The organism is Maribacter sp. PR66 (assembly GCF_028464205.1).
Taxonomy (GTDB): Bacteria; Bacteroidota; Bacteroidia; order Flavobacteriales; family Flavobacteriaceae; genus Maribacter; species Maribacter flavus.
Map to the genome: position 1 here is coordinate 1 of NZ_JAQPCH010000003.1, position 115,343 is coordinate 115,343.

Genomic DNA, 115,343 nt, shown 5'->3' on the forward strand with positions numbered 1-115,343 from the left:
AAAGTGCCGGTCGCCCGACCCATTCATCGCCCAGTGCCTCACTAAGCGGGTGCAAATATACGCACCGTTTTCGTTTCTGCAATAGCTAAAGCAAAAAAAAGTGAAAAATTTTTATTTTATTTTTTAAGTATCTATTATTCAATCATTTAAATTGGAAATAATTTTCAAAACGATGGCCAAAAACAGTAAGGCACTGTATATCAAATAGCTATTGAAAAGGCCTCAAAACTGAAAAAAAGTCAAGTACCTATCTAAGAGCTACTTAAAATTGTCGTTTTTTATGAAAAGAAGTTCCAAACGAGGCCAAATCGGATCACAAAATCGCGATAGGGATAATTTGGTGCCGCGTAAAAATTGTATCCACTAAAGGATGAATTGAAATGTTCGGCCTTTAAAAATATCCTGGTCTGCTGGATCCGGGCATTTATAAAGAAATCCAATAACGGAAAACCACCGAGCTCCTCGGTATCCTGAACAAAAAATTCGCCTAGAACAGGGTTATAACCGTTCATGGTATATTTTGAAAAATACTTCAAGGTGATGCCGGTTTGCAAATACATGGCCTTCTTGAAAACATCTGAGGAAAAATAGAGACTGTTCCTGGTAACCAATTGGGGAAGGTTGAGGACGTTGGATTCCTGGGATACCGTTTGATACATGACCGTATTGTTCAATGCAAACTTGCCAAGCCTAAATTCCTTGGTATACTTTAGCTTTATATAGGAAATGCCCGTGTCTTCCTGAAAGGGCCTGATGGTAGCTTGCTCCGCTCCTTCCGTCACTTCTAATAGGGGGTCTGCTGCGAAATATGCGTAATTGTCCAAGTTTGTGTATTTGGCCGATAAACTTCCTATCAATTCCGAATCAAAGCTTGCTTCCAAACTATTGACCCTTTCCTTTTTAAAACTGGCCGTATTCTGCCAGTTATAATTAAGGTATTCGCTTTGATACAAAAGAAAATTAAAATCGGGCATCCTAGAAGATGAATGCAAATGAACTTTGAACCGATTCCTATCGTTGAATCTGTAGCCCGCCGAAGCATCCAGAATATTACCCGATAATTCACCAGATAGATTGTATCTGAATGCACCTTCGAGTTCAAAACCACCGATTGTCTTTTCATAATCGGCACCCAAGGCCAATTCCGTTCCATTAAGTCGACTGCCGATTTCCTGTCCGCCTTCGGTAAAAAAAACACTGTTAAAAAAATAGTTGTAATGGAAAATGTTCACATTGCCCTGTAACCTGCCCAACGTCCTATTATAAAATTCAAGGCTCAACTGGTTGTAAGCTGTCTTTAAATTGGCCTTGTCATTTACCGGTGTCAGGATAAGATCTCCAAAATAGGCATCCCCAGAGGTTTGCAAAAACTGGTAGTATTTGGTCTCATATCCAAAAGTGTGGCCCAAGGACAAGGAAGTCTTTTCCACATAGCTGGAATCCCTGTTCCTTCGGATCAATTTATAGGCGTGTTCCAAATAATAGCGTTTACCGAGTACTACGTTATCGGCATCATCAAACCGAACGTCAACTTTTGGCCTATCACGAAATTCTGGATCACCGGCCTCAAACTGGAGCTCCTTTTCCAAAAGCCCACCGTTTTCTTGGGATTTGATATCCTGTGCGGCAATATGCGCCCTCAAAGTATACCTTCCGTTCCTAGATTGGTAATTTGTTGTGGTGGTAAAATTACCGGAACGAATCTGATTGGAGTTGTATTTGCCCAAGGAGCGATGTCCTTTGTATCCAATGGAGAAATTCAGTCTTCTAGAGGTATTGAAGGTAAGCATGGCATCCAATAACTGCCCCTGTTCCAAGGTTGTCTTAAACAGGATATCGGTCATGGGAGTGGCTACATTATAATAAGGTATATCCTCCACCTCCCAATAGTTAAAATGTTTTGCCTTGGCGCCTAGGTTTGGATACATAGTGGCCCTGTCAAAATCCATTCCGAGGCTATTGTATGTTTGCCCAATATTCGAAAACGGCATCAACTCAAAATCATCCCTTCTTAAATAGTTGTATTTGTACTCCTTTTGAATTGTCAGGGTGGTATCCAAAAAGGTCGTGTCCCTTGCAAAAGATATGATTTTATAGTTCTTTATGGTAATTTCATTGATGCTATCCCTTTTGGGTTTTTCCTTCGGCAGGGGCTTTTCCTTTTTTTTTTTCGAAAGGGAATCGGTTTGGGAAATGGAATCCTTGACTTTTACGGTGCTATCCTCTTGTTGGGCACGTAGGGAAAAGGTAAGACAGCCAAAGAATACTATGAGGAAATACTTCATGCGTACTTATATCAGGCACAAAGTTAATTTTTTTGTTCCTAACTAAATGTGAAAGTTTTGGGCAATAAAAAAGCCCCATTTCATGGGGCTTTTCCAAAAAGTTATTTTCCTTTATTCAAAAGGAACTACCTGATCGGAACTTTTGTTTGCTATTAAAACTTCATTTAAATCAATGACAGTTGTTGCAACACTCGAGCCAGGCTCATAATTAATGGCATCCAAATCACTAACTACAGCCGCTATAAAAGAAGGAATTACAGCAACCGTTCCAGGATCACCTTCATTGATGTTTTCGTTAAGCAAAATTTCATTTTCATCAATGACTAATTTTACTCCCATATCTACTAATCTGATTCCTTCTGCGATAAAGACCTCCTGACGTGTCCTATAAAGAAGTTCTAATCCTGCATCATCATCTTGCATAGCCGCAATGTCATCTGCCGTTAAAGAGGTTCCGGATACGGATGGAATATCAACATTGCCATCCTGACGGCTTAACACCAGTCCAGACCTACCATTAACAACGATTGAGGAATCATCGGGCCTAGATCCTTCATCCACCTGACTTCTCTGCTCAATTGAGTCATCAATACTACGTACCTCTCTTGTTGCAATCAAATCCAACAATGAAGTTAAATTAGTTCTTGCAGATGCGATATCATTATCCGCTAAAGCCGCTTCAGCCAGAATAAGATATGCCTCTTCCGCTTTCATATAATGTACGGGTGCATCTTCATTTGGACTCAAAAAAGAATATTTCGGATCTAAAAAATCCAAAGTTGGAAGCGGTTGTAAATCATCAAAAGTTGCCCTTTCATACAATGCATCTTCAAATGTATTACTCGGTCCATTAGATTCATCGAACCTTACAGTTCTATCAAAGGAATTATCCAAGGCCAGCGCCGCCGTGGCAGCAGTAACAGCACCCGATTGATTTCCTAAATAGTAATTTGCCCGTGCTTTTGCTAAATGATATTCCGGCTTAGCATTAATAGCAATGGCGGTATCAAAAGCGGATATTGCATTTAAATAATGCTGCTCAGACGTGACGGGTACACCTACAGGTTCAGCTGGAAGAGCGGAAAAATACATTCCAGAAAACAAATAGGCCAGACCCTCAAAGTAATTGAATTCTGCCTCAGTCTCCGCATCATAATTTGGATCACCAGGACCAACCTCATTGATACCAAAAATAGCTAATTCTCTTAATCTTTGAATATCACGTTGAGTATCCCTCATATCTGGATCGGTAATTTGAATTGCCAATCCATCCATAAATTGGTTGAAGAATGTTTGTGTATTCACATAATTATCAGAACCTAATTCAGCTAAAATCAACGTTTCCTGAAAAACTAGAGCCAATTGCCTTTCAAGACCAGAAAGCCATATTGTGGCCGAGTTTGGTTGTCCCACAACCGAAGCTTCAGAAAGATTGGGGTTTTCCACTTCCTTGAAGTCAACAACGTCCCCAAAATCACCAGTACAGCCAAATATTAAGGCAGCCGTAAAAAATATTATAAGTTTTTTCATCTTTCTCATCTATTTTTAAAATTCAAACCTCATGGAGGCAATATATGTTCTTGGAGCCGATTCAGTACCATAGGCGAAGCCACCACTTGCAAAACCATTCTGAGCTGTAATACCAGACCCTGTAGTTTCTGGATCGAAAGAACCAGCAGTCCAGTTGAATGGATTTGTAACGTTAATACCCAAACGTATATTACTGAATAAAGGCTTGGCAATGTCTCCCAAATTATAGGATGCCCCAATGTTTCTAACCTTCAAGAAATCATTGTCAAATACAAAGAAGTTTACGTAATTAAATGGAGAAGTAGTTCCAATTAATTCCTCGGGAATTCCAGTATTATCCGTGCCTCTCAAGTGTCTTAACAAGAAAGACAAATCTGTAATTTGTCCACCAAACTGATAATCAGCAGTAGCAAAAAGGTTAAAGTCTCCCCATGTGTAATTTATGCCCATTGAACCAAAATTTGGGGCAAAAGTATCCCCCAAGGCCGTGTTGGGCTCAAAAGCATAGGTGCCATCATCCTGCAATACAGCTGCGGTACCTCTTAAATAACCCAGACTTTGACCTTCTTCAACAACAGAACCTAAAACTGTAAATCCACCAACTACAAATGCAGGTGCACCACCAGAATCCGTAACTAAGTTTTCATTTGTATTATACGATAAGTTAATACTTAAGTTATGTTTTTCAGTTTGAATAGGGGTAGCTGTTAAAGCAAACTCATAACCTTTGTTCTCAACCTCACCAATATTTTGAATTTGATTGGCTTGACCTGAAGATGGTGGATCCTGTGGGGTAAACAAGGCATCTTCGGTAATTCCTATATATCTTGTACCGCTTAAGAACAATCGATTACTAAAAAAACCAAGTTCCACTCCAAATTCCGTGGTCTTAACACGTTCTGAAACCAATTCATCATTTCCTTGGTTATCAAACGTAAATGAAGGACCACCTAAAAAAGGATTTTGGGCAAACGTTCTATCCTGAGAGAAAGGTTGTGCAAAATTAGTAGCTTCACCGTAATTTGCCCTCAACTTAATAGTAGAAAGAATATCCTTAAAGCCAGAATTTATATAGAAATCATGGTCACTAAAGTTATAAGTTAAACCAATTTTAGGCAGCAATAAGGGATCGGTATTGGCTCCTGAAGCGGTATTTTGGTCCAATCGACCACCAAACTCTAAAAAGGCAACATCATAAATACCAATGTTCTCTAAAAAGTAAAGACCGTAATTGGCATTTTCCAAAACAAAATCAGAAAATGTTTGCTCTGAGAAATTATTCAAAGAACGTGTTCCATCAACACCTCCTGAACCATTCAACCTATTTTGTCTATCTGAAGTCCTAAAAAATTGACCTCCCAAAATAGAAACGAATGAAAAATTCTCCGTATTCGCTCTATGGGTAATATTTACATCAGTTGTTAAAGTAAAGGCAGACCTTAATACCCGTGTCAAAGCTCCTTGGTCCGTTGTACCCTCTGCAATAGACCCCAGTGCCACTTGTAACTCATTACTCAATAACTCTTCCTGTACGGTATTTCTATTGTCAATACCAATAGTAGCATTTACTTGAAGTGCATCATCAATATCATAGATGAATTTGTTGGAAGCAGTTATACGGTTTGTTGTATTAGTGATATCCACTAATCGACCAATATTTCTGACTCTGGCCAATTCGCCTTGCCATTCCTCATCCGTAAATTCGTCTGTGGCTCCACGTGCCGAGCCCTCTAAGTTGGAAAATCTCGAGAAACTCGTATTTGCATTATAATCAAGGTTTGATTCAAAATTCACGAAAGAAAAAGAACCTTGATATTTCAATTTATCGGTAACCTTGGCTGTAAGACCAAAAGTAAAAGTTCTTCTGATTTGTTCATTAATATCGTTAAAACTATCGTCTTTATAAAGACTACCTCCAAAGTTATAGGAAAACTTTTCCGAACCTCCATTTAAGCCCACACGATACTCTTGTGACCAACCTGGTTCAAAAATCGCCTCTGCAGTCCTATCGTAACGGAGAAAATCTGTAGTAGCTTTAATTACACCTACGTTACTTTCAAAATATGCTGAACTTTTTCCGTCTTTACCTTTTTTCGTAATAATTTGAATAATTCCATTTGCAGCATCCGCTCCATATAAAGTTGTAGCAGCACCTCCCTTTATATACTCAATTCTTTCAATTGACTCTACTGGAATATCAGCCAAAGCAGAAACGTTTGCCCCACCAGTAGCAATACCCAATTGAGGATTAGAGTTTAGATTATCAACACGTACACCATCGACAATAATTACAGGTGTCGCAGATGTAGCAGCTGAAATTGGCCCCCTAGTCCTAATAATTGCCGATGTTCCTGGCTGTCCGGAACTCAAACGAACTTGAGCACTAGGTGTAGTAGACTGAAGAATTTGGTCAATTTGATTTGCCGGTAATTTGTCAATATCCTCTGAATCCAAAGCATCTACCGTAGTAGATAGTTTTCTTCGAGCAATACCAGAACCTTGACCTGTTACAACAACCTCTTCCAACGCCTGGGCATCCTCTTGCATTTTTACATCAATGGTATTTCCTGCACCAACAACCCTTGTTACTGTTTTTTGACCGATATAGGAAAATCTAAGCTCATTACCTTCTTCGATAGTAATGGAATAGTTTCCATCAAAATCTGTTTGGGTACCATTGGTCGTTCCCACTTCAACTACGGATACCCCCGGCAAGGGTAGCCCTGTTTGATCGGTCACGGTTCCCGTGATATTTTTTTCCTGTGCATAGGAAAATGTTATGCTTAAAACCAGTAATGGCAAAAGCATCCATTTAAACTTCTGTTTCATAGATTTAGTTTTTGAATTAGCAGACGCCAAAACTCTTTAAAAAAAGGAACTATTCCAAAGTGATTCTTAACTCAAAAACTAAAACTGTTAAAATTGATAGGCAAAATTGTCATATTTTTATAACTTTTGCACTTTTTAACAATGAAATACCAAATATTTAACCTTTAAATTATTCTAATAAAACAACTAGTTTTGTTAATGAAATATTAATTATTGGAAAATTTTTATCTTTTTTTTAACGAATGTGGAGCTGATGAGGCGGGACGGGGTTGTTTGGCCGGACCAGTAACGGCGGCATCGGTGATTTTGCCTGAGGTTTTTGTCAATACATTATTGAACGACTCCAAGCTTTTATCCGGTAAAAATAGGGAACTTTTAAGGCCTATCATTGAAGCACAAAGCCTGGCCTACGGTGTTGCCCATATCCACCCCAAAAAAATAGATGAAATCAATATTCTAAACGCCTCCATCTTAGCCATGCACAAAGCCATCGGCCAACTAAGAGTGATACCACCGCATATAATTGTAGACGGTAATAGGTTCAAACCTTATGAAAATATCCCACATACCTGTATCATAAAAGGGGACTCTAAGTATATGAACATCGCCGCAGCATCGATTTTGGCAAAGACCTACAGGGACGACTATATGGATAAAATACACCAGGAATTCCCAATGTATAACTGGAAACAGAACAAAGGGTATCCAACAAAAGAGCATAGGGCTGCCATTAGGGAATTTGGAGTGACCAAATACCATAGAAAAAGTTTTAGACTGTTACCGGAACAACTTACGCTTGATCTTTAAAAATCCTAAATTTGCCAAAAGGCATTTCATGAAGGTAAGGCTACTGCTTGCAATTCTATGTTCCATCTTATTGATCAATTGTGCTACAGAAAAAGATAACAACGCCACCTCTTTGGCACTTATCCCGGAGAATGTCCCCATTATCCTAAAGATCAATGATTTGGATGTCTTCCTATCTGAAGTAAAAGGAAACGAAATACTTAAGCGTATTCAAGCTACCCAAAAAATTGGTTTGTTGGCAGACCGATTCAAACCATTAAAATTTGTCAAGTCCCCAATGGGAGGGTATCTAGGCCTTATGGAAGCCCAGGGCGAACCTTTGGATTTTGTCTACATCCCATTTGATAGCGTTCCACAAATTTCTTTGGATAGCACCTTGAACAAAAGTGTGGAAATTATAGCAAAAGGGGACTTTAACTACAAGAAATACGAATTGGATGGATCTATTTTCTATGCATCCGTTCTTCAAAAAAAGGAAGTTGTGGCATCTTCCCAAGCCGCCTTGGAAGCAGTTTGGAAGCAAATGGAAAATCAGAAACCCGTAAAACATCAATTCCTTAATTTCGATGCAATTTCGAATCCTACAAAATCGGCACAAATATGGTTCGACCTAAAAAACGCCCGAAATCTTTTCAATCAGATCTTGGGAAGCAAAAATGATACTCCGGAAAGTAAGTATTCCGATTGGCTTTCCTTGGATATATCCCTAAACAACGATGCCCTTTTACTTAATGGTATCGCCGTTGTGAACGACTCCCTAAAAAATTACCTTGGGCTCTTCACCCGGACCAGCCCGATATCCAATAAAACGAAGCTATTGGCTCCAGGCGGGACGGACTCCTATATTTCATATACGTTTACGGATTACAAAAATTTCAGCAAGAACCAAAAACGTTTTTTTGATGATATAGGAGAAAGGGATTCCATCTTTTCTGCTGTCGAGGAAATAGGAATCAGTCAAATGGGCGATGAAAAAGTTATCCTTTTGAATACGTATGGTACCGCCAATATTTTGGATTATATAAATCGGTTACAAACGAACTCCTTGGAATATCAGGGCAGTGAGATCAAGGAGTTAAAAAAAGATAGCCTTCTACTGCAAAGTTTCCATCCGTTGGTACAAGGTTTTGACCCCATTTTTGCCAATGTTCTAGAAAATACATTTGTTTTTTCCGCGTCCCAGGAAACCTTGGAAAGGTTTATAAACGCTAATAAATCTGGACAGACCCTTGACAAATCCTTATTGTTCCAAAATATCCAAGACCATATTACGGATGAATCTACCCTTTTATCGGTGGCGAGCGGTAAAGGTCTCGAGAACAATCTAGGGCAAACAGGGCTAGGTAGCCTAGCCTTCCTCTTTAATAACATCGATTGGGACGATTATTTATATGGCTCCCAAGTGGTCGCCGATGCCGGTTTTCTTCACACAAATTATTTTATAAAGAAAATAAATGCTTCCGGGAATACATCGGGCGCCATGGAAATGTTCAAGACACAACTGGACTCCGATATATTTCTAAATCCCCAGTTTTTCACGAACCATAGAACCAATAGAAAGGATATCGTGGTGCAGGACCAGGACAACGTACTGTATTTAATCAATAATAAAGGGACGATTATTTGGAGAAAAGAACTGGAAAGTGCGATCCAGGGAAAAATCCACGAAGTGGACATTTATAGGAACGGCAAATACCAATTGGCCTTTACGACCAATAATCGGTTTTACATCATTGATAGGAACGGAAAGGAAGTGGCGCCTTTCACCTTTAAATATGATGGCGGCAACCTAAACCCGTTGGCGGTTTTTGATTACGCCAATAATAAAAACTATCGCTTTGTGGTCACACAAGGTAGCAAGGTTTTTATGTACAATAACGAAGGGAAAATCGTCAACGGATTTAAATATACCAAAGCGGAAAACGACATACTTGGGGCACCTCAACACTTTGTAATAGGAACAAAGGATTATTTGGTGTTCAAGTTGGCCAATGGTAATTTAAAAATATTGGACAGAGTTGGACGGGAGCGGGTAAAAGTATCGGAGAAAATAAACTTTTCTGACAACGACGTAAAAGTTCATCAGAACAAATTTGTTGTGACCTCCACCGAAGGACTTATCTACGAAATCGATGCTCAGGGAAGAGTACAGAAGTCGGACTTACAACTAAATACAGACCATGGTATGGACGCGACTTCCAGGACCTTGGTCCTCATGAACGATAATTTACTGTCCATAAGGGGAAAAGAAGTGACGTTGGACCTGGGGGTCTACACCAAACCAACTATTTTCTATTTGAACGATAAGATTTATGTTTCGGTTACGGACATCCAAAATTTAAGGACTTATTTGTTCGATAGTCAGGCCGAAGCCATAGCCGGATTTCCTGTATACGGAGCCTCCTCTATTGATATGGCAGATATGGACAGCGACAACAAGCCAGAATTGGTACTTAAGGACCAAGACAACTCCTTAGTCGTTTACAAGATTCAGTGATACATTTACCTAAGTTGTCCGTACTTACTAAGCAACCAGTCATACATTTACAGTTGCTATTTACACCATTTTCCCATAATTTTAAATGAATCTCTCTAAGGGAGAATTCACTGTATAAGAAATTAATTAACACTATTATGAAAATCATGAATTTGTCCCAAAAGCTGGTTTTGGTGACGGGCATTTTATTTTTATGTACCGTTTCCTCCAACGCACAATTCCTTAAGAAGTTAGGAAAAACGGCAGAGCGGGCAGCAGAGAGGGCCGTTGAAAGAAGGGTCGACAGGGAGGCCACGGAAAAAACGGACCAGGCACTGGATAGCATCTTGGAACCGGGTTCCAAGAAAGGAGGAAATACCCCTGTTCCTAATGGCAGGAAACCCGAAGAAAGTACTTCTGAAAATGGGGATAGTTCAGAAAACGCCCCAATGGCTAGCTCGGAAGGGCCAAAGAGTCTGGAGGTATATAGTAAGTTCGATTATGTTCCCGGCGACGAACAATTGTTCTTTGATGACTTTGCCAATGACTTTGTGGGCGACTTTCCATCAAAGTGGAATACCAATGCGGGCGGTGAGGTGGTAACCTTGGGTGGCGACTCCCAAAAATGGTTCAAATTAAAGGCAGGATACCAAATATATTTTATTCCCAATGCTCCAAAAATCCCTAATGATTTTACCATTGAGTTCGACATAATTGGAATTGGAGTGGAAGGAGTTTCCTCCACGGCACATCTTCGTGTTGATTTAAGTGACAACGAAAAATTTGCTGAAGGTTCCAATTTCGTTCAAGCACACATTCCGTTTTGCCAATACACACCAGTGGGTATCACCTTTGAGAACAGAAAAAATGATAAAAGGGAAATATATAGTACCGTAAAGGCCGATATACGAAATGCCATCATCAATGGAGCACATATTTCCATTGCTGTTAACGATGAACGTTTTCGTCTATGGGTGGACGAAACAAAATATGTGGATGTTCCAAAAGCAGTACCATTAGGAAAATTGACCACTTTAAAATTTCATGCCAATAACTTCAAGGACAATACGGAACAAGTGTTTATAACCAATTTAAAAGTTGCCAAAGGGGGTGAGGACTTAAGGAGAAAGCTTTTGTCCGAAGGAAAAATATCCACCAACGCCATACTTTTCAATTCTGGTTCTGATCAGTTAAAGCCGGAATCCATGGGCGTCATTCGGCAAATATTCCAGGTATTGGAACAAGACTCCAGCATCAATCTTAAAATAGTGGGGCACACGGACAGCGATGGCGCCGAAGATACGAACATGAAACTTTCAAAAAACCGTGCCGAGGCCGTAAAAAGTGCCCTTGTTTCCGTATACGGTGTGGATGCCGGTAGGCTATCCACAGATGGCAAGGGAGAATCCGAACCCGTAGGAGACAATAGCACCAGTGATGGAAAATCACAGAACAGAAGAGTAGAATTTATTAAACTTTAAACACTAAAATAAAATGAAAATCAAGTTTCTTTTTTGCCTTACCTTCCTTTATGGCACTTCACTGACATTGGGCCAAAATGCCTGTAGTAAATACTATCCCATGGAAGAGGGCAGTACCTTTCAATACACCATGTACGACAAAAAGGATAAGGTAGAAGGTGTCACGGACTATGTTGTTTCCAACGTAGAAAATGATGGCGGAAATACCACGGCGACCATGAAACTTACTTATACTGATGACAAAGGAAAAAATGTCCTGGAATCTGATTATAATATCACCTGTACCGGTAACGGTGTCAAAATAGATTATGAAAGTCTATTCCCCTCCGAAATGAAAAAACAATACGAGGATATGGGTATGGACATGGAGATTACGGGTACGGATATTGAAATACCCAATGATCTTTCCGCTGGGCAAACGCTTGATGATGCAAACCTAAGCGTTACCATGGATATGGGTGCCATGAAGATGAAAATCAACGTGGATACCTTTGACCGAAAAGTGGAGAAAATGGAATCCGTTACCACGCCCGCAGGTACCTTTGATTGCTATTTGATTACCGAAAAAAGTAAATCCAAAGTAATGATGGCCAATGTGGAAATGAGCAATAAGGTTTGGATTTCAGAAGGTGTGGGCATGATAAAACAGGAATCCTACGGTAAAAACGGCAAGCTTATGAGCCGTATGGAGCTGACCAAGTACAGTAAATAGATTGGGCGTATAGCATTAATAAGAGGCTGTCTAAAAAGTAAATTCTGCTGTCAATTCGAGCGGAGTCGAGAATTATAGCTTATGGGTTTTAAATGCATCTCGACTGCGCTCGATGTGACTTATGAAGGGATTTGTGACTTTTTAGACAGCCTCTTTTTTCATTATCTGCGCCTCAAAAAGCTCTGCAAAGTGTATTAACAGCTTTTCCTTTACCTCATCCATATCCACAGTTGCTTTTCCCAATTCAACGTTCAAAGAGGTAACTGCCTTGTCCTTTATCCCACAGGGAATCATCAAATCAAAATAGCCTAGGTCCGCATTCACATTTAGAGCAAACCCATGCATGGTCACCCACCTACTGGCACGAACGCCCATGGCACAAATTTTTCGGGCGAAGGGCGTTCCAACATCCAACCATACCCCTGTTTCACCTTTGGAACGTTCGGCCTTCAAACCATACTCCGCCAAAGTGAGAATGACCATCTCCTCAAGAAGTCTTAGGTATTTGTGAATATCGGTAAAGAAATTATCCAAATCAAGAATGGGGTAACCTACGATCTGGCCAGGCCCGTGGTAAGTGATATCCCCGCCCCTATTGATTTTATAAAATTTGGCACCTTTTGCACTAAGCTCATCCTCGTTTACCAACAGGTTTTGGATATCCCCACTTTTGCCTAGGGTATAAACATGTGGATGCTCCACAAAAATAAGATGGTTGGGGGTTTCCAAAGCAGTCTCCTCCCTCCTGTTTCTGATTTTCAAATCCAATATTTGCTGAAACAAAAGTTCCTGATAGTCCCAGGTCTCCTTATAATCCTTGACGCCCAAGTCCTCCAAAAAAACGGTTTTGTTCATGGTGCAAAGATACGAATAGGAAAAGGTTCCTGCCTACTTTTCCAGTTCCACTTCAATATTGATAGACTCCGGATCCTTGAGCATGTCCAAAAAGTTCACCTCATAGATTAGGGTTTTCCCATCCATGGAAAAAGTGGCATCCTCCACATTGGTAGATTTCACTCTTTTAGGAAAGTGATATTTGAACGTGTAGGTGGAACCGCTCAAAAACATTTCAGTGCCTTGTAGGCTATCCAGGCTCTTTTGGAACAAATCCTGGTCCTTGATTTTAGCTTCTCGAACAAAACGGTCCCCGGTAAAGGAGTAGGAAACCTGGGTGGGATCTTCGGCAGAATTTTGGGGAATGGGCTGTTCCGCAGAGGAAGGACCAATTTTACTTGCCATCTGAAAGGCGTTGAATGCATTGTTGACATCGGATATATTCTTAAAATCCGAAAACATCTCAAAATTCATAGTACCATTAGGCCCGTCCACGAGCATGTGTATGCTAAAAGGTTCCAATTTTTTCAATTTTTCCTGTTCTTCTAAGGGCAATTGGGCAATACTATCACGTTTTTCACGCAAAAGGTCCTTGAAAACGATCGTGGAGTCCATAACCTCCTCCATTTTTAGGCTATCGTTATCGGGTAACATGGACATCATTTCGCTTCCATCAAAACCGATACTCATTTTCCCGGAGCCGTCCGCATTGAAATAAATTTCTTCGGTAAAATTACAGGCAACGAACAGGACCATTATCATAACTGACCACAATACCCTTCTTGCTCCCATATAAAGAAAGTTTTAGTTTGGATTGTTTAAGATAACCAATGCAGCGATAACCCCTGGTACCCAGCCACAAAAAGTTAATAACAGCACTATTAAAAAGGATCCGCAACCCTTTCCCAGAACGGCCAAGGGCGGAAAAAGAATGGCCAAAAAAACCCTAATTAAACTCATTTTACTTTTTGATTTTTGATTGATGTACCTATTAGTTGCTAAATTATCAGAATTGTTACGATCGCGTACCCATCCTTTGGTATCAAAAAGGATGAAACCTATGAAATTTAAATATTTGATTCCGATTTAAGTGAAACCATAACCCAAATATTTCGTAACTAGTATATTAAAAATACAAATTAGCAAAATGAATACTTTCAAGATTATAGCGCTCATTCTATTATTTTTCAATTGCACATCGAGCGAGAATGAATTTCTTACGCGCTCCGAAGAAATGCGTTCAGAGTATCAAAAAGAATTCAAATATTTGGCTTTGGGCGATAGTTATACGGTTGGAGAAAGTGTTGCGTCAAATCAAAGCTTTCCTATGCAACTATCAGAAAGGATTGAAAGTGAATTAAATACGAGTGTCGAAACAAAGATAATTGCGAGAACCGGTTGGAGAACAGATGACCTTCAAAACGGTATTTCGAATACAAGAATAGACAAACCTCAAGATCTGGTCACCCTCTTGATTGGCGTCAACAATCAATACCAAGGCAAACCTTTTGAACAATATAAAAAGGAACTTCCAGAACTTTTAATCAATGCCCTTGACTTTGTGGAAGGTGATGCCGAAAAGGTGTTGGTCATCTCCATCCCGGATTATGCGTTTACCCCATTTGGCCAATCTAGGGATGTGGACAAAATATCAAGGGAAATTGATATGTATAACGAGTTTGCCAGGTCCATTGCAGTTGAAAATAAGGTTCGCTTTATTGAAATTACGGATATTACCAGAATGGGCTTGGAGCAGCCCCAACTTGTGGCAAGTGACGGTCTTCATCCCTCCGGGGAGGCATATAGTAAATTTGTAGATCGCATCCTGCCTTTGGTGGAGGAACGTTTTAAAGATTAGCGCATTCTTACCTATATTTGCGCCTTTAAATAAATCGAAATGCAATTATCCGAACAAGAGGTCATTCGAAGAGAGAAATTGGGGAAATTAAGGGAATTGGGCATCAATCCATATCCCGCCGAGTTATATCCTGTTGACACCACATCCAAGGAAATCAAAAATGATTATGAGGAAGGCAAAAAGGTGACCATTGCGGGTAGATTGATGTCGCGACGGATACAGGGAAAAGCTTCCTTTGCCGAAATTCAGGACAGTGAAGGTCGCATACAGGTCTACTTCAACAGGGATGAAATTTGTACCGGGGAGGACAAGACCCTATACAACGAGGTTTACAAGAAACTGTTGGACATAGGTGATATCATTGGTATAGAAGGGGAACTGTTTACCACCCAAGTGGGCGAGAAAACAGTCATGGTCAAGAACTTTAAAATGTTAAGCAAGGCCCTGAGACCCCTTCCCCTTCCAAAACAGGATTCCGAAGGAAAGGTGTTCGACGAATTCAATGACCCCGAATTGCGCTACCGCCAGCGCTATGTGGATTTGGTCGTAAATCCCAAAGTGAAGGAAACCTTCATTAAACGGACAAAGATTACCAACAGCATTCGGGAGTTTTATAACAATCGAGGGTATTTGGAGGTGGAAACGCCCATTTTACAACCTATCCCGGGCGGTGCGGCCGCAAGGCCATTTTTGACCCACCACAATGCGCTGAACATACCGTTATATTTACGTATTGCCAACGAATTGTATTTAAAGCGATTGATCGTTGGTGGCTTTGATGGAGTGTACGAGTTTTCCAAGGATTTTAGGAACGAGGGTATGGACCGTACGCACAATCCGGAATTTACCGTGATGGAATTGTATGTGGCCTACAAGGATTACAATTGGATGATGGATACCACGGAGCAATTGCTGGAAAAAGTAGCCATGGATGCCAATGGGTCCACAAAAGTTACAGTGGGTAATCACGAAATCGAATTTAAGGCGCCGTATCCCAGAGTGCCTATTTTGGAAGCGATAAAAATCCATACAGGAGTCGATGTTTCCCAAATGGAGGAGAACGAATTGAGGGAAACTGCCAAAAAATTGGGCATTGAAGTGGATGACACCATGGGTGTTGGTAAATTGATCGATGAGATTTTTGGGGAAAAATGTGAGCACCACTATATACAGCCCACTTTTATTACGGATTATCCCAAGGAAATGAGCCCGTTGACCAAGGAGCATAGAACAAATCCAAGACTTACCGAGCGCTTTGAGCTAATGGTAAACGGTAAGGAATTGGCCAATGCCTATTCTGAGCTGAACGATCCAATCGATCAGCGCGAACGCTTTGAAGATCAATTGCGACTCTCAGAAAAAGGGGACGATGAGGCGATGTTCATTGACCAGGATTTTCTAAGGGCCTTGGAGTACGGAATGCCACCGACTTCGGGTATTGGAATTGGTATTGACCGTTTGGTGATGTTGATGACCAACAATTCCTCCATACAAGAAGTACTTTTCTTTCCGCAGATGCGGCCGGAGAAAAAGGCCGTTCAACTTTCCGATAATGAGAAGGCCATTTACGATATCCTTAAAAAGAAAAAAAGCATGTCCTTGGATAGCCTAAAGACCCAATCCGGGTTAAGCAACAAGGCATGGGACAAGGGAATCAAGGGTTTGACAAGTCAAAATTTGGCGAAGGTCCAAAAGGAAAACGACGCGCTATTGGTGTCCTTAACGGAATAAGAGTTTTTATTTTATAATGTAAATTCTTCGGAACAATTATTCTTAAAAATTCACATAAAAAATCATAGTTTAGACCCAACTTGAGAAAACCCATGGGACTAAGCAAAAAATGGGGGCTTTTTCTAGGCCCCCTACTTTTTCTACTTCTGATCAACCTTCCCGTTATTTTGATTTCAGAACGGGCAGATGCCGTCATAGCAGTCGCTCTTTGGATGATCGTGTGGTGGATTACGGAAGCGGTTTCCATATCCGTCACGGCACTACTCCCATTGTTATTGTTCCCTATCCTTAAAATCATTCCCATGGAGGATGTTGGCGCCAATTACGGGAGTCCGATCGTATTCCTATTTTTTGGGGGATTCGTCATGGCCCTGGCCTTGGAAAAAGTGAACCTTCATAAACGCATTGCTCTTTCCATCATCCGTATCACGGGCACCACACCCAACAAAGTCATTTTAGGTTTTATGATCGCCACGGCCACCTTGAGCATGTGGATCAGCAATACGGCCACTACCGTGGTCATGTTGCCCATTGCCATGTCCGTCATACAATTATTGATAGATGATGCCGACGGATTTACAAAAAGTGACCGCAATTTTGCCCTAAGCGTGATGTTGGGTATTGCATTCTCCGCAAATGCGGGCGGCATTGCCACTGTCATTGGAACTCCACCCAATTCGGTACTCATCGGGTTGTTGGAAAATGAATACGATATTGAAATATCCTTTTTGAAATGGATGGTCATAGGGCTACCCTTTTCGTTGATTATGATAGCCCTTTGCTATTTGGTTTTGGTAAAATTCATGTTCCCCAATGGGGCCCTGAAATTCAATGCCTCCAAAAGCATTATTGATCAGGAACTGAAAAAACTGGGGCCAACATCGGCAAAGGAAAAAATGGTATTGGTGATTTTTGGGATTACGGTTTTCCTTTGGGTTTTTAGGACCGTCATCAATTCCATTTTTCCATTTTTAGGCCTGTCCGATGCCATGATCAGTATGTTCGCCGCTATTTCACTTTTTGCGATCCCCTTCAATGTGAGAAAAGGCGATTTCATTTTGGAATGGAAGGATACCCAGAAACTGGCTTGGGGCATACTCATACTATTTGGTGGGGGATTGGCCCTGGCGGAGGCCATGTCCGTTACGGGGATTGTGGACCTTGTAGCGGGAACCATCGCCGAAAGTGAGATCAGTGCACTCTTTACTGCCGCCCTATTGATTTTTTTGATGTTGTTCATGACGGAACTGATGAGCAACGTAGCCCTTGTTGCCGTCTTGGCACCTGTGGTTGCGGGCATTGCCCTTGGCTTGGGAATACCTATCGTACATTTATTGATACCCATTACCATAGCGAGCAGCTGCGCTTTCATGCTCCCCATGGCCACGCCTCCCAATGCCATTGTTTTTGCCAGTGGCTATATTAAAGTGCATGAAATGGCAAAGGCAGGCGTGATGCTAAATCTGCTTGCTGTGGTACTTTTAATAGGAATGTTCCAATTTATCCTCCCTTTACTTTTCTGATTTGCATCATAAAGTGGTGCATAGACCTGTAGAACACCACAAAAAGATAAAGCCTCTGCTGGCGCAGAGGCTTTATACCTAACTAATTCAGTCCCGATTGCTATTCGGGTAAAAATGATATTCCTACATAACAGACGCTGAAAAAACCAGAATGTTACAATTTATACCAATTCAATTTTCAAAACCATCTAAAGAAAATGAATTGTTTTCTTGGATTACGAAAAAGAAAAAGGTTGCGCAGCCGTAATTGCGGAACTTTATTATTTTGAAGTAAGGCGAGAAAAGAAACTTTTTATCTGATGGGATTGAATGTTGAATTGGTATTCGGCTTATGATTTCGTTAACAAGTCGTTAAAATAATTTTTCGGTTCTTTGAAAAATTGACCAAATTCAAAAAAAAATAGATGCATAAAAAGTTACGCTTCCCGCTACTAGCGATAGCATGTTTATTAAGTTACCAAAATACCGAAGCCCAAATTTTCAAAAAGAAAAAAAAGAAAACCGAAACCGCTGCGGAAAAACCCAATAAGGACAAAATCCAACCGTATGACAAAGTCATCACCAAGGAGGCGAAAACCGATGCAGGGCTCTTCGATGTCCATATAGTTGACGACAAGCATTACTATGAAATCCCGGATTCACTCTTCAATAGGGAAATGTTGATGGTGAGCCGCATTTCAAAAACAGCTTCGGAAATAGGTTTTGGTGGCGGAAAGATAAATACCCAAGTACTTAGATGGGAAAAAAAGGACAAGAAAGTACTGCTCCGCGTAGTTTCCCACGATGTAGTTGCGGCCGATTCCCTTCCGGTACATGAAGCCGTCGTAAATTCAAATTTTGAGCCGGTACTTTACGCATTTGACATCAAGGCCTTTAAAAAGGATTCGCTGAGTCCGGCTACGGTCATAGAAGTGGATGATATATTCACTAAGGACACCAAGGCCTTTGGAATGCCGGAAACCTACCGAAAACGATACAAGGTTTCACGTTTGGATGATGGCCGGAGCTTTATTGAAAGCATAAAAAGTTATCCCTTGAACGTAGAGGCCAGGCATGTAAAGACCTATTTGGCCGGGGAACCGCCCAGTAATGGTAGCCTGGGATCCATATCGATAGAAATCAACAATTCCATGGTACTCTTACCAAAGGAACCAATGAAAAGACGCTATTTTGACCGAAGGGTGGGATGGTTCGCCAGGGGCCAGGTGGATTATGGCCTGGATGCCCAAGAAAGCAAAACGATTACCTTTTTGGACCGATGGAGACTGGAAGTGAAAGATGAGGATTTGGAAAAGTTCAAAAACGGGGAACTGGTAGAACCTAAAAAGCAGATTGTCTATTATGTGGATAGGGCAACGCCAAAACAATGGGTGCCGTACATAAAGCAAGGTATCGAAGATTGGCAAGTGGCCTTTGAAGAAGCAGGATTTAAAAATGCCATCATTGCCAAGGACCCTCCAACTCCGGAAGAGGATCCGGAATGGTCCCCAGAGGATGTTCGGTATTCCGTGGTTCGGTATTTGGCATCTCCCATACCAAATGCCAATGGCCCGCACGTGAGCGATCCGCGCAGCGGAGAAATATTGGAATCGGACATCAACTGGTACCACAACGTTATGAGCCTTTTACGCAATTGGTTCTTTGTACAGACAGCGGCAATAAATCCGTCCGCACAAGGAGTGCAGTTTGATGAGGAAGTGATGGGTAGGTTGATCCGTTTTGTCTCTTCGCATGAAGTGGGTCATACATTAGGTTTGCCCCATAATATGGGTAGTAGTGTTGCCTATCCGGTGGATTCATTACGCTCGGCAAGTTTCACTAAAAAATTTGGTACGGCCCCTTCTATTATGGACTATGCCCGTTTTAATTATATCGCCCAACCCGGTGATGAGGGCGTTGCTTTGATGCCGGACATCGGTGTATATGACAAATATGCCATTAAATGGGGATACAGGCCCATTTTGGATAAATCAGCAACAGAAGAAAAACCCATCTTGGACCAATGGATTTTAGAGCGTGCGGGAGACCCACTGTACCGATTTGGGCATCAACAGGTGGGCGACATCGTAGACCCAAGCTCCCAAACGGAAGATTTGGGCGATAATGCCATAAAGGCAAGCGAATATGGCATTGCCAATTTGCAAAGAATCGTTCCCAAATTGATCGAATGGACCCAGGAAGACGGTAAAAACTACGATGACCTTGAAACCCTCTACGGACAGGTCGTTGCCCAGTACAACCGCTATATGGGCCATGTCTCGAACAATATAGGAGGGGTCTATGAATACCATAAAACCTATGATCAGGAAGGTGCCGTGTACACGCATGTAGATGCCGAACATCAGGAAAATTGTATGGAGTTTCTCCAGGAACAACTGTTCCAAACCCCGGAATGGTTATTGGATCAGGATATTTTTGGGAGAATCCAATATTCCGGTTTTGTGGAGCGTATCCGTTCCATTCAGGAGCGTACCTTGAACAATATCATGAGTCTTGGTAAAATGGCGCGTTTGGTCGAAAACGAGGTGGCCAACGGTACCGAGGCCTATACTTTGGTGGAAATGATGGACGATTTAAGGAAGGGAATTTGGTCCGAATTGTCCTCCGGAAGAAAAATCGATACGTACCGAAGAAACCTTCAAAAAGCCTATGTGGATCGTTTGGCCTATTTGATGACCGCGGAAGACCAGAAAAAACTACCGGACTTTGGCGGCTATAGAAAATCGACCGCCGTGAATACGAGTCAGTCCGACATTCGTTCCGTGGCCAGGGCAGAATTGAATCAATTAAAAAGGGATGTAAGAAATGCCATTGGCAGGACTTCCGATAGAATGAGCAGGTATCATCTACAGGATGTGGAAGAGCGAATTGACCACATTTTGGACCCTAAATAAAACATTGGGTTTTCGCCTTCATCGACGAAATACCAAAAAATCCGACGAAATTATTCGTTTTACAACATTTAGACATAATTTGACATCAAAAAAAGCCCGTTTCACAACAATGGGCTTTTTCGTACGTTACTATTTTATAGTTTAGATCAAAATTATTAAAACCCCCAAATCATGAATAATAAAATCAAAAGCCTAATCTACCTAAGTTGTTTTATCATTGCAGCCGTATTCTATCATTTTCAGATCAACGGGGAATCCAGTCAATTGCTCCCAAAAAATGCAGAAATGGCCAAAGCGGATATCGTTGTAGAACCGTTTACCGAAAATATGGCAACGGAAGCCGTACAATAAGAACACCTCAAAATACTATAAAAGCGCGACTTTTCCGGTCGCGCTTTTTTTATGCCCGATCTGGACCCATGTAGTTAAATTCCTCTTAAATGCCTCCTCCCGTTTAAACCTTTGCCACTCCCTTAGGTCTTAATACTAAAACCCATAAAATTTACGTGATGAGAAAATTAGTATTGGTAGCCCTTTTATTGATGGGCATTACCGCAATGGCACAAGAGAAAAATAGAAAAGAAGGCAGGAGACAGATGGGCGATTTCACTCCTGAGCAAATGGCAACCTTGCAGACCAAAAGAATGACCTTGGCCTTGGACCTTACAGCAGATCAACAATCCAAGCTACAGGAAATGTTCACAAAAAATGCAGCGGAGAGAAAGGCCAAGATGGAAGCCCACAAAGCCCGAAGGGAAAGCTGGGAATCTTTATCAGACGATGAAAAGTTCGCCCTACAAAACGAACGTCTGGATAACCAGATTGCCCATAAGAAGGAAATGAAAGCGATCCTTGATGACACACAATATGCCAAATGGGAAAAAATGCGTGCGAAAAGGGGAAAAAATGCAAAAGGAAAAGAACGTCAGCATAGAGCGCAAAAGAAATAGGTTGTTTAGTTAGTTGATTGTTAGGAAAAGACCTTGTTTTTACAGCAGGGTCTTTTTTTATGTGGATATTGAAAATCTATGGTTTGCGATAGTTCGAGACGGATTTAAAATCACTTTTAAAAAGAACTAGGTTTCTTATGGAAGCTAAAACTATGTCATAGGTTTTTAAAAAATGTAACAAAAGGGTTTAGTGTGCGTCCAATCATCAATTACATTCATCAATCAACCAATCGAACAATCATGATATTCACAAGAAAAAACAAGTCCAAGATAATTCTTGGAGCACTGATTTTTACTTCTTTATGTTTGCTATGGGAACACTTGAATGGTGGTGTGATCACGCACCATCTACTTGCACGGCAAGATATGCCGGGAATTTCCAATTGGTGGGGATTATTGACCCTTCCCACATTAACATGGATTTCCTTCTCCCTAATCCATAAACGACAGCGACAAAATCCAGAACTCGAAAAAACCATTATTAGGAGGTTTATTGCCGCATTCGTTTATGGGCTTATAGCATCCATATTATGGGAATTGAATTTAGATGAAATTCTCCCATTTTACATCCTTTTGCCTCTGCCCATTGCATTCTTCATACCACTTCATCGACCGGAATATCTACTGGGTTTTGTTCTTGGCATGCTTTTCACTTTTGGTGGTATACTTCCTATTTTGGTAGGCTTGGTCTTAACATTCCTGTGTTTTTTCCTTTTTACACTTGTGCGGATTTTAAAATCATTAATTTGAAATGAGGAAAGCCCAAAAATACGTGTATAAACAAAAAAGACAGAATGATGAAAGCAATAATCTGCCCTAAATATGGCCCACCGGAGGTTCTGAAAATCTCGACCCTTGCCAAGCCGATCCCAAAGAAAAACGAAGTATTGGTCAAAATAATGGCAACTACCGTTAATTCCGCCGATGTAAGGATACGGGGTCTTAAAGTTGATGGTCTTATGAAGTTGGTCATGCGTCTGGTCCTTGGTTTCAACAAACCCAGAAAACCGATTCTGGGGACGGTTTTTTCAGGAATCATAGAACATATTGGCACAAACGTCAGTGATTTCAAGGTAGGCGATAACGTCTTTGGAATGACTGGATTAATGTTTGGAACCAATGCCGAGTATATCGCCATCAGTGAAAAAGACAATATAACCTTGGCCCCGATGAATGCGACGCATGAAGAGTCCGCTGCCATTGTTTTTGGCGGGCAATCTGCCATTTATTTTTTGGAGAAAGGGGGCATCGCGAAGAAACCGAATGTAAAAGTACTAATATATGGAGCCACGGGTTCCGTAGGTGCAGCGGCCGTTCAAATCGCAAAATCACATAATGCCCACATTACGGCGGTGTGTAGCACCAGAGGTTCCAAACTTATGGAAAGACTCGGTATTACCAATGTTCTTTTTTATGATCAAGGGCAATTCGAAGAACATCGATCCAAGTACGATATCGTCTTGGATGCCGTGGGCAAGGCTTCGAAAAAACAATGCAAATCCCTACTCAAAGAAGATGGGGTGTTCAAGACCGTTGAAGGTTTGGAAGTGGCATCAGAATCAAAAAGGCAACTGGAAATACTTAGGGAACTATTTGAAAACGGCTGCTATGATGCAACGATAGACAAGGTGTTTCCCATGGACCAAGTGGTGGCAGCCCACCACTATGTAGACCAGGGCGGCAAAAAGGGCAATGTGGTGTTGACCATTGGTACGAACGATACTAATCCTTAAATCACAAAATGGAGTATTCACTATTCGGAAAGAATCATTAAATTGAAAGGGATAACAGTTTTACCAAACACCTCCTAAATTACCCGATTTGCTTTCTCACAAAACCAAACGAAAATTTAGCAAAATTCTATCATTTGGTATCATTTGGACCCTTTTGGGGTTGCTCTTCATGTTCATTGAACAAACTGCGGTTCTTGGAGCAGGTATCACTCAAAAAGAAGCCATTAGTTTAAATTTTCAAGTTTTCCTATTTGCGACCGTAGCGGTTTTCTTGGTCGGTTGTTTTGTTGGATATCTGGAACTGACCTTCTTGAACAAGTTATTTATCAAAAAAACCTTTTACAAAAAGGTCTTGTTCAAACTTGTCTTTTATCTGGTGCTTTTTTCCGCAATAATGATGGTTCTGTATCCTATTGCCTCCAGTATCGAATTACGGATTCCACTATTTTCAGGTGAAATTTGGCAACGTTATTTGGATTTTTTGGTCAGCACAGTACATATGAGTACCATGGTCCAACTATCGGCCTCTTTATTTTTTTCCTTAATTTATACCGAAATAAGTGATAATTTGGGGCATAGTGTCCTACGAAACTTCATCATAGGCAAATATCATCGACCCAAGGAAGAGCATCGTATTTTCCTATTTACCGATATGAAAGACTCCACCGCCATAGCGGAACAGTTGGGGACCAAAATGTACTTTTTATTTTTAAGGGATTACTACAAATCCCTTGAAGATGCCATTATACAATTTGGTGGGGACGTTTATCAGTACATTGGCGACGAAATCGTCATCACTTGGGAATTCAATGTCGGCTTACAGAACAACAACTGTCTGCATACTTTTTTCGAAATGAAAAATGCCTTGCGACATAAGTCCGATTTTTTCCTGAAAACCTACGGATTTGCACCCAAATTTAAGGGAGGAATGCATTTTGGGGAGGTCACGACCGGGGAAATTGGGGCGTTAAAAAAGGAAATTGTCTTCTCTGGGGATGTTTTGAACACTACGGCCAGAATACAATCCGCCTGCAACACCTTTAAAACCGATTTCCTTGTTTCCGATAGTCTGATCAAAAAACTGAATATTGACGAAAATTTTGTTATAACGGAAATTGGGGAGGTTACCTTACGGGGAAAGGATGCGTCCTTGTCCTTGGTGAAAGTGGAACAGGTTAAGCAGGAATTTTTATTATGAACAAACTTTTATTTGTTTCCTTTAAAACTACTTTAAAAACCTCACCTCCCAAGAGGGAAAAAATAGGAGTATATGATAAAATTCTTTAGAAGAACAAGACAAAAACTATTGGCGGAAAAAAAAGTGGGTCGGTATTTAGCATATGCCTTGGGGGAGATCGTTCTGGTGGTCATTGGAATCCTGATTGCCCTTGCTATAAACAACCGAAATCAGCGGAACATTGACGCCAAAAATGAGCAAACCTATCTCTTGGGACTACAGGAAGAATTCAATATTAGTAAGAACAAATTGACTGAACTCATAGCCGTGAACAGGGCGAATATAGAAAGTGCCGAAAAAATAATAGGGCTGATGAACCAAAAGGACTCCCTACCCCTAGAAGAGGATTTATCCCAATTGCTATTAAATACGTTCATTTCGGATGTTGCCTTTAACCCGAACAATTCCTTGTTATTGGAAATTATCAACTCCGGAAACCTAAAGAATATTTCCAATCCGGATTTAAGAATCATGCTCACAAACTGGATCGCCACCATGGAGGATATTTCCAGACAGGAAGAGGATTTGCGCCATGAACGCGAAAACCTCCTCGATATTTTTAGAACGGACCAGTATAGCATCAAGACCGTACTGCAACAAACAGGCGTCTTAACAAGCCTTAAGACACCTCCAGACGGTGAGAGGGTCAGTAATTTAGGGGTGCTGTCCTCACAGGAGTTCGAGAATAAGCTGCTTCTATTTATTGTGACCTGTCATGCTACGGAAGACAACCATTATTCGCCACTGATGGGGTATATAGACGACATCTTAGAATCCATATCGTCCGAAATTCAGGAGAAATGACCAATTAATCCAATTGTAATTTTTCCACCGCCTCAATGGTTTCGTCCAAATCTTCATAAGACAAGGCATCGTTCAGAAAATAACTTTCAAAAGCGGACGGTGGCAGATAGATTCCCTGGTCCAACATTCCATGGAAATATTTTTTAAATGTCTCGTTGTTTCCGGTGGCCGAAGATGCAAAATCCATCACCGGGCGGTCCGTAAAATGTACCGAAATCATGCTGCCAAAACGATTGATCTGATAGGGAATTCCTTTTTTATCCAGCGCTTTGGAAAGGCCGATGTGCAAATGGGCCGTTTTTTCCTGAAGGCTGGTAAATATCGCTGGATTGTTATTGAGTTCAGTCAACATGGCCAAGCCGGCACTCATGGCCAACGGGTTTCCACTTAAGGTACCGGCTTGATACACCGGTCCTTCGGGGGCCAAATACCCCATAATTTCCTTGCTGGCAGCAAAAGCACCAACGGGAAGTCCGCCACCAATTACCTTTCCAAAACACAAAATATCCGCCTTGATTCCCAAGGCTTCCTGGGCTCCTCCCCTTCCAAGCCTAAAACCGGTCATGACCTCATCAAAGATCAAAAGGATATCATTTTGGGTACAGAGTTCCCGCAATCCATGGATAAAACCATCGGTAGGGATGATGCAGCCCATATTTCCGGCCACGGGCTCAATAATGACCGCCGCTATTTCTCCTTTATTGGCGCTTATCAAATTGGAAACACTTTCCAAGTCATTATATCTGGCCAATAGGGTATCCTTGGCCGTACCTTGGGTAACACCCGGACTATTGGGGCTTCCAAAAGTAACCGCACCGCTCCCTGCCTGAATCAAAAAGGAATCGGAATGGCCATGGTAGCATCCGGCGAATTTGATGATCTTGTCCTTGCCCGTATAACCCCTTGCCAAACGAACGGCGCTCATACAGGCCTCCGTTCCACTATTTACAAATCGGATTTTATCGATATTGGGAACCATGGAAACGGCCAACTTTGCCAGTTCGGTCTCAATTTCGGTAGGCATACCAAAGGAAGTCCCTTTTTTTGTCTTCTCAATAATGGCATTTAAAACAGGCTCATGCGCATGTCCCAAAATCAAGGGACCCCAAGATGCTATGTAATCTATGAGTCGGTTTCCATCTACATCGTATAAATAGGCACCTTTGGCCTCCTTCACAAAAATTGGGTCGCCGCCTACGGCCTTAAAAGCCCTTACCGGTGAATTTACACCACCAGGTATGAATTGTTTGGCCTCTGCAAAAAGGGCACTACTTCTTTTGTAAATCATATTCTATCTATTTACGGAGGTGGACTTGACCAAGAGCTTTTGGCCAATGGACAGGCCGGAGTCCCTTAAATTGTTCATACGCATCAACTCGTCCACGGAAACATAGTATCTTTTTGAAAGGGAATACAGGGTGTCCCCTTTTTTCACAATATGAACGGCTTCACTTTCGGTAAGGACAACACGATCTTCTTCCTGGCCCGTATCCAAAACACCCCCGTCATATTTATAAAGCTGATGTTTTTCTATCAAATAAATCAGTTTCTGAGGATAACGCTTATCCGTTGCATAGCCCGCCTTTCTAAGACCGTGGGCCCACTTGCGATAGTCCGTTACCTTATAATCAAAAAGAAACGCGTACCGACTCCGAGTGGTCAAAAAAATACTATGGTCCCTGAAGGAATACATGGGATGATTGTATTTTCTAAAACATTCGCCCTTGGCATCGTCATCGTGGAAATCATAGTCTCCCTGCCATCCGGTATGACATTTTATACCAAAATGATTGTTGGTCTTCATGGCCAAATCCCCTTTACCATAGCCACTTTCCAAGAGCCCTTGGGCCAAGGTGATGCTGGCGGGAATTCCATAGGCCTTCATTTCAAATTGGGCGATTTCTGAAAAAGTAGCGATATATTCATCAATAGTTTCAATCCGAAACTTTACGAACTCACCCGAATCCTCAGGCATGCTGGGGTCCCTATCTGTAGCCGCGTTTGAAGGTTTCCCATGACTTCTCCTACTTTCGGCTTGCACCTGTTGGGTACGGTTTTTATCGGATAAAGATTTCTTGGATTTACACCCAACAACCCCAACGAGCAACAAAAAGAATATTATTATTTTCCTTCTCAAAATAAAATTAAGTTAAATTTTATAAGGTTTAAACATAGTTTTTCATAGAAGTAGTAAGCTTGCCATACAAAACCCCCAAGGAGGGTCATATATCCAACAAAGGTAAATTTTTCTTACGCAACACAAGGTTCATTCCGAAAATGCCCTGCAAGCCTCCGGTATGTATGGCCAAGATTCGCGTTCCCGGTGCAAAATTATCATTCCTTACCATATCCAACAACCCGTACATCATTTTTCCCGTATACACGGGGTCAAGAGGGATGCCCGTTTGTTGTTTAAACCGATTAATAAAATGTACCAATTCTTCATTTATCTTGGCATATCCGCCAAAGTGATATTTTTGGTTCAAGCTCCAATTCTCCTTTCCAGAAAGCTTTTTTATTTCGGCCGATAGAAAATCGCCCTTTAAAACAGGGAACCCCAAAACTTGCTGATTATTGCCCGACGCATTGATCAACCCCGCCATAGTACCACCTGTACCCACGCAAACAGAGATAAAATCGAATACCGTATCCAATGGATGGAGGATTTCCTCACACCCCTTTATGGCCAAGTCGTTGGTTCCCCCTTCGGGTATTAGGTAGAAATCCCCAAATTCATTTCGCAAGGAAATTAAAAACTCCGGGTCGTTTCGCTGTCTATAAATTTCCCTGGAAACGAATTTGAAACGCATCCCATTTTCATGGGCCCGCTTTAGAGTAGGGTTTTCAAGCCACGTATGCAGAAGTTCCTCACCTCGAATGATTCCAATGGCTTCCAAATTGGCGATTTTGGCTGCTGCCGAAGTAGCAGCGATGTGATTGGAAAAAGCCCCGCCGAAGGTCACAATCTTTGTGTGTCCAGATTCTTGGGCCTTTAATATATTGTATTTGAGCTTTCTAAATTTATTTCCTGAAATGAACGAATGTATCAAATCCTCACGCTTTATGGCAAGAACAACCTGCTTTTCCCTTAGAATTGGGAGTTCTACGTATTGATTTTCAACCTGCAAATTGATGTATTACTTATAAAAAAAGTATTTCATAAAAGTATAGGGCCTTCTATTCTCCAAATAATCCGGTTTATGCTCGTTCCTATATGCTTCACGTTCAAAACTTAGATTTTGGTAGGCCTTGTAGGTATCCAAATAGTACAGTGATCGAATTGCCCATTCAAATACATATAGCACATAAAACGGAATTATCAAAAGTTCCCGTTGTTGTCTTAAGTGAATTTTTTCATGATTGATCAAGTCCTTGTCGTTCTTGAGTGTATCATGTTTTAAAATAATGAATGGCCAAAGGGAGAGCCCCACATAGTTTTTATAAAAGAAGTGTTTAAAAACCAATATCATAGACCTAATTGTTCTATTCCAATCAAAGATACTTGTAAAAAATAAGGATTAAAAGGATGTCCTTTGATGTTGCCAACAATTGTACCGTTTTCCCAACCTATGCTAAATCTCCGTTAAACAAGGACATTTAAACCGTAAAGGTCACAGGTTATCAACAGAATTATTTTAATTTTATTCTAGATTGGACAACAAATTTGGGAGTTTTGAGGGTTGCATTTTAACGCATTTGATGAAAAAAATTATTCCGATAGAAGATGGCGATTTTTATTGGTCGGACGAAGGTTATAGGGTTTTTACACGACAGTATCACCTAAAGCGGGGCTACTGCTGCGAGAGTGGTTGCAGACACTGTCCGTATGGATACGACCCCAAAACGAACCGACAATAATCGGTTCTTCGGCATGATTTTTGAAGCTATTTTACAAAGAAATAATTCCATAAACAGATAAATCGATTGCTATGAAAAACTTAAAATTTCTATCGCTGATACTATTGGGATTGGTGTTCTTGAGCTCCTGTTCTTCGGTTCGGGTACTTTCGGACTACAACCAAGAAGCCAATTTTAACGAATATAAATCCTATGCCTTTTATAAAACAGGAATCGATAAGGCCCAAATATCCGATTTGGACAAAAAGAGAATCCTGTATGCCATTGAGGACGAAATGGCCTCAAGGGGTTTCGTAAAATCTGAAAATCCTGATTTATTGATCAGCATTTTTACAAAGGAAGAGGAACGCGTTGATGTCTACAACAACAACTTTGGTTGGGGTTGGGGCGGCGCCTGGGGCTGGGGACCTGCTTGGGCCTGGGGTCCAGGTTGGGGCTGGGGCTGGGGAGGCTGGGGCCCGAATGTTAGCACCCGAACCCAAGGTTCCCTCTACATAGACCTTATAGACACTAAAAACAGGGAACTGGTATGGCAAGGAAAAGGCGAAGGCACACTGGCCAATACGAAGAACATTGAAAAGAAAGAACAGCGCATCAAGGAGTTTGTTTCACAGATTTTGGAACAATATCCGCCCAACTCCGTGGCCGTTCGATAGGAATTATTTCTTTGGAAAATCCATGCCCTTTCCTGTAAGTGAAAGGGCTTTTTTTACGAAGTGATTTAAAATTTTTGGATTGAAGCGAAAATTGAAAAAGCTTAAACCACTTCTATAATAAAGGAAAGTGCTGACTATTCTTCGCCTCGTTCAACACAAAGGCACTTTTTACAGCCCCGATATTCGGTAAGGTAGCAATCCTCGTTTTTGCAAAATCATAGTATGCATCCAAGCTTCTTACGGTTATCTTCAGCAAAAAATCAAATTCTCCACCCACCACATAACATTCCGTTACTTCATTAAAGAGTGAAACGTTTTCCAAAAAATCGTCCATAAGACTTCCTTTTTGGGCATCCAAGGAAACAAAACTGAAAACCGTAATGCTAGGTTCAATTTTAGAGGTATCCAACACGGCCTTGTAATTCTTTATAAAACCCTCGGATTCGAGCCTTTTTATACGCTCGTATACAGGAGTTTTTGTCATTCCCAATTGGTCGGCAATCGTTTTGGCCACGGTTTTGGCATCCTTTTCCAAGATTTTTAAAATCTGTCTGTCAATGGTATCCAGTTTTTCCATGATAATTTTTCCTTTTATTGATAGTTCTCCATGCATCAAAAACCAACATTTTCCTATAATAATAACAAATAAAGGGAATATTCACGTAGATAATAAATTTTAACAGCTACTTAAACCTATATATACTAATTTTATTAGTACCCGGTATAAGAACTCGTTAAGATAGAATACCATGAACTACGAAAGCAATCCCATACTGGACAAACTGCCCAAACATTTAAAGCAGTACATAAAACCACAACATTATGAGCACTACACGGCCATCAATCAGGCGGTTTGGCGGTACGTAATGCGAAAGAATGTGGATTATCTCAGTACCGTTGCCCATGAATCCTACACGCAAGGTTTAAAGAGGACTGGGATTTCCATAGAAAGTATTCCCAATATGTACGGCATGAACCGCATTTTAAAAGACTTGGGCTGGGCAGCGGTCGCCGTGGATGGTTTTATTCCTCCGGCAGCCTTTATGGAATTTCAGGCATATAATGTTTTGGTCATTGCTTCGGACATCCGGCAACTGGAAAACATTGAATACACCCCCGCGCCGGACATAATCCACGAAGGAGCGGGACATGCACCCATAATTGCCAATCCAGAATATGCCGCTTACCTAAGAAGATTTGGGGAAATTGGTAGCAAGGCCATCTCGAACGCCAAGGATTTTGAGCTTTATGAAGCCGTTAGACATCTGTCCATCATCAAGGAAGCCAAAGGAACGACAAAGGAAGAAATAGTGAAAGCTGAAAAACGCGTGGACGAACTCCAACAAAATATGGGTGAACCCAGTGAAATGGCACTGATACGGAACCTGCATTGGTGGACCGTTGAATATGGCCTAATAGGTACTCTAGAAAATCCGAAAATCTATGGGGCCGGGCTTTTGTCCAGCATTGGGGAAAGTGCCTGGTGTATGACGGATAAGGTCAAGAAAGTGCCCTATTCCCTGGAGGCGGCCCATACCTCATTTGATATCACAAAACCCCAACCCCAACTTTACGTAACCCCAGATTTCGCCTTTTTAAGTCAAGTTCTGGAGGATTTTGCCAACACGATGGCACTTAGGACCGGAGGCCTGAGCGGAATTCAAAAGTTAATCGATTCCAAGGATTTGGGAACCATAGAGCTTAGTACGGGACTACAGGTATCCGGTAATTTTGAAAGTGTCATTTCACACAATGGCGAGCCTATTTATTTTCAGACCAAAGGAAAATCGGCCTTAGCATACAGGGAAAAGGAGTTGGTGGGTCAGGATACCATGCAGCATGAATCAGGGTTTGGATCTCCTGTTGGCAGGTTAAAAGGCATCAATATTGCCATTGAGGATATGAGCCCACGGGATTTAAAGGCCTACGCTATATATGAAGGAAATACGGTTACATTAGATTTTGAAGGCGGCATTAGTGTACATGGAAAAATCGTAACCGGCACCCGAAATCTGAAAGGACAAATTATCCTGATTACCTTTGAAAATTGTCAAGTCACGTATAACGGAAAGGTGTTGTTCGAGTCCAATGATTCTCTTTACAATATGGCCATTGGGGAAAGAATCGTTTCCGCTTTTCATGGCCCTGCGGATGTGAAGAGTTTCAACTTACTGGACCATCAATTGAGCAGTTCCATCTCCGAGACCGATAACAGCAAAGCTGATGAATTGGAAAGTCTATACCAGCAAATACGCGATTTTAGAAACGGAAAGAACACCACAATCTCCAGAAATAAGGTATTCCAGCAATTAAAGGAAAAATATCCTACTGACTGGTTGCTCTCCGTAGAACTCTATGAATTGGCGATGGGTAACCATGACCAGGGTTTTGCAAAGGAGATCAAGCAGTATTTGGAATCCATAAAAATGGAAAATCCCAAGCTGGGACATCTGATCGATGACGGCATTGCGCTGACAGACGCCCAATTCATTGAAAAATAAACTACCTCAGAACAAATTTACGAGACATTCGTAAGAAACGAACTTTTTGTTTCGAAGTAAGCTTCGGATTAATAAACCTGTTGGCGGGGCCAATAAAAAAAACCCTTGACCAAAGGTCAAGGGCCTTTAAGGAAAACACCAAACTAATTATAACAAGAATCTCATAAAGACCTCATGTGTTCCCTGCTCAAGACCATCGATAGGTCGCTGCCAGGCGTTCTCATAGGCATAGCCCAATTGGAATCCGTTGGAAACCTTAAAGAGAAAAAGTCCGCTTATGCTTTCATTATACCGATATCCGGCACCAAGGGTAAATCTCTCTGCTAGGTCCAAAAGACCTGTAAGTTCATAGGAAAGCGGAGATGCATCTACATATCTAATCATACCCAAGGCCTGCAATTTGGTACTTCCACCCAAAAGGAAATCGTAACCACCTCCAAGATAAGCGTGCATCCTGTCGGCGCCAAGAAATGCATTTCCATTGGCTTCCTGAAGCCTATCAGGTGTCAAAATCTTTGGCGCGGAGAGAGATATAAAATACTTTTCATTTTTTAGATAGATACCAGCACCTACGTTCGGTGTAAAACGGCTTTCAAAGTTCATCAACGATCCGTCCTGACCAACGCCGTAGGTCAAAAGTCCTTGTGTATTGGCATCGTAGGAGTTAGCGCTCGCCTTTAGTCCAAAATACAACTGGTTATCTTCATCAAGGTCGATGTGGTAGGAAAAGTCCACCGCCATCCAAGTTTGGGTCTCTATGAACGTTTTGTCGTTGAGGATACTCACGCCCAATCCTACCTTATTTCCTACCGGCATACCAAAAATGGCACTCTGGCTTTCAGGGGCCCCTTCTATACCCGCCCATTGGCTCCGGAGCCCGAGGACAAACTCCACCCCTTCGGAACTTCCGGCAAAAGCAGGGTTGTAAATGTTCATGTTATATCTGTAGAAGGTATAATTGGGATCCTGTTGACTCCAAGCCCTAACTGAAGAAAGCAGCACGAACAGGACAATAATTGAATTTATAATTCGTATCATTTTTACTTTTTTAATTTGTTAATAATTGATGAACAACCATCCTTGGATGGGTTTTGAACCATCGCCCAGGTCTATGACATACATGTAGGACCCTGAAGGGAGTTTCTCACGGTTGTCCTTGTAAAAACCCTCCCAGTTATTTTTATAGGAGTGTATGGCGAATACTTCGTGTCCCCATCTGTTGAAGACTTTCACCACGTTGTTGGGGTAGTTGTCGATTCCTGGTATGATCCAAGCATCGTTGTTACCGTCGCCGTTGGGCGTAAAAGCCTGGGCAGGTACCAATAATGGTTCTTCGTCCGTTGGGAATGCGTCATCGAAATCGGAAACGTCGTCGTTCTTTTCATCTTGGTCCATGGTATCGGGAATACCATCACCATCGGTATCCAAGGGGTTACTTGACGCATCTGTTGGATCTGTTCCTTCAATAAGTTCTACCTCATCAGAATATCCATCGTCGTCATCATCTGTATCCGCATTGTCGCCAATACCGTCTCCATCGGTATCGGTATCCTCGGATGCATCTTTTGGGAAGTCATCCTCTGAATCTAGAGTACCATCATTGTCGTCATCAGGATCGTTGGTATCACCAATACCATCGTTATCGGTATCCAAATCATAAAAAGTACCGTTCACAAACCCTAGGGGCAAGGAAAGGTTTCCAGCAGCGTCACGGGCAATACCATAATTCTCGTTAAAGAATACCAATTCTCCCGGAATCAATGGGGTAACTTGGATATTGTAGACCAAGCCCTGGCTTACTTCCTCAAGGGCTCCAATATCGGCCATGGGCTGTCCATTTCCGTTTGGAGCTATTATGACTGGATTTGGTGCCAGGTCGTAAACTGGTTCCGAAAACTGGAGCTGCATGGTAAACGGACCAAAGTATAGGTTTTCCGCGATGGCCAAACTTGGTTCTGGCGCAGTAGTATCAATGGTAACAGTGCTCCCGTCCGTGGTTGTCGTTGAAACAATTCGTTCCCTATTTGGATTTAGCGTAACGCTCAGGGTCACGGCTCCCTCATCATCATTTCCGTCCACTGTTACCCATGCTCGATAGGTGTTGATATCCACCGCTGTTGCGGCGGTTACCATTATCGTACTACCCATAAACTGGATGGCAGCTTCTTCTATTTCGCGATTGGTGACCAGTTCCACATATACCTTGTCCCCCACTTTGGCCAAATGGTCACGTGGATTGTCCGAATATAGGGTCAAGGACTCTATTTCAATTGCTTCGAGTTCATGGTTGGTGTTGACCACTTGTGCTTCCGGGTTGCCCAAATTATCTTGATAAACCAAGGTAACATTATAGGCAACACCGTTGACAAGTTCGTTATGACTTGATGATACCACTTCTGCGACCGCTGCCAAATCCTGTACATCCAGGATAAAATTGTTCTGTTGTCCAGCAATCGGATCGGCCAATTGTAGGGTAATGGGCGTGTTCGGATCTTCCAAAGCATCAAAAATCAAACGGACGCTGTTGGCCAGTGGGGCCTCGGGAAGCGTATAGCTGAGCATCAGTCGGTCATAACTACTTCCATTATCCGCAGGAGAAGGCATTATGGGAGGCTCCGTCTTGGTATCCTTCTGTTTGGTATCCGTGGAAGCACTCCCCTGGTTTCCTGCAACATCGATCAACATAACCGATAAGGTTATGGTTCCGTCACCCAAACCGCTAAGATCAATACCAGTAACCTGTTCGGTGGCAGTAGCTATGATACCGGAACCTGTAATTGTTTCCCCACCCCCATCACTACTTATCGTATAATTGTAGCTAGCACCTACCTCTGCCATGGCAAAGGTAAATGATATAGCATCGTCATTATCTGAAATAATGGGGTCTTGATCTATGGAGACGGTATAGCCTTCGGGGGCCGTATCGTCAACATCCGTTACCGTAATGGCAATGGCAAGATGTGTCAGGTTATCGCTCATACCACCATCATCCGCAGTTACCGTAAGTTCATAGACATTATCCGAATTATCATCCATCGGGTTCTCAAAATCGGCCGCTACGTTAAAGTGCAACACCCCGGTATTGGCATCAATGGTAAAGAGTGCGGCATCAATTCCGCCAATACTATATGTGACATTGGTATCGGCTGTACCTCCATCTCCATCCGTAGCATCAAAGTCGGCAACGAGAGTGGTATTCTCAACCGTGCTATAGGCCGTCGGGGTACCGATACGGTAAGCATGTATCATATCGTTTTGGTTGCCTACGATGTATAGTGCGGTCCCGTTTGTGTTAAATGCCAGACCCGTGGACCCAGTGTCCTGTGAGCCGATATGCAACGTGCTGCCCGAGGCGGAAGCCGTTGAAAGGTCATAGGGAGTCCCTAGGTTATATTCGTGCACCGCACTACTTCCGTAACCGACCACAAATAACTTGCTGCCGTCTTCGTTGAATACAACTCCACCAGGATTGGTTTCCTCTGCCGATACATTGAGCGAGGTGGTATAACTTGCTGTTGAAACATCAAAATTGGTGGCCAAAGCATATTCGTGGACCGAATCACTGACTTCACCAACCACGTAAAGCTTACTTCCTGTGGCATTGAAGGTAAGTCCACTAGGGGAAGTTTCTTGCCCGTTGACACTCAATCTTTCACCAAATCCTTGGTCCACGGCCGTACTCAGGTCGAATGCCGTGCTTAGATGGTATTCATGAACCGCATCTATACTTGAACCAGTGACAAATAAACGGGTGCCGTCAGAGCTAAAGGCGAAACCTGTTCCATTGCCTGCAACTGTCAAGCTTTGTACCACACTGGCCGTAGCTACATCATAAGGTATTGTTAAATCATATTCAAATAACTGGTCGCTGCCCGCATTGGTCATCACAAATAACTTTGTGCCAGTGGCATTAAAGGTCATATCCATCGGGGATGACATCTCGTTACTTACATCAAAGGTGGCAGTAACATCCAGATATTGCGCTATGGAAATATCATAGGCATCACCAAAACTAGGAGGATTATTCTCATAGATATCCGTCACTTGTAACCGTAACGGATGATTTGTGCTTCCATCCGAATCGGTGGCTATTACAGTCAGTTCGTACATATTATCGGCATTGGTGTCCAAAGGGTTCTCAAAATCAGGTGCGCTTTGAAACCGTAAAACCCCTGTAGCCGCATCGATACTGAATAGATCGTTATCCCCGCCACTAGCAAGGGCATAGGTAATCCCAATATCGGCAGCACCCCCGTCGCCATCATTGGCATCTGCATCAACAACTGGAGTTGTTGCATTTTCCTCAAAGGTGAGCGGGGCCACTCCCAAATCGAATTCAAATACTTGGGACTGCCCATAATTCAATACAAATAATTTATCCCTATCCGTACTGAAAAAGATATCTGTCGGCCTATTGGGCTGAGCCAGCACCAGACCGTTATTAGATTGTAATGTTGCCGTAGTGATATCATAAGGAACACCAAGATCGTAGCCTATGATATAATTGGCATCATTATACCCTCCTATATACATTTGGGTACCATTGGAATTGAAGGAAATACCATAAATACTCTGACTGAACCTAGCTGACAAATCGATGCTACCTAAGCTGGAAGCACTTGAAACGAGAAAGGGCGTGCTCAACTCAAACTGTAAAAGGGTTTCATCATGATTGACTATGTACAATCTGGTACCGTTGGGATTAAAGTCCAATCCATATACGTATACATTTCCAAAAGCGGTAACATCGAGACTATCCATACCGATGGTCGCTGTGGATAGATCAAAAGCCTCCGCTAGATCATAGGCGTAAATTGTCCTAGTGGCGCCGCTGTAGACATATAATTTAGATCCATTATCATTAAATGCCAATCCCATGGGATATAGACCATTGCCCGAAACATCCAATTCAAAATGAAAGGATGCCGTGGTAATATCAAATGGGGTGGAGAGCACATATTCGGTAATTAGATTATCATCGAACCCCAATGAAAACATTCGTGTACCGTCCGTGGAAAATTCAAGACCTAATTTTCTAAAGGTGCTTGTATTGGCATTTAAGTTAAAACTCGCGGAACTGGTGGCCCCCGCTACATCTTCCAGGGGCTGGGGAGCAGTGAAGATAGGGGGATTGGGCGGCGCAGCAACCGTCAATTGGTATTCGGCCCCATAGCTTGTCCCTACACCATTGGTGGCAAAAGTCCGCACGTAATAGGTACCGGGCTCCAAGGCAGGTGTATCTACTGAAAACGTACCAGCTCCACTGCCTTGGCTTACTTTGTTTTGGGCAAGGGTAGGCTCCGTAGCCGTTCCATATACCAAGCCCCTGTCAGTTACCGTACTGCCATTTTCATCGGTAACCTCACCTGCAACCGTAATCACACTTCCATTTAGCGAGGCATTCGTTGTGACCACAACAGGGTTGCCTTCAGTCACAACGGTTCCCCCTCCCTCCAGTTGAATGGAATAATTATCAAAATGTGATACGCGTTGCCCGGAAAAGCTGAAGTAACTATAGATAGCCGAAGCCGACGTAATACTGGCATTGGCCATTCCATTCAATTCAAAAATAGCATCCGCTTCCGCAGGTCGGATAAGGCTGCCATCTTGATTGGCCGGCCATATCTCAACCCTAAGGTCGTACGCAGTAATGGATGACCTTTCGATAGTAAAGACAACCCTATACCAGTCATCAGGTGAACCGTTGTTCAATAGGTCATTTATGCCGCTCGACTTCACAGCGGTTATGGAACCAGAGCTTCCGCTTCCCCAGCTTCCGCTGTAATCTGTGGTACCATTATGAAATACAAAACCACCGCCATGAACGGAAATTCCAAGGGCATCATTTGGTCTGTATGGATGGGCACTACCGGGTGCCGGGGAGGCTGGCGCAAAGCCCAATCCACTGTAACCGCTATTGTAGACACTTTTCACAAAACTCTCAAAAGTATATCGGCTGCCGACCGGTCCAAGACTATAGCCATCCTTTGTAGTAAAAATCGCGTTGGTTGAAACACTCCCCACGGTTATCGAGCCAGAGTTCCCTATCCCTCCCGAAGTGGATTCGGATACGTTGGCGACATCTGGTCCAGATTCATTAAAAACTGTGTTTAGTTGACCAGCGGTATTAAAGTTATAGGTTACAGTGGTCTGTGCATTTAATGCACACGGAATCAATAAAATATAAAGTGCACTAACAGAAAAAATTATTTTTCTTCTAATTTCCAAGTTTTGTAAATCCAAAAACAATGATTCTAATACGAATGGAAATTTTTTAGATTTGGTTGTTTTTTTCATGATTTTTTAAGATTTCTTTAAGTCAATTTTACTCCTCGATAAATAGGCCAATTAGAATGACCCAAAAACGGCTCAGGCTTCTATTCTTTTAGGGGTAACATTTAGTATTGAGAAGGGTTTATTGATAATAGTTCTTGTAAGAAAAACCTTTTGGTTGTTTTTAGTATTATCTTATCTAATGTAATCTTGGCCATTGTTAAATATTCCCCTCCAGTAATCCCCTAATGGGAGTAGAGCTACAAATCCAGACAATTTTCTCCTTTCAAGTGCATATTGATTAGATTCTAGATTTTGATTGTAGTGCTGTACTGTAAGCTATAATTGAATATTTTCACCAAATAAAATAAGGTATTAAGGTTTTGGTTCATAAAATTGCAGTGGGCACTTATGAGCGTTCAAATAGCACAAAAAAAGCATTGCAAATAGAGATTGTCTTGAATGGAATAATTTGGTCATACATAATTATTTTTTTAAGAATTTTCTTACTTCAAAGAGAAAGTTTCTTGATTATTCAGAAAAAATAATGTTGTATAAACGCATTTAACTATTGCAAATACTAAATATTTGTAGGTTTTTTCTTATTTATAAAAATGGTTTATCATAAATTATGAATTGTCAGTCTCCTTTTCAGGTGAAGAAAAAAACCTGAACTACTGGAACGAGCAAAGTTGCCCATGAAGCAACCTATACTCATGGTTAGACCTATACCGAAAATTTAGGGCAATATTGAGAAGTCACTGGGAGAATCAATGTTCCTATCTCCATAAACCAAATTCCAACCCAAACTATTGGTAAGTACATACATTTTTTGAAGCTCGCTCAACAATCTGTTTTGGGCATTGGTCTTCAAAGTAGAAGCCTCCACTTTCTTTAAAAGGGAATTACGCACATTGCGTTTAATGGTGTTATAGTCTCCTCCGTCAAAGGGATTCAGATAATCGGCAGTGACATCGTAATATTCAAAATCTGGGTTCAGCTTGATTTCGGGTTCCGGGATACCGGTTATTTTGAGGGTTTTATTGGGTTCGTCCAGCTCAAAGGTAACCTTGCTGAGGTCATAGGAGATGCTAACATCGGCATTTACAACCACCAATGCTTTCTTATCAGCTGTAAACAAAGGGCCAAACAGCTCTTTTGAATCCTTATAGTTATACACTTCCGCAAAGTGGCCTTCGGTTACTATTAGCTTGGAAACATTTTCAATTTGGGTTTGTATGAGCATGGAATTCTCTTCCAAAATAGCTTTGGAGGTCTTTTCGTCCTTGCAGGACCTGATGATGAAAACTACCGCCAAAGTTATCAGCACGCCGGCTAAAAAACGTTTCATGAAGAAGAATTTTCAAAATTCATAAAGGGATATCTCTGTTTAATATACGCAATTTTTTGGTCGAGCGCTTTTAGGAATTTCTGATGCTCCTCCGATTTTTTATCGAAGGGTCTGTGTGCCAAGCCTTTTTGGATTTCTGCTACCTTAGCCATCGCCTCACCTACTTCCTCCGAAATCCAAACGCTTCTAAACTTATCCCAGATATAGTCGATGGCCAACACATTGGGGTGTAGCATATCCTCTTTATAAAAACGATAGTCCCTAAGTTCATCCATCATGATTTCGTAGCTGGGGAAATACCCCCCCTAGCCCCCAAAGGGGGAACTCCAACCGTTGCGTGTATGGCTGATATGAGTACCGATTTACTTCGTTGGTTTTCAATAAAACCATCCTTTAAATGGCGTACGGGGGAGATGGTAAAGATAATCTGTGCTTCTGGGTTTACGGCTTTGATACTGTTAACTGTAGCGGTTATGGAAGTAACTATCTCATTTTCTTTCAGCAGTGTTTTTTGAAATTCGCGTTGGGGCACTTTATGGCAGTTGGCCACTAGAATATCTTTTTCTAAATGCCGATAGACCCAAGCGGTGCCCAAGGTAATCACAATGTGTGATGCTTCACTTACGTATTTGTTGGTCTCCAATACCGCAGAATTCAAACGCTCCAAAAGTACCTCCTTGTTACTTGAACTCAGTTCCGAATGTGCCTCAAAACATTGCCAACGTCCCTGGAACTGAAAAATATCCCTTTCCGTGTATTCATATTTGTCGACCGCTTTTTTGACAAGATTTTCAATGGCCACGGGGTGAAAAAGAATCCCAAAGGGATTTTGCAAAACCCGAAATTTGAAATATGCCAATTTATCCCCCATATTTTGGGAAAAGCAGGAACCCAACATCAAAATCTTGCAGGAATAATCAATAGGATTATTTGCTTTTGATAAAGGTATTTGGGTCTGGAGTTTCATTTTTTATAGTTTGATTTCCAATAGTTTGAACAGTAATGGAAATCCCAAAGGTCCTAAAAACCTTTGGGGTCTTTTTACTACTTATTGTTACCGGCCAAAGGACTCAGTTTATGAAAGACCTGATAGGGATATATTACGTAATACACTTGATCCTCGTTTATGGTATTTTCCCTGTTTTCCTTTGCCATTCTTAAAAAAAGTTCCGCCTCGTCTTTATTTCCCAATTTATAGTGAGAAATTCCTTTATAGTAAAGTGCATCGGCAAAATTTGTATATACTTTCAAACTCGTTTCGAAATATTCAATTGCCGATTCATACTCCTTTAACTCATAAGCAGCTACCCCTAAATAAAACCAATCCAGATAATGGCATGCCTCTTCGGGAGGTTCGTTCAGAAAATCTTTAAACTGCTGGTCCCTACTTTTAATTAGAAACTCTTTTGCTTTTATAAATTGGTTCAATTGTAGGTAGCTAATCCCAATATAGAAATTGTATGTGTGGTCCATTACATAGCGGTCACCAAACTTATTCTTAGCCTCCAAAAACTCTTGAATCGATTCCTCATACTCCTTTGAGAACAAACATTTCAAGAATGCGCTGTATTCCAAATACTTGACAGAATCATATAGAACGGCCTTCGCTAAGAAAGGTTTGCCCAATGAATACTTTCTTTCCTTATATAGTGGCATTGCCTTTTGCTGCCAGATGTAGGCAGTATCTGGCTTAATCAGCAAAATGGAATCAAGATATTTTTGTCTTTCTTGGGAATATACCGCTGATTGATTCGCTTTTGACCAATAGTCCTGCATTCTTAGTGAATCTTCATTGGAAATAGGTGGTGATTTCTCTAAAACAGATTTTTCTTTGCTTTTGGAAATAGGATCTGAACAAGATGAAAGCAGCAGAAGGAAAACAATCAGAATCTCATATTTCATTTATTCATTTTTTATAGGAAGATTATACTGAGCATTCTATTATTATTTTCCAATCTTTTCCATGCCCCCAAAGGTTTTAAAAACCTTTGGGGTCTGACTATTTGGGCTTGCGACTTATAAAAAATATTCCACAGCCTTCTCCAAAGCGTCGGGAATTCCTGCCGGATTTTTCCCTCCCGCCGTGGCAAAGAAGGGCTGGCCGCCGCCACCGCCTTGAATGTATTTGCCCAATTCACGAACAATGGTACCTGCATTCAGATTTTTGCTTGCAACCAATTCTTTGGAAATATAACAGGAAAGTAAGGCCTTTCCATCCTGCTCCGTGGCAAAAAGCAAAAATAGGTCGGATTGGTTTTGTCCCATTTCAAAACTGAGGTCCTTGATGCCCGCGGCATCCAGATCAAGCTTCTTGATTAGATATCGCACCCCGTTTTTCTCCTGTAGTTCACTCTGCAAATCGCCTTTAAGGTTTTTTGCCTTGTCCTTTAAAAGCGCCGCGATCTGCTTCCTTAAATCGGAATTCTCGTCCTGCAGACTTTTTACTGCTTTCACGGGGTCCTGCGGATTTCCTATTGCTTCGATTATTTCGGTCAATGATTTATTGCTTTCGGCATAGAAATCCTTTACGGCGTCACTGGTAATCGCTTCTATTCTGCGTATTCCTGCGGCCACCGCTCCTTCCGACTTAATTTTAAAATGCCAGATATCAGAGGTGTTCTTCACATGGGTCCCCCCGCACAATTCAATGGATTTCCCAAAACGGATGGTACGTACAGCATCGCCATATTTTTCCCCGAACAGGGCCATCGCCCCATTTTCCAAGGCTTCCTTTATAGGTACGTTCCGCTGTTCCTCCAGCGGCAACTGGCCCGTTATCCTCGCATTGACAAAGGATTCCACAGCCTCCAATTCCTCCTTGGTCATTTTGGAAAAATGGGAGAAATCAAATCGCAGGTATTTGGAATGCACCGCAGACCCTTTTTGTTCCACATGGGTTCCCAAGATTTCGCGCAAGGCCTGATGCAGCAAATGGGTGGCCGTATGGTTGGCTTCGGTACGTTGACGTTGTTTGCTGTCCACGACCGCTTTAAAAGTACCTTCCAATTTTTTGGGAAGGTTTTTGGCAAAATGTACGATTTCGTTGTTTTCCCTTTTGGTGTCAACGATATACACTACATCGCCATCGGGGGATTCCAAATAGCCCTTGTCCCCTACTTGACCGCCACCCTCAGCGTAAAAGGGTGTCAGATTAAAGACCAGTTGATACTGCAACCCTTGTTTTTTGGACTCGACCTTTCTATGCTTTACAATTTTTACATCGGCCTCCAACCTATCGTACCCCACAAACTCCTGCTCCACATCAGACTGTAAAATCTCCCAATCGCCCTTAGAAGTTTCCGAAGCCGTTTTGGAACGGGTTTTCTGCTCCTGCATGGCAACACTAAAACCATCCTCGTCCAAGGAAAGTCCTTTCTCACTTAATATCAAGGCCGTAAGGTCTATTGGAAATCCGTAGGTATCGTAAAGTTCAAAAGCTTTTCTACCGTCTACCGTTTTACCCTTGGTTTTTTCAATGATGGTATCCAACAGCACCAATCCCTGATCCAAGGTTTTTAAAAAACTATGTTCCTCTTCCTTGATAACATTTTCAATGAGCTGCTTTTGTTCTGACAGTTCTGGAAATGCCTCGCCCATACTTTGGGTAAGTACGTTTACTAAGCGGTACATAAAAGGTTCCTTGGTCCCTAAAAAGGTAAAACCGTACCGTACTGCACGGCGTAAAATACGTCTAATGACATAGCCTGCACCTGTATTGCTGGGCAATTGCCCATCTGCAATGGAAAAGGAAACCGCCCGTATATGGTCTGCAATTACTCGAATGGCAATATCCGTAGGTTCGTCCTTTCCATATTTGGCATCGGTGATAATCTCTATTTCCCGTATCAGAGGTGTAAAAACATCCGTATCGTAGTTGGATTTTTTGCCTTGCAAGGCCATACAGAGTCGCTCGAAACCCATGCCCGTATCCACATGTTTGGCCGGTAACGGTTCCAGGGATCCATCGGCCTTACGGTTATACTGCATGAAAACCAGGTTCCAGATTTCCACGACCAAAGGGTGGTCCTTGTTCACCAAACTTGCTCCGGATACTTTCTTTTTTTCTTCATCGGAACGCAGGTCGACATGAATTTCGGAACATGGGCCACACGGACCTTGGTCGCCCATTTCCCAAAAGTTGTCCTTTTTATTGCCCATGATGATCCTATTGGCAGGAACGATCTTGTTCCAAATGGCATAGGCCTCGGCGTCCTTTTCCAGTGTATCGGCATCCTGGCTTCCCTCAAAAACGGAAACATACAGACTGTCCTTGTCCATTTTGAAGACTTCGGTCAACAATTCCCAGGCCCAGGTAATGGCCTCCTCCTTAAAGTAATCCCCAAAACTCCAATTGCCCAACATTTCGAACATGGTATGGTGGTAGGTATCCTTGCCCACCTCTTCCAGGTCGTTGTGTTTTCCACTCACGCGAAGGCACTTTTGCGTATCCACCACCCGGGTGTTTTTGGGTTCGTTGATTCCCAAGAAAAACTCCTTGAACTGGTTCATTCCCGCATTGGTAAAAAGGAGGGTTGGATCATCCTTTATGACCATGGGCGCAGAGGGTACAATTTTGTGTTTTTTACCTTCAAAAAATGTTAGGAACTGGGTTCGTATATCCTTGGAATTCATCTAAAATGCTAAGCTTTTACAAATTTTAACTGTTTGTAGAAAACAATTTTTATATTTGTTTGTTATGTTAAAATAAACCACAAAAATAGGATAAAATAGCTTCATGTCTAAAGTAAAGTACTATTACGATCCGGATACGCTTTCCTACAGAAAGATCGAGCCTGAAAAATCGAAGCGATACAGAAATATCGCGTTTTTCTTTTTAGGTTCCTTCCTTTTTGGAATGCTCGGGTTGATTTTACTCTTGAACACGAATGTTATAAATACCCCTCGCGAACTTTCCCTGCAACGGGAGGTTAAGAACTACGAACTTCAATTTGAGCTCCTGAACAAAAAAATGGAACAGATTGAAGATGTTCTGGCCAATATTGAGGATAGGGACAATAACATATACCGATTGTATTTTGAAGCGAATCCGATTCCAGAGGAGCAACGACGAGCGGGCTTTGGAGGTGTAAACCGATACAAATCCTTGGAGGGATTCAACAACTCCGAAATGGTCATTGCCACCACACAGCGATTGGACATCATTAAAAAGCAGATGGCCATCCAGTCCAAATCTTTGGACGAGATTACCAAACTAGCCGAAGAAAAGGAGAAACTATTAATGTCCATACCCGCCATACAGCCTATAAACAATGAGGACCTTACACGTATGGCCTCTGGTTTTGGATGGCGCTCAGACCCTTTTACGAAGGCACGAAAAATGCATTATGGAATGGACTTTACCGCTCCAAAGGGAACACCCATCTATGCGTCGGGCAATGGTGAAGTGACTCGGGCAGACAACAATTCGTCCGGGTACGGAAAGCATATCCGTATTGACCATGGTTATGGATACCTAAGTCTTTATGGGCACTTGAGCCAGTATAACGTAAAAGTTGGACAAAAGGTAAAAAGAGGGGACCTCATTGGTTTCGTTGGTAGCACCGGTCGTTCAGAAGCCCCACATCTGCATTACGAGGTTTGGAAGGACGGCGACCGTATCAACCCAATTAATTTCTACTACGGAAGCTTGTCTCCGGAGGAATTTGAAAACATGTTGAAATACGCCAACCAAGAAAACCAATCCCTGGATTAATGCAAGTAGAACTTCCTGAAAAAAGATATTACGGGATTGGCGAAGTGGCCAGGGCATTTGGTGTAAACACTTCTTTGATTCGGTTTTGGGAGAAGGAGTTTGACGTGCTACAGCCCAAAAAAAATGCCAAGGGAAACAGGAAATTCACCCCCCAGGACATTAAGAACCTGCAATTGATCTACCACTTGGTAAAGGAACGGGGCTTCACTTTGGACGGTGCCAAAATACACCTAAAGGAAGAAAAACAAAAGACCCTGTCCAATTTTGAAATCATTCAAAAACTGGAGCGCGTAAAGGCGGAGCTAATCAAAATAAAGGAACAGCTCTAAAAGCTGTAACAAAAGCTTTCTTTGGCATACTAACTGGATAACCATTATAAACACTAATACTATTGACAATGAAAAAAGGATTAATTGCCCTAATTGTGCTTGCCGTACTTGCCTTTGGAATCTACCAATGGGCGGTTGGTTTTAACAACACGGCCATTGCACTCAAAGAAACCTCCACCAAAACGTGGGCGAACGTGGAGAGCGCCTATCAACGAAGAAACGACCTTATTGGAAATTTGGTAAAGACCGTACAGGGAGCTGCAGACTTTGAACGCGGTACCTTGACGGATGTAATCGAAGCACGTGCAAAAGCAACCTCCGTGAACATTGACCCTACCAATATTACCCCGGAACAATTGGCGAATTTCAATGAGGCACAAAGTGGACTTAGCGGAGCCTTAAGTAGATTATTGGTCACCGTGGAACGATACCCAGACCTTAAGGCCAATCAAAATTTTCTGGAGCTTCAGTCCCAATTGGAAGGAACGGAAAATAGGATCAACGTGGCCAGGGACCGTTTTAACGCCACGGTTGAACCCTACAATTTGCACATCAAGAAATTTCCAAATTCGATTTTGGCAGGAATTTTCAATTTTGATGAATTGGCTTATTTCAAGGCCGAAGCAGGATCGGAACAAGCACCCGATGTGAATTTTGAATTTGAATAAAAGCCGATGTCCAAAGTAGAGGATTTTTTGACCCAGGGCGAAGAACAGGAAATTGTAGCGGCCATCTTGGAAGCGGAAAAAGAAACTTCTGGAGAAATTAGGGTGCACATAGAGGCGCACACAAGGGAAAACCATTTCGAACGTGCAAAGGAAATTTTCCACCTATTGAAGATGGACAATACCAAGGAAGGCAACGGTGTGTTGATTTATGTTGCCGTACACGACAAAAAATTTGTCATCTGCGGGGACAAGGGCATTAACGATGTTGTTCCCAAAGGCTTCTGGGACTCTACCAAGGACATCATTGAAACACACTTTAAAAAAGGGCAATTTAAACAAGGGTTGGTTGCAGGAATTTTGGAGGCAGGAAAGGAGCTAAAGGTACATTTTCCTTGGCATGCCAATGACACAAACGAACTGAGCAATGAGATATCTAAAGGCTAGCCTTAGATTTTTACTTCTATTTAGCTTTCTTCACTCGTGGAGTCAGTTTGAAATTCCACCAAAACCTTCATTGCAAACCAGTGTTTACGATTATGTGAACCTGTTGCCCGAAGGGCAGAAAAAGGCACTGGAACAGAAACTGATTCGCTATTCCGACAGTACGTCCACCCAAATCGTCATAACCATCATTGCTAGCACCGAAGGTGAGAACATCAACTATTTGGGTGCCCAATGGGGACAGCAATGGGGTATCGGGCAAAGTGGTAAGGATAATGGAATATTGGTCATTCTGGCGAGGGACGATCGTAAAATTGCCATAAATACGGGATATGGGGTAGAAGGCTCCCTGACGGATGCCATGTCGCGCCGCATAATTCAGAATATCATTATCCCTGAATTCAAGAAAGGAGACTATTATCAAGGCCTGAATTTAGGTGCAGATGCCATTTTTCAAGTCCTCAATGGCGAGTTCAAGGAGGACAGAACCTTTGACGAAACGAAGGGACCGCCGCTTTCTTCATTTTTACCCTTTTTAATTTTTCTAATCATTCTTTTCATTCTATGGAGCCGTAAAGGAGGAAACAATGGTCGCGGAGGTAGACGCCGAGGATTAAGCCCATGGGATGTCATTATCCTTAGCAATATGGGACGAAGCGGCTCTTCCGGGGGTGGTTTTGGTGGTGGAAGTTTTGGAGGTGGAGGCTTTAGCGGTGGATTCGGAGGCGGCGGATTCGGAGGCGGAGGTGCTTCGGGAGGTTGGTGATGTTGATTATCCCATCGGACATAATACAACTTTCACATATGAGCTAATGGCAATCAAGAATACATTAATTGTTTCCAAGTGTTATTCTTTTTTTAAAAGAAACCAACGAGCCATCAGAACTCATTCCTTCTACATATATCATTATTTTTTTTTGATTTTTAATTGGAACGGTAATGGTCGTTGGACCACTGGAATCAATTGATACGTTGGCCCTCCAATCGATGGCACCGTAGCTTTTATATATCGAGCTGGTATAATCGGGGTAATCTGGAGCAAAATATTCTTCTGGTTGAGCATATCCATTTTCAATCGCGAATTTGACAAATTTGTTCCTATTCTCCGGATCTACATAGTTTTTGTTCATTGAGATGGAGATAAAAGGTGGAGTCATTCTGGATTTACTGAAAGTTACAAATTGAACACTGGATAGTGGCAAGCCGATAACCTCGCCCGGTAATGTTCCCATTCCATCAATTATTATCGGAACTTTGATAAGCCCACCCAATCTATCTGGAAGATATACTCCTAATTTACCATTATTACCCCCAATGATAAAACCAAGCCTCGTCAAATAGGTACTTAGGGAAGGTGAACGCTTAATATCCAAATCTCCTATTACTCGACCTTCAACTTCTGCAGAAATTTGAAATTTATTATTTCGCTTCAAATTATCAGTGACAGTTACCTCGTCTAAAGAAATAGTCCGTTCCTCAATACTTAAGGGTTTATTTGTTATCGATTTTCCGCTATCGTCTTTGTTTCTTTTTACAGTTTCATGATTTAACCATTCATTTGTATTGGTTAACTTCTCAAAGGTATTTGTTAATCTAATTTCGGCCTTTGGTTTTCTAAGCTTTCCTCTTTTACCAATGAGACTGACTTGCAAAGAGTCGCCCTCAAAAAGCACCATATTTCCTTTAAAGGTTTTATCTTTCTGTAATTCATTAAATTCCATAACCGCAGATAATTTGGCAACTAGATACACCTGATTCTCTTCATTTAGATCCGCATCGATGATTTTTCCCTGAAAAGGGATGCGATTTTCCCTGTTAAAAGCAATTTTTGTATCTGTCAATTTTCTGGAATCCCAATTGTATTTTCCCCAACCTTCAATCAGTAGTCGAGTATCCAGTTCAAAACGCTTTTTTCTGTCCTGTTCTTCAAAAAAGTAATAGTCTTCAAAATGAAGGTTTGAATATGGTCGTACCAAAAATGAGGTAATGATGGAATTATTTGGATTATAGGCGGAACTCTCTTCAGGAATTGTAGAAATACTCACGTTGATTTCATTGTAAATATGCTCTGGCAATAATAAATTCAACTGTATCGAATCATTTAAAATCTTTGCACCATGTTCAATTTCCAACTCAACTATCCTTTTTTCACTACTACTGTGATTAAAAAACATTCTGCGGGCTATAGGTTTCAGGTCTTCATCAAAAAGCACGGCAGTTAGAACCCCAAACGGCAGGTGCTCGCGATTAAATGAAATTACAGGTTCATCTCGGCTGATTGCCAGGTCTTCCAAATGAAGAAATTCATCCTTATAAATCGCCATAGTATAATTCTCTCTGTATTTATCTTCAAATGTATCTTTAGAGCCAACCAACTTAATGAGCACCTCATCCTTGCCATTATTATCGATACTTATACTGATTTGATTTTGTAGGCCTCTGGAAGCGATTTGGAAATCGTAGGGAAGTCCGCTTTATCAAATTGCAAAGAATAGCTTTTGCCAGCTTCAACCATAAATCCGGCTTTGCCCATTCCCAATTCGTTTGTGGTAATGTTATTTCGGATTACCTTACCCGAATCATCAATCAATGTCAAATCATTGACCGCCAAACCTTTACTCAATCCATTATTGACCAATATGCCAATATTGTTATACGCCCCTTCAATCAATTGCCCTCCTTCTGGATATACCGAAATTTGAATTGTGGGCTCAGAACTTATTTTACTAACAGTATCATAGTTTACTAATTTAATTTTCTGGCTAAAAGGTGTCAACTTTTTAAAGTTAAGCATGTAGTTAGTCCATGCCAGAAGGGTAAACTCAGTATCGGTCATGGTGGAGTCAATGGCAAAGCTTCCTTGACCTAAACCATTTTGAATGTAAATTAATTTCCGCTTGACCTCTTCGCCTTCCTTATTGAATAATGCCACGTGTAAATTGCTTGTCAGCAATGAAGGTAGTCCTGTTTTCTGCTCCCTTACATAAGCTTTAAACCAGAGTCTTTCACCTTGTAAGAATGTGGTTTTGTTGATATGTAGATGGATGTTTTCAAATTGCTCAGATATATTATCTCCAACTTGAGAAATAATCATATTAAAGAAAAACAGAAAGTAAAACAATGAAAAGCACTTGTGCATGGTCTAATTTCATTGGAACTATAACAACAAAAAACGTGCCTGTCTCATATCATTTCTTCCGCATAAAAACGGTTATTGGAACACCCGTAAAATCAAATTCTTCACGAATCTTATTTTCCAAGTACCTTTTATAGGGGTCCTTCACATACTGTGGTAGATTACAAAAAAAGGCAAATTGCGGATAAGGCGTAGGTAGCTGGGTACAGAACTTGATCTTAACATACTTGCCTTTATGGGCAGGTGGTGGATAATTCTCGATCAAGGGAAGCATGACATCATTAAATTCCCGCGTCTTGATCTTTTTGCTTCGATTCTGATATACCTCGACGGCTGTTTCGATGGCCTTAAAAATACGTTGTTTGGTCAATACGGAAATGAACAAAATTGGGACATCCGTAAAAGGCTCAATAGCCTTTTTGATAGCTTTTGTGTATTCCTTTATCGAATTGGTTTCCTTATCGGCCACCAAGTCCCATTTATTGACCAGAATCACAATTCCCTTATTGTTCCTGGCGGCCAACCAAAATATATTTTCAACTTGACCGTCAAATCCACGCGTGGCATCCAATAGTAACAAACAAACATCGCAATGTTCAATGGCTCTTACGGAGCGCATCACGGAATAAAATTCCAGATCTTCCTTAACCTTCGATTTCTTTCGAATACCGGCCGTATCTACCAAATTGAATTCAAACCCAAAACGGTTATACTTTGTATCAATGCTGTCCCGGGTAGTTCCGGCAATATCGGTAACGATGTATCGTTCTTCACCAATTAGGGCATTGATAAATGAAGATTTTCCTGCATTGGGCCTTCCAACAACTGCAAATCTTGGAAGTTCACTTTCTTCCTTTACGGATTCAGGCAGTTTTTCTACCAAGGCATCCAGCAATTCTCCTGTGCCGCTTCCATTTATACTGGATAATGTATAGAAGTTGCCAAGCCCCAAAGAATAAAACTCGACGGCATCCTCTTCGCGCATGGCATTGTCCACTTTATTGACGGCCAAGAAAACAGGCTTGTTTACGCGTCTCAATAATTTTGCTACATCCTCGTCCATTCCGGTCACACCAGTTTCCACATCGACCATAAAAATGATGGCATCCGCTTCTTGTATGGCCAATTCTACCTGCTTATCGATTTCCTGCTCGAAAACATCATCGCTTCCCAGCACGTAACCCCCTGTATCAATAACAGAAAATTCCTTTCCGTTCCAGTCGCTTTTCCCGTAATGACGATCTCGGGTCACCCCGCTTACGGCATCCACGATAGCCTCCCTGCGCTGAATTAATCGATTAAAAAAAGTCGACTTACCCACATTAGGCCTTCCTACAATAGCGACTATAGCACCCATAACTTTTATTTGGGGGCAAAGGTAGTAATTAAAGTACTGAGAAAATTATAAGAAATTATTCCTCCCACTTGTAAAGAGGGATGACGTCCAATCTGCTTTTTCTGCCGGACATGTAAGGTTCGCCTATGCCCCTTACCCTTATTTTCTTTGCCGGGGAACCAAATGCCAGAATGTTACTTTCCAAATTTCCCACCACCAAAGAGCCCGCACCAACTACGGTATGATGTCCAATAGAAATAGAATCAATAACATTGGCTCCCAGACAAATGGCGGAATACTTACCCAAAATGAGATTTCCTCCCGTACACGTTTTTGGGGCCAAACTGGAAAAATCCTGCATGAAACCATCATGTCCTAAAGAACTATTGGTATTTAAAAGACAAAAATTACCTATGATGGCATTTGCATTTACAATGACTCCGGGCATTATTACGGTTCCTACTCCAATCTGTACTTCCTTACCCACCTCAGCACTAGGGTGAATAACTGTGACGTATGAAAAATTGGGTGAAATTTTATTGATTCGTTCTACCATGGAATTACGAATCCAATTGTCTCCAATTGCCACGATACCTCCACGGATCGTATACTTATCGATTAGAAATGGTAAATCAAATTCGGTTCCTAGAATCGGATATCCGTTCACCATGGCCCCTTTTTTCTTGAAGGAATCGATGAAACCAACCACCTTGTACTTACCTTCCTTTTCAATGCAATCCAAGACAACACTACCATGGCCAGAAGCACCAAATATGACTATATTTTGCATTTTATCGGTTTTTTTTGCATTTCATCGATATCAAAGATATGTAAAGATCTACACGATCTGCCAAAAAAAACAATTTTTTCGATAAGAGTTTTAATGCAGAAAGGAAGTATTATTGCTTCAATTAGAGTATGGAAGATGTAAAGAACTCCAGTATAGTGGGTTAGGAAAAATAAACTTTTTGTGTCAACAAATTAATTATTATAGCCAAATCGCTTTAGCTGCCTACTATCATTTCGCCAGTTTTTGTTCACTTTCACAAAAAGTTCAATATGGACCTGTTTATCAAAGAATTTTTCTAAATCCTTACGGGCCTCCATGCCTACCTTCTTTAAGGCACTTCCTTTATGGCCTATGATGATACCTTTCTGCGAGTCACGCTCTACCATAATCACCGATCGAATCCTAATGATTTCCTCGTCCTCCAGAAATTCTTCGGTTTCTACCTCTACCGCATAGGGGATTTCCTTTTTGTAGTTCATAAGAATTTTTTCACGAATGGTCTCGTTCACAAAAAAACGCTCCGGCTTATCGGTCAACTGGTCTTTTGGATAGTAAGGGGGCGAAGCTGGCAATAATTCCAAAATCCGTTCGAATACACCTTGAACATTAAAGTTTTGAAGCGCGGAAATAGGATGGATCTCAACTGACGGAAGTTCTTGCTGCCAATATTGTACCTGCTCCTCCAATAGTTCCTGGCTCGCTTTATCGACCTTGTTCAATAGCAGTAAAACCGGTATTTTAGAATTTTTAATCTTGTTGAAAAATTGCTCGTCCTTCAGTGCTTTTTCACCAATTTCTACCATGTACAAAAGTAAATCGGCATCCTCAAAGGCCGATTTCACAAAATCCATCATAGAAGTCTGAAGGTCATATGCAGGTTTTATGATTCCCGGTGTATCGGAAAGAATTACCTGAAAATCGTCCCCATTAACAATACCTAAAATCCTGTGTCTGGTGGTCTGTGCCTTCGATGTAATTATCGAAAGTTTTTCCCCAACGAAAGCATTCATTAGGGTCGACTTGCCCACATTTGGATTACCGATAATATTTACAAAACCTGCCTTATGTTCGTTCATTCTTTAATTTTTCAAAATAAATCCTAGAAGCTGCATTTACCTTGGGTGCCAACAAAAGTACCGCTATCATATTGGGAATCACCATAAGGGCGTATGATAAATCAATAAGATTTTTCACCAGTTCCAAAGAGGCCACGGCCGCAAAAACGATCATGACCACAAAATAGACATTGTACAAACGGCCGATTTTGGCATTGGTCAAATAGGAAAGACATTTTACCCCATAATAAGAATATGTAAAAAGGGTGGAAAGTGCAAACGCAGAAACTATGACCATTAAAAGTTCATCCCCAAAACCGAAAAGGGTCTTTTGGAAGGCGTTCAGGGTCATTACGATACCGCTGCCTTCCTCCAAGTAAGCACCGCTAAGAATAATGACGACCGCGGTAAAGGTGCATACAAGAATGGTATCTATAAACGGACCCAACATGGCCACCAAACCTTCCCTAATGGGCTCATCGTTTTTGGATTGCCCATGGTACATGGGAGCACTACCCAAGCCTGCTTCATTAGAAAACATGGCCCTTCGGACCCCTATAATTACAAGTCCCCAAAAACCTCCTGTAAAAACCGATTTAAAATTCCAAGCCTCTGATAGTATCATTTTTAGTGAGGGCAACACCTGTGAGGCATTCATAACCATAACAATGATTACCGCCACCAAATACACCATGACCATTAAAGGAACTATAGCGGTCGCTACTTTCGCAATCTTTTCCAACCCTCCAAAAATGACAAAGGAACTTACAATGGCAAGTACAAAACCAATAGTCAACTTCCAGTTGAATTCACTCATTTGGGCTATGGTATCCGAAGGATTCACCACGCTCATAAAAGTTTCCGTAAACTGGTTGGCCGTAAAAACACCTAAAAATCCAAAAAGACCGGCAAGTGCAAAAAATACGGCCAGCGGCTTATATTTCTTTCCAAGACCTTTTATAATGTAAAACATGGGACCTCCCTGTAATTTACCTTCGGAATCCTCCCCCCTGAACATGATGGATAAACTACAGGAATAGAATTTGATACACATACCAATTAGAGCGGTCATCCATATCCAAAACACAACGCCAGGACCCCCATCGTGAATGGCTATGGCAACCCCAGAAATATTTCCAAGACCTACAGTGGCCGCCACAGCAGCAGACAGGGCTTGAAGGGAACTTACATCCCCCTTTGCATTGACATCGTCATACTTGCCCCTGGTTATGGCCAAAGCATGCCCAAAATAACGATAGGGCATCAGTTTGGAATAGAGCATTAAAAACAATCCACCTCCAATCAATAAAACAAACATGGGCCATTCTGTTCCAGAAATTGCCTTGACCAAAAACTCGTTTAATTGCTCCATAGTTTCGAATGTAGCTATTTATGACGAAAATATCATTTTGAAATCTAAAAACGGTGTAACCACTGCCAATTAAAACTTTCTTTTTGATATTCTTCAAATCTAATTGGTTCTTATTTGGAATTTACCTGAAAACAATTGTATCTTTGTCGTCCACATCGCGGGATAGAGCAGTAGGTAGCTCGTCGGGCTCATAACCCGAAGGTCACTGGTTCGAGTCCAGTTCCCGCTACTAGCAAACAAAGGGCTTTCAAAAGATTGAAAGCCCTTTTTGATTTTCCACCTAAAACATACCTAAAACAATTCTGCTAAATTTCCCTTATGAAATCTACACTGGAAAATGTCAAATCATCAAGCAATTATGAAGTATTTGGCTTTTATCTATTTTCTCCCCTATCCACAAAAGGATTTTATTCTTAAGAAAGAATCTTAAAATACATTTTTTGAAATTAGTTTTAATATTTCACCCGCCACGGGTCAAAACATTTACCCTTGGAAAGTTCGTTTCCGATTTTTTGGACTCTCTGAATTTGTAGAATCCCGAATATTTTTAAGGATCAGTCACTTTTCACTTCGAAGAAGTAGATAGTTTTGCGACCCGCAAAACATAACCTGCTATCCGTTTCACGGATGCATTTTTTATTCAAAAATTCACCTTTCAATATTCCAATTGTAAAAATTGAATTTATCAGACAAATGAGATAAGATATTGAACCTATTTAAAGTTTTAGTTGATACTGTGGTTTAGAAGGGAAAAAGTAAACCTTGAGATTGAATATTTGTGGGAAGGGGAAGGAAAGTACTAAACAGCCTTGAATCTATTTGGTTATAAGTAATTAAGGTAAACGGCAGTACCACTAAACGACAATAAGCATTTACGTGTTCAATATCTGTTAATTCCTATATTTTAAATGACCCAAATAAATAAAAGCGTGGACATACCACGCCTTTATCTAAAAAAACTAACTCAACTAAACAACAATATTTCTAATATGAACTCTTCTGCCAAGGAACTTCTCCCCCTTTCTGAATGTGTTTCATTAAAAGAAAATTTAGTTCTTGATATTTTTCAATATCACTATCTATTCGGTTCATTTGTTCAAGAGGGTCTTCCTTTAAATTGTACAACTCATATCCTTGATTAGGAGAATTCTGTAATAACTTCCAATCACCCTTACGAAGAGCATAAATCGCTTGACCGCCATATTTTGTACCACCTTCCCTTCTTGTAAAGTAAAATGATCGGTCGGGTTCGAGTGAAGGTTCTGATTTTACCAACTGGGAATAAAAACTTTGACCCTCTATTTTATTTTTGGGTTTTACGCCTGCAATTTCAAGTAGTGTTGGATACAGGTCCATTGAAATTTGCACTTCTTCGGAAACGCTCCCTTGTCTTATTTTCCCAGGCCAGCTAATTGCCGTTGGGACTTTTAAACCACCTTCATACATACTTTGTTTACCATCTCGAAGCGGGCCATTATTTGCCTTACTCGGTAAATGTCCTCCATTGTCACTTGAAAAAACAATCAAGGTATTATCATATTGACCACTTTCTTTCAATGCTTGAATAACCTTACCAATACCATTATCCATATGTTCTATAAAAGCGACCAAATTAGCTCGAGTTTCCTCAATTCCTTTTTCCCTTTTCTTTACTTTTTCAAGCCAATCCTCTGGAGGTTGTACCGGAAAATGTGGCGCATTGTAGGCTAAATACAAAAAAAATGGACGATTATCGTCTGCTTGACTTTTGATATAATCTACGGACCAATCTGTAAAAAGATCGGTAGCATGACCTTTTGGGTCAATGACCATCGCATTCAAACGCATATAATTGATATCATGTCTACGATGATCCCAATAATCATCCATCATATCCCCTAGCCATCCATGGAAGAAATCAAATCCTCGTTCTATTGGTGTATTGGGGGAATCTAGACCAAGATGCCACTTGCCAATCAAGGCTGTAGAATATCCCACCATTTTAAGCTCTTCTGGCAACAGTGTTGCTTTTGGATCCAAATATCCCCAATTATTATCGGGATTAGTTCGAATTACACCGGGAACACCAACATAGTCTTGATAGCGACCCGTAAGCAATGCAGCTCGTGTTGGTGAACACACAGGAGCGTTTGCATAAAAATTGTCAAAACGCATACCTGACGCAGTAATTTGGTCGATGTTGGGGGTGCGGATATCTTTGGTGCCATAATATGATACATCATGATACCCTTGGTCGTCAGTTAAAATCAATAAAATATTAGGTTTCTCAACAATACCCAAAGAGTCCTGACCCGAAATATTACAACCAAACACCGAAGCAATTAATATGCAGAGGTATTTAAAATAGACCCTATTAAACATAGTGATATCTTGGATTTAAATTAATCACCTCTTTCTGCAAGTTGATCCTTCCCTTTTACCATTTTGTCATTATGGTCTTTTACTACTCGATTAATATTGGCAATTACATCCGGATTTTCCTTTGAAATATCATACTTTTCCGAAGGATCAATACTTAAATTGTACAATAATGGAGGATCATGTTCTGTTATTTCAGTACCATAAGCATCTTGAGTTATGAAATGAGCTTTAAAATCACCAACACGTACGGCATATAATTTATCGCCTCTATAATAGAACATATCCTTTCTCGCGCTACTCTCCTTATTAAAAAGCACGGGGGCAAGGTCCACACCATCAACAATCCTGTCCCGTGGTATATCAACGCCCGCTATTTTGCTAAACGTAGTAAACAAATCCATGGTACTGCCCAAATCGGTAACAATACCAGGAGCTATTCTACCGGGAGCCCAAAAAATACAAGGCTCTCGCATTCCACCTTCCCAGGTAGAACCCTTTCCATTTCGTAATAATCCGGCGCTACCACCTTCTTCGTTCATTATCAGCCAAGGACCATTATCTGACGTGAAAACTACAATCGTGTTTTTATCTAGTCCTGTCTTTTTTAATTCATCCAGGATTTGGCCAACACTATGGTCAATTTCCTCTACCACATCTCCATAAATTCCCCTTGGACTTGTTCCTTGAAAATCCTTAGAAGCGAACAAAGGGACATGAGGAAGGTTATGGGCCAGATATAAGAAGAAGGGTTCATCCTTTTTATCATTTATGAACTTTATGGCCTCCTCGGTGTATCGCTTTGTGATGGTATGTTGATCTGCTGGACGCTCGATAATTTCCGTATCCCTCATCAAAGGAACATTGAATGTATTGATGTCCTTTCTTTTCTCGGATTTCCAAAATTCAAAGTAACCTCCAGCTGACCTGAACGGCACTATATTGTCCATATCATTGCTATAGGGTATTCCGTAATAGGAATCGAAACCGTGGTTTGTGGGCAAATATTCTTCCTTGTGTCCCAAATGCCATTTTCCTATAGCTGCCGTAGCATAACCGCCTTTTTTCATCTGTGCTGCCAGAGTTACTTCAGACTGAGGCAGTCCATTATGGGAATCAGGAAAAAGTACACGATTTACGGAACTTGCCATTCCGCTTCTAACCGGAAGCCTTCCAGTTAACAATGCAGCCCTACTGGGAGTACATACACTAGCACCCACATAAAAATTGGTCCATTTTTGACCTTCATATGCCATTTGGTCAAGATTGGTTGTTCGAATGGTGGGGTGTCCATAGGAACTCAAATCCCCATAACCCAAATCATCTGCAAAAATGATGATTACATTGGGTTTTTCCTTCTTGGAGTTATTGCCCTGGGCTATAGCGATAGTATTGAAAATCAATATGATTCCCAAAACAAGATAATACCTTCCAGAGGATGCAAGAACTAAATTTAACAGCCCACCTAGTTTTAAACTATTCATAATATTCAAATTAAAAATTTATTAATAACCTGGATTTTGTTCTAGTACAGGATTTGCATCCAAATTCGTTTGTGGAATAGGGAACAGTATATGAAAGTCTTGCGCGTTCTTGCCTCTTGCCTGAGCCCTTGAAATCATAACGCCATGGCGAATCTGATCCTCTCTAGAATTTCCTTCAAAATAAAACTCCCATTCCCGCTCATTCAAAATGGCATCACGTAAGGAATCTTTTGTGAAACCTGATAATGTCAAGAGAGATGCCTCGGCACGATCACGCACTTCATTTATCAAATCAATAACCTCTTGGGAAGGTCCTGAAATTTCATTAAGGGCTTCCGCTCTTGTCAATAGGATATCCGAGTAACGAATTACCGGTATGTCATTACCTGCGTTCGCACCTACTGCATTTGGATCCCAAGGCAGTTTAAATGGATGTGTTTGGTCATTTCCAAGACCTTGAACGACCGTACCGTCTGCTAAGGTGTATTCCCTGATCATTTGAGATACCCTAGTGTCGGACGCCTCAAATGAATTTACAAAATCGTCAAAAAGATACGTTCTTGCGGCAAAAACGGCATTATTAGAAAATGGTCTGGGGAAAGCTGGTGGAAAAATCAAGGCATTGAGTAAATTACTTGCAGTACCTGATGTAGCCAATTTAGGGAGTGTCCAAATTAGTTCTGCATTACCCTCATTTTCTATGGCAAAGACATCACTGTAATTTGGTAAAAGAGCGTATTGACCCAAATCTATTACCTGCTCAGCAGTATCCGCGGCTTTTTGCCATTGCTTTGTGTTCAGATAATATTTCGAAAGTACAGCTAGTGCAATTCCTTTAGATGCTTTACCAAAGGCTTCCGGTTCCAATGGCAATGTTTCTATGGCAGCGATTAGTTCTTGTTCAATAAAATTTCTAACATCTTCTTCACTAGCCCTTGGCTGTAAAGGGTCATCCGTAGGAGTTTTGTACAATGGCACCCTACCGAATAGTTTGTATAATTCAGAATAACACCAACCTCGTAAAAAATGGACCTCCGCTTCCGTTGTTTGAATAAAGGCATTGGAAAATGCCTCATTTTCCAGATTGGCCAAAACTAAATTAGCATCTCGAATTGAATTATAATACGTATTCCACATGGTCAGAAAATGATCATGATTACTTGTCCATGTATAGTTGATGTATTGTACCCACAATTCTTCTATGGATCCACCAGCTCCCCAAGCTTCACCAGTAGTCATGGTGCCCATATGGTATGGCGCCCAAGCTGCAACTGCACCTGAACGATGCGCATAGGTATATGCAGAATTCATTAATGAAGAAATTCCTTGTTCTGTGGTAAATAGGGTAGTTGGTGATAACTCCGAAAAAACTTCTTCATCCAGGCGTTCTGAACAACTTAACGTACCTATGCAAAAAAGAACGGCTATGATTTTATTTTTATATGATTTCATTTTTATATTTTTTTATTAGACCTTAAAAGCTAGCAGACAAACCCATGAGATAAGTTCTGGCTAATGGATAACTACTGTAATCCACCCTTACATTACTACGTCCAAATGAATTTGCCTCTGGATCAAAACCTATGTAATCAGTGATAGTAAAAAGATTTTGACCTGTTAAATAAACTCGCAAGGAGCTTAGGAAATCTATAGATTCTGTTGGTACATTATAGCTAAGCTGAACGTTTTTGAGTCTTATGTAAGAAGCATCTTGAATAGTAAGAGTATTTACTTTGCTTGGGCCATAGGCATTCGGGTTAGTTGCTGATGGCCATTTTGTATCGGTATTTTGAGGCGTCCAACGATTTAAGATTGGTTCCGATAAGCGGTTTCTTCTAAAGTTTGCAGGATAAATAGATTCAATTAAATTGATGTTTATCAAATCAACTCCAGATTGACCTTGGATAAAAAAATCCAGTTGTAAATTCTTATATGAAAAAGAATTTTGAATTCCATAAGTAAAGTCCGGATAAGGATTCCCGATGATCGTTTGGTCATCCGGATTTATCACTCCATCGCCATTACGATCTTCAAATATCGGAAAGCCTGGTTCAGCAGTTGGTTGAGCAGAATTGGCAATATCATCACCTTCTTGAAAAATCCCTGTAACTACATATCCATAGTAAGATGAAAGTGGAGATCCTCTTTGAATAATTGCCGTATTTCCCACGGCTTGAATATTACCGGTTACAATACTTTCAATTCTTCCTAAATCTACAACCTCATTTCTAATAGCGGCAAAATTCAAGGATGTACTCCATTTGAAATTATCATTTATGATGTTCGTAGAATTTAAAAGAAATTCAAATCCATTATTTTTAACCTCTCCTACATTACTTAGGACAGAGGAATAACCAGAAGCGCTCGGCAATGGAAGGTTGAACAACAAATCCTTAGAGCTTTTGGTAAAATAATCAATGGTTGCGCTGTAACGTCCTCCTAAAATTCCTACATCCAAACCTACATTAAACTGTTCTGTAGTCTCCCACTTTAAATCAGGGTTGGCGATACGGCTTGGTATAATTCCTACTTGTGCGGTACCATCAAATATGACCTCCGGTCCTGTACCAAATGTTAGCTGTGAAGCATAATTTCCAATTTCCTGATTACCAGTCTGACCCCAGCTAGCCCTTAATTTTAATTGACTGATATTATCGGGAATGAAGTCTTCTTCTTCCAATTTATAACCTACTGCAACAGATGGAAAATATCCCCATTTGTTATTAGCTCCAAACCTAGATGAACCATCAGCACGAACGGAGCCTGTCAAAAGAATTTTATTGAACAAATTATAATTAACACGCCCCAAATAGGAGAGAAGCGTGTTTTCTTCCTTGCCACTATTAAGATTGTCGGTATTAGTATTACCCAGTGCAAGGTTGTTTGTAGTCAAATTATCAGTTGGAAAACCACTAATATCACCTGCAAAAAATCTGGTTGCAAATTTTTGGTAAGTTGCCCCTCCAAGAATAGTAAGTGCATGATTTTTATTAAACTCCTTATTATAAGTCATTGTGTACTCGAACAAATAATTTGATCTTTCCAAAGTATTGATAGCAGCAATACCACCTGCCGCACCTCCTCGTAGAGTATTTTTATTGTTATATATATCCCTACGCGAATTTTGCCTATCAGTTCCAAAATTAAATTTACCGGACAGTGCATCTGAAAAGTTATAATTTATAAATGCACTGCCAAACGTACGGTTTGTCTCGTTTAAACTGGTTATACCTCTTATTAGAGTTACCGGGTTATTTACAGTCAAATTCGAAGATTGGGAAAAAGAACCATCTGGATTAAAAATTGGCTCGGTAGGGTCATACAACAAAGAAGCGTAAATTGGACCAGCATTTTCATTTGTGTTTAAACCATCTATACTGTTGTTATCCTTGATTAAACTTGTATTAAAGTTTATCCCTATTTGTGCTCGTTCTCCAATTTTAGTGTCTAAATTTATTCTTCCAGTATACCGCTTAAGACCTGAATTTTCTACGACACCTTCTTGGTCAAAATAATTCATTGAGGCATAGTACGAAGTTTTCTCGTTGGCTCCGCTAACGGAAAGTGTATGATTGGAAATAGGAGCAGAACGAAAAACCTCATCTTGCCAATCAACCCCAACACCTATGCTTTCTATATCTTCACTTGAAAAAACCGTATTATTTCCTTGCGCTATTGATAAATCATTTATTGCACTAATGTATTCAGCAGTAGACAATACGTCCAATTTTTTTACTACACCCTGAACACCACCATAAACATCATATGTAACGTTAATCCTTCCTTGCTTTCCTTTCTTAGTAGTAATTAAAATAACCCCATTTGCACCCCGAGATCCATATATAGCGGTAGCAGATGCATCCTTTAAAATCTCGATAGATTGTATATCTGCAGGATTAAGAGCATTTAGAGGGTTTCTAGGACTTTGATTGTCACTTACTTGGGCCACGCCTCCAGAACCCAAATTAGGGCTATTGTCAATAGGAAAGCCATCAATTACATATAGTGGTTCATTACTTGCATTCAATGAATTTGAACCCCTGATGCGTATTGCTAGTCCTCCACCGGGTTCTGAGCTCGCTTGATTAATTTGTACCCCGGCAGCCCTTCCTAACATTAGTTGGTCAACGGAAGCATTCGCTCCAGGATTTAAATCATCAGGACTAAGAGAGGCCACAGCCCCTGTTAAATCGCTTTTCTTTTGAGTTCCATAACCTACTACCACAATTTCATCTAAAGCAGCAGCACTCTCCTCAAGGGTTACATTTATTATTGATTGCCCTGATATTGCAATCTCTTTAGTCGAAAAACCAATATAGGAGAAAATTAAGGAGGCATTTTCATTATTAACATTTATACTATAATTACCATCAAAATCGGTCTGGGTTCCATTAGTGGTACCTTTTTCCACAATATTTGCTCCTGGCAAAGGAGTCCCTAAATTATCCAATATTGTACCAGAAACAGTAAAACTTTGGTCCTTAATATCAGTTTTTAATGGTTCCATGTGAATATTTGCCAATTTATAGATTGTAACCTGTCTGTCATTGACATTAAATCCAAGGTTAAATTTTTTAAAAACCGGCTGCAGAATAGTTTGCAAGGTAGCATCCTTTTTAGCTACCGATACTTTTTCTCCCTTGGGCAATACGTCATCTTTATAAAAGAAGATATATTCACTATTTCTCTGAATTTCATTAAGTAAATATTCTAATGGAACTTCATCCACTTTAATGTCCATTCGAGTTTGGGAATAAGAATCATTTGCCATCACCGTAGTCAACCCTAACGTTAAAAGTAATACGATGGTTCTCATAACTGTTTTGATGATGTGCTTTTTGGTAATATTACCCGAATACGGAACACATCTTAAGTATTTATTCATAATTTTGTTATTCAATTAGTTAATTATTGTTAGTCGATAATTCTAATGTTTAGCCAGTAAGTGTTGGCGCGCTTACTGGTTTTTTATTTGTTTTTATTTCATTGGCATATGTTTTATTATTGTTAGTTGGTTAAAATTATTTTACCATTATCTTTAATTACCCTCATTTTAGTTGCCTCATTGAGAATATTGATGACTTTGTTTATATCATCTTTTAAGTCCAACTTACCGGAGAAGGTTTCTTTGGATAATTCTTCATCAAAAATCAGTATTTCAATATTATAGTATCGTGATAATTTTGCGACGATATAATCCAATGGTTGTCGTTTAAGGCTTAAGTAACCATCCCTCCATCCAAAATAGTCATCCACATCTACTTTGCGTCTTTCAACTATTAGGCTTTTTACGTTCAAGCTTGCAAGGGTTCCAGGTGTTATTTTGAATGATTTGGATTCATCTTCCAGATAAGTAATTTTAACACTTCCGCTTTTTAGCACGGTATTTAATTGTTCGTCTTCCAAATAAGCAGAAACATTAAAAATAGTTCCTAGTACCTCAATTTCTTGATTTTTGGAGAGTACCTTAAAGGGTTTTTCAGCATTATGCGCAACGTCAAAAATCGCCTCGCCTTCCAAATAAACTTCTCTATTTTCCCCATTAAATACCGCAGGATATATCAATTTTGAACCTGAATTAATCCATACTCGTGTTCCATCGGACAAGAGAACATCAGACTTTTTTCCATAGGGGACTATTATAGTGTTATAAATAGGTTTTTTATCAATTAAAGTTTCTTGGTTAAATGTTTTCCCTTTGCCTAAAATAACATTGGCTCCATTGGGAGAATATTGAACCGTATTGTTACTATCAATAGGAATATTCTCACCATCCCCTAGAACTACCGTTACTTCACTTTGTGTTTTAGGATCTACCCTTGGGGTTTTATTCACAAATTCTTGTAAACCTTGTTTCTGGTCATCATAACTGTAAAAAAATAATCCCATTAAAAGAGCAAGACTAGCTGCAGCGGCAAAAACGACATAATACTTTTTACGCCTATTTTCCTTTTCAAAAGCCGTTGCCGAGTTCATTATTTGTCTTCGCAAGGCCCTTCGTTCCTCATTGGTTAATATTTTACTTTTATTTGATTTCATATAGTATAGTCTGATTTATAAAACCAGATAGTAATGAATAATTTATTGTCTTATATTAATAAGAGTCTCTAAACTCTATTATATAGACATACAATTAGAAAAAAATTAAAAAAGTATTGTAAATGCCGAATTACGTAGTGTTTTTATTGTCCTATACAATAAGGTCCGGGCTGAAGAAACTGAGAGGTTGAAACATGTGGCTATTTCTTCATAAGATAAATTCTGAGTGAAACGCATTTCCAAAATATTTTTTTGATGTTCAGTTAAATTGGAAAGTTTTTTCGCTAACTTATTATTGCGCTCATTTACTATTTCTGAGGATATAATTTCGTCTTCATGAGAGGATACCAATTTTAAATCGTTGGGGAATACATTCGATTTACTCTCCCAATTAATATTGACATGTTTGACTTTTAGGGTATTTTCTTTATAAAGCCTTCTCTTATAACAAGTAATTATATATCCCTGAATATTGTTTACATCTGAAAGATTCTTATGAGTTTTATAAAAATCCAAAAACAAATCATGAATTTGATCCTTAACAATTTCACGATCTCTAATAATGTTCATACCTATGTAAAAAAGCTTGTCCACAAATAAATCATAAAGCTCGCCGAGAGCATTGATATCTCCCTTACGTAAGTCTCTCCAAGCTTCTTTCTCGGCTAAATTTTCAATATTTTCTATCTTTTCAGCCTTTTCCATTTAAAAATAGTTCAGTCTTTTGGCTATATAATTTAATGCGTATTGATATAATTATTAAATAGGTATTTTGATGCTTTATTTTTTATCACATAGTTATCAAATATACTATTTTATTGAGTATATAATAATCAACAAGTGTTTTTGTTAATTTTTACATGTTAGATTTTTTAAAAAAAATCCAATAAATCTGAGTCTAAGAGAATTTCTTTATTCTTAATTCTCCAAAATATTTTAAATAAATTCTGAATCTTTTTTGATTTAGATGTCTATGCATTGTTCATTTTCTTCTCATTCCATTATAGACCAATAAATGGTTAGAATGAGGTTTCTTCTTTTTCTTTTGAAAAGTATTACTATACTTTTTTGCCTTGGATTTGCTGAAATGATATTAGCACAAACCAAAACAAACATTGTTTGGATTGTCTGCGAGGATATTTCACCCTTTATAGGCGCATATGGTGACCCCATAGTTAGGACACCAAACATTGACAAGCTTGCTTCTGAAGGTATTCGATTTACACATGTCTACACTACAGCTGGAGTATGTGCACCTAGTAGATCATCTATAATAACGGGCATGAATCAAATCAATATCGGTACTATGCACATGAGAACGCACAATAGACCCGATTTAATGCCCGAGGGTGTACCAAGCCATTCCGCGGTATTACCTGTAGGAGTTAAAGCATTTCCAGAGTTTTTGAGAAAAGTGGGGTATTACACCACAAACAACGCAAAAGAGGATTATCAATTTGAAGAACCTGTAACAGTTTGGGATGAAAGTAGTGTTGCTGCATCTTACACAAACAGAGAAGGAAACCAACCATTTTTCAGTGTATTCAACTTGGCAATTTCACACGAGTCACAAATCATTTCGCCGCCCGATTCATTATACTACGATGTCGAAAAAATGAACCTGCCACTGTATTATGAAAATACCAAGATGATGCGGCATGATATGGCAGCAATGTATACCCGAATTGAACAAATGGATGATGATGTAGGTGAGGTCATTGCGAAATTAAAAGCAGACGGAGTATACGAAAATAGCTATGTATTTTTTTTTAGTGACCATGGGGGTAATTTACCTTGGATGAAAAGGGAAATTTTAGAGAGAGGTATCCGTATCCCTTTCATTGTTAAATTACCAAATGGAAAAAGTGCAGGAACAACGAACAATGATTTGATAAGCTCAATTGATTTTGCCCCAACCGTATTGTCCATAGCAGGTATCAAACCTCCAGAATACTTAGAAGGTAAAGCTTTTCTTGGGGAGTATAGTACTCCCGAAAAAAATAAATATGTATTTGCAGCAAGGGACAGAATGGCTAATAAATATGATCGGGTTCGTTCAGTTTCCGATGGAACCTTTAGATATGTATATAATTTTCATCCCGAAGTCTCAAAATATCAAGATCTCGCTTACCGAAAACAAATGGGAAGCATGCAAGAAATCTTAGACCTTAGGGATTCTGGAAAAATAAATAATCCTTATTTAGAAGATTGGTTCAATACACCAAAAGAAGTTGAAGAACTGTATTATACAACCAAAGACCCTGACGAGATAAACAATCTAGCCAAAAATAAATATTATCAAAGCAAGAAGGATGAATTGAAAAAGGCTTTATTTGATTGGTTGAGCCGTATGGATGATAAAGCTCAAGTTTGTGAATCTGATATGGTTATGAACGACTGGTGGAAGGGCAAAAATAAACCACCTACAACAAAAAGTCCCAAACTGAAGAAACTAAAAGAAGGTATTCAAATTACAAACCAAGAACCTGGGGCATCAATTGGATATCGCATATTTGATGGCCAGGTAAAGGATACGGTAATAACCAAAAAAATGAAAAGTTGGGATTTCGCCTACGTAATGGGGAATGGCAATAATACAGAAGTTAAAGTTTCAAAACCTTGGAAAGTTTACTTGGGAGGTACAATACCTTTAAAAAAAGGCCAAATTCTTCAAATAAATACACAAAGAATAGGATACAACCCTTCTGAAGATTTAATTAAATTCTAATCAAACACCTTGCTTTAATTACGTTAGGTATAAAACCAGGAACAGAGAATGAAAATTGTAAAATTAGTTTTAGTGTTATTCCTTTTTGCCTCCTGCGGAGAAAAAAAGGATGTAGCTGAGGAAAGTTTAGAACCTAAAAAAAGACCTAACATAGTTTTCATCATCAGTGATGATCATGCCTATCAGGCCATCAGCGCCTATGGAGGCAGGTTGGAGCAGATAGCGCCAACACCTAATATAGACCGTATTGCGGATGAAGGGATGCTGTTCAATAGGTGCTTGGTAACGAACTCGATCTGCGGACCATCCAGAGCGGCGATACTGACCGGAAAATATAGCCACCAGAATGGATTTATAGACAACACCATAGGTTCCAAATTTGATTTTGACCAACAGACCTTCGGGGAACTTTTGCAGCAGGCTGGATATAAGACAGGTGTATTGGGGAAATTGCATTTAGGTCAAACGCCTACTAAAGGTTTTGACTATATAGACATTCTTCCGGGTCAGGGTTCCTATTACAACCCCACATTCGTTAATGAGGAAGGGCAATACCAATTGGAAGGTTATACGACGGATATCATTACCAAAAAAGCTATAGATTGGATAGATTCGGTAAAGACACAAGAACAGCCTTTCATGTTATTTTTAGGCCATAAATCCCCTCATAGGCAATGGCAACCAGGACCTGAAGAACTTGGTATGTATGAAGGGGTTGAAATTCCAGAACCTAAAACGCTATTCGATGATTACTCCGGGAACAGGGAAATAGCAGGGATGAACTATATGTCCATTTCCGATGCCATGAAAATGGCGCAGGATTTAAAGATTACTGATGGTCCCCAAGCGGGTTTTACCGAGGAACAACAAAGAAAATGGGATTCCATCTACAAGCCCATCAACGAGGAATTCAAAAAAGCCAACCTAAAAGGGGATGACCTTACCAGATTTAAATACCAGCGTTATATGCGAGATTATCTTGCATGTGTTGCAGGTGTGGACAAAGGGGTAGGTAATGTGCTAGATTATTTAAAAGAAGCAGGACTTGATAAGAATACCATTGTCATTTATACTTCGGATCAAGGATTTTACTTGGGAGAGCACGGTTGGTTTGATAAAAGATGGATGTATAAGGAGTCCTTACGGACGCCTTTAATAGTTAAATGGCAAGGAGAAGTAAAACCGGGTACGGTCAATAACGATTTGGTTTCTAACCTAGATTTTGCCGAAACCTTTTTGGATATCGCCCAAACCGATATTCCAGATGATATGCAGGGTAAAAGTTTGGCACCTATATTAAAAGGAAATACGCCAAAGGATTGGAGAAAGGCACACTATTATCATTATTATGAACATCCCTCAGAACACGATGTAAGAAGACACTATGGGATAACTACGGATAAATATAAACTTATCCACTTTTATTATGACCTGGATAAATGGGAACTATATGATTTGGAGAAAGATCCTAGTGAAATGAACAATATCTATGGAAATCCGGAGTATGCCCAAATACAGGAGGGATTGCATAAGGAGCTTGAGGAGCTTCGGGTTAAATATGGGGATAATGATTCATTGAACCAGCAGTTCATTGAGGACTATGATGAACGTGTCAAGGAAAATCCGATTATTGAATATTGGAAGTTATCTCCTGAAGAGATGAGGAAGCTATACGAGGATTATCAAAAAAGTCAGAAATAAAACGATAAGACAATTTAACCTATCTGAATAAATTATTTAAAGCTTAACTCATGCATTACTTAAGGTATAAACGCAAATGTGTAACTCAATATGTTTTAATTATCTCAACATTTGGTCTTATATTCTTTTCCTGTTCTAATAAAAAATCTGAAAAATCTGAAAATTTTACCCATAACATTGAATTAAATAACCAAGAAAATTCGGAAGCACCAGAAGGAATGGTCTGGATACCTGATGGGATTTTTGAACAAGGAGCTTTATCTGGAGATAAAATGGCAATGCAACATGAAAGACCTAGTCACACAGTTAAAATTGATGGGTTTTTTATTGATCAAAACGAGGTGACTAATGAACAATTTTCTCAATTTGTTGAGGAAACTGGTTATATAACCATAGCAGAAAGAGAAATCGATTGGGAGGAAATTAAAAAACAACTCCCTCCTGGAGCAGTGAAACCACATGATTCAATTTTACAACCTGGATCTTTGGTGTTCAAGAAAACTAAAACTAGTGTTCCAAATTTGTTCGATTACTCACAATGGTGGGAGTGGAAAATAGGAACTAATTGGAAACATCCAAATGGACCAGATTCCAGTATAGATGGAAAAGAAAATTATCCAGTAGTTCAAATCTCATATGAAGATGCTATGGCATATTGTAATTGGGCCGGCAGAAGACTACCAACAGAAGCTGAATGGGAATATGCAGCAAGGGGCGGTCAAAACGAAGCTTTATTTTATTGGGGCAATGAACTTAAAAAGCTTAACGAATATGCAAATACTTGGGAGGGCGAATTTCCTGTATCCAACTCCAAATTGGATGGTTTTGAAAGTCTGGCCCCTATTCAACAATATCCAAAAAATGATTTTGGGCTATTTGATATGGCCGGAAATGTCTGGGAATGGACGAGCGATTGGTACAATTCTAATTATTATGAAAACTTAAAGTCAACCAATCAAATAACTCTTAATCCTAAAGGCGCTGAAAGCCCCTATAATAAAAATAATCCCATAGCTCAAGAAAAAGTGATTAAAGGAGGTTCTTTTTTATGCAGTGAATCATATTGTGCAAGCTACCGTATTTCTGCTAGAATGGCTACAAGTATCGATTCTTCCATGGAACACTTAGGGTTCAGAACGGTTGTTACTAGAGATATGTTAGATTCTCAAAATTGAATGAACTAAACATTACAAAATAAATGGAAAATTGAGTCATTTCAATATATCCTACATTCAAAAAAAATTCATTTCATTATGAGTTCAGAACGGCATCCAACGCATCATCTGCATCTTTGTGAATAAAATTAGCTTGATACATTATGGTTGTTTTTAAATCGCTATGACGATATAATTTTTGCAACATTAGAGGAGAAATGGTATCGCCAGCAATGTTTCCAAAAGAATGGCGAGCAATATGATTAGAAAGGTTCTTGGTTATATTACATTTTTTAGCAAGTTGTTTAAGATATTTATTAAGAACAGCGATTCCATTACGTGTCTTTACAAATATGTCCCTTTTGCTTTTTTGGTCCGCATGCTTTAAATAAGGAAAAATGTAATCATCCTGAGAGCGTTGAGATGGTCTATAAAAATTCAATATTCCTTCGGCCTGTTCGGGTATTTTTAGACTTAAGGGCTTTTCATTCTTGTTCATCGTATAATAGAGTCGGCCATCCATTAAATCCGACCATTTCATTTGAAGTACATCAGATATACGGATCCCGGCAAAATAGAACGAGAATAACCAAACATTACGAGTGTGCCAAATGGAACTATCTTTCTTCAATGATACCTTTTCAATTCGTTCAATTTCCTCCCTGGTCAAACCAATTTTCTGGGTAGGTTTGATTCGTATTCGTTCCTTCTCTCCAGCAAATGGATAGTGCTTAGCTTCTACAATTCCCTCCTTAATTGCAGCATTAAAAAGTGTACGTATATAAATAAGGTGGTTTGTAACAGTCCGGGTCTTATGTTCCAAATAAGAAATACAGAATACCTTGAAATTACTTAAAAAGGCTTCTGTTATGTCTTCAAAATATAAAGAATTATCTCTACTAAACTCCTCCTTAACATGCTCAAGGAAATTATAGCCAAATTTACGAGAGCTTCCAACTCTATTTCGTCGCCTTTCCTTAATACCATTAATTACCAATTCTCTTTCTTCAAAACGATTCCACTTTAAAAACTCACGTACATTGATTAACATAGAAAGTTCCCCTTTACATGTAGAAAATTTCCCTGCCTGATATCTATTGGTAACCCTTTCTGCTCCAAATTGGAAAAAAGAGACAGTACGACCTTTATGTTTTGCTTTATTTGTTTACTAGAAATATATTCTTTGGAAGCATCGGCTTCCAAAGCAATACTATCTACCTCTGTCAATTTTTTTAGTAAATAATTGTTCAGTCTTGCCGAATTTATATGGGACTTTTTGACCCTGCCCAAAACATTATCCCAATCCTTTTCCAAAATATATTTTCCAGTAAAAATGTATCTCGTTTTTCTATTCTGGGTAATTCGAATGGCTAATGGATAAGTACCGTTCTTTTTTGATCATGTTTCCAAAGAACTATCTTTATTGAAGCCATTTTAGGTGGAAATATTGCTTAAGAAACTACAATGTAAAAATTTTACCTAAAACATTTTGAGGTTATTTATGATTTTTACTGATTCTTTAAAAAAGTTAAGTAATTGATTATTAGACATATGAATACATATGAAATCATATAAAACCAGTTCTTCTTTGGCTCATAACCCGAAGGTCACTGGTTCGAGTCCAGTTCCCGCTACTAGCAAACAAAGGGCTTTCAAGAGATTGAGGACCCTTTTTTTATATAATCTTTATCCAAGTCCAAAACTGGACGAGAGCTTTATCCTGAATGCTGTCAAAGTGTTTATTAATATACTATCTCCAATTCCGCATAGGAAACTGGCGAAGTAATATCCGGTCTTTGTCCCAAATTGCCCCTATAGATGTCCTTGCTGATCGGCCAAGTCTCCAATTCCTCATCGGGTAGATCATCCTCGATCACGTTTATAATTTCTGCCTCTTTCAAGTTGGGGTCCAGCCAAACCTCAATATCCATTTCCTGTAAAATTACCGGTCGCCTGTTTTTTTTATTGTGGATTTTTTGGAACAATGGGGTCGCGCTTTTTGTAAGTATGGAGAATGTAACTGTGCCGTCGGAGATGGTAGTGTAAATCCCCGCCAGACTGAGCGGGCTATCGTCTTTTCGCTTAAAATAAAAAGGGATCTTAAAATTATTTCTTGCGGTGTGGGGTTCAAAAAATCCCTTTAGCGGTACAATACATTTCTTGAAGCCTTTGTAATTGGCGGAGTTGAAAAGTTTTTCTGATTTCGCGTTCAGCCCGGACCCATATTTTATCGTATCCTTATAATATTCTTGCGGTTCTACATGGAACTTGTAATGGGGTATGATTCCCCATAGGGCATTGGTTAAAATGTTCGGGTTTTCCTCCGTAATGATCCAGGACCGATTGTGCGCGAATCCATTGTTAAAATAACGTTTGTATTCATTTTCAGGTTCGGCATACACATAGTTGTGATCCAAACGGTAATAGGTCTCTACCAATTTTACATCGCCAAACTCTTCCGTTGAAAAACACATCGTCCAAGACTTATAACTGTCTATTGGGTGTATAGGGTGCCTTTAATTCCTCCAAGGTTTTTTCAAAAGCTTCCATGGAACTATTTAATTCCTTCAAGGCTTCTTTGAAAGTATTGAACTCTTTTGAAGCGATTTCGATATTCGTTACTTGTGTTTTGGTAGGTGCCTGTGTCGTTTCCCAATGAGCGCCAGCTACCTGTCCTACCCTAGATCTAATGGAAGGAGGCGTGGGCTCGTCCAAGGATTGTTTTACGGGATTACCATATAAAGCCTTTCGTAGGGAACTTATCTCAAGTCCTAACTCCTTCAGCTGATTGAAATGGGTTTCCTTGGCCATTGGGGTCTTCAGCAAGGCTTCCTTCATGTGCCTGAACTGGTTACCGTATTCTCCCAATTTTTCGCCCGCATTATAAATTTGTCTGGAAAGCTCCGCCGTTCTATCCTGAAAAAACTGAATGTCCCCATGTGCCATATTTTCCCTTTCATTGTGTACGGGGACAACCTTAAAGCTTTCCGGTGTTCCCTGGGGTTGCAATTCCCCGTCAAACAACACATACATTTGAACGCTGTAAGTGCCCGGTGAAACCAAAGGACCTTGGTCCTCTCCCGCCCAAGGCGGCCTAAAATCCGGAACGGACAAATCTATGGGGTTGGGCGCCGAACGCCTCAAATCCCACGTGGTACGTTGTAGCCCTTTACCGGACTTGCCTTGCAACCATCGTACAGGTTCTTGGTTTTGGTCCGATATCAAAAAGAGCACCTTGGCATCTTCCTGTCCCTTTTCTTCTTCCAGGGCTTCCCAGCCTGGAAAGGGAACCGACATTTTCTTCGACCTCAGCTCCTTTTCCTTTTCGCTTCGTAAGGTCTTGCCCGTTTTTGGCACATCTTTTATCCAGTAAGAGAATGTGGCACCAAAAGGCGGATTGTCCGTGGCAAAGCTTGTGGACCCCAAAGTGGGCATGCCCTTGGCCTGCATTGGGACATTTGGCACGTACCACCACGCATCCCGCACAGGGAAAAGTTGATTGTTTTTATCCGATATCCTATCCCCCAATCCCCGTAACGGGTTGTAATCGTCCAGTACAAAAAATCCCCTTCCAAAGGACGCTCCCACCAAGTCGTTGTCCCTTGGGTGCAATTCGATGTCCCGAAACGGAATCGTGGGCACTCCTGATTTTAAGGGAATCCAATTTGTCCCTTTATTCGGGGAGAAATAAATACCATATTCCGTACCGATGAACAATAGGTTTGAATCGACATAGTCTTGCTTTATAACCCATACGATGGTCTCCTTGGGCAGGTCGCCCACTATGGAAGTCCACGAACGGCCACGGTCCGTACTCATGAACAAATACGGGGTGTAATTCCCTATTTTATGGGCATCCGCGCTAACGAACACAACATTTGGATCATGAGCGGATGCTTCGATATCGTTTATAAAGGAAAGCTCAGGAACTTTGGGCAAGGCCCCACTTTTCCGCCAGGTCTGGCCTCCATCCTCGCTTACATAGATCAATCCGTCATCGGAACCTGTATACAATAAACCTTCCTGTTTAGGGGATTCTGCAATAGAGGTCAAAGTGGAATATTTGGACATGGCTCCCGTGTCATACAGGGCATCGACGCTCCAGACCCTGCCTATCATATCCAATTCATAACGTACCCTATTGGTCGTTAAATCATCGCTTATCGGTTGCCAGGAATCTCCCTTATCGTCACTACGCCACAATCGTTGCGAGCCGTAATATATCCTGTTGTTATTGTGTGGACTGATCAATAACGGACTGTCCCAGTTCCATCTGTCGGCCATACCATCGGTTGACTGGGGCTGAATATCCATTCCCTCCTCCGTTTTCCTATCATGCCGATACAAATTGCCTTCCTGGATTTCCATATAGACGGTATTGGGATCCGTGGGGTCGAACGAATTGTCGTAACCATCCGCGCCCAAAGGCACATACCAATCCTGATTGCGAACGCCCTCCGTATTCATCGTCCGGGAGGGGCCGATCAAGGTGCCTAGATCCTGCGCGCCTCCCACTATATTGTAAAAAGGACGGGCATTATCCAAGGAAAGCTTGTAAAACTGCGAAATTGGCAGGTTTGGAAAATGCCGCCATGTACTGCCCTCATCAAAAGTTTCGTACAGTCCGCCATCGGTTCCGGCGAGGAGATGCTTGCCATTGTTCGGGTCGATCCAAAGAGCGTGATTATCGCTATGCTTTTCACGACCTGTACCCAAAACCTTAAAGCTTTTGCCACCATCCCGGGTTACCCTAATGAAGACATCCATTTGATAGATCAAATCGGGATTCGTTGGTGAGGCCTCGATTTCCTGATAGTAATGTGGTCCCGTTCCTCCGGATATATAATCGTTGCGTTTTTCCCAACTTTCGCCTTTATTGGCCGAGCTGTAAAATCCCTTTTCGGCAGCATCCGCTTCAATGGTAGCATATACCAGATTTGGGTTTGCCTGTGTAACGGCCAATCCTATTTTGCCCATATCCCCTTTGGGCAACCCTGTGGTCTTTTGGGTCCAGGTGTCACCGTTGTCCATAGATTTATAGATTCCGGACTTTGGCCCACCGGATAACAGGGCCCAGATGTGCCTTCTTCGTTGGTAGGCCGCAGCATAGACAACATCTGGATTTTCCGGGTCGAACTCAATATCGGTAACACCCGTATGCTCGTCAATTTTAAGGACCTGGTTCCAAGACTTACCGCCATCGGTGGTTTTATAGACACCACGGTCCCCGCCCGAAGACCACAATGGGCCTTCAGCGGCCACCAATACCACATTGCTGTTTCTAGGATCTACCAATATTTTTCCAATATGCTCGGAATTTTCCAAGCCCATGGATGTCCATGTAGCACCTCCATCGTCCGATTTATAGATACCGTCTCCCCAGCCCACATGCCTGCCGCTTACGTTTTCACCGGTTCCTACCCAAACCGTCTGGGAGTTGTTGGGGTCAATGGTCACACAGCCTATGGAATAGGAGGACTGCTCCTCAAAAACGGGATGCCAGGTTATTCCGTTATTTTGCGTTTTCCATACACCGCCGGACCCCACGGCGACATACCAGGTACTTGGATCCTTTTGGCTTACGGCAATATCCGCAATTCTTCCGCCCATAAGCGCCGGTCCGATAGCACGGAATTCCAAGCCATCTAGGTCCTTGGATATACCCGAAAAATTGGGATTTTGGCAAAGGACAGGGTTAACATTGTTAAGCAATAAAAAAAGGAGCGCTTTAACGAAGTTTTTGGTATACATGGTTGAACCTTTAGTATGTTTTGAATGATATGGAGTTCTAAAGTAAAAATAACGAACCCTGATCAAACATTTGGGTGCCTCCAAACAATTTTTGGACATATTTTTAGGACCGATGGATTTCCTACAGAAAAAACATAATTCTTTTTGAGTTAGTAATTAAACGTATTGCTGTAGCTAGGAATTCTATTCGATGATATCTTGCACCCAATCAAAAACTAGGAATCCATAAATGAGCCAGACCATACAAAGAATCTATTTGGCGGACGATGATAGTGACGACCGAGCATTTTTTTCCGATGCCTTAGGTGAAATTCCTATTGCCACTACAATTGAGGAGTTTAGTAACGGGGTAGACCTCATGTCCTTTTTATTGAACAGTGAGCACCAAAAACCCGATGCCATTTTCTTGGATTTAAAAATGCCCATGATGGACGGATTCGAATGCCTGGCCGACATTCGGGATCTGGAGTCGTTCACGAATATTCCAGTAATCATTTACTCCACCTCTTTTCATGAAAAAGATGTAGAAAGACTAAAAAAAATGGGAGCTACCCTTTATTTAAAGAAACCCTCTTCATTCAATCAATTGAAGACCTTACTGCATAAATGTCTTTCTCATTTGGCTCAAATGTCCAAAGGTACAACCAAAATTGAACCTCAATTTTTAATTTCAATTTAGATTATTTTAAAGTTTTCACTTGTAGGATTAAGATAAAGAGAAAATCCTATTTGTTCAATGAACACATTCGTTCAAATTTTGGATCAATAAAAACTTCCGAAATACGTAAGTTCCTACCCAAATTTATATTACTTTGGATGCCAAAATCCATTGGCTAAATGCACGAACTAACCTACACTTCCCAGGCAAAAAAGAATATTTCTCTTAAAGACCTGAACGATATTCTTAAAACTGCCAATGAATTCAACAAAGCCCATTCCATAACCGGTTGTTTGGTATACCACAACGGACTTTTTGTACAGACGCTGCACGGGGAGAAAAAGGTGATTTTTGACCTCCTGAAAAAAATTCAAGCGGACGAAAAACATACCAATGTCAATCTTGTATGGGAAGGTCCCGCGGAAAAAGAGGTCTTCCAAGGGTGGCACATGGCCTTCTTCTCACCTAAAACTGCCGGTAAAACTTCTGAAAACCTGTTAGATTTTGAAAGGAACCTTATAACTCTTTCCACATTTTATAAGGCAGATTCAGCTTCGGTACGGATATTTTGGTCCATTGTGAAGGATTTATGTTTGAACGAGGCACAAACACACTAATCACCTACACAAGATTAGTAATTAGACCGCTTTCCTAAAAAAGGACAAGCCTTCATAGGTTATTTTGATACCTATATAGGACATAGCCGTTTTTAAAGTTTCCAAATCCCTTTCCGAATTGTCGTTCAATACTCCCAAAGAGTTTAATATCAAGGAATTCAATTGTCCTCTTGCCCTATCATTCAAATCTTGGTTCTCTTCAATATAAATGGCATCCCTTAATTTTATGTTTTTTGAAATAGCCTCATCTATCTGTAATATAAGATCTTTAATCTCATCGATAGGGTTCTTCGACAGGATTAAATCGAACTGTGTGCGGATGCTTTTCTTCCATAAATTCAAGAGTTGTAATCTGGACTCAATATCCTTTTTAACCTCAACGTAGAGGCCGGCTTTTTTATGCTGCATTGATTCGCTCATCATTTGATAATTTAATTCAAAGTTATCAGTCCTTTTCCCTATTCATTATCCCAAAAGTTTGAAATAATTGTCCATATAGATTTAAACCAAAAAACATTGTTTCAATCCTTCTAAAAAAAATTAGGCCGAGAGCTTGGTGCCACGCGCTTTCGTCAAATATACTTTAGGAGAACACTTAAAGCGTTTGTTAAATATTTTCGAGAAATAGCTACGACTGGAAAAACCAATGGTGTAAACAATTTCGGAGACGTTAAGGTCCGTTTCCTGAATTAATTTTTCAGCTAAATCCAAACGTTGGTTCTTAATGCAAGTTGCCACTGTTGAGCCTGTAAACACCTTGAAACCAGATTGCAATTTTGCTGCGGACAATCCGTACTTTCTAACAAAATATTCTATAGAGTAAGGAAACTCCGGCTTTGTCCTGATTTCCGCAATGGCATCCTCTACGCGCAACATCTCTCGCTTCGTTAATGTGGAATCATGTAAGGATTTTTTGGAATTATCACTTTTATAATGTAGAATCTCCAATGCCAAAGTAAAGTGAACTAGCCCTTCAATCAATAATTTTCGGACCACACCAGTTTGGGAAATTGACTTTATTTGAAGCAAGTGCTCCTTAATCTTTAGATTGACCGTTCCAACATATTCATATTTTTTGTTCTTTAAAAATTGGGAAAAAAGCTGATTTTTTAATTTTTCGGTTTTCTCCACTGAAGTTTCGGAAGTAAAATCATCAGAAACTTGAATAACTGAAAAATGGACCTTCTTTCCAGGTTCCAATTCGATATTCACTTCCTCTTCCATACCCCCAAGAATTACCGTCCTTAAAGAATCCACCTCAATGGAAGACTTACTCGCAGGTAACTTTAGGGTAAAATTTCCTTCTAGACAATAAATGAAAAACAAACCGCGTGTGGAAGGGTTTTTCAGGTTTAAATTGACTGTTTCCATAGTCTTTAAATCGAATTGGCTATACCCTATACCTGATTCCAGCTCCACGGACTGGACGCGTCCTGTTCCTTTATGGTTATCGAACATCAATATACGTTCCGTATCGAATATCGAAATACTTCCTCCTAGACTATTATTAAGCTGATTTAATTTTGCGTGTGTAGTGTTCATGGTTGACTGATTTAAGATTTTAAAAAGTGATGTTAAAATCACCTATTATTTTGAATCCCAAAAATCTTGATTAACCGATGATTTATGTTATAACATTTTCAGTTTTTGTTATAACATCTCATTCCGTTATCACTTAAATGGGGAATGGCGCTATTTAGATAACGAGGGCAAATAAACCGTGAATACGGCTCCTTCGGTATTCTTGCTGGTCGCCGTAATTATTCCATTGTGCGCTTCCACGATTTTTTTGCAAATGGCCAATCCAAGTCCGGTACCTGAATATTCATTTTTACCATGCAGTCTTTGAAAAATCTCAAAAATCCTTTCCCCGTATTGGTCATCAAAGCCAATACCGTTGTCAATAAATTCCAACTTGTGATAGGTTCCAGCTGTAAGCTTGGGGATTTGGTTTAAGGCGTCAACCGTTATGCTGCTGTGCTTAATGGCAACCACTGGAACGGTTTCTGCTGCCATGTATTTTAAGGAATTTCCAATAAGATTTGAGAAAAGTTGTTCCATCTGAAATTGAACCCCATTAATTTCCGGAAGTTTATCCGCTTTGATGGAGGCATTTGTTTCACAGATCCGTTCGCCCAAATCTTCCAACACATCGTTCAAGATTTCGTTAAGGTCGATTTTTGTGGGTCGGTCCTCCAAATCCTCAATTTTAGAATAGGACAATAAATTGGAAATCAAATTTCGCATTCGCTCCGTTGAAGAAATTATCTTGTCCAAATAGTTTTGGGATTTTAGACCCAGCCTATTCTTTTCCTCTTCATGCAACCTGCTGATGAACATTTGTATCTTTCTAAGAGGCTCTTGTAGGTCATGGCTTGCAATACGGTTAAAGGCCTCCAAGTCAGAATTTATCTTTTTCAATTCGGCATTTTTGGCCTGTAATATAGCCTGATGTTCAATCTGTTTGGTTACATCCTTGAAAACACCCACCAAATGCCAGTTATTTTTAGAGGGATAATATTCGCCAATCGTATTAATATACTTTAGCTCATTTGTCCTGGTGACTACTTTAAAGGTTATATCGACCCGTTCTTTGTTATCCTTAGTTTTTGATAAAATATCACGTACCCATACAATATCCTTTTCATGTACAAATCTCAAAATAGAATCAAGTGTAGGATTCGTCGCAAATGGTTCCTCATAGCCCAATAATTTATAGACGTTCTCGGAAAGGTTCAAAGTGCCGTTTTTCAAATCCCACCGAAAACTACCAGTACTTGCAACATGTTCCGCTTCCAAAAGCAGTTTGTTCTGTATTTCAAGTTGTCTTTCGTACTGTTTTTCCTTACTGATGTCTTTAAGAAAATGAACGATTCCATCTTCTAACTTCACAAATCTGGCACTGAACCAGACCTCCCTCCCATCAAATTCATATTTAGGAGTATAATCAATGGTTTGACCGGTTGCTAAACATTTTTTGGCATTTTCAAATGCACCGTTTTTGACATTCTGAGGATCATATTCCAACCAACGCATCCCAATCATATCCTTAACTTGCAGCTCCGCAATCTCCTCAATCCTCTTGTTCACATATTTAACGACAAAGTCTTCTATTTGATCTTTCTCATTGTATAAAGGCTCTAAATAGGCGATTACATTATTACTGCTGTCCAATAGTTTTTCATTGAACATTTTCGTTACCTCCAATTCAGAGATCCTATTTCTTAGAGCAATTCTTTCTGGCATGATAGCTGGGTAATTTTGGTTCTTCTTTTTGCCTACGAAGTCCCTAGTAGAACTAATCCCAAGAAAGTAGGACTATATTCTAAGCAGGAAGTTCTCTTTCTTAAAGTCGTCCATATGATAGGCCCAATTCATTTTGATTACTTGGGTCAAAGATTTCTTTAGATCCTCAAAACTGGAGGGCTTCTTAATATAGATATTTGCACCGCTCAAAAATGTACGTTCAATATCCTTGTCAGACGATGAAGTGGAATAAATTGCAATTGGCAAGTCCTTTAGCAAAGGATTCTTTCGAATCTCGGCCAAACACTCAAATCCGTTCATTATCGGCATGTTAAGGTCTAGGAAAATTAGATTGGGTAAATTCTCCATTTGCTGCCTTAAGTAATCCAAGCAACTTTTCCCGTTGTCCAATTGCTGTAATTGGGTATTTAAGTCAACTCCTACCAAGGCATCGGCAAAAAACTCCCTGTCGTCCTCATCATCGTCTACCAGCAAAATTTTCATTTTATTCATACAATTCTCCGTTAAATGGTGTTTATAGTGTTATTTCTTATTTTCAAATATTGTGTTGTCGTCAAACCGGTAACCTTCTTGAATTGGCCGGATAAATGAGGTACACTGCTAAAATTTAGGCTAAAAGCAATATCGGACAATGTTTTATCTTCTTGCATTAATAGTTCCTTCACTTTTTCAATGCGGATCAACACATAAAAATTTTCAATCGTAGTAAAGGTTTTCGACGTAAAATGGTTGGATAGGTATGAATAACTGTAACCCAATTCTTCCGAAAGCATTTTGGATATAGAAATATTCCTATCATAATCCCCTCGAACATATTTTTTTATAAGGGCCTTTATTTGATCCAGTAATGACAATGTATTGCCGGTATTGATCTTTATTCCATAGGTGGCCAAACCCTTGGAAAGTGCCTGCATCTCCTTTTCCTCGATTTCCCCAGATAGTATAATCGAATCTTCATGAATTCGTTCCACTGGGATATCCATGGAATCCATGGTCCTTTTTACCACTTCCATGACAACTTTTTCAACTTCATAAGTGAACTCAAATTTCACGTTTCCAATTCAAATTAGATAAACCTCTAAAATATTTACATTCCATAAATCCGAATAACAAAATACAGTTTTTCTTTAACGATTTTTGGCAACGGGCGAACTTTACATCCCACTTTGTAAGCTCTAAATATATACGCCTTATAAATGTACCTCGGATTACAACTGACTTTGATTAACAATTCTTTAGGAATTGAGATTAGAATCCATAATTTTATATAAAAGATTACATTTCAATCAATTATAGCTTATTCTCATTAATAAAATTGCATTTAGCCCCAGGCTGATTTTAAAAATCAAAATCTGTCAAAGAGGTAATTGAACTGATTTCCAAAATCCGAAAGTACTCGATTTAAAGGATGAAAATTATAGTTAAGTATTTTTGATGATAGCCTACGGCGGGCCACAGGAGGTATTTCAAAAAGCGATCGAATAAAAAAAATTTTCCTTTCATGAGACGATTATTACAGACCAAAACTCATAATTTAAGAGCTATCTTGGGCGCTTGACGGAAAATTTGGCAAACAAACATTCCAAATATGCTTTATCTCCATTGGCACTAGCTGCATATATCAATAGAATGCAGATTGTGAGTCTATTATTGAAATATGGTGCGTCCTACCTGACAAAAATGAAAAAAGGATAAAGCCCACAAAATTTGGCAGAAAGGGAAGGGTATGATAAAATCTATGAATGTCTCTCGAAAGAATTAATTGACCGGAAGCAATCGGGCCACCACAATAAATTTTATACTTTTAATTGATAGGAATTAAGTAACGACCAAAACCTTCATTTTAAATAAAATAACCATGTCCGAACCTAACGAATTAGATAATTACTTGGACAACCACTATATACACCGTAGCAATTGGTTACGAGCGGCAGTTTTGGGAGCCAATGACGGCATTCTTTCTACAGCCAGTATTGCTATTGGCGTAGCTGCGGCCAGTGAAATAAGGGAACCAGTGGTTTTGGCAACATTGGCGGGCCTAGTTGCCGGGGCTTTATCAATGGCAGCCGGCGAATACGTCTCCGTAAGTTCACAAACCGATGTGGAAAAAGCGGATATAAAAAGGGAAAAAGAGGAATTAGAGGAAATGCCTAATTTGGAACTAAAGCGCTTGGCACAAATCTATGAGGAAAGGGGTTTAAAGAAAGAAACTGCCCTAACGGTAGCCAAGGAACTCACGGCACATGATGCCTTGGGAGCCCATATTCGTGACGAATTGGGAATCAACGATATTAGTGCAGCCAATCCTTTACAGGCAGCCATGGCATCAGGCGCCGCATTCACCATAGGTGGGATACTTCCATTCTTAGTTACACTTTTTCTACCCTTGGAAAACATGGAGTATTACTTGTATGGATTTGCCATTTTTTTCCTGGTGCTTTTGGGGGCCATGGCGGCAAAAGCAGGTGGTTCAAGCATCCTAAATGCGGTTGCCCGGGTAACCTTTTGGGGTACAATAGCCATGGGGTTGACCGCATTGGTAGGACATTTTTTTGGGGTTAGCGTCGCCTAAATCTTGTATTGCTTAGTTGCTATCGATTAAAAAACGCTTAACGAAACTTTTTTTCAATAATCCTCTGGCGCTGGACAAAAGGTTTTCTGTTTCCTCCAAGGTGGTATTCCTCATATCTGCAATTTCATCTGGTGTGAAACCTTGATCTGTGTATAATTCAAATACGCACCTCATGGGCAAGGACATTTTACCCAATACCATATCCATATGCCTTTCAACCCGCTCCTTGTCCAAACTTTCATCAAGTTTTTGCGCAAGGCCCTTTTCCTCTTCGGTTATAAAGACATGGTCCAATGAATAGTTGGTCCTGTCCAAGGAACTATCGTCCAACTCTTCCAATAGAACCAAATCACCATCACCATCGGTACTAAAATCTTCCTCCATGGCATCCCACTCCTTTTTGGAATAGGTGTCAATGTTTTCAAAAAATATGTGATCAAATTCCTCTTCGGTCAAACGATCATCTAACAGGTCATCTACTTTTTTAAAAAGAAAAGGGCGAAGGCCATATTCATTTTTCACAAGTTCCCAATTGTCATAAACTTCAATAAACAATTGGTCCGTAAAGTCATTGGGATCGAACATTCCCTTATTTAATTTACCGGCACGTATTGCGTTCTTCAACCTTATAGCAACATAATTTTTAACCTGTGGCATCAAACGCAATAATTCCTTATTGAAAGCCTCCCGGTTTTCTTGGTTTCTAAAATCAACCAAATTATTGTAGGTCTCCTGAACCACCCAAAGTACGGTACCCATAATTGCTTTGTTTTCTTTTGTTTTATTCATGGCTTAACTGTTTTATTCATTTAATCTACGTTGATATGAAAACAAAAAACATGATTTATATCATTAAAAATCAAATATTTAAAGCGTGTCTTATGAAGGTGCCTATGTATATCGCATGATAAATGTCATACTTTTAAAAATGGGAAACCATTAATTTTAAAGGTGTTAAATCAAGAGCAATGAAAAACATTCTTATCCCGACCGATTTTTCTGATAGTGCCGAAAATGCCATCACTTTTGCATTAGACCTATTCAAATGCGACCGCACCAATTTTTATTTGATGCATGCGTATGCCGATGAGCTCTACGCAATGAGCCACGATTCAGAGGGAATTGATTTTAAGAAGAAAAAGTTCCATGAAGCTTCGGAAAAAAAGCTTGGGGAAATAATTTCAAAGATTATAAAAGAAAAACATAATCCAAGGCATCGTTTTGAGTCTATTTCCGTATTCGAATCTCTCGTAGACGGTGTTAACGACTTTGTCAACTTAAAGAACATTGACTTGGTATTAATGGGAACCAAAGGGCAAACAGCTGACAAGAAAATCACTTTTGGAAGCCATACCGTTCAGGTCTTTAAATATGTAAAGTGCCCGGTTTTGGCCATTCCCAGTGATTATACATTTTCACAGCCCAAAAAGATATTGTTCCCATCAGATTATATGGTTCCCTACAAACGAAGGGAACTAAAACTATTGGATACTTTGGCCGGCCGATTTAAGTCCGAAGTCCATTCGCTCTACATTTCGGATTTTGAGGATTTGAGCCATAGGCAAAGGGACAATCAGTTGTTCCTCAAGGGATCACTGCCCAAGGCCAAACTAAGCTTTATTAGAATGGAAGTGAAGAACAGGGGAATCGCCATAATGGACTACGCCCATGAACACAAAATGGATATGCTGGCCATGGTAAATTCCAGACATTCCTTTTTAGAGGATATGCTCTACCGCTCCACCGTGGACCAAATTGCCCTAAACCCGGTAATTCCGTTTTTGGTATTGCAGAACTTACCTCGTTAATCATAATATTTTAGCCATGAAACCCTCATTAAGGGATTTGTTATGAAAAGTTGAATGTCTATACAAAAGTAAATGTTTAAGAATTAAGCTATTGACCTAAATTTAAACATATGAAAAAAATAATTCTACCTACAGATTTTTCTGAAAATGCCTGGAACGCCATCTTTACGGCCCTAAAGATCTATTCCGATGTCAAATGCCATTTTTACATCGTGAACGCCTATGAACCAGGTGTTCTAAAACCTTTGGGCACTGAAAGTCATAAAAGATTGGACGTGATTTACGATTCCCTTTCACAGCACTCAGAAAAGGAATTGGCAGAAATACAAACCTATCTAGACAAAAACCATCACAACCTACAACATAGTTTTGAGACGATTTCCTTGGGAAGCACGCTTGAAGAAGCTATGCAAAAAATAGCAAAGGAAAAAGATGCGGATCTTATTATCATGGGTACCCAGGGAGCTACAGGAGCCAAACAGGTGTTCTTAGGTAGTAATACGGTAAAAGTAATCGATAAATTACCAAATATTTCCATCTTGGCCGTACCGGATTCCTTCAATTTTCAAAAGTTGAAAACTGTCTTATACTCTACGGATTATATGAAGGGATACGACAAATTTGAACTGGACAGTCTGTTGGAACTTGTAAACATTTGGAATGCGAACATTGAAATAATACATGTAACGGAAGAGTTCGCCCTGAACGAAACACAACAAACCAACAAAAATATATTGGAGGAACGGCTTTCCGGTTTAAACTTTACATTTGTTGATCTTCCTTTCAAATCCAGTACGGCATACACTATAGGACAGTATACCAACAACAAGACTTCAGATATATTAGGTATTACAAGACACCATCATACCTTTTGGGAAAAAGTCATTGGTGAACCGGTAGTGAAGAAATTGGCATTCCACTCAGAAATCCCTTTGTTAATCCTCCCGGAAAAATAGGCTTTTAGCAAGCGGGAGCGATTCCTAAGAAAATTCCCTGATTACTTCAAGGATATCGTTCTTTTGAAGTACCCCGGATTGCCGCCATACCTGCTTGCCGTTTTTGAAGAGCATCATGGTGGGCACGCCCCTAACATTGTACTTTGTGGCCAATTTTTGGTTTTTGTCCACATCTATCTTTACGATTTTCAGACGGTCCCCCATCGCATCCTTCACTTGCTTAAGAATGGGAGCCAACATTTTGCAGGGCCCGCACCAATCAGCATAAAAATCTACGAGCACGGGAATTTCAGAATCTACTATATTCTTAAACGAGCTCTTCATCTGTTACTAGTTTTTGTTTTGAAAAGACACCTTTAACATTCATGGCAATACTAAATCCGCATTAAAAAATTTAGTTAAAGGATGCTTCAATTTTAAGCGTTTTAACACCCAAGTTACTAAATTCAAAAGAATGAAGAATTGATATTTATCATGGATTTTGGGCAAATGTTTGTGTACCTTAAATACATAAAATCAAAGGCTATGAAATCAGCCATAACAAGTCTTGATACCCCCAAGATGTCCCGATAGCTAGTCGGGATGGCGAAATCGAAGATTCATGAACGGCCTATGGCAAACAAAATGAGATGATGTGAATAATTACATCTGACCCATGTAAAACAATAAAAATAAACAGATGACACGTATTCTTTTACCCACAGATTTTTCGGATAATTCATATAAGGCGATTTCGTATGGAGTGTCGCTATTTAAAGACACACCCTGTACCTTTTATCTCTTGAACACCTATATGCCCCCGGTATACCATACGGAGTACATCTTGGGAAGCCCGGGACAAATTGGTCTTGGGGATATGATACGCGAGGAGTCCAAGAATAACCTCAAAGAGTTAAAGGAAAAGCTGGAAACAGAGTTCAAAAATCCACTGCACTCCTTCATTACGCACTCCGCGTTTAACATGCTCACCGAGGAAGTAAGCCGCATGACGGATGCAGAGAAAATTGACTTGGTCGTTATGGGTACGAAGGGTGCCACAGGTGCCGAGGAAATATTGTTTGGGACCAATACGGTACATACCATTAGGAAAAGTAAATGTCCAGTCTTGGCAATTCCCAAAGAATATAATTTTAAACCACCAAAATCAATTCTATTTCCTACGGATTATGAGGTTTCCTATTCGGAAAAGAAGATTTCCTCCCTTTTGCGAATTGCGAATAAACAGGATGCCAAAATTCATGTTATGCATGTTTTTACCCAATTGGAACTGGATTCCGATCAGAACGAAAATCAGAATACCCTAAAGGGAATATTAGGTAAAAACGGTGTATTTCATGAAGTGCAAAATGATGAGATCATAACCGCTATCAACAAATTTCAGGAACATACAGCGGTTGATATGTTGGTCATGATACAAAACAAACATACGTTCTTGGAACGACTTTTTATTGAACCCACTATCAAAAAAATAGGCTTTCATGTAAAGGTTCCGTTTATGGTCATTCCACAACTTTGACCTTATGAAGACCCTTAAAATACTTGTGCCCACTGATTTTTCAGATGAGGCCTATAATGCACTTTTCTACGCTACCAAGCTGTTGGCAAACCAGTCTTGTATTTTTTATATACTACATGTTTTCAAAAAACCGACGGGCATTCTACCAAAGTCTCATCATCTTACTGATAAAAAAATCAGCCTATTGGAAAACGAGTCCATGGAGAATTTAAAAAAGACGTTCCATAAAATCCACTTGGATGATAAGAATGTTTTGCATGAATTTAAAACGCTATCCAAGCAAGGGTTTCTAAACGAGGCCATTCATGAAACCATAGGAATTTTTAATGTTGATTTAGTGTTCATGGGCAACAAGGGAACTACCGGGTCCAAGGAAATTTTTATGGGGAGTAATACGGTACAAACCATCAGGAATTTGACAAAATGCCCTCTCATGGCCGTTCCCAAGCAAGTAGAGTTCAAACTACCAAAAAAAATAGCCTTCATTACAGACTTGAAAAAGGGCTGCAATCTAAAAACCATAAAACCTCTTTTGCAATTGTTAAAAATCCTTGATGCATCACTACATATCGTACACATTATAGAAGAAGAGTTTCTGTCTTCCCTGCAAGCATCCAACAAAAAGTTATTGCAAATTTCCTTTAAGGATTTGAACCCTAGTTTCACCTCAATTTTTGAGTTTACGGATAAAGCACAGGTTATTGACAGTTATGTAAAAAATAGTGAGGTAGATTTTTTCTCCTTGGTACACACCAAAAAGAGTTTTATTGAGCGGTTACTTAAAAAACCGGTACTTATGGATTTAAGTATGTATTCAACAGTACCTTTTCTCATTCTACCGCATAGGGAATGACAATTATCATACTTTAAATACCTTATTTAACCTAACTTAAAAGAAATTAAAATTATGGAGATGAAATGAGCCATTACAAGTCTTAATACCCAATGAGATAGTTATTGGCAAAATCAAAGATTCATGAACACCTAGGTAAACAAAATAAAATGATGTGAATAATTGCATCTGTCCTATGACAAACAATAAAAACAAACAAATGAAAAATATAGGTATTTGGTTGGACAGTAAATATGCTTTGATCGTACGATTGAATGAAAACGAAGACTCTTTGAAAAAAATAGAATCCGGTGTTGAATTTTTCAATAGAACCAGCACCTCTGGGTCAAGGGTCAAATGGGGCGGAACGCAAGATATAACACATGAAAAAAAATATTTGGAAAAGGAAAAACAGCAATTTAAAACATATTTCAAGGAGGTGGCCCATGCGGTAGCCGACTGTGATGCACTGGCACTTTTTGGCCCTGCGGATATTAATGAGAAACTAAAAAAGGAACTGGAAGAAAACTATCCAACAATCGGTAAAAAAATAGTTGCCGTAGAAAAAGTGGATAGTATGACCGATAATCAAACTAGGGCTCTCATTAGAGACTTCTTCAACAATAGATAAACCGATTGCCAATGGAACATTTTCTTACGGTTTTTGAGAATCCCATGGTCCAAAAGTTCATAAAACTTGCATTGTGGATCTTGCTCATTATCTTCATCATAGGTTTACTAAGAAAAACACTTAAAAAGCGAATTGAAGACAACTCCATTAGATACAAAGCTCAAAAAGGTGTAGAAATCCTTGGCTACTTTCTGATTTTTCTTATAGTCTTCATGGCATTCACCGTGGATGACATTAAGGACTACACCCTTGTCATTGGTTTATTTACTGCTGGGATAACCTTTACCCTCCAGGAACTTATTCTAAGCATGGCAGGTTCATTTTATATTTTTTTTGTGCGTGTCTATAAACCGGGTGATAGAATTGAAATTAATAATATCAAAGGTGATGTTATCGATATAGACAGTATCTACACAACCCTCATGGAAATAGGAGAATGGGTCAGTAGCGACAATTATTCCGGAAGAATAGTAAAAATTAGCAATGCATTTGTCTTTAAAGGCCCCATTAAGAATTATTCCATGGATTTTCCCTTTGTCTGGGATGAGCTTAATGTTCTTATTACTTACGGCTCCAATATGGAACTTGCCCAATCCATTATATTGGAAAAGGCAAATGAAATATTATCGGACTATACCGAAAAATCCATGGCACAATGGCAAGAGATGGTAGAACGTTATTATATTGAAAATGCAACGATAAAACCCACCCTGGCCGTTCAACTTACCGATAATTGGATAGCCTTGAACTTACGGTACATTACGGACTACAAACAAAGAAGGGATACCAAAAACAGATTGTTTTCAAATATTGAAAAGGCGCTAAAGAAAACAGAAGGTGAAGTAACTTTAGCCTCAACAACCCTTCAGCTTCTAAAAATACCCGAGGTTGAAGTTCAACTAAAAAAAGGATATGAAGGAGCCTAACATTGAGGTACAAAAATCCTCCGGGGAAAAAGTACTATTCTCCATGGATAAACTAAGAAGTTCGCTTAAACATAGTGGGGCGAGCCATGAATTGGTGGAGGATATTGTGATGAAGGTAAGGGATGAAATTTATCCGGGAATCACTACCAATGAAATCTATAATCGTGCTTATGCCCTTTTAAAAAAGAGCAAGTCGATTTTTGCTTCCAAATACAAACTAAAAAAAGCGATCTATGAGTTGGGACCTACTGGATTTCCATTTGAAAGGTTTGTAGCTGCCATTCTAAAATACTCGGGGTACCAGGTTGAAGTGGGCGTGTTTTTAGAAGGCCATTGTGTAACCCATGAAGTAGATGTCCTGGCCGAAAAAAATGAAAGCACCACCATTATTGAATGTAAGTTCCATAGTGATAAAGGACTCAACTGCAATGTAAAAATTCCCCTCTACATACATTCAAGGTACAATGATATCAAGGAGCACTGGATAAACGGAAAGAGAGAAAAGAATACACTGGAAAAGGGTTGGGTGGTTACCAATACCCGTTTTACACATGATGCCATTAAATATGGTGTATGTGCCAACCTGTACCTTCTAAGCTGGGACTATCCCAAAAACGAAGGTCTCAAGGACCGCATTGACCGTTTGGGACTATACCCCATTACGGTTTCCACACTTTTAAGCAATCGAGAAAAACAATTTCTGCTCAGTAGGGATGTAGTACTTTGCAGGCAACTTAAAAAGGATAAATTCTTCCTTGATCATTTGGGTATCTCCACAAACCGAAAATCGAAAATATTGGATGAGATAGGTCAGCTTTGTAATCCATAAACCATGAAGAAAGTTAAAATTCATTTTCTTGGTGCCAGTGGTACCGTTACGGGTTCAAAATTTTATCTAGAAACCCCGGAAGTAAATGTTATGGTAGATTGCGGCATGTTCCAAGGTTTGAAGGAACTCAGGGAAATCAATTGGAAACCTTTGCCCATTGATGTATCAAAAATCGATTTTGTGTTGTTGACCCATGGACATTTGGACCATACCGGATACTTGCCAAGGTTGCTAAAAGAAGGGTTTAAGGGTAAAATTCTTGGAACCGCCCCCACTTTGGACATCGCACAGATTATTTTGATGGATAGTGGAAAAATTCAGGAAGAACAGGCCCAATCGGCCAATGAAGATGGCTATAGTAAGCATTCACCGGCCCTACCCTTTTATACTGTTAAGGATGCAGAAAGAACCTTTACATATTTTCAATCCTGTGAAAAAGAGCAATGGATTTCCCTTTCCCAAAATGTAAGGGCCAGGTTTCAATACAACGGCCATATTATCGGTGCTACCTATATTGAACTGGAAATTTGGGAAAAAGTATTTGTGTTTTCTGGGGACGTTGGAAGAACGGCAGATATTCTTTTATCCCCTCCAGAACGGCCCAAATGGGCAGATTACTTATTTCTGGAAAGCACTTATGGCAACAAATTGCACCCGGAAGAAGATATTACAGCAATTTTAAGTTCCTTGATAAAACAAACAATCCAAGAAAGGGGAAATCTTATTATTCCCTCCTTTGCCGTGGAACGTTTACAGTCCCTTATGTATACCTTATGGGTATTGTTCAAGAAGAACAAAATTCCCAATATTCCCATTTTTGTGGATAGCCCTATGGGCAACAATGTACTTTCCGTTTTTGAAAGGTTTCCTGCCTGGCATAATGTAACCATTGCCGATTACCGTGCCATGATGCACCATTTTAATATTATTTCCTCCTATGCCGATACTTGGAAAACCATTGATGACCCCAGGCCCAAAATTATCATTGCCGGCAGTGGAATGGTCACCGGTGGGCGGGTCCTTACCTACTTGCAACAAATGCTTGATAGGACAACGACCCAAATTCTGTTGGTAGGTTTCCAAGCTGAAGGCACCCGGGGAAGACAACTTTTGGATGGAGCACATGAATTGAAAATATTTGGAAAATATTATCCAGTAAAAGCAAAAATCCACTTTCTGGAAAGTCTTTCTGCCCATGCGGACCAAAACGAATTGTTGCATTGGACAGATACCATTGAAAACGTTCCGGAAAAGGTATTCCTTATCCATGGGGAGCCCAATGCCCTAGATGCCTTACGAGTAAAACTTAAAGATACAAAAGGCTGGAATTGCCATGTCCCGAAGCAATACGAAACCGCAGAAATTATGTGTTGAAAGGGTGAATGCCTATTCATACCGTCGTATGATTTTTGTCATTTTTAATGCAAGGTTGAAGGCATATATTTGATCAATGCTAAAATGAGTTCATGTCATGAAAAAAATACTTTTCCTTTTCACCGTTCTTCTTATGGGATGTTCTTCCACCAGTTTAATCGAAAACTGGAAGGATCCAGATACCGTACTATTTAATGCGAACAAGGTCCTATTGGTTGGAATGACCCAAAACAAAGAAGCACAAAACGCCTTTGAGGGACAACTCCAAAAAGAATTCGAAAAAAGGGATGTGGAAGCTTGGAAAAGCTTGGATGTTTTTGATGTCACATTTACAAATTCCAAAAAAAGCGAGGAAGAGTTGGATAAGGTGGAGCAAAGCCTACTGGACAAAGGTTTTGATGCCATCCTGTTTACTAAAATTACAGGCTCCGAAAACAGGGAGAACTTTTTGAAATCCATGTCGCGATGGGAAGATGGCCAAGTAAGGTTCAATGATGACTACTTGGAACACCAAGGCATTTATTTTGACGAAGCATATTATGAAAACTTCAAAGTCTATTTTGCGGAGACCACACTTTACTGTATTTGCGAGGGAAAAAAAAGGGCCATGATTTGGCGGGGCATTATAGAGATCATGGACCCCAGTAATGTGAACAAAGCCATAAAAGACTATGTCAATTTAGTCGTTACGGCATTGGAAAAGCAAGATTTACTTTTTATTCAGGATTTCTAAGGGCCTTTTTCGGTTTACATCATACACTCAAAACAGGGGGCTGAATATTTTACCGACTCCTTCCTTTAGCTTTTTAATCCATGGGCGTTCAACATATTCATCATACGTCAACAAGTGTCCTGATCCACTATCTTTTAAATAATCGGATTTTAGCAATTCTGCAAACTCCTTTTCGTAGACAATGGCATTTACCTCATAATTTTGCTCAAAACTCCGATCGTCCAAATTGGCCGTGCCAATCGAGGAAATGGCATCGTCGCTAACGATGATCTTGCTGTGCAGGAATCCGTCCGGAAAGAGGTATATTTTTACGCCCGACTTTAAAAAGGTCTCAAAATAGGAGTGTACGGCCCAGCTGACCAAGCGGTTATCTGCATTTTCAGATACCAAGAGACGTACATCCACCCCACTCAATGCAGCGGTCTGCAAGGCTTTTATTAGCGCCTGGTTTGGTATGATATAGGGATTTGTGATGTATACATATTTTCTGGCGGCATTGATGATGGAAAAGTAGGTCTGCTCCAAAGCGGGAAAATCATCGTCCGGCCCCCCGGAAACGATTTGCACCATGGTATCGGCTTTTGATTTGGAAATACCCGCGAGGTTTTCAAGGGGTTCCAATAATTCTTGAGAGACCAGGTACCAATCCATCATAAAAACCTGATTTAAGTGGTTGGCGGCAGGCCCGGTTATTTTTAGGTGCATATCGTGCCACTTGCCCAAGCTGGGGTCTCCTTTTAGATATTTATCGGATATATTGATGCCACCCGTAAATGCGATTTGACCATCCACCACGATTATTTTTCTATGGTTTCGATAGTTCAGTGAGGAGAAAAAACGTCCGAATTTAAAGGGCAAAAAGGGGTATACTTTCACCCCAATATCCTGCAATTTTTTAAGATAGGACTTGCTCAGGGAAAAACTCCCAATACCATCATAAATCATTCTTACCTTAACGCCCAGAGCTATTTTATTTTTAAAAAGCACCCATAATTTGTCCGCCAACTCTCCATCCTCATAAATGTAATACTGAATATGAATTTCGCGCTGTGCCTGCTCCAATGCATTAAAAATGGCATCAAAGGTGGTCTTACCGTCCTTTAAAAGCTGTAGATCGTTGCCCCCAACCGGAGGAAAGTGGGAGGTGTTGTAGAAGAGGGTCATCAATTTCCGGTATTTTCCTTCAAAGGAGTTCACCAAGTCCGTTCCAGGTCTAGGAAGTTTGGCAAACAGATTCCTTTTTAAGGCTATCAGTTTGTTCTTTCTTCGGTTTCTGCCCAATAGAAGGTAAAGGATGATTCCGCCAACGGGAATCGCAAAAATGGCCAATAACCAAGCCAGACTTTTGGAAGGTTTGGCCCCATAAAGCAGAATTGCAACAACAATGGACAACGTGATCAAAATATAAATACCCAGAATAATGGTCGTCCACATAGCAAGGCCAATTTTAATAATACATTGGATTCAATTTCTTAAAATAAATCAAAATTGCTTCGAAAGCAATGATTTTGTGTGCGAGCTCTGAGTAATTGAATGAGTGAATAAGATTCAGGTCTAGCCTAACGAATAAAATTAGGCACAAAAAAACCCTTGAAATTAAATTCAAGGGCTCTTTTATCATAGAATTTTTTTTTACCAAGTTTCTATTTCCTTTTTAATTTCCTCTTTTCTTTTTCCTGTTTTTTCCTGAAGTCTTCCCAGCATTTCATCAAATTTACCTTCGGCGAAGGTGGTATCGTCATCGGTTAAGTTTCCGTATTTTTGTTTGAATTCGCCTTTCACCTGGTTCCACTTTCCTTCTAATTGTTCCTTGTTCATAATAACTATTTTTAAAAATTCGACTTATTATCTCAAGATACCCATGAATTGTGGTTTGAAATGACGTATTCGATGGGTTTATTGATGCATTTCTAAAATAGTAAGCCTGGCTTCCCAGATTGTCCTGTATTAAAATCTAATACGTTGTTATTGTATGGGAACAGTTGGAATTAAGAACAGCCAAAAACCTTAACGAAACTCTAATTTTTTTCAATCCTTTAACAATATAACTTCTTGTTTTTCAAGTATCTATCTATAGAATCAATAATAGAATTGATTACGGCAGGGATAGCTTTTCATTGCTCTTATTTTTGATGAGGGAATGAACGTTGATAGGTACAATCAAGAGACTCCATTCCACAATTTGTTAAACTAAAAACTTAATAGTATGAAATTTAAAACAATAATCGCTACCGTATTGATGATAGCTTCCACTAACATATTTGCGCAAAGCGATAAGGACAAACAAGTAATGGCCGATGCGGAAAAGGCAAAAATAGATCTTCAGAAAATGGACGGAATGGACAGATTCTTCAACAATTCTTCAGGATATGTTATTTTCCCAAATGTGGGAAAAGGAGGATTGATCGTGGGAGGTGCATCCGGTAACGGCGTACTTTACGAAAATGGTATGGTACAAGGAATGGCCAGTTTGAAAAAGGTGGACATTGGACTACAGGCCGGAGGACAGGCACTTACAGAAGTCATCTTTTTTGAGACCGAAGAGGCCTTGAACGATTTTAAGGACGGCAATTATGAACTCTCCGCAAATGCCACGGCAATCGCAATCGACAAGGGCATTGCAGCAAATGCCAATTATAAAGATGGGGTGGCCGTATTTACAAAACCAAAGAAAGGTTTGATGGCAGACCTATCCATTGGAGGGCAAAAGTTCGAATATGACGAAATGGACAAATAAGGGTCCATGAACTTTATAAAGCTAAAAACCGGGACAAGTCCCGGTTTTTTTTGCCTTAATATGCGCTTTCCGATTAAAAATAGTTGAGCACATAGCCGAAAATCCAGTAAAGTATAAGGAAAACAAAGATGGTTCCAATACAACCACATTTACCGCCCCCAATTTTTCTTGCGCCGTACCACGCCCCGATAATCTGTATTAATTTTTTCATTTTTTAGTAAATCGATCTTCTATTATAAGTGTTGGACGATATTCGAAATTTAGTGTTTTTATACTAGCCGAACGAAAGCTTCGTATCCTTTTTCAATAGTTTGTTCACGTGTGCCCAAAGCGTGATTTTGGAAGATCCGGGCGATTTTACAATTTCCGATCCATGAAAAACTTGATGGAACAACATTTTCTTATGCAGAATTTGGTCGGACACATCGTCAAAGTTGTTGTAGATGGTAGAAAATTGGGAAAACAAACGAAATTTATTTTCCTCCAGATTCAATAATATTATTTCACTATGTCTCTTATCCTTACTTATCCTTCCAAATAATTTGCGAACCATATTCTCCTCCCCTTCCAACATATGAATAAAGTGGCATCTGTGATAAACCAGACATCCTGTAATCTCGTTCTGTGCATTAAACCGACTAGCATTCCGCATTAAATCGTGAATTTCATCATTGGGCAATCCTTCCGCTGCTTCTGATCGATATATAAGTGATAACATAGGAAATGTATCTCCCGTTAAAATTAAGAACGAGGAGAAATTGATATTATCCCAAAAAGATAAAAATGTGAACTTCTTAATGCATAATCATACTATTATCAACCAATTAAAAGAAATTCTATATATCTATAAAAGCCAAAAAATTCTTAAAAGAGTTAATTTTCTTAACTAATTGGAAATACATTTGTTGATAATCAAGTACAAAATGCAAAAGGAAAAAATCAATTATAAATTGCCATCAAAGGATAACTCAAATTCACCTTTGATTTTGACCATTAAATTTTCCATAGTGGTTGCAACAATTGGTATAATTTTCTGTGTTATCCTTTTGGCCAAAAATAATTTCTAAAACTCCTAGGAATTTATATCCATTTTTGGATACATAATATTCAAGCTGAATTTTTTAAACCCTACTTAATACTCTGCTTTATGTTCAAAGTTTTTGATGTTGAACTGGTAGCATTTTAGTATTGCCAAATTTTATTCGCTTGGTATTTCGGGCAACTCGATAACTTGCTCCGGACCATAAAATTTTAGTGCTACACCAAAAACGATCACAGATAAAATCATACCAATCATAAAGACCAAATAGGTCCACCTCAATAGACGATACTTTCTTTCCAGAACAATTCCCAAATAATATAAATCCTTGGTCAAGGATGAATAAATATACTCTTGATCTTTAATAACCTCACCAATGGCCCATTGATACTTCTCCAATTTCATTTTATGAAAGTTCCCAAAAAATAGAAGATTTACTCGCTTTTTCCTTACGTCTTCATCCGTAAATTCACCACTGGTCACATTTGGTTTAGTCGCCAAAATGGACATGATCATTGAGGCTATACTAAACAAGATAAATATAAAGGTGGGGTAAATTAGGTAATCATTGGCAGGGCTATCCAATTTGGGAACCAAATTTGCCAATGAAAGCGATATAATAATCGCGTTTACAGAAAGTAAAATATTCGCCTTTGTATCCGCTATATCACTAAGTTTAATGTGGTTTCTTAGCGTAACCCTATAAAGCGTCTGCACGCCCCGATCCGGAATCTGTCCTTTGAACTTGGCCTTTAGGCTTTCCTTTTTCACCAGCTTTTTACTCTTGTTTTTGGCCTTAACGAGTCGCTTGATATTCTTATCCTTCCCTTTCTGCCAATTTTCCCTTGCATGGTCCGTATAATATCGATGCTTCACCCTTAAAAGATGAATGTTTTCCTCACGCCAATCCTCTACCGTGTAATCCTTTAGTTCCAATTGTTTTAGTTCCTCCCGCAGCAATTCCGAGGTCTGCACAAAGGTTTTTTTTGCAAAGTGGGAGGAATCCGCATCCCGCATGATTTGCTCCAGGTGGTTTTTGGGCTCGTAGTTCATTTTAGTTGCCAATATCAAACTACAAACATCCGTAATGAATTCCTCCGGGCAATCCTGCTTCTCCAAAAACTCACGGGCCATCTGGCAGCTATGTTCCTCGTGGTTATCGTGCGATTTCAAATATCCAAGATCGTGGAACCATACAGCAACCATCAGCTTTTCCCGATCCTTGTCCCCAATCTTTTCGCCTTCAATAAGTTCCTTGGCACTTTTTACGACCCTTTCGGTATGTCGTAAATTATGATATAGATAGGTGGTATCAATTTCCTTGCCCAATTTTTGGGTCACGAAGCTTTCAGCTTTCGATACAATGGTATCCATGAGAATATAATTTTTCTATTTTTTTAAAAGGGGGCAATGAATCCAACTTGGACCATATTTGCCTCTTTGGAATTAAAATAACCGATGTTAAAAGTCAATGCTTTTAGACTACTTATCCATAAGCCTCCTCCCTGTGAAGTATGCCATGTGTTTGAGCTTTCGTTGGAACTCCATACCCTTCCATAATCAAAGCCCGCATACATACCGATAGTAACGGGAGAAACAGCTGTAACATAGCGTTTGATGCTCCATTTAAGGTCGGAAGTGTGATAAAAGGAAGACCTTCCGGTAAAGCGTTCGTCTCTAAAACCCCTTAGCCCATTATTACCCCCAATGGAAGGAATGTGGTAAAAGAATATATCATTGGATTTGGACACCGTACTATATTCCGCGGTACTACCTAGAACCAAGCCCCCGGATGAGATTATTTTATGGTTAAAACCAAGTTTAAGCGACCCGTAGGCAAAGTTATTTTCCTGAAGGTTAAGATTGGCTTTGTATCCCAATCTAAGACCTATATAAATAGATTTTGAAGGGAAATCATCCGCATCCTCGTTGTCATAATAACCCGATAGCTCGGCTCCCCCATAATTCTGATTTTGGAACAATTCCGGGGTCAAATTGCTGCGGTTAAAAAATCTTTGATCATTTTCATTGACCTTATAAGACTCAAAAAGCCCCCTTATTTTTAAGGTGTAATAGGATATTCCGGCAGCCAAGTTCAATTGCTTTAATCGTGCCCTGTAATAATCCCTTCCCAAGTTATCCTCATTGTTAAAAGTATCATTGCCTATACCAAAAAAATTCCTGGCGTATCTATCACTGGTATAAAATCCGTCCATGATAAAATTCCATTTGGGAAATATATTACCAATTGCTCCGGAATATTTTAGCTCCGTTGCTTGGAAATTAAAATAGTATTTGGCACTTAACGTATGTTTTTGCTTGAAATCGTTGCCATTTAATCCGTTAACGGTATAAGTATTGGATGCTCCAAGAAACACCCCGTCATCTGTTCTGAAACCCGTATTGGGTACAATGACGTTCGTATTGGGTTTAAAGTATCGCCAATGGTAATTATTGGTCGTATAAATATCGCTCAGTTGGGTTTTGGGTTCTTCCTCTTCAAATACGATTTTTTCATGTTCCCAATCAAAGATCTTTATCCGTTTCTTGTTTTTTATGGCATATACGTCCTCCCCATAGCCACCTATAATCTTTATTTTGATTTTTGGGTCTGCATCCCCCCAAACCCTAAAAATATCATCGTCACCCAGTCCATAAAGCCAAACCTCCTTAGTCTCCTCCTCTTTGAAAGTACGTTGAAAGAATATTTCGTTCTTCTCATCTGTCAACAACCTTTTTAGGGTGACGGACAACCCACCGTTTGGTAGTTTTTCCACTTCGAACAGGTCGTCCTTTTCCGTTCCTGTTACCGCCACCACCGTATTCAAGTATTCCGCATATTCCCGCGTTTTTTCCGGTAAGGTCTCCAGACGTTCTTGTAAGCTTTTTTTAATAAATTCTGAAGTTTCGTCCCTAACTTCCACCGGCAGTCTCATAAAAGCCTCGTCAATTACCTGGGACGTCATGTTTTCTTTAATGTACGTCGCCTCGTCCACCCAAGCATCCACCCCATATTTGTTCAACAATGCCCTATCCAACTTATTACCACCCATATTCTGCCATTTGGGGTTCTCTATCTCGCCGTCGAACGTCTGCCATCTTTTGGTGGTTGGAACAAAGAGTTTTACAAACTTTACGGCAAAACCATCGAACCTGGGAAATACATTATCCCGATCCCTAGGTACGGGCATAAACTCACGTTCGCCATCTGGGGTTTCGTATTCTACCCATCGCCATTGATCTTGATGCCTGTCCCAATCCCCTATCAACATATCAAAAATTCGTGCACGGATAAAATTCTTCTGGTCTATTGCGTAGGATTCATCCCGCTTTATTCTTTCAAGCATATCGGTAGTGCTCTCAAAATCCTTCACCTCGCCCGAAACTTTGTCAATCGTTCTCCTGTATCCCTTATAATTTAATTGTTCATCCGATGGACGCCTTTGTATGAAATAGAGTTCGTCACCAAAATTTTCGTTGTACTGTTCCAGTTGGGGCTGTTTGGGCACATAAAACAAATGGGTGTCCGAATGGTTGATATCGACGGATTCCGCCAGAGGATTCACGACCAATTGCATAAAGGGATGGGCTGTGGTGAAAAAATCCGATATGACTTCCTCTGTCCAGGTATCCCTGTAGTCATCAGAATTATAGGAAATACCGGGCAACATGAACTTAAGGAACTTGAGGGCGCTTTTTCTCAAGGAACGCATGGCATATTGCTTACCATCATCGTCTGCCAAACGTAAGGAAAATGATTGGTGCCCTCCCCCCTCCTTTACCACATGAAGTCCACCATAAAGGGTATCCAATTTCACCACTGGCGCTTCCACTGGTTTTCCAAAATAGGAACGGTAACGTTCTCCCCACAACCATTTATAAAACCCTTTTTTTTCATAATCCTCTGGATTATCAAGTATTGGCGTGGTATATGTTTTTCCTATACTTTCATCGAACCTATCAAAATTTTTTCTCTCCTCTTTAGGCTTTAATACATCAAAAGTTTTTTCTTTCTCCAAATCGGCTTCCGAAATAAAGGTCACTTTTGAACTTCCATCCTTGTAATAATCCAATCGGGCAAACCCCCTATCCCCGTACGCATATTCTCCTTGATATTTCATGGTGCCACCAATAGCTGTGATATGGTTTTTATCGATTTTAGTGGGACTTTTTGAACCCAAGGAACCGCTAATAATCTGACGTATACCACCTCCGAGCAATAATTGAAGGTTTTCCTCGTGACCGGAAATCACGGTTATCCTATCATTTGCCTGGGCCAGGGCACTTACTGCAATCCTTAGGTAATTGTATCGCCTAGAGTTCAGGTGATCTGGATCAAATGCCCCAAGATCCATCACCGTATTGCGTAACGTTCCCAATACAGGCAACGGAGTAATATGGGATTTGAAGGATTCCGTCCCCGCATAGGTCCCATTGCTCATTACTGGATGGTGCATAGCTATTACGATGTTCTTTCCCTGACCGTCATTGATATAGCCTTCCAGTTCTTCCATGAACCTTCTACGAGTAACGATATTAGGGCACTTTTTGTTGATATCCACCAATCTGGACCAATTGGCAATGAACCACTTGGAATCCAACAAAATCAAATCCAAATCGTCATTTATGACTTTATACTCAATGGGACAACCATTTTCTGGAAATACGTCAATTCCCTCTTTATCTATTTCCTTAAGGTAATCCTCTACCCGTTCCATTTTGTCAAGTTCGTAGCTCTTCCATTCATTGTTGCCGGGAAGAAATATGGTCTTTCCTTTAAAATCTTTTACCAAAGCCATCTGTTCCGTTATCAAAGTGCTATCCTTGGCCCAGGAATCCAGTTCCGTAGAAACATTGTCACCCGTAAAAATAACGGTGCTGTTTTCCCCGCTTTTATTTATTTCTGACCGAAATCGTTCCAATAATTTGTTGTTGGATATGATTGAGGTATTACCATATCCTCCAGCTAGAAATAAGGTATAACTGGGCTCCTCTGTAGGGTCTGATTTGACGAAAGGTATTTCCCGATGCTCTTTGTAGGTAGCACAGGAATTTAACAATAAGGTTACTACGCACAAGACGGCGTAAAAAAAATAAATGGGTTTTTCCCTATGATTGTGAGGTTTTGTCATAAATGCTATTCTGTTATCGATTGGTCGCCTTAACTATTCAAAGGCTACTCCACTAAGGACCACTCCCAAAATCATGAGAATCAAGAATCCAATGACTATGGCAGTACCTAGCTTGGTCTTTTTATCCTTTTGAAAAATATATCCTTGTTTTTCCTTTTCAGGTTCCTTAACGAATTCCGTTTTTTCTTCTCCTTGTTTCATCGGTTCAAATGTTTATTGTTAATAATATGTCAGATGTAATTCGCCAATCAAAAATGTTGATGTATCTCAACATTGATTATGGTTTATTTCATATGTTTAGCTTTTAATGTAAACTGTTTTCTTGTTCACAAAAGCCAAAATGCCCTCGCGGGATAGCTCCCTGCCATAACCCGATGCCTTGGTGCCCCCAAAGGGCAACCTTGGGTCCGATTTTACCATGTCGTTGATAAAAAAGGCCCCATCCGATATTCTTGGAATCAAGTCCAATGCGCCCTCAATGTCCTCCGTGAACAACATAGATCCCAATCCAAATTTGGAATTGTTTGCCAAGGCAATGGCATCTGCTCTATCCTTGGCCCTGATGATGGCCGCTACCGGACCAAAAGTCTCCTCGTCAAAAGCTGGCATTCCTGGAACGACCTCGGAAAGTATAGTTGGTTGAAAATAGGCTCCTTCCATCTTGTTTCCCATTATAAGCTGTGCACCTTTCTCAATTGATTTATCCACTTGTTCCTTTAAGCTTTTTGCCAAGTCTTCCCTTGCCAATACACCTATATACGTTTCCTTTTCCTTCGGGTCCCCGGAAACGAGCTGTTTGGTAGCCTCCGTAAATTTTTGGACAAAAGTATCGTATAGCTCATCACATACTATAAAGCGCTTGGCCGCGATACAACTTTGCCCCGTATTTTGCATCCTTGCCTTTACCATGGTGTCCAGGTGCTTTTCTAAATCTGCATCCTCAAAAACGATGCACGCATTGTTGCCTCCGAGTTCCAGTACGGTTTTTTTCAGGTTCTTCCCAGCAGTTTGTGCGATGCCCCTACCGGCCTTTTCGCTTCCCGTTAGGGTCACGGCCTTAATGGTTTCGTTTGCGATCAATTCCTCAATTTCCTCGTGGCCGGCAAGGATACTTTGAAAACAACCCTTTGGGTACCCCGCATCCAAAAAAAGATTTTCAAGTGCCCTAGCACATCCGGGTACGTTTTGGGCATGTTTAAGGATTCCTGTATTACCAGCTGTCAAGGTGGGTGCGGCAAAACGAATGACCTGCCAAAATGGATAGTTCCAGGGCATAACGGCTAGAATACAGCCCAAGGGGTCATAACTAATAAAACTTTCCTCGGCATCGGTCTCAATAATTTCATCGGCCAAAAGATCTTCGGCATTGTAGGCATAAAAATCGCATGCCCAAGCACACTTTTCTATTTCGGCAATACTTTGTGAAATAGGCTTGCCCATCTCAGAGGTCATCAACATGGCGTATTCTTCCTTTCGTTCCAAAAGTAGCTCGGAGACATTTTCCAACAGCTCGCAACGTTCTTTAATAGTTTTGTTAGACCATTCCTCTTGTACGGATTGGACCAACTCTAATTTTTGCTTAATGGAATGGGATGTATCCTTTTCATAGGACTGAATTTTTTCTCCGGTATATGGATTTTTGGACCAAATGGCTGACATAGTATATGGTGTTGATAAGTAAACAACAAAGATAAATGCATCGAAGAGACGCCCTTGGTCCTTTTCCCCAAATTGTTGACCCTTTTACGCATTCATCATTGCCGTTAATATTTAAATGGTTAGAGCAAAGCTACATTCCATATAATTCAGAAATTTGTGTAGAAAGTGATGAACGACATCACATTGAATTTTAAAATCAATCATTATGAGTAATAACACTGGAAACACGCTGTTAGCGATTATTGCCGGTTCTGCCATTGGCGCAGCATTGGGAATTCTATACGCACCGGAAAAGGGAGAAATAACAAGGAAACGAATTGCAGACAAGGCAAATGAAACCAAGGACCATTTAACGGAAAATGCCATCAATCTTAAGGATAGGGTAGCCAACAGCATTGCTTCTGAAAAACAATCCTTAGATCATAGGGTAGAGTCGCTAGTATCTGATGTTAGTTATAAGACCGAAGATATTATCACCACTTTGGAAGCGAAGTTGGCCGAGTTAAAAGCCAAAAACAAAAAATTACAAAAAAGCTCATAGATGGGAGTTTTTGAATCGCTTAACAACACTTCAAACAAGGCTGTTGACCTAAGTGAACAGTATTACAAAAAGACTCAGGAGTACTATAAACTCAAAGTCTTTCATCAATTGGCAACAACTACCGGAATGTTCTGTAAAATGGCCATTCTAGGTAGTTTGGCCTTTTTAGGGATACTGTTCCTAACCGTAAGCGGTATGCTTTATTTAGGCGAGGTTTTGGGAAGTATGACCTATTCCTGTTTGCTCGTAGCGGGCATAATCTTTCTCATTGTAGCCATTCTATATAAACTGAGAAGAAAAATAGACAATGCCATTGTTAAAAAACTTTCCAAAAAATTCTTTAGTTAATTAGACGACCATATATGTACAACAATTTTGACGAAATAGAATTTGATTTGCAGCGACTGAATCTTGAAAGACAAATTGCAATGGAGGAGCTTAAGGGGCTTAAGCAGGAAGTCAAGGAAGATTTAAGTCCTTACAATTGGTTGTCTACTGCTATTTCCCTGGTCAAAAAATATGGTGTTCTCTATCTGGTCAAGAAAATCCTAAAATAATTATAGGCCTTAAATTGTCTCCAAGGATAAGGCCTGCTTAACATGGGCCTGAAACTCACTGGGGCTAATGCCATATTTGTTCTTGAAAATCTTGGAAAAGTAGCTACGGCTGCTAAAACCAATGGAATAGACTACTTGGGATATGTTCATATCAGAATTACCGAGGAAATCCCTGGCAGCTTCCAAACGCACATGCCGAATATATTCGGTCACAGTACGAGTATACAATAATTTAAAGCCTTCCTGTAATTTGGCCTGGGACAAACCACTTTCCCTTGCAAGTTGTTCCAAGGTATAGTCCTTGGAAACGTTCTTGGCTATCGTATTGGCCAAATCCCTAATAATTTTCAATTCCCTCCGTAGCAAGGATGTTTCGTGCAGGGAATTTTTGCTATCATTTTCATGCTGTGCAATTTGCATGGCCAGAATCTCATAGACCAATCCTTCAATTTGCATGATCCTGATCATTCCGTTTTTGCTTCGGACCTTTCTTAATGCAGAAATCTTATTTGCCAGTTTTAAATTGTAAGACCCAAAAAAGGCGAACTTCCTTTCATGGTCCGTGTCCATAAAGACATCATAAAGTCGTTTATTAAGTTCCTGTACCCCGTTCAATCGTTTTTTAAGAAATTTTCTACGGGTAATCAGAATCACGTTCATGGTCAACTTAACACCTTTTTCAAAATATCCCAAGCTAGGTGTATCGTCCGTATTGGCAATGATAACGGATTGAAACCGTTCCAACTTTTTCAGATTATCTTTTGGTTGATTTCCAAAACGATGTGCGCAGTGACCTTCCAAACAATAATAAAATCGGATGGGGTTAAATTGTGCATAATCGCTTTCAAAAATCACCTCATCATGGAAGGTAATATCGTATTCAAGCAACGTAACTCCCCATTCAAACCGGATAAAGCGAATACTCCCCGTGGCATTTTCATTATTTATATTCAGGGTATATTCCCCCCATCGCTCGGAAATCGTTCCGCCAATTTGTTGTTGTACCTGGCGAATAGTATCGCCTGTGGAGCTTCCCGATGTTTTGATCGATATCATATACAACCCCTTGATCTTTAGCCCGAAAGATAAGGATTTCCTTACAGGTGGTCCAAGGTTGGCCCATAAACCTTTATATACCTAACCAAAATAAATCAAAACCAAAAAAACGAAGAAAGGCCATAAACAAAAAAAGCCCCCAAAGGGAGCTGTTTTATGGTAGGTTATGCAATCTACAACTGGTCCCTGGTGTCCTTTGTCCAAGCATCCAACATCCAACTAACCTTTTCCAGACTGGCAATATAGCCTCCCATCATATCTATGGTGCCTTCATCTCCGGCTTCATCAGCTTTTTTAATCACCTTGTTCATTTGTTTCAGGATTGATTCGTGATTGGTCAAAATGTGCTCCACCATTTTTTGGTCGCTTATCAAGGAAGAAGTTTCCTTTACTTTTGACAATTTAAAATATTCCGTAAACAGACTTTCCGGATGGTGCCTTAGGGTTAGAATTCGTTCAGCAATTTCATCAATTTTTATTCTCGCATCCGTGTAAAGCTCCTCAAATTTCTCGTGAAGGTCGAAGAAATTTTTTCCAAGAACGTTCCAATGAAAGCCTCTTAAGTTTTGATAGTAAATATTGTAATCCGCCAAGAGTACGTTCAACTCCTCCACAACAGGTTTTACCTCTTTTGTATCTATTGCCAAATAGCTCATATTTCTTTTTTTTGATTATTAGTTTAACGTTAATTACAATATAATAAATCGTTATAGTTTTCCTTACCTCAATAACATCGACGCTTGACGCAATTCAAATTTTGACAATCATTTAACAATTCGGACACTATTGTTTTACCAAGGGCTTTAAATTAATATAGTGGTAATTGATTTTCCCTACATGATCGTACTCTGTAAAATTTTGCTTTAATGTTCCCCATTCAAATTCCTTGTCAAGGTCATGATCTTTGTAATAGTTAGAAAGGCCCTCGCTTATCAAAATATATTCGTCCATCCTAATTTTATTCTTCAAGAGCCTATGGGCAACAATTAAGTCCTCCCCGAACAATTTTATTCGATTGCCAACCTTGGTGGAAGCCACCTCCTTTCCATAATGAAGGATAATCTTTAGGCCCAAAACCTCTGGAATCCTGGGGGCGTCCTTCTCATCTTTGTATTGGTCCCTTAGCTTTTGCAACTGATCATAAAACTCGATATAAAAATGTTCGCACTGCTCTATCAGTTTTCGTACGGGTGGTAATTTTCCGGTTTTAAAGAACAGGACGGCATCGCCTTCGATTTCCGAAACTTTTAAGCCAATTTTATTGGAGTATATTATTTTGTTCAAAAGCGTGGGAATTACTTTTGAACTTAGGTCAAAATCGGTTCCGCTCATAAATTCCGTAAAACCGCTGATATCGGGAATACAAATTAATGTAGGGGTTGCTTTCATATATTTTTGATGGGATTTGGCTACCAAAAGGCAGCTTTGGGTTTCTTTTTGTTATTTCCTGAATGGTACAAAATAACCCTTTCTTTGGGGGTTTAGTGACTCAAAAAACAAAATTTTTGCTACGTACAGCAATCGTGGAATTCCGTCCAAAACCCTATGTATTCACGGCAAGAATCCTAGGGATACAGCAAAGGGAGACGGCAATACCCACTTACTTTTGTAATGAATCGAAGTAGAACAAAACAATTTAGAGAAATGAAAAAATTAATATTGATATTGGGAGTAGGAGTTCTTATAGCTAGTTGCAATATAAAAAAGGAAGAAAAAGGTGAAATGCCAGAAGTGGACGTAGATGTAATGGCCGACGCCGGCGAATTACCGGAGTATGAAGTTAATTGGGCCGATATTGATGTAGGTACTACTACCAGAACGGTCAATGTGCCCAAAGTGGTAGTCGTGATGGAAGAAGAGGAAGTAGAGGTGCCTTTTATAGATTTTGATATGCCCGAAGGTGACAGTACTCAAGTTTCCGAAAGAACTATTATGGTAGAGGCCGAAGTTACGGATACCGAACACAACTTGGATATACGAAAAATTTATGCCTCTGGAAACAAACTTTTTGTTGTTTCAGAACTGACAAGTACGGATACATCCATAGCGGATAAAACAATGCGCGTCTCTGACCAAGTAGTGTTGAAGGCCCCAGAACTGGACGTAAAATATTACATCGTTGGTCAAAGACCAGAGAACATGTTCAATAGCAAGTACGAATATGTCAACAACATGTCTGAAATTGAAAAAGAAATGAAGGACAGCAAAGTGATTTACGAGAAGTAGAATTTTGGTTGATTGGTTGAAAAATGATTCTCGTATGGTAAAACATACTTGGGTCATTTTTTTTTACGCCCTCACCACTAGGTCTTAAAAAACACTACATGGCATTAAACCCAACCTATGATATTGATTTCATCGATAAGCTAATGAATCGGCCAAGTGAGGCCGCATCTCATTTGGACCTAACATATGTATCGAGGAAAAACCTGTCTATCTTAAGAGTCAAAAAAGGGAAAAAGTTCTCCTATTTACTTCATAAAAAACCCCTAAAGAAAAAATCAGAGCTGAAAAGAATCTCAGCACTGGTAATACCTCCAGCGTGGGAGGATGTAAAAATCTCATCTATTTCCAATGCTCATTTACAGGCAATAGGTTACGATCTTAAAAGCAGGTTGCAATATAAATACCATCCTACCTGGGTGAAGGTTAGAAACAGAACCAAATTTTACAAAATGCGGCATTTTGGCGAGACACTACCTAAAATTAGGGAACGAATGGAGAAAGATCTTTTGTTAAATGGATGGCCAAAAAACAAGGTTATGGCATTGATTTTAAAACTCATGGAAGAAACCCATATTAGGATTGGGAGCGAGCAGTATGCCAAGAGAAACAAAACCTACGGACTATCCACACTTAGAAGAAAACACATAAAATTCTATAAGGAAAAACTCCGGTTCGAGTTCACGGGCAAAAAGGGAAAAAAACATAAAATAACGCTTAACAATAAGAGACTGCAGAAACTGGTATGCAAGTGCGAGGAAATACCTGGTTGGGAATTATTCCAATTTTTTGAGGAGGACGGTACAAAAACCAGTGTGGACAGTGGTATGGTGAACGACTATATTCATGAGATAAGCGGCCATCTTTTTACTGCAAAGGATTTTAGGACGTGGGCCGGAACCGTAATTTTCTATGAGACATTGATAGACTTGCCAAAAACTACAAACTCCAAGGAAATCAAAAGGAACATCTTGACCGCCTTTGACCAGACAGCTAAGGAGCTAGGTAATACTAGGAACGTATGCCGAAAATATTATGTACATCCGCTAGTGGTCAAGAAATATGAACAAGGTTGCCTCAATCTCAACATCAAAGAATCCAAAGGGCAGAACATTGCTACGGACCTAACAAATACCGAAAAGCAGATCCTAAAACTTATACAAGAATACAAACCATTAAAAAATCTTTAAAACACTGAATATGAAAGAAAAATTTTCTGAAGCGTGGTCCAAAATGTTGGAAAAATTGGCCAGTTGGTTCGACGCCTTTATACTCAATTTACCCAATATCATGATTGCCATCGTCGTTTTTATAATTACGGTTATAATATCCAGATACATCAGTAAAGGGGTATCCAGGCTCTTGGAAAAAACAAAATTGCAGGCATCCATGCGGAGTCTTTTATCAAAAATAGCATCCATCACCATTGTTCTCCTAGGCCTTTTCTTGGTATTGGGTATCCTTAATTTGAGTAAGGCCCTAAATACCGTTCTGGCCGGTGCGGGCGTGGTAGGACTGGCCGTGGGCTTAGCGCTCCAGGGAGCTTTGGCCAACACTTATTCCGGAATTGTTTTATCCTATATCAAACATATAAAATTTGGGGACTGGATAGAAAGCAATGGCTTTGAAGGGGAGGTGATTGATTTGGACCTACGATCGGTAACCTTGAGGCAACCGGACAACAACCTGGTTTTTCTCCCAAACAAACTAGTAGTGGAGAACCCAATAAAAAACTATTCTACCACGGCACAGTCCAGGGTAATTTTGGAGTGTGGTGTGGGCTATGAATCAGATCTGACCTTTGTTCGGGATTTGGTTAAGAAAACCATTTTGGAAAAATTCGATTCCATAGAGAACAAGGACGATATCATATTTCTATACGAGGAATTTGGGGACAGTTCCATTAATTTTGAAACGCGTTTTTGGATAAAATCAACCTCCGCACTAGAGGTGGCGAAAGCCAAGACCACTGCCATGATCGCGGTCAAAAAAGCCTTTGATGAAAACGGAGTCAATATACCATTTCCTATCAGGACATTGGACTTTCCACAAAAATTAAAAATCGTTTCGGAGAATGATTCAGAGGTATGAGTTTAAAAGTTGATCTTACAGGTGGTGTTCTACCTCACTTTCGCTTTTGAGAACATGGTCACCATCCTCTTGTTGAATGTACAGGGCTTTGTTGCCCTGTTTTCCTTTCCTCGTCACCTTAGTTCCTTTTATTTTCTTGGTGACCTCATAGTCAAAGGTCTCCTTGACCGTGCCTTTGGCAAAGCCATTGCCCCATTTCCATTGTACTTCAGCTCCTTTTTTAATCATAATTTAGTATATAGGCTTTTGAACTTGTGCTTCCCATTGCCTCTTATTTTTTTGGAGAACAAGGCAATGGGAAGAAGGTTTTAGAAAACCCACAAATTCTAACCAATTTGGAATATAAACTATGGGTATGAAATTCTGAATTTTTAAGATGTAAGCCCATTTTTAGCGCGCCCTTTTTTAGCCCATTCGCTAGTTAAATTAGCCGCATCGATTTGAGCCAAAACTCAAATTTATTCAGCCAAAAGGCCCATGGGATACCATTTATATTTACAAAAAATATAAAGATGACAGCAATTGTAGAAATAATTGGTGCAATATCCATCCTAACGGCAGTTGGATTTCTTATTATTTATGTTAAGGAAAGCTTTATTGATCAACCCAACAAATCAGAATTAAATCTTCAAAAAACGGGTAACAACGAATCTTTTATCAACATGAATGTGGATAGCCTTATTAATGACATTTCCACAGAGACCAATCCAGAAGTAAAGAGAGAAAAAAGAAAACGATTGGAGTCCTTTCGACTTAGAAACAAGTTTTATTATTCGAAATAGGTTAGAGCTAGTTAGACTTAAGGGGCATGCTTATAAAATTAAATAAGCTCAAAAGCCAAGATTGAGGATAGAAAAATTCTTTGGCTGTGGCAAAAAAGGGTGTTAAATGGCCTACATCCCAGCAAAAAAGGCCTATCACTTAAACAAAAAATGAAATGAGTACGTACACCGAAAAAGTTGGAGATAAATTGAACGACATCTTGGAAAAGACCTATGATGCCGAAAAAGGCTTTAAAAAAGCTGCAGACAATACGGACAACGTTGCCCTAAAGAACTACTTTAAGAACAAGGCAAAGCAACGCTATGATTTTGGACATGCCCTAAAGGACGAAATCGCTAGCTTTGGCCAAAAAGTCGAGAAGGGCGATAGTTTGACAGGCAAGGCACATAGGGCATGGATGGATATAAAAGCCATGTTCACTTCAGATGATGCGGAATCCATGTTGGAGGAAGCTATTAGGGGAGAAAAGGCAGCCCTTAAGGAATACGAAGACGTATTAAAGGAAACCTCATTGCCTAGCAGTACATCCACCGTACTACGAAGCCAAAAAATGGCCATAGAAAATGGTCTATCCAATATAAAAACCTTGGAAGACCTGGCATAGATAATCTTAAGGATTTGCTTTGAAAAAAAAGAAGGCTAAGCAGCCTTCTTTTCTTTTTCCAATGCGGTTTTGTTCGCTCTTTTTTTATAGCTCTTGGGACTACAATTATATCTTTTCTTGAAGATTTTACAGAAATAACTTCTACTTGTAAACCCTATAGAATAGACTACCTGCGAAATGTTCAGGTCGGTTGTCCGAATCAATTCCTCCGCTTTGTCAAGCCTAACCAGCCGGATATACTCCCCCAAGGTGGCATCGTGCATGAACTTGAAGCCTAACTGCAATTTGGAAGGGGAAAGTCCGGATTTTTCCGAAATACTGTTGATACTGTGTTCGGCTTCGGGATAATTGTTGATGTAATCCGTAAGCTCGCTGATCATCTGCAACTCCTTCTTCAAAAGTGTGGTAGCCGGCTTTAAGCCTTTTTCAAGGTCTTCTTCAAACTGCTCTATCTGCTTGGCCATAATCATGTGACACACGCCGTTAAAATAAGTAAGTGAAGAGATGGAATCCGCATATTTTGCATCCTCCAATTGCTTAATAAGCTCGCCAATTTCCAAATTGAACTTGCCTACGTGTAGCCGACCCATAATTTCCTTATCATAGGAGTTCAGTAGGGAAACCACGGTATCAAGTTCCGCTTCTTCTGCGCCTTTTTGGTATTCTTTCATGTCGACCCTTAGACAATTGAATATTACATGCTCGTCCCTTTTAAAGATTAATTTTGTGTTGTGTTCATTATCATCGAAAACCACTCCTGTCTGTAACTCCTCCAATTTGGTCACGATTTCATGACCACTGAATTTGTGAAAGCAATTGCCTTTAAGACAGTAAAACATAAATACGGTATCGTTGTCCGGTTTATCCATCGGGAGTTCAAAATCCTTATTTAAGGATAGGTCGAATTCCATGGCCATAAGGCCATTATCCAGATTTACTATATTAATTTGTCCTGAGCCAATGGATGAATCTACAACCAACACTGGAACTCCCTTGTCATTTGTAACTTCACCTTTAAACCTCTCATTCAAGAGGTTTAGCTCGTGCAAAGCATTTCTTCTGCGTGTTTTCATATTGGTACTATTTTTAAGATTGTGTAGGATTTTACCCTATTTTAAAATTAAACCTAATTTATTTGGACCATTGCCGAAATACCATAAATCTTTAACGAAATACAGTAAAACACCGCATTTTTCATCCAAATAAGCTCCTTACTTTTAATGGGTTAGCTTTTTTGGTGATTCAATCAAAACCAAGATTAAAAAATAGCTTACTTGCATCTGTAAAATTGAGGAGGCATATGTATTTTAAACTATCGAATACAGCGGAGCGGGAGACATTGGAAAGAATGACTAAGGCCTCTTTTAAATATCCAAACCTTTACAAACAACAAGGTATCATACATGGATTAAAAGAGGTTTCCATTCCAATCATTACCATGGAAGAAAAAAGTGAACTTTCATTGGCCATCTGGGGACTTTTACCTGAAAGCCACACAGCAGACTGGAGTATATTTCAGAATAATTTCAACACCTTAAATTTTCATGAAACTTCCATGGATTCTGGATTATGGTATTCAGATGCATTGGAGGCTAGAAGGTGTTTGATACCTATTACAGGATTTTTTACAACGTTCATTGAAAATGGCACAGCCTATCATTTTAAGGTAGGGCTCAAGAATGGCGATCCCTTTTTTCTCGCAGGTATCTACACTGTGTTGGAAGATGGGTTTATTACCTGCGCGCTTTTGGTTGGAAAATCCAACGACTTTATGAAAAAAATACAGAACGGTGTGGATAGCATGCCCATTAGCATTTCAATGGATGAAAAGGACGAATGGCTTGATGTAAAAACAACTCCTATGAGAACTCGGCAATTATTAAAAAAGCCAATACAGCAAGACTATAACGCCATATCCATATCAGAAACATATTATAACTATGATAATTTGGAGTACAACCCTTCTATTTTCTTAGGGTATTGAATTAATCAATCTTTCCCGTTTTTAGGTATTTCCGATAATCCGTTGGTAGGATTCCATAGGATTCTTGAAAAATTTTGGAAAAATAGCTTCTGCTTTTGATACCTACCAAGTAAACGATTTCAGAAACCGTAAGATCACTATTCTTTAAATAATCTTTGGAGACTTCCAATTTTAGTTGCCTAATATACTCGTTTACGGTCTTGGAATAGAGTAACTTGAAGCCCAATTGTAATTTTTTGGGAGTCAATCCAGATTTTCTTGAAAGTACCTCGATAGAAATGGTTCCCGATATATTATCTATAATATACTCTGAAAGCGTGTTTATTTTTTTGATGTCCTCCTTGGACAGTGATTCCATTGCACATTCCTTGGTTTCAAAATTGTGATGTTCCAATAGTTGTAATGAAAGAATTAGGTAAATCCTCCCTTCAATGGACAAGGTCCGCATTATGCCGCTCTCATGAACATTGTCCAACTGCTTTACCTCATTGGCTATTTTTAGGCTATAACTACCTCCATGGGAATAAGGAATAATGTTTTTTTCATCTTTGAATACGGACAATAACAGTTCATTTAAGTGACTGACATTATTATTCTTTTTTTTCAAATATTCCTTCTTGAAGATTCTAATCATATTCACCTTTAGTTCTTTATTAGATGGAAAAATGAAGTTTTTTTCCTGAAATCGTTCCGGTGAAATAATGATGTTTTGGAATTGTTCCAACTCCAATTTTTCGCCCAAATGGCCCTCCTTATATGTAAGTCCACCTTTTGAAATAAAAATGAACTCCAAGGGTGAAACTCCCTTTGATTTTACTGTAAGCTTAATGTCATCAAAAAAAGTAAGGTCCAAATCAAACAATGATACGCCCCAATCAAACTCCATACTCCTAATAATGCCCTTTCCTAGCTCATTATCAAAGGTAACTACACGTTCTCCCCATTGTTCTTGCAAAGACCCTTTAAGGTTCTCTTTGAAGCCAAGAAGCATATCTTCATCCCTCACACTATTTATAAGAATCTCTTTCATAGCTATTTAAACTTAAAAACAACTAATGCAAAGAAATTGGAATTTTATAGTTTCGGTTAACAATTATGAAACGTTGATTAACACAATTGCGATGCTTTGGGGGTAAAAATTTTGTTAAAAAAATAAATGGAGTCACTATTTGCTCAACTGTGACTCAATAGATTAAGTGGTTTTCGAACGCTCTTTTTGAGGCTTTAATTTTTTTAGATACTGGGTGGGTGTCATGGCATAGCGCTCCTTAAATAGCTTTGAAAAATAACTTCTTGAGTTGATGCCAATTTTATAGGTAATCTCAGTTATGTTGAGATCGGTCCTTTCCATCAATCCCTTCGCCATTTCCATACGCTCGTTTCTGATGTAATTGTTTACTGACATTCCGTAAAGATGTTGAAAACCGTTCTGTAAGGTATTTTGGTTAAGGCCGACTCTTTTGGCCAGCGCGATGATATTGTCTACCTGATCTAATTCACTGGAAATGATTTCCGCGGCCTCCTCCAACTTTTTAACGGTAGCCTGTCTTAGTATTTTTCTATTATCTGGATCTGAAGAATCATCCACATACTGTCTTAAGTGATGGGCCACTATTTCATAACACTTCCCTTCGATAAAAACACTCCTGGGAAAACCGGATAATTCGCACTGCTTTATTTCCTCAATGCACTTGGCGATGTCCAAACTATAATTGGCCTTATAAAAAAAAAGGTTGACCCCGTTCACATCCCTAAAAAGGGCTTCAAGGTCAGAATCCATATCCGGCAGAAAATCCCCTATTTTTTCCTCGAACCTTTTACGGTTGATTTCAATGTTAAA

The 115,343-nt window shown here is 39.9% G+C and carries 103 protein-coding genes and 1 tRNA gene (1 of these 104 running past the window's edge); 48 read left to right on the forward strand and 56 right to left on the reverse strand.

Features of this window, described 5'->3' with window-relative positions:
• Positions 1-278: 278 nt before the first annotated feature.
• From PP181_RS07530 to PP181_RS07540, 3 genes are all read right to left on the reverse strand, one after another.
• Positions 279-2,285, reverse strand: coding sequence for a putative porin (locus PP181_RS07530; protein ID WP_272636620.1), 2,007 nt, complete (start codon positions 2,283-2,285; stop codon positions 279-281).
• Positions 2,286-2,396: 111 nt separating this feature from the next.
• Positions 2,397-3,824, reverse strand: coding sequence for a hypothetical protein (locus tag PP181_RS07535; protein WP_272636621.1), 1,428 nt, complete (start codon positions 3,822-3,824; stop codon positions 2,397-2,399).
• 6 nt (positions 3,825-3,830) lie between these two features.
• Positions 3,831-6,644: a TonB-dependent receptor domain-containing protein gene (locus PP181_RS07540; RefSeq protein WP_272636622.1), complete on the reverse strand. Its 2,814-nt coding sequence runs from the start codon at positions 6,642-6,644 to the stop codon at positions 3,831-3,833.
• Between the two features lie 213 nt (positions 6,645-6,857).
• On the opposite strand from PP181_RS07540, the gene PP181_RS07545 reads away from it, so the two are divergent.
• From PP181_RS07545 to PP181_RS07560, 4 genes are all read left to right on the forward strand, one after another.
• Positions 6,858-7,451, forward strand: a complete 594-nt coding sequence (locus tag PP181_RS07545; protein WP_272636623.1) for a ribonuclease HII — start codon at positions 6,858-6,860, stop codon at positions 7,449-7,451.
• 28 nt (positions 7,452-7,479) lie between these two features.
• Entirely contained in the window at positions 7,480-9,948 is a 2,469-nt protein-coding gene (locus PP181_RS07550) for a ribonuclease HII (protein ID WP_272636624.1), read from the forward strand.
• Between the two features lie 137 nt (positions 9,949-10,085).
• Positions 10,086-11,408 carry an OmpA family protein gene (locus PP181_RS07555; RefSeq protein ID WP_272636625.1) on the forward strand — a complete coding sequence of 441 codons (1,323 nt, stop codon included), beginning with the start codon at positions 10,086-10,088 and terminating at the stop codon, positions 11,406-11,408.
• A gap of 13 nt (positions 11,409-11,421) precedes the next feature.
• On the forward strand, positions 11,422-12,120 hold the full coding sequence (locus tag PP181_RS07560) for a TapB family protein (protein WP_154918446.1): 699 nt from the start codon (positions 11,422-11,424) through the stop codon (positions 12,118-12,120).
• 141 nt (positions 12,121-12,261) lie between these two features.
• Here PP181_RS07560 and lipB read toward each other — a convergent pair whose 3' ends face one another.
• Genes lipB through PP181_RS07575 form a run of 3 tightly spaced genes read right to left on the reverse strand, consistent with a single transcriptional unit; the run spans position 12,262 to position 13,914 of the window.
• Complete coding sequence (gene lipB, locus PP181_RS07565; protein ID WP_272636626.1) at positions 12,262-12,975, reverse strand: lipoyl(octanoyl) transferase LipB; 714 nt, start codon at positions 12,973-12,975, stop codon at positions 12,262-12,264.
• Between the two features lie 33 nt (positions 12,976-13,008).
• On the reverse strand, positions 13,009-13,746 hold the full coding sequence (locus PP181_RS07570; RefSeq protein WP_272636627.1) for a hypothetical protein: 738 nt from the start codon (positions 13,744-13,746) through the stop codon (positions 13,009-13,011).
• Positions 13,747-13,758: 12 nt separating this feature from the next.
• Positions 13,759-13,914: a YqaE/Pmp3 family membrane protein gene (locus PP181_RS07575; protein ID WP_154918444.1), complete on the reverse strand. Its 156-nt coding sequence runs from the start codon at positions 13,912-13,914 to the stop codon at positions 13,759-13,761.
• Between the two features lie 187 nt (positions 13,915-14,101).
• Between PP181_RS07575 and PP181_RS07580 the strand changes: the two genes are divergently transcribed.
• The 10 genes from PP181_RS07580 to PP181_RS07625 all read left to right on the forward strand — a co-directional run bounded on the left by PP181_RS07580 (position 14,102) and on the right by PP181_RS07625 (position 25,684).
• Positions 14,102-14,812, forward strand: coding sequence for an SGNH/GDSL hydrolase family protein (locus tag PP181_RS07580; RefSeq protein WP_272636628.1), 711 nt, complete (start codon positions 14,102-14,104; stop codon positions 14,810-14,812).
• Between the two features lie 39 nt (positions 14,813-14,851).
• Positions 14,852-16,543, forward strand: a complete 1,692-nt coding sequence (gene lysS, locus PP181_RS07585; protein ID WP_272636629.1) for a lysine--tRNA ligase — start codon at positions 14,852-14,854, stop codon at positions 16,541-16,543.
• A gap of 92 nt (positions 16,544-16,635) precedes the next feature.
• On the forward strand, positions 16,636-18,066 hold the full coding sequence (locus PP181_RS07590; RefSeq protein ID WP_272636630.1) for an SLC13 family permease: 1,431 nt from the start codon (positions 16,636-16,638) through the stop codon (positions 18,064-18,066).
• Between the two features lie 404 nt (positions 18,067-18,470).
• Positions 18,471-20,960 carry a zinc-dependent metalloprotease gene (locus tag PP181_RS07595; protein ID WP_272636631.1) on the forward strand — a complete coding sequence of 830 codons (2,490 nt, stop codon included), beginning with the start codon at positions 18,471-18,473 and terminating at the stop codon, positions 20,958-20,960.
• Positions 20,961-21,131: 171 nt separating this feature from the next.
• The gene (locus PP181_RS07600; protein ID WP_154918439.1) at positions 21,132-21,311 is read left to right on the forward strand and encodes a hypothetical protein; all 180 of its coding nucleotides are present in this window, start codon (positions 21,132-21,134) and stop codon (positions 21,309-21,311) included.
• 158 nt (positions 21,312-21,469) lie between these two features.
• Positions 21,470-21,910, forward strand: coding sequence for a hypothetical protein (locus PP181_RS07605; protein WP_272636632.1), 441 nt, complete (start codon positions 21,470-21,472; stop codon positions 21,908-21,910).
• Between the two features lie 240 nt (positions 21,911-22,150).
• Entirely contained in the window at positions 22,151-22,660 is a 510-nt protein-coding gene (locus PP181_RS07610; protein ID WP_272636633.1) for a hypothetical protein, read from the forward strand.
• A 44-nt stretch (positions 22,661-22,704) separates the two neighbouring features.
• A complete protein-coding gene (locus PP181_RS07615) occupies positions 22,705-23,643 on the forward strand; it encodes an NAD(P)-dependent alcohol dehydrogenase (protein WP_272636634.1) in 939 nt (312 codons plus the stop codon).
• An 88-nt stretch (positions 23,644-23,731) separates the two neighbouring features.
• A complete protein-coding gene (locus PP181_RS07620) occupies positions 23,732-24,841 on the forward strand; it encodes an adenylate/guanylate cyclase domain-containing protein (protein WP_272636635.1) in 1,110 nt (369 codons plus the stop codon).
• Between the two features lie 72 nt (positions 24,842-24,913).
• Positions 24,914-25,684: a DUF6090 family protein gene (locus PP181_RS07625; RefSeq protein ID WP_272636636.1), complete on the forward strand. Its 771-nt coding sequence runs from the start codon at positions 24,914-24,916 to the stop codon at positions 25,682-25,684.
• 4 nt (positions 25,685-25,688) lie between these two features.
• Here PP181_RS07625 and hemL read toward each other — a convergent pair whose 3' ends face one another.
• From hemL to PP181_RS07645, 4 genes are all read right to left on the reverse strand, one after another.
• Positions 25,689-26,972: a glutamate-1-semialdehyde 2,1-aminomutase gene (hemL, locus tag PP181_RS07630; protein WP_272636637.1), complete on the reverse strand. Its 1,284-nt coding sequence runs from the start codon at positions 26,970-26,972 to the stop codon at positions 25,689-25,691.
• A gap of 3 nt (positions 26,973-26,975) precedes the next feature.
• Positions 26,976-27,821, reverse strand: coding sequence for a glucosaminidase domain-containing protein (locus PP181_RS07635; protein ID WP_272636638.1), 846 nt, complete (start codon positions 27,819-27,821; stop codon positions 26,976-26,978).
• Between the two features lie 85 nt (positions 27,822-27,906).
• On the reverse strand, positions 27,907-28,812 hold the full coding sequence (locus tag PP181_RS07640; protein WP_272636639.1) for a 1-aminocyclopropane-1-carboxylate deaminase/D-cysteine desulfhydrase: 906 nt from the start codon (positions 28,810-28,812) through the stop codon (positions 27,907-27,909).
• A 9-nt stretch (positions 28,813-28,821) separates the two neighbouring features.
• Positions 28,822-29,154, reverse strand: coding sequence for a hypothetical protein (locus tag PP181_RS07645; protein WP_138257281.1), 333 nt, complete (start codon positions 29,152-29,154; stop codon positions 28,822-28,824).
• A 229-nt stretch (positions 29,155-29,383) separates the two neighbouring features.
• Between PP181_RS07645 and PP181_RS07650 the strand changes: the two genes are divergently transcribed.
• Both PP181_RS07650 and PP181_RS07655 read left to right on the forward strand, forming a co-directional pair.
• Complete coding sequence (locus PP181_RS07650) at positions 29,384-29,542, forward strand: DUF5522 domain-containing protein (RefSeq protein WP_161595316.1); 159 nt, start codon at positions 29,384-29,386, stop codon at positions 29,540-29,542.
• Positions 29,543-29,613: 71 nt separating this feature from the next.
• Positions 29,614-30,198 (forward strand): DUF4136 domain-containing protein, encoded by a 585-nt coding sequence (locus PP181_RS07655; RefSeq protein ID WP_272636640.1) that lies wholly within the window; start codon positions 29,614-29,616, stop codon positions 30,196-30,198.
• A 112-nt stretch (positions 30,199-30,310) separates the two neighbouring features.
• Here PP181_RS07655 and PP181_RS07660 read toward each other — a convergent pair whose 3' ends face one another.
• Entirely contained in the window at positions 30,311-30,775 is a 465-nt protein-coding gene (locus PP181_RS07660) for an Lrp/AsnC family transcriptional regulator (RefSeq protein WP_240042661.1), read from the reverse strand.
• Positions 30,776-30,947: 172 nt separating this feature from the next.
• Between PP181_RS07660 and PP181_RS07665 the strand changes: the two genes are divergently transcribed.
• Positions 30,948-32,699, forward strand: coding sequence for an aromatic amino acid hydroxylase (locus PP181_RS07665; protein WP_272636641.1), 1,752 nt, complete (start codon positions 30,948-30,950; stop codon positions 32,697-32,699).
• A gap of 147 nt (positions 32,700-32,846) precedes the next feature.
• Here PP181_RS07665 and PP181_RS07670 read toward each other — a convergent pair whose 3' ends face one another.
• The 7 genes from PP181_RS07670 to alaS all read right to left on the reverse strand — a co-directional run bounded on the left by PP181_RS07670 (position 32,847) and on the right by alaS (position 44,955).
• Positions 32,847-33,737 (reverse strand): PorP/SprF family type IX secretion system membrane protein, encoded by an 891-nt coding sequence (locus tag PP181_RS07670; RefSeq protein ID WP_138257277.1) that lies wholly within the window; start codon positions 33,735-33,737, stop codon positions 32,847-32,849.
• 18 nt (positions 33,738-33,755) lie between these two features.
• Complete coding sequence (locus PP181_RS07675) at positions 33,756-38,942, reverse strand: gliding motility-associated C-terminal domain-containing protein (protein WP_272636642.1); 5,187 nt, start codon at positions 38,940-38,942, stop codon at positions 33,756-33,758.
• Between the two features lie 769 nt (positions 38,943-39,711).
• The gene (locus PP181_RS07680) at positions 39,712-40,323 is read right to left on the reverse strand and encodes a DUF4230 domain-containing protein (protein ID WP_272636643.1); all 612 of its coding nucleotides are present in this window, start codon (positions 40,321-40,323) and stop codon (positions 39,712-39,714) included.
• A complete protein-coding gene (locus PP181_RS17710; RefSeq protein ID WP_330072462.1) occupies positions 40,320-40,601 on the reverse strand; it encodes a GSCFA domain-containing protein in 282 nt (93 codons plus the stop codon). The genes PP181_RS07680 and PP181_RS17710 overlap by 4 nt, the downstream gene beginning before the upstream one ends.
• The gene (locus PP181_RS07685; protein ID WP_330072461.1) at positions 40,598-41,290 is read right to left on the reverse strand and encodes a GSCFA domain-containing protein; all 693 of its coding nucleotides are present in this window, start codon (positions 41,288-41,290) and stop codon (positions 40,598-40,600) included. Before PP181_RS07685 ends, PP181_RS17710 begins: the two co-directional genes overlap by 4 nt.
• Before the next feature lie 77 nt (positions 41,291-41,367).
• Positions 41,368-42,225 (reverse strand): tetratricopeptide repeat protein, encoded by an 858-nt coding sequence (locus tag PP181_RS07690; protein ID WP_272636644.1) that lies wholly within the window; start codon positions 42,223-42,225, stop codon positions 41,368-41,370.
• 114 nt (positions 42,226-42,339) lie between these two features.
• Positions 42,340-44,955, reverse strand: coding sequence for an alanine--tRNA ligase (alaS, locus tag PP181_RS07695; RefSeq protein WP_272636645.1), 2,616 nt, complete (start codon positions 44,953-44,955; stop codon positions 42,340-42,342).
• A 103-nt stretch (positions 44,956-45,058) separates the two neighbouring features.
• Here alaS and PP181_RS07700 point away from each other — a divergent pair, with 103 nt between their 5' ends.
• The 5 genes from PP181_RS07700 to PP181_RS07720 all read left to right on the forward strand — a co-directional run bounded on the left by PP181_RS07700 (position 45,059) and on the right by PP181_RS07720 (position 48,240).
• On the forward strand, positions 45,059-46,036 hold the full coding sequence (locus PP181_RS07700) for a M23 family metallopeptidase (protein WP_138257271.1): 978 nt from the start codon (positions 45,059-45,061) through the stop codon (positions 46,034-46,036).
• Positions 46,036-46,365, forward strand: coding sequence for a MerR family transcriptional regulator (locus PP181_RS07705; RefSeq protein WP_125222500.1), 330 nt, complete (start codon positions 46,036-46,038; stop codon positions 46,363-46,365). Before PP181_RS07700 ends, PP181_RS07705 begins: the two co-directional genes overlap by 1 nt.
• A gap of 68 nt (positions 46,366-46,433) precedes the next feature.
• Positions 46,434-47,033: a LemA family protein gene (locus PP181_RS07710; RefSeq protein WP_138257270.1), complete on the forward strand. Its 600-nt coding sequence runs from the start codon at positions 46,434-46,436 to the stop codon at positions 47,031-47,033.
• A gap of 6 nt (positions 47,034-47,039) precedes the next feature.
• A complete protein-coding gene (locus PP181_RS07715) occupies positions 47,040-47,477 on the forward strand; it encodes a TPM domain-containing protein (RefSeq protein ID WP_272636646.1) in 438 nt (145 codons plus the stop codon).
• Positions 47,458-48,240, forward strand: coding sequence for a TPM domain-containing protein (locus tag PP181_RS07720; RefSeq protein WP_272636647.1), 783 nt, complete (start codon positions 47,458-47,460; stop codon positions 48,238-48,240). The genes PP181_RS07715 and PP181_RS07720 overlap by 20 nt, the downstream gene beginning before the upstream one ends.
• 64 nt (positions 48,241-48,304) lie before the next feature.
• Here PP181_RS07720 and PP181_RS07725 read toward each other — a convergent pair whose 3' ends face one another.
• The 6 genes from PP181_RS07725 to PP181_RS07750 all read right to left on the reverse strand — a co-directional run bounded on the left by PP181_RS07725 (position 48,305) and on the right by PP181_RS07750 (position 55,163).
• The gene (locus PP181_RS07725; RefSeq protein ID WP_272636648.1) at positions 48,305-49,861 is read right to left on the reverse strand and encodes a hypothetical protein; all 1,557 of its coding nucleotides are present in this window, start codon (positions 49,859-49,861) and stop codon (positions 48,305-48,307) included.
• 26 nt (positions 49,862-49,887) lie between these two features.
• Positions 49,888-50,568 carry a hypothetical protein gene (locus PP181_RS07730; protein WP_272636649.1) on the reverse strand — a complete coding sequence of 227 codons (681 nt, stop codon included), beginning with the start codon at positions 50,566-50,568 and terminating at the stop codon, positions 49,888-49,890.
• A gap of 94 nt (positions 50,569-50,662) precedes the next feature.
• Entirely contained in the window at positions 50,663-51,967 is a 1,305-nt protein-coding gene (der, locus tag PP181_RS07735; RefSeq protein ID WP_272636650.1) for a ribosome biogenesis GTPase Der, read from the reverse strand.
• Positions 51,968-52,022: 55 nt separating this feature from the next.
• Positions 52,023-52,736: a NeuD/PglB/VioB family sugar acetyltransferase gene (locus tag PP181_RS07740; RefSeq protein ID WP_272636651.1), complete on the reverse strand. Its 714-nt coding sequence runs from the start codon at positions 52,734-52,736 to the stop codon at positions 52,023-52,025.
• Positions 52,737-52,927: 191 nt separating this feature from the next.
• Entirely contained in the window at positions 52,928-53,812 is an 885-nt protein-coding gene (gene era, locus PP181_RS07745; protein WP_272636652.1) for a GTPase Era, read from the reverse strand.
• Positions 53,799-55,163, reverse strand: coding sequence for an alanine/glycine:cation symporter family protein (locus tag PP181_RS07750; RefSeq protein WP_272636653.1), 1,365 nt, complete (start codon positions 55,161-55,163; stop codon positions 53,799-53,801). The genes era and PP181_RS07750 overlap by 14 nt, the downstream gene beginning before the upstream one ends.
• Positions 55,164-55,319: 156 nt before the next feature.
• On the opposite strand from PP181_RS07750, the gene PP181_RS07755 reads away from it, so the two are divergent.
• Positions 55,320-55,392: transfer RNA gene (locus tag PP181_RS07755), tRNA-Met, on the forward strand.
• Positions 55,393-56,147: 755 nt separating this feature from the next.
• On the opposite strand, the gene PP181_RS07760 is transcribed toward PP181_RS07755, so the two are convergent.
• The 6 genes from PP181_RS07760 to PP181_RS07785 form a co-directional block, all read right to left on the reverse strand.
• Complete coding sequence (locus PP181_RS07760) at positions 56,148-57,524, reverse strand: sulfatase family protein (protein ID WP_272636654.1); 1,377 nt, start codon at positions 57,522-57,524, stop codon at positions 56,148-56,150.
• 20 nt (positions 57,525-57,544) lie between these two features.
• Complete coding sequence (locus tag PP181_RS07765) at positions 57,545-59,005, reverse strand: sulfatase family protein (protein ID WP_272636655.1); 1,461 nt, start codon at positions 59,003-59,005, stop codon at positions 57,545-57,547.
• Between the two features lie 21 nt (positions 59,006-59,026).
• Positions 59,027-60,457, reverse strand: a complete 1,431-nt coding sequence (locus PP181_RS07770; protein WP_154918394.1) for a RagB/SusD family nutrient uptake outer membrane protein — start codon at positions 60,455-60,457, stop codon at positions 59,027-59,029.
• A 22-nt stretch (positions 60,458-60,479) separates the two neighbouring features.
• The gene (locus PP181_RS07775; protein ID WP_272636656.1) at positions 60,480-63,890 is read right to left on the reverse strand and encodes a SusC/RagA family TonB-linked outer membrane protein; all 3,411 of its coding nucleotides are present in this window, start codon (positions 63,888-63,890) and stop codon (positions 60,480-60,482) included.
• Positions 63,891-64,012: 122 nt separating this feature from the next.
• Entirely contained in the window at positions 64,013-65,044 is a 1,032-nt protein-coding gene (locus PP181_RS07780) for a FecR family protein (RefSeq protein ID WP_272636657.1), read from the reverse strand.
• A gap of 105 nt (positions 65,045-65,149) precedes the next feature.
• Positions 65,150-65,749: an RNA polymerase sigma factor gene (locus PP181_RS07785; protein ID WP_154918388.1), complete on the reverse strand. Its 600-nt coding sequence runs from the start codon at positions 65,747-65,749 to the stop codon at positions 65,150-65,152.
• Between the two features lie 319 nt (positions 65,750-66,068).
• On the opposite strand from PP181_RS07785, the gene PP181_RS07790 reads away from it, so the two are divergent.
• The 3 genes from PP181_RS07790 to PP181_RS07800 all read left to right on the forward strand — a co-directional run bounded on the left by PP181_RS07790 (position 66,069) and on the right by PP181_RS07800 (position 70,648).
• Positions 66,069-67,772, forward strand: coding sequence for a sulfatase family protein (locus PP181_RS07790; protein ID WP_272636658.1), 1,704 nt, complete (start codon positions 66,069-66,071; stop codon positions 67,770-67,772).
• A gap of 72 nt (positions 67,773-67,844) precedes the next feature.
• Entirely contained in the window at positions 67,845-69,473 is a 1,629-nt protein-coding gene (locus tag PP181_RS07795) for a sulfatase family protein (protein ID WP_272636659.1), read from the forward strand.
• A gap of 50 nt (positions 69,474-69,523) precedes the next feature.
• On the forward strand, positions 69,524-70,648 hold the full coding sequence (locus PP181_RS07800) for a formylglycine-generating enzyme family protein (RefSeq protein WP_272636660.1): 1,125 nt from the start codon (positions 69,524-69,526) through the stop codon (positions 70,646-70,648).
• Positions 70,649-70,724: 76 nt separating this feature from the next.
• Here the strand turns inward: PP181_RS07800 and PP181_RS07805 are convergent, their stop codons facing one another.
• The 4 genes from PP181_RS07805 to PP181_RS07820 all read right to left on the reverse strand — a co-directional run bounded on the left by PP181_RS07805 (position 70,725) and on the right by PP181_RS07820 (position 76,378).
• Positions 70,725-71,678, reverse strand: a complete 954-nt coding sequence (locus PP181_RS07805) for a tyrosine-type recombinase/integrase (protein ID WP_272636661.1) — start codon at positions 71,676-71,678, stop codon at positions 70,725-70,727.
• On the reverse strand, positions 71,672-71,995 hold the full coding sequence (locus PP181_RS07810; protein WP_336297573.1) for an Arm DNA-binding domain-containing protein: 324 nt from the start codon (positions 71,993-71,995) through the stop codon (positions 71,672-71,674). Before PP181_RS07810 ends, PP181_RS07805 begins: the two co-directional genes overlap by 7 nt.
• Before the next feature lie 374 nt (positions 71,996-72,369).
• Positions 72,370-73,101: an SOS response-associated peptidase gene (locus tag PP181_RS07815; RefSeq protein ID WP_154918380.1), complete on the reverse strand. Its 732-nt coding sequence runs from the start codon at positions 73,099-73,101 to the stop codon at positions 72,370-72,372.
• A 10-nt stretch (positions 73,102-73,111) separates the two neighbouring features.
• The gene (locus tag PP181_RS07820; protein WP_272636662.1) at positions 73,112-76,378 is read right to left on the reverse strand and encodes a WD40/YVTN/BNR-like repeat-containing protein; all 3,267 of its coding nucleotides are present in this window, start codon (positions 76,376-76,378) and stop codon (positions 73,112-73,114) included.
• A 229-nt stretch (positions 76,379-76,607) separates the two neighbouring features.
• Here PP181_RS07820 and PP181_RS07825 point away from each other — a divergent pair, with 229 nt between their 5' ends.
• Positions 76,608-77,057, forward strand: coding sequence for a response regulator (locus PP181_RS07825; RefSeq protein ID WP_154918376.1), 450 nt, complete (start codon positions 76,608-76,610; stop codon positions 77,055-77,057).
• Positions 77,058-77,215: 158 nt separating this feature from the next.
• A complete protein-coding gene (locus PP181_RS07830; RefSeq protein WP_154918374.1) occupies positions 77,216-77,653 on the forward strand; it encodes a BLUF domain-containing protein in 438 nt (145 codons plus the stop codon).
• A 21-nt stretch (positions 77,654-77,674) separates the two neighbouring features.
• Here PP181_RS07830 and PP181_RS07835 read toward each other — a convergent pair whose 3' ends face one another.
• From PP181_RS07835 to PP181_RS07855, 5 genes are all read right to left on the reverse strand, one after another.
• The gene (locus PP181_RS07835; RefSeq protein ID WP_272636663.1) at positions 77,675-78,076 is read right to left on the reverse strand and encodes a hypothetical protein; all 402 of its coding nucleotides are present in this window, start codon (positions 78,074-78,076) and stop codon (positions 77,675-77,677) included.
• Positions 78,077-78,193: 117 nt separating this feature from the next.
• Positions 78,194-79,195, reverse strand: a complete 1,002-nt coding sequence (locus PP181_RS07840) for a helix-turn-helix domain-containing protein (protein WP_154918371.1) — start codon at positions 79,193-79,195, stop codon at positions 78,194-78,196.
• A gap of 150 nt (positions 79,196-79,345) precedes the next feature.
• Positions 79,346-80,899 (reverse strand): PAS domain-containing sensor histidine kinase, encoded by a 1,554-nt coding sequence (locus PP181_RS07845; RefSeq protein WP_272636664.1) that lies wholly within the window; start codon positions 80,897-80,899, stop codon positions 79,346-79,348.
• Between the two features lie 72 nt (positions 80,900-80,971).
• Positions 80,972-81,412: a response regulator gene (locus PP181_RS07850; protein WP_154918368.1), complete on the reverse strand. Its 441-nt coding sequence runs from the start codon at positions 81,410-81,412 to the stop codon at positions 80,972-80,974.
• 11 nt (positions 81,413-81,423) lie between these two features.
• A complete protein-coding gene (locus PP181_RS07855) occupies positions 81,424-81,972 on the reverse strand; it encodes a helix-turn-helix domain-containing protein (protein WP_154918366.1) in 549 nt (182 codons plus the stop codon).
• 806 nt (positions 81,973-82,778) lie between these two features.
• Here PP181_RS07855 and PP181_RS07860 point away from each other — a divergent pair.
• Complete coding sequence (locus PP181_RS07860; protein WP_138257230.1) at positions 82,779-83,492, forward strand: VIT1/CCC1 transporter family protein; 714 nt, start codon at positions 82,779-82,781, stop codon at positions 83,490-83,492.
• A gap of 12 nt (positions 83,493-83,504) precedes the next feature.
• Here the strand turns inward: PP181_RS07860 and PP181_RS07865 are convergent, their stop codons facing one another.
• Positions 83,505-84,281, reverse strand: coding sequence for a sigma-70 family RNA polymerase sigma factor (locus PP181_RS07865; RefSeq protein WP_272636665.1), 777 nt, complete (start codon positions 84,279-84,281; stop codon positions 83,505-83,507).
• A gap of 179 nt (positions 84,282-84,460) precedes the next feature.
• Here PP181_RS07865 and PP181_RS07870 point away from each other — a divergent pair, with 179 nt between their 5' ends.
• Both PP181_RS07870 and PP181_RS07875 read left to right on the forward strand, forming a co-directional pair.
• Positions 84,461-85,300 (forward strand): universal stress protein, encoded by an 840-nt coding sequence (locus PP181_RS07870; RefSeq protein ID WP_272636666.1) that lies wholly within the window; start codon positions 84,461-84,463, stop codon positions 85,298-85,300.
• A 110-nt stretch (positions 85,301-85,410) separates the two neighbouring features.
• Positions 85,411-86,256, forward strand: coding sequence for a universal stress protein (locus PP181_RS07875; RefSeq protein ID WP_154918359.1), 846 nt, complete (start codon positions 85,411-85,413; stop codon positions 86,254-86,256).
• A 24-nt stretch (positions 86,257-86,280) separates the two neighbouring features.
• Here PP181_RS07875 and trxA read toward each other — a convergent pair whose 3' ends face one another.
• Entirely contained in the window at positions 86,281-86,580 is a 300-nt protein-coding gene (trxA, locus tag PP181_RS07880; protein ID WP_154918358.1) for a thioredoxin, read from the reverse strand.
• A 355-nt stretch (positions 86,581-86,935) separates the two neighbouring features.
• On the opposite strand from trxA, the gene PP181_RS07885 reads away from it, so the two are divergent.
• The 7 genes from PP181_RS07885 (at position 86,936) to PP181_RS07915 (ending at position 93,097) form a co-directional block, all read left to right on the forward strand.
• A complete protein-coding gene (locus tag PP181_RS07885) occupies positions 86,936-87,772 on the forward strand; it encodes a universal stress protein (RefSeq protein ID WP_272636667.1) in 837 nt (278 codons plus the stop codon).
• A 4-nt stretch (positions 87,773-87,776) separates the two neighbouring features.
• On the forward strand, positions 87,777-88,625 hold the full coding sequence (locus PP181_RS07890; RefSeq protein ID WP_154918354.1) for a universal stress protein: 849 nt from the start codon (positions 87,777-87,779) through the stop codon (positions 88,623-88,625).
• Between the two features lie 199 nt (positions 88,626-88,824).
• Positions 88,825-89,235 carry a hypothetical protein gene (locus tag PP181_RS07895; protein ID WP_272636668.1) on the forward strand — a complete coding sequence of 137 codons (411 nt, stop codon included), beginning with the start codon at positions 88,825-88,827 and terminating at the stop codon, positions 89,233-89,235.
• 11 nt (positions 89,236-89,246) lie between these two features.
• Positions 89,247-90,161: a mechanosensitive ion channel family protein gene (locus PP181_RS07900; RefSeq protein WP_154918350.1), complete on the forward strand. Its 915-nt coding sequence runs from the start codon at positions 89,247-89,249 to the stop codon at positions 90,159-90,161.
• Entirely contained in the window at positions 90,148-90,990 is an 843-nt protein-coding gene (locus PP181_RS07905; RefSeq protein ID WP_272636669.1) for an ATP cone domain-containing protein, read from the forward strand. The genes PP181_RS07900 and PP181_RS07905 overlap by 14 nt, the downstream gene beginning before the upstream one ends.
• 3 nt (positions 90,991-90,993) lie before the next feature.
• Positions 90,994-92,364, forward strand: a complete 1,371-nt coding sequence (locus tag PP181_RS07910; protein ID WP_272636670.1) for an MBL fold metallo-hydrolase RNA specificity domain-containing protein — start codon at positions 90,994-90,996, stop codon at positions 92,362-92,364.
• 97 nt (positions 92,365-92,461) lie between these two features.
• A complete protein-coding gene (locus PP181_RS07915) occupies positions 92,462-93,097 on the forward strand; it encodes a hypothetical protein (RefSeq protein ID WP_272636671.1) in 636 nt (211 codons plus the stop codon).
• A 27-nt stretch (positions 93,098-93,124) separates the two neighbouring features.
• Here the strand turns inward: PP181_RS07915 and cls are convergent, their stop codons facing one another.
• On the reverse strand, positions 93,125-94,531 hold the full coding sequence (cls, locus tag PP181_RS07920; RefSeq protein ID WP_272636672.1) for a cardiolipin synthase: 1,407 nt from the start codon (positions 94,529-94,531) through the stop codon (positions 93,125-93,127).
• Positions 94,532-94,729: 198 nt separating this feature from the next.
• A complete protein-coding gene (locus tag PP181_RS07925; protein ID WP_272636673.1) occupies positions 94,730-94,915 on the reverse strand; it encodes a CsbD family protein in 186 nt (61 codons plus the stop codon).
• Positions 94,916-95,303: 388 nt separating this feature from the next.
• Between PP181_RS07925 and PP181_RS07930 the strand changes: the two genes are divergently transcribed.
• Positions 95,304-95,834, forward strand: coding sequence for a lipid-binding SYLF domain-containing protein (locus PP181_RS07930; protein ID WP_272636674.1), 531 nt, complete (start codon positions 95,304-95,306; stop codon positions 95,832-95,834).
• A 73-nt stretch (positions 95,835-95,907) separates the two neighbouring features.
• Here PP181_RS07930 and PP181_RS07935 read toward each other — a convergent pair whose 3' ends face one another.
• From PP181_RS07935 to PP181_RS07960, 6 genes are all read right to left on the reverse strand, one after another.
• On the reverse strand, positions 95,908-96,045 hold the full coding sequence (locus PP181_RS07935; protein WP_162850207.1) for a hypothetical protein: 138 nt from the start codon (positions 96,043-96,045) through the stop codon (positions 95,908-95,910).
• Positions 96,046-96,108: 63 nt separating this feature from the next.
• Positions 96,109-96,552, reverse strand: coding sequence for a BLUF domain-containing protein (locus PP181_RS07940; RefSeq protein ID WP_272636675.1), 444 nt, complete (start codon positions 96,550-96,552; stop codon positions 96,109-96,111).
• Between the two features lie 480 nt (positions 96,553-97,032).
• Positions 97,033-98,247 carry a Pycsar system effector family protein gene (locus tag PP181_RS07945; RefSeq protein WP_272636676.1) on the reverse strand — a complete coding sequence of 405 codons (1,215 nt, stop codon included), beginning with the start codon at positions 98,245-98,247 and terminating at the stop codon, positions 97,033-97,035.
• Positions 98,248-98,270: 23 nt separating this feature from the next.
• The gene (locus tag PP181_RS07950) at positions 98,271-102,005 is read right to left on the reverse strand and encodes a ShlB/FhaC/HecB family hemolysin secretion/activation protein (protein ID WP_272636677.1); all 3,735 of its coding nucleotides are present in this window, start codon (positions 102,003-102,005) and stop codon (positions 98,271-98,273) included.
• A gap of 33 nt (positions 102,006-102,038) precedes the next feature.
• The gene (locus tag PP181_RS07955; RefSeq protein WP_272636678.1) at positions 102,039-102,206 is read right to left on the reverse strand and encodes a hypothetical protein; all 168 of its coding nucleotides are present in this window, start codon (positions 102,204-102,206) and stop codon (positions 102,039-102,041) included.
• A 96-nt stretch (positions 102,207-102,302) separates the two neighbouring features.
• Positions 102,303-103,664, reverse strand: coding sequence for an NAD-dependent succinate-semialdehyde dehydrogenase (locus PP181_RS07960; RefSeq protein WP_272636679.1), 1,362 nt, complete (start codon positions 103,662-103,664; stop codon positions 102,303-102,305).
• Positions 103,665-103,869: 205 nt separating this feature from the next.
• On the opposite strand from PP181_RS07960, the gene PP181_RS07965 reads away from it, so the two are divergent.
• The 3 genes from PP181_RS07965 to PP181_RS07975 are packed head-to-tail and all read left to right on the forward strand — an operon-like array spanning position 103,870 to position 104,762.
• Positions 103,870-104,205: a YtxH domain-containing protein gene (locus PP181_RS07965; protein WP_154918328.1), complete on the forward strand. Its 336-nt coding sequence runs from the start codon at positions 103,870-103,872 to the stop codon at positions 104,203-104,205.
• On the forward strand, positions 104,206-104,553 hold the full coding sequence (locus PP181_RS07970; RefSeq protein ID WP_154918326.1) for a hypothetical protein: 348 nt from the start codon (positions 104,206-104,208) through the stop codon (positions 104,551-104,553). It abuts the gene before it with no gap.
• A 14-nt stretch (positions 104,554-104,567) separates the two neighbouring features.
• Positions 104,568-104,762 carry a hypothetical protein gene (locus tag PP181_RS07975; protein ID WP_154918324.1) on the forward strand — a complete coding sequence of 65 codons (195 nt, stop codon included), beginning with the start codon at positions 104,568-104,570 and terminating at the stop codon, positions 104,760-104,762.
• Between the two features lie 9 nt (positions 104,763-104,771).
• Here PP181_RS07975 and PP181_RS07980 read toward each other — a convergent pair whose 3' ends face one another.
• The 3 genes from PP181_RS07980 to PP181_RS07990 form a co-directional block, all read right to left on the reverse strand.
• Complete coding sequence (locus PP181_RS07980) at positions 104,772-105,818, reverse strand: helix-turn-helix transcriptional regulator (protein WP_272636680.1); 1,047 nt, start codon at positions 105,816-105,818, stop codon at positions 104,772-104,774.
• A 173-nt stretch (positions 105,819-105,991) separates the two neighbouring features.
• Positions 105,992-106,474, reverse strand: coding sequence for a Dps family protein (locus PP181_RS07985; RefSeq protein WP_272636681.1), 483 nt, complete (start codon positions 106,472-106,474; stop codon positions 105,992-105,994).
• 127 nt (positions 106,475-106,601) lie between these two features.
• Positions 106,602-107,207: a DUF2652 domain-containing protein gene (locus PP181_RS07990; protein WP_138257207.1), complete on the reverse strand. Its 606-nt coding sequence runs from the start codon at positions 107,205-107,207 to the stop codon at positions 106,602-106,604.
• A 255-nt stretch (positions 107,208-107,462) separates the two neighbouring features.
• Here PP181_RS07990 and PP181_RS07995 point away from each other — a divergent pair, with 255 nt between their 5' ends.
• The 3 genes from PP181_RS07995 to PP181_RS08005 all read left to right on the forward strand — a co-directional run bounded on the left by PP181_RS07995 (position 107,463) and on the right by PP181_RS08005 (position 110,132).
• Positions 107,463-108,044, forward strand: coding sequence for a hypothetical protein (locus PP181_RS07995; RefSeq protein WP_272636682.1), 582 nt, complete (start codon positions 107,463-107,465; stop codon positions 108,042-108,044).
• Between the two features lie 98 nt (positions 108,045-108,142).
• Positions 108,143-109,231: a DNA topoisomerase IB gene (locus PP181_RS08000; protein WP_272636683.1), complete on the forward strand. Its 1,089-nt coding sequence runs from the start codon at positions 108,143-108,145 to the stop codon at positions 109,229-109,231.
• Positions 109,232-109,241: 10 nt separating this feature from the next.
• Positions 109,242-110,132 (forward strand): mechanosensitive ion channel family protein, encoded by an 891-nt coding sequence (locus tag PP181_RS08005; RefSeq protein WP_272636684.1) that lies wholly within the window; start codon positions 109,242-109,244, stop codon positions 110,130-110,132.
• A 15-nt stretch (positions 110,133-110,147) separates the two neighbouring features.
• Here the strand turns inward: PP181_RS08005 and PP181_RS08010 are convergent, their stop codons facing one another.
• Entirely contained in the window at positions 110,148-110,360 is a 213-nt protein-coding gene (locus PP181_RS08010) for a DUF2945 domain-containing protein (RefSeq protein ID WP_138257203.1), read from the reverse strand.
• A gap of 284 nt (positions 110,361-110,644) precedes the next feature.
• Here PP181_RS08010 and PP181_RS08015 point away from each other — a divergent pair, with 284 nt between their 5' ends.
• Both PP181_RS08015 and PP181_RS08020 read left to right on the forward strand, forming a co-directional pair.
• Positions 110,645-110,914 carry a hypothetical protein gene (locus PP181_RS08015; protein ID WP_138257202.1) on the forward strand — a complete coding sequence of 90 codons (270 nt, stop codon included), beginning with the start codon at positions 110,645-110,647 and terminating at the stop codon, positions 110,912-110,914.
• Positions 110,915-111,069: 155 nt separating this feature from the next.
• The gene (locus tag PP181_RS08020; RefSeq protein ID WP_272636685.1) at positions 111,070-111,519 is read left to right on the forward strand and encodes a ferritin-like domain-containing protein; all 450 of its coding nucleotides are present in this window, start codon (positions 111,070-111,072) and stop codon (positions 111,517-111,519) included.
• A gap of 35 nt (positions 111,520-111,554) precedes the next feature.
• On the opposite strand, the gene PP181_RS08025 is transcribed toward PP181_RS08020, so the two are convergent.
• Positions 111,555-112,592 carry a helix-turn-helix transcriptional regulator gene (locus PP181_RS08025; protein WP_154918316.1) on the reverse strand — a complete coding sequence of 346 codons (1,038 nt, stop codon included), beginning with the start codon at positions 112,590-112,592 and terminating at the stop codon, positions 111,555-111,557.
• A gap of 227 nt (positions 112,593-112,819) precedes the next feature.
• Between PP181_RS08025 and PP181_RS08030 the strand changes: the two genes are divergently transcribed.
• Positions 112,820-113,503, forward strand: coding sequence for an SOS response-associated peptidase family protein (locus tag PP181_RS08030; RefSeq protein ID WP_154918314.1), 684 nt, complete (start codon positions 112,820-112,822; stop codon positions 113,501-113,503).
• 1 nt (position 113,504) lies between these two features.
• Here the strand turns inward: PP181_RS08030 and PP181_RS08035 are convergent, their stop codons facing one another.
• Entirely contained in the window at positions 113,505-114,533 is a 1,029-nt protein-coding gene (locus PP181_RS08035) for an AraC family transcriptional regulator (RefSeq protein ID WP_154918312.1), read from the reverse strand.
• Positions 114,534-114,695: 162 nt separating this feature from the next.
• A protein-coding gene (locus PP181_RS08040; protein ID WP_272636686.1) for a helix-turn-helix domain-containing protein crosses the window boundary here: on the reverse strand, positions 114,696-115,343 show its 3' portion. Its footprint extends 396 nt past the window's final position; 648 of the gene's 1,044 nt are visible here — the last part of the coding sequence; the start codon falls outside the window, past its right edge; the stop codon is at positions 114,696-114,698.

Coding starts and splice junctions, on each gene's coding strand:
- PP181_RS07530 (WP_272636620.1), bottom strand. CDS start 2,285: ATGAAGTATTTCCTCATAGTATTCTTTGGCTGTCTTACCTTTTCCCTA.
- PP181_RS07535 (WP_272636621.1), bottom strand. CDS start 3,824: ATGAGAAAGATGAAAAAACTTATAATATTTTTTACGGCTGCCTTAATA.
- PP181_RS07540 (WP_272636622.1), bottom strand. CDS start 6,644: ATGAAACAGAAGTTTAAATGGATGCTTTTGCCATTACTGGTTTTAAGC.
- PP181_RS07550 (WP_272636624.1), top strand. CDS start 7,480: ATGAAGGTAAGGCTACTGCTTGCAATTCTATGTTCCATCTTATTGATC.
- PP181_RS07555 (WP_272636625.1), top strand. CDS start 10,086: ATGAAAATCATGAATTTGTCCCAAAAGCTGGTTTTGGTGACGGGCATT.
- PP181_RS07560 (WP_154918446.1), top strand. CDS start 11,422: ATGAAAATCAAGTTTCTTTTTTGCCTTACCTTCCTTTATGGCACTTCA.
- lipB (WP_272636626.1), bottom strand. CDS start 12,975: ATGAACAAAACCGTTTTTTTGGAGGACTTGGGCGTCAAGGATTATAAG.
- PP181_RS07570 (WP_272636627.1), bottom strand. CDS start 13,746: ATGGGAGCAAGAAGGGTATTGTGGTCAGTTATGATAATGGTCCTGTTC.
- PP181_RS07575 (WP_154918444.1), bottom strand. CDS start 13,914: ATGAGTTTAATTAGGGTTTTTTTGGCCATTCTTTTTCCGCCCTTGGCC.
- PP181_RS07580 (WP_272636628.1), top strand. CDS start 14,102: ATGAATACTTTCAAGATTATAGCGCTCATTCTATTATTTTTCAATTGC.
- lysS (WP_272636629.1), top strand. CDS start 14,852: ATGCAATTATCCGAACAAGAGGTCATTCGAAGAGAGAAATTGGGGAAA.
- PP181_RS07590 (WP_272636630.1), top strand. CDS start 16,636: ATGGGACTAAGCAAAAAATGGGGGCTTTTTCTAGGCCCCCTACTTTTT.
- PP181_RS07595 (WP_272636631.1), top strand. CDS start 18,471: ATGCATAAAAAGTTACGCTTCCCGCTACTAGCGATAGCATGTTTATTA.
- PP181_RS07600 (WP_154918439.1), top strand. CDS start 21,132: ATGAATAATAAAATCAAAAGCCTAATCTACCTAAGTTGTTTTATCATT.
- PP181_RS07605 (WP_272636632.1), top strand. CDS start 21,470: ATGAGAAAATTAGTATTGGTAGCCCTTTTATTGATGGGCATTACCGCA.
- PP181_RS07610 (WP_272636633.1), top strand. CDS start 22,151: ATGATATTCACAAGAAAAAACAAGTCCAAGATAATTCTTGGAGCACTG.
- PP181_RS07615 (WP_272636634.1), top strand. CDS start 22,705: ATGATGAAAGCAATAATCTGCCCTAAATATGGCCCACCGGAGGTTCTG.
- PP181_RS07625 (WP_272636636.1), top strand. CDS start 24,914: ATGATAAAATTCTTTAGAAGAACAAGACAAAAACTATTGGCGGAAAAA.
- hemL (WP_272636637.1), bottom strand. CDS start 26,972: ATGATTTACAAAAGAAGTAGTGCCCTTTTTGCAGAGGCCAAACAATTC.
- PP181_RS07645 (WP_138257281.1), bottom strand. CDS start 29,154: ATGATATTGGTTTTTAAACACTTCTTTTATAAAAACTATGTGGGGCTC.
- PP181_RS07650 (WP_161595316.1), top strand. CDS start 29,384: ATGAAAAAAATTATTCCGATAGAAGATGGCGATTTTTATTGGTCGGAC.
- PP181_RS07655 (WP_272636640.1), top strand. CDS start 29,614: ATGAAAAACTTAAAATTTCTATCGCTGATACTATTGGGATTGGTGTTC.
- PP181_RS07660 (WP_240042661.1), bottom strand. CDS start 30,775: ATGGAAAAACTGGATACCATTGACAGACAGATTTTAAAAATCTTGGAA.
- PP181_RS07665 (WP_272636641.1), top strand. CDS start 30,948: ATGAACTACGAAAGCAATCCCATACTGGACAAACTGCCCAAACATTTA.
- PP181_RS07670 (WP_138257277.1), bottom strand. CDS start 33,737: ATGATACGAATTATAAATTCAATTATTGTCCTGTTCGTGCTGCTTTCT.
- PP181_RS07680 (WP_272636643.1), bottom strand. CDS start 40,323: ATGAAACGTTTTTTAGCCGGCGTGCTGATAACTTTGGCGGTAGTTTTC.
- PP181_RS17710 (WP_330072462.1), bottom strand. CDS start 40,601: ATGATGGATGAACTTAGGGACTATCGTTTTTATAAAGAGGATATGCTA.
- PP181_RS07685 (WP_330072461.1), bottom strand. CDS start 41,290: ATGAAACTCCAGACCCAAATACCTTTATCAAAAGCAAATAATCCTATT.
- PP181_RS07690 (WP_272636644.1), bottom strand. CDS start 42,225: ATGAAATATGAGATTCTGATTGTTTTCCTTCTGCTGCTTTCATCTTGT.
- alaS (WP_272636645.1), bottom strand. CDS start 44,955: ATGAATTCCAAGGATATACGAACCCAGTTCCTAACATTTTTTGAAGGT.
- PP181_RS07700 (WP_138257271.1), top strand. CDS start 45,059: ATGTCTAAAGTAAAGTACTATTACGATCCGGATACGCTTTCCTACAGA.
- PP181_RS07705 (WP_125222500.1), top strand. CDS start 46,036: ATGCAAGTAGAACTTCCTGAAAAAAGATATTACGGGATTGGCGAAGTG.
- PP181_RS07710 (WP_138257270.1), top strand. CDS start 46,434: ATGAAAAAAGGATTAATTGCCCTAATTGTGCTTGCCGTACTTGCCTTT.
- PP181_RS07715 (WP_272636646.1), top strand. CDS start 47,040: ATGTCCAAAGTAGAGGATTTTTTGACCCAGGGCGAAGAACAGGAAATT.
- PP181_RS07720 (WP_272636647.1), top strand. CDS start 47,458: ATGAGATATCTAAAGGCTAGCCTTAGATTTTTACTTCTATTTAGCTTT.
- PP181_RS07730 (WP_272636649.1), bottom strand. CDS start 50,568: ATGATTATTTCTCAAGTTGGAGATAATATATCTGAGCAATTTGAAAAC.
- der (WP_272636650.1), bottom strand. CDS start 51,967: ATGGGTGCTATAGTCGCTATTGTAGGAAGGCCTAATGTGGGTAAGTCG.
- PP181_RS07740 (WP_272636651.1), bottom strand. CDS start 52,736: ATGCAAAATATAGTCATATTTGGTGCTTCTGGCCATGGTAGTGTTGTC.
- era (WP_272636652.1), bottom strand. CDS start 53,812: ATGAACGAACATAAGGCAGGTTTTGTAAATATTATCGGTAATCCAAAT.
- PP181_RS07750 (WP_272636653.1), bottom strand. CDS start 55,163: ATGGAGCAATTAAACGAGTTTTTGGTCAAGGCAATTTCTGGAACAGAA.
- PP181_RS07760 (WP_272636654.1), bottom strand. CDS start 57,524: ATGTTTAATAGGGTCTATTTTAAATACCTCTGCATATTAATTGCTTCG.
- PP181_RS07765 (WP_272636655.1), bottom strand. CDS start 59,005: ATGAATAGTTTAAAACTAGGTGGGCTGTTAAATTTAGTTCTTGCATCC.
- PP181_RS07770 (WP_154918394.1), bottom strand. CDS start 60,457: ATGAAATCATATAAAAATAAAATCATAGCCGTTCTTTTTTGCATAGGT.
- PP181_RS07775 (WP_272636656.1), bottom strand. CDS start 63,890: ATGAATAAATACTTAAGATGTGTTCCGTATTCGGGTAATATTACCAAA.
- PP181_RS07780 (WP_272636657.1), bottom strand. CDS start 65,044: ATGAAATCAAATAAAAGTAAAATATTAACCAATGAGGAACGAAGGGCC.
- PP181_RS07785 (WP_154918388.1), bottom strand. CDS start 65,749: ATGGAAAAGGCTGAAAAGATAGAAAATATTGAAAATTTAGCCGAGAAA.
- PP181_RS07790 (WP_272636658.1), top strand. CDS start 66,069: ATGAGGTTTCTTCTTTTTCTTTTGAAAAGTATTACTATACTTTTTTGC.
- PP181_RS07800 (WP_272636660.1), top strand. CDS start 69,524: ATGCATTACTTAAGGTATAAACGCAAATGTGTAACTCAATATGTTTTA.
- PP181_RS07805 (WP_272636661.1), bottom strand. CDS start 71,678: ATGTTAATCAATGTACGTGAGTTTTTAAAGTGGAATCGTTTTGAAGAA.
- PP181_RS07815 (WP_154918380.1), bottom strand. CDS start 73,101: ATGTGTTTTTCAACGGAAGAGTTTGGCGATGTAAAATTGGTAGAGACC.
- PP181_RS07820 (WP_272636662.1), bottom strand. CDS start 76,378: ATGTATACCAAAAACTTCGTTAAAGCGCTCCTTTTTTTATTGCTTAAC.
- PP181_RS07825 (WP_154918376.1), top strand. CDS start 76,608: ATGAGCCAGACCATACAAAGAATCTATTTGGCGGACGATGATAGTGAC.
- PP181_RS07830 (WP_154918374.1), top strand. CDS start 77,216: ATGCACGAACTAACCTACACTTCCCAGGCAAAAAAGAATATTTCTCTT.
- PP181_RS07835 (WP_272636663.1), bottom strand. CDS start 78,076: ATGATGAGCGAATCAATGCAGCATAAAAAAGCCGGCCTCTACGTTGAG.
- PP181_RS07840 (WP_154918371.1), bottom strand. CDS start 79,195: ATGAACACTACACACGCAAAATTAAATCAGCTTAATAATAGTCTAGGA.
- PP181_RS07845 (WP_272636664.1), bottom strand. CDS start 80,899: ATGCCAGAAAGAATTGCTCTAAGAAATAGGATCTCTGAATTGGAGGTA.
- PP181_RS07850 (WP_154918368.1), bottom strand. CDS start 81,412: ATGAATAAAATGAAAATTTTGCTGGTAGACGATGATGAGGACGACAGG.
- PP181_RS07860 (WP_138257230.1), top strand. CDS start 82,779: ATGTCCGAACCTAACGAATTAGATAATTACTTGGACAACCACTATATA.
- PP181_RS07865 (WP_272636665.1), bottom strand. CDS start 84,281: ATGAATAAAACAAAAGAAAACAAAGCAATTATGGGTACCGTACTTTGG.
- PP181_RS07870 (WP_272636666.1), top strand. CDS start 84,461: ATGAAAAACATTCTTATCCCGACCGATTTTTCTGATAGTGCCGAAAAT.
- PP181_RS07875 (WP_154918359.1), top strand. CDS start 85,411: ATGAAAAAAATAATTCTACCTACAGATTTTTCTGAAAATGCCTGGAAC.
- trxA (WP_154918358.1), bottom strand. CDS start 86,580: ATGAAGAGCTCGTTTAAGAATATAGTAGATTCTGAAATTCCCGTGCTC.
- PP181_RS07885 (WP_272636667.1), top strand. CDS start 86,936: ATGACACGTATTCTTTTACCCACAGATTTTTCGGATAATTCATATAAG.
- PP181_RS07890 (WP_154918354.1), top strand. CDS start 87,777: ATGAAGACCCTTAAAATACTTGTGCCCACTGATTTTTCAGATGAGGCC.
- PP181_RS07895 (WP_272636668.1), top strand. CDS start 88,825: ATGAAAAATATAGGTATTTGGTTGGACAGTAAATATGCTTTGATCGTA.
- PP181_RS07900 (WP_154918350.1), top strand. CDS start 89,247: ATGGAACATTTTCTTACGGTTTTTGAGAATCCCATGGTCCAAAAGTTC.
- PP181_RS07905 (WP_272636669.1), top strand. CDS start 90,148: ATGAAGGAGCCTAACATTGAGGTACAAAAATCCTCCGGGGAAAAAGTA.
- PP181_RS07910 (WP_272636670.1), top strand. CDS start 90,994: ATGAAGAAAGTTAAAATTCATTTTCTTGGTGCCAGTGGTACCGTTACG.
- PP181_RS07915 (WP_272636671.1), top strand. CDS start 92,462: ATGAAAAAAATACTTTTCCTTTTCACCGTTCTTCTTATGGGATGTTCT.
- cls (WP_272636672.1), bottom strand. CDS start 94,531: ATGTGGACGACCATTATTCTGGGTATTTATATTTTGATCACGTTGTCC.
- PP181_RS07925 (WP_272636673.1), bottom strand. CDS start 94,915: ATGAACAAGGAACAATTAGAAGGAAAGTGGAACCAGGTGAAAGGCGAA.
- PP181_RS07930 (WP_272636674.1), top strand. CDS start 95,304: ATGAAATTTAAAACAATAATCGCTACCGTATTGATGATAGCTTCCACT.
- PP181_RS07935 (WP_162850207.1), bottom strand. CDS start 96,045: ATGAAAAAATTAATACAGATTATCGGGGCGTGGTACGGCGCAAGAAAA.
- PP181_RS07940 (WP_272636675.1), bottom strand. CDS start 96,552: ATGTTATCACTTATATATCGATCAGAAGCAGCGGAAGGATTGCCCAAT.
- PP181_RS07945 (WP_272636676.1), bottom strand. CDS start 98,247: ATGGATACCATTGTATCGAAAGCTGAAAGCTTCGTGACCCAAAAATTG.
- PP181_RS07950 (WP_272636677.1), bottom strand. CDS start 102,005: ATGACAAAACCTCACAATCATAGGGAAAAACCCATTTATTTTTTTTAC.
- PP181_RS07955 (WP_272636678.1), bottom strand. CDS start 102,206: ATGAAACAAGGAGAAGAAAAAACGGAATTCGTTAAGGAACCTGAAAAG.
- PP181_RS07960 (WP_272636679.1), bottom strand. CDS start 103,664: ATGTCAGCCATTTGGTCCAAAAATCCATATACCGGAGAAAAAATTCAG.
- PP181_RS07965 (WP_154918328.1), top strand. CDS start 103,870: ATGAGTAATAACACTGGAAACACGCTGTTAGCGATTATTGCCGGTTCT.
- PP181_RS07970 (WP_154918326.1), top strand. CDS start 104,206: ATGGGAGTTTTTGAATCGCTTAACAACACTTCAAACAAGGCTGTTGAC.
- PP181_RS07975 (WP_154918324.1), top strand. CDS start 104,568: ATGTACAACAATTTTGACGAAATAGAATTTGATTTGCAGCGACTGAAT.
- PP181_RS07980 (WP_272636680.1), bottom strand. CDS start 105,818: ATGATATCGATCAAAACATCGGGAAGCTCCACAGGCGATACTATTCGC.
- PP181_RS07985 (WP_272636681.1), bottom strand. CDS start 106,474: ATGAGCTATTTGGCAATAGATACAAAAGAGGTAAAACCTGTTGTGGAG.
- PP181_RS07990 (WP_138257207.1), bottom strand. CDS start 107,207: ATGAAAGCAACCCCTACATTAATTTGTATTCCCGATATCAGCGGTTTT.
- PP181_RS07995 (WP_272636682.1), top strand. CDS start 107,463: ATGAAAAAATTAATATTGATATTGGGAGTAGGAGTTCTTATAGCTAGT.
- PP181_RS08000 (WP_272636683.1), top strand. CDS start 108,143: ATGGCATTAAACCCAACCTATGATATTGATTTCATCGATAAGCTAATG.
- PP181_RS08005 (WP_272636684.1), top strand. CDS start 109,242: ATGAAAGAAAAATTTTCTGAAGCGTGGTCCAAAATGTTGGAAAAATTG.
- PP181_RS08010 (WP_138257203.1), bottom strand. CDS start 110,360: ATGATTAAAAAAGGAGCTGAAGTACAATGGAAATGGGGCAATGGCTTT.
- PP181_RS08015 (WP_138257202.1), top strand. CDS start 110,645: ATGACAGCAATTGTAGAAATAATTGGTGCAATATCCATCCTAACGGCA.
- PP181_RS08020 (WP_272636685.1), top strand. CDS start 111,070: ATGAGTACGTACACCGAAAAAGTTGGAGATAAATTGAACGACATCTTG.
- PP181_RS08025 (WP_154918316.1), bottom strand. CDS start 112,592: ATGAAAACACGCAGAAGAAATGCTTTGCACGAGCTAAACCTCTTGAAT.
- PP181_RS08030 (WP_154918314.1), top strand. CDS start 112,820: ATGTATTTTAAACTATCGAATACAGCGGAGCGGGAGACATTGGAAAGA.
- PP181_RS08035 (WP_154918312.1), bottom strand. CDS start 114,533: ATGAAAGAGATTCTTATAAATAGTGTGAGGGATGAAGATATGCTTCTT.